Genomic DNA, 114,248 nt, shown 5'->3' on the forward strand with positions numbered 1-114,248 from the left:
CTTCATGGAGTCGACCTTCCTCGGGCTGTGGATCTTCGGCTGGACTCGGTTGCCGAAACTGCTGCACCTCGGCGCGATCTGGATGGTCGCGATCGGCGTGAACGCCTCGGCGTACTTCATCGTCGCGGCCAACTCGTTCATGCAGCATCCGGTCGGCGCCCGCTACAACCCCGAGACCGGACGCGCGGAACTGGAGAGCATCGTGCAGGTGCTCACCAACAACACACTGCTGGCGGCTTTTCCGCACGTGGTGGCCGGGTCCTTCCTCACAGCGGGCACCTTCGTCATGGGCATCGCGGGCTGGTGGATGGTGCGCAACGCGCGCAGCGGCGACCCGGCGAAAAAGGCGGAGGCGCGCGAGATGTGGCGGCCGGCGGCGCGGGCGAGCATCGTCGTGGTGATCGCGGCGATGGGTGCGCTGGTGTACACCGGCGACGTGCAGGGCAAGCTGATGTTCGAGCAGCAGCCGATGAAGATGGCCTCGGCGGAATCGCTGTGCCACACCGCCCTGGATCCCGATTTCTCCGTGCTCACCGTCGGCACGCACAACAACTGCGACAGCGTGACGCACGTGCTCGAAGTGCCCTATGTGCTGCCCTGGCTGGCGAAGGGGGAGTTCACCGGCGTGACGCTGGACGGCGTCGTCGACCTGCAGAAGACCTACAACGAGAAGTTCGGCGTCGGTGACTACCGGCCCAACCTGTTCGTCACCTACTGGTCGTTCCGCGCCATGATCGGGCTGTCGGCGGGTTCGGCGCTGCTCGCGCTGGCCGGACTGTGGCTGACCCGCCGCGGACAGGTGCCCGACCAGCGCTGGTTCTCCTGGCTGAGCCTGCTGGCGATCCCCACCCCGTTCCTGGGCAACAGCGCCGGGTGGGTGTTCACCGAGATGGGGCGGCAACCCTGGGTGGTCGCGCCCAACCCCACCGGCGACCCGAACCTGCGCCTGACCGTGCAGCAGGGCGTCTCGGATCACGCGCCGGGCGTCGTGCTGTTCTCGCTGATCGTCTTCACCCTGCTGTACGGCGCGCTGGCGCTCGTGTGGTTCTTCCTGATGCGCCGCTACGTCGTCCACGGACCCGATCCGGCCGCGCCCGCCACGGCCGGGCCACACGACACGGACGCGGCATCCGGCGGCCGCCGCGCCGAAGAACCCGCCGTCGAACAACTTTCGTTCGCCTACTAGGAGCCGGCGATGAGTTTGCAAGAGTTCTGGTTCGTCCTGATCGGTGTGCTCTTCACCGGCTACTTCGTGCTGGAGGGCTTCGATTTCGGCGTCGGCATGCTAATGCCGATCCTCGGCAAGGGGTCCGACCGGCGCAGACGCGCGGTGCTCAACACCATCGGGCCGGTGTGGGACGCGAACGAGGTCTGGCTGATCACCGCGGGCGCGGCGATGTTCGCCGCGTTCCCGGAGTGGTACGCCAGCCTGTTCTCCGGCTTCTACCTGGCGTTGCTGCTGGTGCTGGTCGCGCTGATCCTGCGCATCTGCGCCATCGAGTACCGCGGCAAGATCGATGACCCGCGCTGGCGCGCCCGCTGCGACATCGGCATCGGCATCGGCTCCTGGGTCCCGGCGCTGGCGTGGGGATGGGTGTTCGCGAATGTCGTGCACGGGGTACCGCTGAACGAGAAGAAGCAGTTCGCTGGTTCGGTGGCCGACCTGTTCGGGCCCTACGCCTTGCTCGGCGGTTTGGCGACCGGACTGTTGTTCGCGCTGCACGGGGCGATGTTCCTGGTGCTCAAGACCGCGGGCGAGGTTCGCGACGACGCCCGGCGCACCGCCCGGTTGCTGCTGGTCCCGGCCGTGGTCGTGGTCGGCGGATTCGGAGTGTGGACCCAGCTGGCCCACGGGACCGGCTGGACCTGGATCCCACTCGGGCTGGCCGTGCTCGGGTTGGCCGTTGCGGCGGCGGCCGATGTCGCCCAGCGCGACGGGTGGGCGTTCACCGGCACCACGGTGACCGTCGCCGCGGCGACCGCGCTGCTGTTCGGTTCGCTGTTTCCCGCGGTGCTTCCCTCGACCATCGACGCCGCGTTCGACCTGACGGTCTACAACGCGTCCTCCACGCCGTACACGCTGAAGGTGATGAGCTGGGCCGCCGCGTTGGTCACGCCGGTGGTGCTGGTGTACCAGGGCTGGACGTATTGGGTGTTCCGCAAGCGGATCACCGTCGAGCAGATCCCGCCCCCGGTCGGCCTGCCCTTGCGGTCAGCGCAGGATTGACGTCATGGCCCGCCCGCCGATCGATCCGCGCTTGTGGCGCTACGCCCGCTCGGCGCGTAGCTACCTCGCGCTGAGCGTGGCGCTGTCACTGGTCGTCACCGGCGCGATCGTGGTCGCGGCGGTGCTGATCGGACGGGTGCTCGCCGGCGTGGTCACCGATCCGGCCGCGCGCACGCTCGGCGCGTGGACGGCCGAACTGGTCGGACTCGCGGCCGCTATCGCCTGCCGGGTCCTCGCCACCTGGTCGCAGTCCCGTCTCGCGCACCGAGCGGGCGCGAGCGTGGTGGCGGAGCTGGAAGGCGCGGTGCTCGGCACGGGCGCTCGGCTGTCGCCCCGCGAACTGGACGCGCGCCGAACGGAATTGGCCGTCGTCGTCGGCACGGGCTTGTCCGGGCTGCGCGGGTATCTGGTCGGCTACCTGCCCGCTCTGCTGCTGGCGGTGCTGGTCCCGCCGATCGTGCTCGCGGTGATCGCGGCACACGATCCGGCTTCCGCCGTGATCGTGGTGATCACCTTGCCGCTCATCCCGGTCTTCATGGTCCTCATCGGGCTGCTGACCCAAGGGCGTGCCGAAGCCACGCTCGCGGCCACCACCCGGTTGTCGGACCAACTGCTCGATCTGTTCGCGGGCATGCCGACGTTGCGCGCGCTCGGCCGGGAGAGCGGCGAGGCGGCACCGGACCAGCGGGGCGAGTCCGGACGCACCATGCAGCACCGCGTCCGCGCTCTCGGTGACGCCTTGCGCGAGCGCACCATGCGCGCGCTGCGCATGGCCTTCCTGTCCTCGATGGTGCTGGAGCTGCTCGCGACACTGAGCGTCGCGCTGATCGCGGTCTCCATCGGACTGCGGCTGGTGTTCGGTGAGATGAGCCTCTACGCGGGCCTGGTGGTGCTAGTGCTCGCCCCGGAGGTGTACCTGCCGCTACGCATGGTGGGCGAACGATTCCATGCCGCCCAGGACGGCATGGCGGCCGCGGACCGTGCGTTCGCGATCCTCGAATCCACCGCTACCGATCGCGTCGGCTCCGGTATCAGCACTGACATCGAGTCCACCGAGAGCCGACCCGGCCATGCCATGCCGGGCCCGACGCTCGCCGCCGATGCCGAGCCCGAGGCCGCCGACCACCCGGCGCCGAGCGTGGTCGGTCCCTGTGCGGCCGCGCCGGACGGATCGGCCCGCGCCGACATCGGCAACGGCCGCCGCACCGCGTCGGAGGGAGCCTTGGCGACGGCTCGCCACAGCAGCGCCGTGGGTTCCGGCGCGGCGGCGACCCGCAGCGAGTCGGCGCCCGGCGACGGTGTGCACGGTGAGGTGGCGGTCGGCGGTGAGTCGGCGCGCGTCGGTACACACGGCCGCCGCACCGCGCTGGAGGCAGCCGTCGAGACGGCTCGCCGCCGCAGCCCTGCCGGCCCTGGCACGGTCGAACTTCGCGATCTCTCGGTCGAGGCGCGGGACGGGTTCGCCCCCGCGGGCCTGTCGGCGATCTTGCGGCCCGGTGCGGTCACGGTGCTCGCAGGTCCCAATGGAAGTGGGAAATCGACCGCGGTGCAGGCGATCCTGGGCCTGATCACGCCGGACCGTGGCGCTGTGACGGTCGACGGCGTCGACGTGCGCGAACTGGACCCGGAGCGATGGTGGGCGCGCGTGGCCTGGTTACCGCAGCGTCCGGTGCTGGTGCCGGGCACGCTGCGGGACAACCTCGAATTGCTCGGCGCGCGCACGGTGGACCACACGGCACGCGGTCCGGTGCGGGTGGTCGACGATCTCGAAGCCGCCTGCCTGGCAACCGGTTTCGACACCGTGCTCCACGGCCTGCCCGAGCGCTGGGACACCGTGGTCGGCCCCGGCGGCATCGGATTGTCCCTCGGCCAGCGGCAACGCCTCGCACTCACCAGGGTGCTGGCCACCGAGCGCCCGATTCTGCTGCTGGACGAGCCGACCGCGCACCTCGACGCCGCCGCCGAAGCCACCGTGCTCGCCGCGCTCCGGGCCCGCGCCCGTGCGGGCGCGACGGTGATCGTCATCGGCCATCGCCCCACCGTGCTGGCCGCCGCCGACCATGTCGTGGCGGTGCGCTCGGACCGAGTGGAGGTTCCTCGACATGGTCGCTGATCTGCGCCGCATGTGGGCGTTGCTGGAACTGTCCCGCTGGCGGGTCGCGGTGGCGATCGGCTGGGGCGTGCTGGCGCTGGGGAGCGGACTCGGGCTCGCGGCGCTGGCGGCCTGGTTGATCGCGCGCGCCTGGCAGATGCCGCCGGTGCTGGACCTGAGCATCGCCGTCGTCGCGGTGCGCGCCCTCGGCATCTCCCGCGGCCTGTGCCGGTACCTGGAACGGCTCGCCACGCACGATGTCGCGCTGCGCGCCATGACGACCGCGCGCACCACGGTCTACCGCACGCTGGCCCGCTCGGATTTCTGGCTGCGCCGTCCCGAAGCCACGGAGGACGGAGACGACCGGACGGGCACGAAGCCGCCGCGCCGCGGCGATCTCCTGGTCCGGGTCGGCAGCGACATCGACGATCTCGGCGCCGTGGTGGTCCGCGTGTTCGTGCCGGTCGCGGTCGCCCTCGTGCTCTCATTCGCGGCCGTCGCGCTCCTGGCGACGATCGCGCCCGCCGCGGCCGCGATCCTGGCGGGTGCGCTGGCCCTGTCCGGCATCGTCGCGCCGTGGTTGTCGTCCCAGGCCGCGGCGGAGGCGGAGCGGGCCGTGCGCGCCGACCGGGCGGAGTTCACGGCCCAAGCTCTCACGGTGCTCGACCACGCCGCCGAACTGCGCGTCGCGGGCCGTCTCGGCGCCGCCCTCGCCGCGGCGGCGGAAGCGTCGCGCCGCGCGGTCGCCGCGGAAGACCGGGCTGCCGCGCGCAGTGCCTGGTCGGCCGCCGCCACGCCGCTGTCCATCGGCGCCGCGGTACTCGGCGCGCTGCTGATCGGCATCACCCTCTACGGCCCGGACGGCGGCACGACGGGCGCCATGACGCCGATGGCGCTCGTGGTCCTCGTCCTGTTACCCCTGTCGGCTTTCGAAGCGGTCGGCCCGTTACCCGCCGCGGCGCAAGCGCTGACGACTGCCCGTGCGGCGCTGCATCGGCTGGATGAGTTCGAATCCGATCCGCCCACAGCGCCGACGAACCCCGCGCCGCGCGCCGCGCGCCCGCCGTCCACCGGAGGCGCGGCGAACGCCGCCGACCCAGCCGTCATCCCGGTATTCCACCAGCTGACCTCCTGGACCAGCGGTGACGGTACGCCCGCAGTCCTCGCGCCGCTTGCCGCGCGTTCGCTGCCGACCGGAGGTGCGGCGAACGCCGCCGACCCGGCGGACATCTCGGTATTCCGCCAGCGGACCTCCTGGACCGGCGGTGACAGTACTTCCGCCGGAACCGACTCCCGCCCGCGGTCCGGCGCCATCGACGCGGCTCCTTCGCAGCCCACGGGTGACGTCGGCTCGAAGGGATCCCCGGGCGCGGCCGACCCACCAGCCGCCCGGCTCGAAGTGGAACCGGAGCCGGGACGACCGTGGGCAAGCGTCTCCCACCCGGGCCGCCCCGTTGACGCACGCGTGCCGGGCCTCCCCGATGGCCGCCGGATCGCCGTAGTCGGCCCCAGCGGCGCGGGCAAGACCACCCTGCTGATGCAGTGGGCCGGATTGTTCGACACGCCCCGGCCCGGCGTCACCTTCTTCGCCGAGGACGCGCACTTGTTCGGCACTTCGGTGCTCGAGAATCTCCGGGTAGCCCGCGGTGACCTGACCGAGGAGGAAGCGAAGGCAGCGTTGCGGACAGTCGGTCTCGGCGACTGGCTGGACGGGCTGCCGCAGGGCGTGCACACCGATCTCGTCGGGGGAGCGGCAGCCGTGTCGGGCGGCCAGCGCCGCCGCATCCTGCTCGCCCGCGCGCTGGCAGCACCGGCACGGGTGCTGCTGCTGGACGAACCGACGGAACACCTGGAAGCCGATGCGGGCACGAAGCTGCTGCGCGATCTGCTCGACGCAGGCAGCGGCCTCGTCGAACCGGACCGGACCGTGGTCGTCGTCACACATCAATTACCGGAGGACCATCGGGCCGACGCGGTACTGCGCGTATCCGCATCGGGGCAGGTCACGACCGACTTCGTGGGGCAGGGAAGCGCCGATTCCGCCCACCGAGAAATTCCGTTGCCGACCTACTGACGTATCGCTAGATTCGTTCGTACACGAGGAAGGAGGTGGTTCGAAGAATGGTTATTCATAGGACACGTGAGGTGGCTGTCCGCTAGCGCCACCGCTGCAGGTGGATTTCGCCCGCGCGAGCGCTGAGCGAATTCCAGGCAGTCACCCGGCCCCCGAGCCCCGGTCCGTCCGACCGGACCCGTGCGACCACAATCGCACCGGTATGGCTCGGGGGCCGTTCTGTTCCGCCTCTCCGGGTATTCAGGCCGTACCGGTGGGGTAACCGAAAACCGTCAGCCGATGTAGCGCTGCAAGCGGGCCGAGAGGCGAGGTTCGAGCGGGCCGTCGGCTACCACGCGTTCCTCGACGTAGGCCAAGTCGCCACCCTCGACGATGCCGTAGAGGCGTTTGGCTCCGCCGACGACGATGCCGGACTGGCTGCGGATCACCACGTCGGTGGCCAGTTCCCAGGACGACTGGGTCAGCGCTTGCCCGTAGAACAACTCCACGATGCCGTTGCTGTGCGACAGCAGCAATTCGATGACCTCGTCGTTGCCGTCGATGCTGACCCGCCAGAAGCCGCTCTCGCGCAGGTCGGGGCCGCCGTAGTTGCCGTCGGCCTCGATGACCCAGGACCGGGATTCCCAGGCGAGATAGTCGCCGCCGTCGTGCGATACGACGATCTGCTGGCCGAAGCGGTAGTCCCCGCGCTCGGGATCGTTGCCCTCACCCTCGCCGCGCCACACGCCCACCATCGGGAGCAGCGCGAGCATGGAGGCGCTCAGATCCGGGCCGAGGCGCAGGTTCGCCGTGTCCTCGGGCAGCGGAAGATCCGGTAGGACCGGGATGTTGCGGACGCCGGTCGATTTCGCCCGTTCGGCAGCCTCGGTCACGGCCTGGTCACCGCTGCGGCGACCGGCGGAATCGGCCGGAGCGTTGCCGTTCAGTTGTTCACTCGCTCGCTCGGCCGGGTTGGAACCTTCGCTCGCGAGTTCGCTCATGATTCGGTGAACAGCCGGTAGAAGACGTAGAGGCCGAACCAGCCGATCAGGACGGCCACGGCCACCAGCAGAATCTCGAAGAAGAGGACCACGATCCGAGTCTAACGACCCCCTCGCGGCGGCGCGCAAACGGCCCCGGTGCTTCCGCGGAGCGGAAAGCGACCGGGGCCGTTGGACTGCGAGAGGGTCTTACTTGGCGACCGCGACGTCGACCGAGTGGATGCCTGCGCCTTCGGGACGCACCTCGGCGGAGCCGTTGCCGGCCGAAGAGAGCGCGCGGACGGTCCACGAACCGGGGGCCGCGAAGAACCGGAAGTCACCGGTGCCCGACGCGACGACCTCGGCGGTGAAATCACCGTTGCCGTCGAGCAGGCGCACGAACGCCCCGCCCACCGGCTGACCGTCGGTGCTCAGGACACGGCCGGTAATGACCGTCTCCTTCTCCACGTCGACCCCGGCCGGGATGGCCTGACCCTGGGTAGGTGCTGCACACATGTCGATTACTCTCCCAACTCGATCGGAGCGCCGACGAGCGAGCCGTATTCGGTCCAGCTGCCGTCGTAGTTCTTGACGTTCTGGTGGCCGAGCAGCTCCTGCAGCACAAACCAGGTGTGCGAGGAACGCTCGCCGATCCGGCAGTAGGCGATGGTCTCCTTCTCGCCGTCCAGCCCGGCTTCCTTGTAGATCTCGGCCAGCTCGGCGTCGGACTTGAAGGTGCCGTCCTCGTTCGCGGCCTTGCTCCACGGCACGTTGATGGCGCCGGGGATGTGGCCGGGACGCTGGCTCTGCTCCTGCGGCAGGTGCGCGGGAGCCAGGATCTTGCCGCTGAACTCGTCGGGCGAACGCACGTCGACCAGGTTCTTGGTGCCGATGGCCGCGATGACCTCGTCCCGGAAGGCGCGGATGTTCAGGTCGGGCGCCGACGCCTTGTACTGGGTGGCGGGCCGGTTCACCGGCTCGGTCGACAGCGGACGGCCGTCGAGCTCCCACTTCTTGCGGCCGCCGTCGAGCAGCTTGACGTTGTTGTGGCCGTACAGCTTGAAGTACCAGTAGGCGTACGCGGCGAACCAGTTGTTGTTGCCGCCGTACAGGATGACCTCGTCGTCGTTCGAGATGCCGCGCGCCGAGAGCAGGTCGGAGAACTGCTCCTGGTTCACGAAGTCGCGACGAACCTGGTCCTGCAGGTCCTTCTTCCAGTCGAGCCGGACGGCACCTTCGATGTGACCACCGTCGTAGGCGGAGGTGTCCTCGTCGACCTCGACGAACACGACGCCGGGGGTGTTGAGGTTCTCTTCGGCCCAGTCAACGGAGACCAGGACATCGGAGCGAGCCATTGTTTTCCTTTCAGAGATGACGTGCAGGGTCAGTTCGATGCCGGTGACGGGGTCCGGCGGAGGCGGGCTACCAGCGGATAGATCCGGCAACCCAGGCAGAGCCCGAACGCCGCGTTCAGGAACGCCGCGAACAGAGCGAAGCCGGCGAACACCGCGCCGACGACTGTGGAGCCGAGCGCGAAGCCCAGCAGGCTGACGGCCGCGAACACGAAACCGAGCAGCTGCGCGAACCGCAGCGGAGCCGTCGGCTCGGTCTCGGTGGTCGGCGCGAGACGCGGCGCGACGAACGCCGCGTAGATCCGGCCGTAGGGATGACGGCGCGGTCCGAGGGCGGCGCCGACCGCGAAGACGACCGCTTGCAGGGCGATCAACACCCCCGCGGCGACCACGGAGAACGCGGCGGCGAGCAGTACCACGACGAGGACGCCGGTGGTCACCCAGGCGGCGAAACGCGGTCCGCGCACATCGACCTGGTCGGAGGAAACGGGGGTGGCTTCGGAACTGTTACGGATCTCGGTGGACATTGTGCGTACTCCTGCGCTGAAAAAGTCCGATGACTGTAAATTTGCCAATCGCCGGGGGATCGTGAGATCACTCGCGCGGCGGACAGAGGTCGGCGTCAGGAAATTCGGGAAAGCCGACCGATCAGCGGCACAGGCAGCAACAACCGCCGAGCCGACACAGATCCACTGTGCGGCGTCGGGTGAGCATCAGCTCGTGGTTGGCAAGCACGAGAGCAGTTTACCCAATTCGGCGGGGGAATATGGACCGGGGGTGGATCTCGGCCGTCGAGGGGACTTGTCGTCGCAGGTCAGGCCGCTGCGGTCAGCGGCTCCAGCGCGGAGTGCAGATCCGTCGCCTTCGGCACCCCGGAGATGCGGAACCGTTCCCTGCCCTCGGTGTCGAAGACGAACGTGGTGGGCAGCGAGAGCACGTTGAGTTCCCGGGCGAGAGCGGGCTCCGCGTCGATGTCCACCTCGATGTCCTGCGGCGGCTGCGGTGAGCCCGCGAGCTGATCCGTCACATTGGCAACCACCCGGCGAACAGCGGAGCACGGTCCGCACCACTCGGCGGAGAAATGCAGCACCGCGGGGCCGGCGCCGGTCACCCCGACGGACGCCAGCAATTCCGCGCGAGCGGAGCGGGACAGGTCGATACCGTCGGCCGCGCGGATCTTCCCCTCGCGCCGGCGCAGCAGCACGCCCACCGCGAGCGCGGCGAGCAGTACCACTGCGAGGATGGTGACTTGGATCATGGTCGCTGCAATCGGTCGAGGTCGATCGTGACGTTCACGCCCTTGCCCTCGACCACGATCTGACCGCCCTGGGCGGAGACCTTGGTGGGCCGGACGCCGAACGGCAATTCCTTGGTGTCGATGGTACGGGTGAACCGGGCGAGCACCGCGGGGCGATCTGCCTCCGTGATCACCGCCACAGGCATGGTCTCGGTGCCGGGCGGGCCACGGTAGAAGCCGGTCGCCACGATCTTCACCTGATCGCCGTCGAGCAGCAGCTCGGCCTGCACGCTGACCTTTTCCCCGCCGTACTGCGCGCCGGGCGTCTCCGGCATGGTGCCGGTGAGCACCAGCGCGCCCGTGGTGGTCATGCCGGAGCCACCGGAGCCCCCGGTGCCGTCGGACTTGTCCGCGGGCCGGGAATGCACCTGCAGATCGGGGATGCCGAACAGCCTGCCGAGTTCGGTCGGCTCCACCCGTAACCGGCTGTCCACCCGCTCCACCGGGACGCCGCGCAGGCTGCCGTCGACCAGTTCGCCGACCGGCAGCCGCACGCCGGTCAGCGTGGCCTCCAGCGCGATCTCGCCGGGGATGTCCTCGCGCTTCGCCCGCGCCCGGATCTCGACGTGGTCGTAGCGGCTGTCCCAGGCCTGGCCGAGGAAGGGGAAACCGTGGATCGTCACCTCGGGATCCGCGGTGAGATCGGCGCCGTCGCGCAGCGCTCGCGACACGCGATACTCCGAATAGGCCGCGGTGCTGAAGTCGACGACGATGGCGAACCCAGCCAGACACAGCAGGCCGATGATCAGCTTGCGCATGCTCCCCCGTCTCTCCGGGTCTCGGGCCGCGGCGGCCGGAAGCCACGCGGCGCGCGTTCGGCTACCGCTTCGGGCGCCCCGCCGACAGGGGGCATGCCCGATACGTAACCCATGTAGGCACCATATCGGTTGGCCCGAGCCCGGCTACCGGGTGTCCTCCGGTGCGTTCGTCGCACCCGGAATGCGTGGTCATGCCTTGTTACGCGCTAATCTTGCATCCGATTACCTGTGATTAGCGACGTGGCCGCGGCGGTGCTGCCGCAGCCGCGTGGCTACGAGATGGGAGGAGGGCCCGTGGAGCTGCTCCTGCTTACCTCCGACCCCAACCCCGAGTCGGTGTTGCCCTCGCTCGCGTTGCTCGCGCACAACGTGCGCCCCGCGCCGACGGAGGTTGCTTCGTTGCTGGAGGCAGGCACCGCGGACGTCGCGTTGGTGGACGCGAGGACCGACCTTGCCGCGGCCCGCGGACTGTGCCGTTTGCTCGGCAGCACCGGGTCGTCGGTGCCGGTCGTCGCGGTGCTCACGGAGGGCGGCCTCGTCGCGGTGAACGCGGACTGGGGCCTCGACGACATCCTGCTGCCCGGCACCGGCCCCGCCGAGCTCGACGCCAGGCTGCGGCTGCTGGTCGGCCGCAACGGCGGCGTGGCCAGCCCGGAGAACACCGGCAAGATCACCCTCGGCGAACTGGTGATCGACGAGGGCACCTACACCGCGCGTCTGCGCGGCCGCCCGCTCGATCTCACCTACAAGGAGTTCGAGCTGCTGAAGTACCTCGCGCAGCACGCGGGCCGGGTGTTCACCCGCGCGCAGCTGCTGCAGGAGGTATGGGGCTACGACTTCTTCGGCGGCACCCGCACCGTGGACGTGCACGTGCGGCGATTGCGCGCCAAACTCGGCAGCGAATACGAGTCGCTGATCGGCACGGTGCGCAATGTCGGTTACAAGGCCGTGCGCCCGTCGCGCACCGCGGTCAAGGGGGAGCCGGTGAACTTCCCGGACGACGACAACGAGGGCACCGACGATTCCTCGCTCACTCCGGTCAACGGCTCCGTGCAGTGATCGTCGGCGGGTGGCTCGCGTTCGAACAGCGCCCGCGCCCGAATCGGCGGGACCGAAATGCCGCCTGCCGTCATGACGTTGCCAGGAACGGACTCGATACCGGGTCCGCCGGCTCGATGAACGGAGGCCGATGAGCGGCGCGACGACACACTGGACCGACCACCCCGACGCGAGTGCCGCGCGGGCGGTCGCCGATCTGCTGGCGCGTGCTACCGAGGCCGACGGCGTCGCCCCGGTCTCGGAGCAGGCCGTGCTGTCGCTGACCTCGGGCGCGGAGACCGGAGCACGCCACCTGCTGGCATGGCGAGAGGGCGTCGTCGTGGGGTACGCGAATCTCGTTCCGGCCCACGGCGAACACCCCGCTATGGCCGAGGTCGCGGTGGACCCGGCCTGGCGCGGCCACGGCGTCGGCACCGATCTGGTCACGGCCGCACTGGCCGCGGGCGGTCCCGCCGCGCGGGTCTGGGCACACGGCGACCGGCCTGCGGCCAAAGCCGTCGCAGCGCGGCTCGGCCTGCGGACGGCACGCGAGCTGTGGCAGATGCGGCGGTCCCTGGCAACTCCTGAGCTACCGGAATTGGCCGTGCCGGACGGCATTGTGCTGCGCACCTATGCCGGTCCCGCCGACGACGCGGAATTGCTGCGGGTGAACGGCGCCGCGTTCGCCTGGCATCCGGAACAGGGCGCGTGGACCCGCCGCGACATCGAGATCCGCCGTGCCGAGTCCTGGTTCGACCCCGCAGGCCTGTTCCTCGCGTTCGACGTCGCGGATCCCGATCATCTGCTCGGATTCCATTGGACCAAGGTGCATCAGGCGGAGCGTCCTCCGCTCGGCGAGGTCTACGTGGTCGGCATCGATCCGGCGGCGCAGGGGCGCGGACTCGGCCGGCTGCTCACCTTGGCCGGTTTGCGCCACCTGCGGGACAGCGGGTTGGCCGAGGTTCTGCTCTACACCGAGGCCGACAATGTCGCCGCGGTGCGCACTTATACCCGTCTCGGATTCGCTCCCGCGCATGTCGACGTCGCCTACGCGGCGGCGCAATTCGAATAGTGGGCGGCAGAACGGGTGCGCCTGAGTAAAACTGCGGCAAACGTCACATCTACCAGGTGCAATCGCGCCGGGCTGTTCATTCTCCGTTCACTCAGGTCGGTCCAACTGTCAACCACGTGACCTTAGGTTGAGTGAGGGCAGCACACTGCTGCCTGGTGCGCAAGTTCCCCGCGAACAGCACCACAACACCCGTCCGGGCCGGTGAGGGACCGGACGAGTAGGACGCCATTCCGGAGGAATAGTGAATCTCAAGCGCAGCAGCGCCCTCGTTGGTGTGCTGGCCGTCGGCGCCATGACGCTGGCCGCCTGTGGCAGCGACGACAACACCGCGACGGACACGGGCAATGTGGCCAAGGTCGACGTCGCGTGCGGCGGCAAGAAGGCCCTCAAGGCCAGCGGCTCCTCGGCGCAGAAGAACGCGATGGAGCGCTTCATCGCCGCGTACGAGAAGAACTGCGACGGCGCCACCCTCAACTACACCTCGAGCGGCTCCGGCGCCGGTGTGAGCGAATTCCTCGGTGGTCAGACCGATTTCGGCGGCTCCGACTCGCCCCTGAGCGCGAAGAAGGACGAGCCGAAGAAGGCCGCCGACCGCTGCGCCTCGCCCGCGTGGAACCTGCCGACCGTCTTCGGCCCGGTCGCCATCACCTACAACATCGACGGCGTGACCGATCTCGCGCTCGACGGCCCCACCGCCGCCAAGATTTTCAACGGCACCGTGACCACCTGGGACGCGCCCGAGATCAAGGCGCTGAACCCGAACGCCAAGCTGCCGTCCGAGCCGATCGCCGTGATCTTCCGCAGCGACGAGTCGGGCACCACGGACAACTTCCAGCTCTACCTGGACTCCGCCTCCGACGGCGCCTGGGGCAAGGGCGCGGGCAAGGCCTTCAACGGCGGCGTCGGCGCCGGCTCGAAGGGCAACGAGGGCACCTCGGCCGCGGTGAAGAGCACCAAGAACTCGATCACCTACAACGAGTGGTCGTTCGCGAAGGCGCAGAACCTGTCGATCGCGCGCATCATCACCTCGGCGAGCAAGGACCCGGTGACGCTGAGCGTCGCCTCCGCGGGCAAGGCGATCGAGTCCGCGAAGATCTCCGGCCAGGGCAACGACCTGGTCATCGACACCTCCTCGTTCTACAAGCCGTCGGTGGCGGGCGCGTACCCGATCGTGATGCCGACCTACGAGATCGTGTGCTCGAAGTACTCCGACGCCGACACGTCGAAGGCGGTCAAGGCCTTCCTCACCTCGGCGGTCACCAACGGCCAGCAGGGCTTGGACGAGGCCGGGTACATCCCGATCCCGGAGCAGTTCAAGACCAAGCTGACCACCGCCATCAACGCCATCTCCTGATAGCAGCCCCACATGACCGTGCACGACGAGGTAGCCGCCGCTGATCAGTCGGATTCGACCGACCAGCGAGCAGGCGGAGATACTGCGCTCATGCCGAGCACCGAACCGGCCGCGAAGCGCGGTCGCCCGCACAGCCCGCGAGCGGAGATCATCTTCCGCTCCCTGGCCACGACGGCCGGTGCGATCATCGTCGCCTCCATCGCGTTGATCGCGCTGTTCCTGCTCATCCGGGCGGTGCCGTCGGTGCTGGCGAACGAGGCGAACTTCTTCACCAGCACCGAGTTCAACACCTCGGACGCCAACCACCTACGGTTCGGCATCCGGGATCTGTTCATGGTGACGGTGCTGAGTTCGATCTTCGCCTTGGCGCTCGCCGTGCCGATCGGCATCGGCATCGCGCTGTTTCTGACGCACTACGCGCCGAAGACGCTCGCACGGCCGTTCTCGGTGGTCGTCGATCTGCTCGCGGCGGTGCCATCGATCGTGTTCGGTCTGTGGGGAATCCTGGTGCTCGCTCCGCAACTGGAGCCGATCCAGACCTTCCTGAACCACAACCTGGGCTGGCTGTTCCTGTTCGACGACGGCAACATCCCGCTGGCCAGCGGCGGCACGATCTTCACCGCGGGCGTCGTGCTCGCGGTGATGATCCTGCCGATCATCACCTCGGTCAGCCGTGAGGTGTTCAACCTCACCCCTCGCGCGCACATCGAGGCGGCCCAAGCGCTCGGCGCGACGAAATGGGAAGTCGTGCGGATGACGGTGCTGCCATACGGGCGCAGCGGCATGATCGCGGGCGCCATGCTCGGCCTCGGCCGCGCGCTCGGTGAGACGATCGCCGTGCTGATCGTGCTGAAGACGGCCGCGCAGCCGGGACACTGGTCGGTGTTCGACGGCGGCTACACCTTCGCCTCCAAAATCGCCTCGGCCGCCGCGGAGTTCAGTGCCCCGCTGCCGACCGGCGCGTACATCGCGGCAGGCTTCGTGCTGTTCGCGCTGACCTTCGTCGTGAACGCGCTCGCTCGGCTGGCCGCGGGCGGAAGGGTGAACGGGTGATGACCTCCTCGACTCTGGACCGGCCGATCAAGCCGCCCACCTTCCGGGATGTGAGCCTGTCGCGCCGGGTGCGCAACAACATCGCGACCGGCTTGGTGTGGCTGGCGTTCGCGATCGCGCTGGTGCCGCTGGCCTGGGTGCTGATCATGGTGATCAGCAAAGGTTTCAGCGCCGTGCTCCGGGCGGACTGGTGGCAGAACTCGCTGAAGGGCGTGCTGCCCAACCAGGTCGCGGGCGGCGTCTATCACGCCATCTACGGCACCATCGTGCAGTCGCTGGTCGCCACCGTCATCGCCGTGCCACTCGGCATCATGGCCGCGGTGTACCTGGTCGAGTACGGCCGCGGCTTGCTGGCCAAGGTCACGACCTTCATGGTCGACATCCTGGCCGGCGTGCCGTCGATCGTCGCCGCGCTGTTCATCTTCGCGCTGTGGATCGCGACGCTCGGCTTCCCGCAGAGTTCGCTCGCGGTGTCGCTGGCGCTGGTGCTGCTGATGTTGCCCGTCGTCGTCCGCAGCACCGAGGAGATGCTCAAACTGGTGCCGGACGAGCTGCGCGAGGCGTCCTACGCCCTCGGCATCCCGAAGTGGAAGACCATCGTGCGGATCGTGGTGCCCACCGCGCTGCCCGGCATGATCAGCGGCATCCTGCTGGCCATCGCCAGGGTGATGGGTGAGACCGCTCCCGTGCTGGTGCTGGTCGGCTACAGCAAGTCGATCAACATGAACATCTTCGACGGCAATATGGCGTCGCTGCCGCTGTTGATCTACCAGGAGCTGGCCAACCCCGAAGCTGCCGGACGCGAGCGGGTGTGGGGCGCGGCTTTGACCCTCATCATCATCATCGCCCTCCTGTACCTGGCGGCTGCGGTCCTCAACCGCCTGCTCACCCGGAACCGATAGAAGCGGAACGGATTACCGAAAATGGCCAAGCGGATCGACGTCAAAGATCTGAACATCTACTACGGCAAGTTCCATGCCGTGTCCGATGTCTCGCTGACCGTGCTGCCGCGCAGCGTGACCGCCTTCATCGGTCCCTCCGGCTGTGGCAAGTCCACCGTGCTGCGTTCGCTCAACCGCATGCACGAGGTAACCCCGAACGCCAGGGTCGAGGGCGCGGTGCTGCTGGACGGCGAGGACATCTACGGCACCCAGGTCGACCCGGTCGGCGTGCGCCGCACGATCGGCATGGTCTTCCAGCGGCCCAATCCGTTCCCCACCATGTCCATCAAGGACAACGTCGTCGCGGGCCTGAAGCTGCAGGGCGTGCGCAACAAGAAGGAACTCGACGAGGTCGCCGAGCGCTCGCTGCGCGGCGCCAACCTGTGGAACGAGGTGAAGGACCGCCTGGACAAGCCGGGCGGCGGCCTCTCCGGCGGTCAGCAGCAGCGGCTGTGCATCGCGCGCGCCATCGCCGTGTCGCCCGACGTGCTGCTGATGGACGAGCCGTGTTCGGCGCTCGACCCGATCTCCACCTTGGCGATCGAGGACCTGATCACCGAGCTGAAGAAGGAATTCACCATCGTCATCGTCACCCACAACATGCAGCAGGCCGCGCGCGTGAGTGACCAGACCGGCTTCTTCAACCTGGAAGCCCAGGGCAAGCCGGGCAAACTGATCGAGATCGACGACACCGAGAAGATCTTCTCCAACCCGTCGCAGAAGGCCACGGAGGATTACATCTCCGGCCGCTTCGGCTGAGTTCGGTTGCCGAGCGGCTGTGTACCGAGGCTGCCAGGCAAAGTGAAAGGCCCTGGGGATTCCCAGGGCCTTTCTGCGTTCCGGCAGGAACCCGCCGAAATAGGTGGAGTACCGGTGCCGCCCTTGTCATTTCGATCGAGTGATTGTTTCTGCCAGCATGGTGCGGTAGCCTGTGAAACAGGGGGGTTCGAATGGCGCAACCTCTGTGAAATCCGTTGAAGCGAAAGAGGTTTCGTGATGACAGTACGATTGCTTTCTGGTGCGTTGGTCGGTGTGGCCGCGATCTTGACCACGGCGATGCTGGCCCCGCAAGCTGAGGCTGCTCCAACTGCGCCTTGCAATGCGTATACCGTTGGCAACGTTCACTATGAGGGCGCGACGAAGTGGATCTGCTACTCATACGGCGGGGGCTCGTACGGATGGGTTATCGCCTGATCGTAATACCGGCTCCTGTTGTAATCGACGCCGTCGACAACTGGCAAGCCGTCGGCACATAACGCAACAGTCCACACGATCGGCCCCGACTGCTACCAGCGGTCGGGGCCGATTTCGCCATTGTCGGTAGCCACGGTCCGAAGAGACGCGCGCCGTTGTGCTGTCGCAGCAGCCGCATACGTGAAATAAAGACCCTGGGTGCTGCCAGGGTCTTCATGCTTCCGGCCGGGTAGCGGGTCGGCTATTCGTCGGGCGGGGTTTCGAACAGTGGCGTCGGGGTGGCCTGTACTCGGCGCGTATGTTCCGAGTCCGATTGCCTGTTCGCCGCAGACATTCCTCCCAGCAGGCCGGTGCTTGCCGGAGCGGTCGACGGGGAGCTGGACATGGACGCGGGGGCAGTGCTCGGATTGCCGGTGTCGGAGTAGCTCGCCTGCCTGACGGACGCCGGTTGGTCCTGCTTCGTTTCCGCGTTCTGCGGCGAATTCGGTTTGTCGGTCTTGTTGCTGTCTGTCTTGCTGTTGTCGGTGCCCGCCGGGTTGTCGGTCTTCGAATCGGTGGATTTCGCGTTCGGATCGTCGGTTTTCGCGTCCGGATCGGTGGCCGCCGAATCTTGCTTCGGCGTCCCGGTTCCGGCAGGGTCACCCGAGGACGGCGATTCCGCTGGCGTTCCGTCGGCCTGGTGCGTCCCGGCGATCGTGTCAGCCGCGTTCGCGAACTTCTCCGCGGTGGTACCGGCGGCCTCGATCAGGCCCTTTCCTGCCTCCCCACCGGCTTTGATGATGTCGTCGAGATCGTCGTCGAGTTTGCCGATGGATTCGATCAGCGTGGGCACATTGCCGGTGATCTGGCTGACCGAGGTGATCAAGCTCGTCACGTCGGACGGCTTCCACGAATTCGGGTCGCTGGCCGGACCGCTGGAACTGGACTTGTCCTCGGACCCGTTGCCGGTGCCTTCGTCTTTACCGTCACCGGTGTCTTCGGTCTTGCCGTCTCCGGTGCCTTCGGTTTTCTTGCCCGCGCCCGTTTCGCTCTTGTCTTTGCCGTCGCCGGACTCGCCGCTGTCCTGCTTCTTCGGATTCTCGGCGCCGGTCTGGTCGGTGGACTGCTGGGCGACCGGGCTCGCCTGCGGTGTGCTCGCGGGAGCCGTTTCGTTGGACTGCTGACTGTTGTTCACCGGTGTGCCCGCAGCCGGATCCTGCTCCTGGCCCGTGGCCGCGGCGTCGGACGGGTTGCTGTACACCGCGAGGGCCGGGTCCGTCGCAGCGGCGGAATCGTCGCTGTCGAGCGGGTCGCCGTCGCCGAGTTGATTCGCCCGGGTGCTGACGTCGCCGCTGGCCTGCTCGATCTTCGCGGCGACGTCGGTCTGGGTGCCGATCAGTTCGTTCAGCGCGGTGGTGATGGCGGTTTGGTAGGTGTACTGCGATTCGCCGTCTTCCTCCGACGTGCCCGGCCCAGGAGCGACCTGCCAGTCCTCGGAGACGGTGAATCCGGCCGCGACGGCCTGATCGACCTTGTCCAGTAGAGCTTGACGGAATCCGGCGAGGCTGGTGCCGCTGTCGATCAAGGTCTGCGCGAGGGACTCGGTGTCCAACGCGACCTTGTTCGCCGTGTCGCGGTCGCCTGCGATCCGGTCGTAGGCGGCGTAATAGGCATCACCGCTCCAATGCGCGCCCGCCGACCGGATCTGCGTCACCGTCTGATCGATCAGCGAGACGAATTCACCGTTGCGGGTCCGTATTTCCGTCCCGGCTTCGCTCAATTTCCACGGCTGCCATTCCGACCGCACCTGGGTGAGGGTGGGCGTCGTTCCGGTATTCCTCACAACTGTGCGCCCATCGCGTCGAGGCCGGCGCGAAACTCTTGGTCGGACACCTCGTAATTCGCGGCGCCGCCTTTCGCGATGTTCGATACTCGCTTACAGCGCATAGCCATTCGCCGCCATGCGTTCTCGACATTCGAACCCGCCGTTGCACACGCTTCGCTCAGCGCCGAGCCGGGCAGGACACCGCCGAGGGCATCGGTGGTGGCACGCACGGTCAAAGCGCCGATATCACCGCCGATTTTATCCATCGACGCGGCCAGCGCACGCAACTCCGCTGGATTGACGTTCATAACGCCCCCCTTCATACCGGATACCCTCCGGCGTAACGCTATAAGAGCACTCCCGCCCCTGTGCGGCTCAATCTATCATTCGCCGCCCGCGAAACGTCAAGCGCAGCAAGTTTTTCGCTTACCCCTCCGCGTCGGGGTCCGGCGGGAGCACGCCGGTGACCAAGAAGATGACGCGGCGGCCGATCTCGACCGCGTGATCGGCGAAGCGCTCGTAGTAGCGGCCGAGCAGCGTGACATCGACGGCAGCCGCGACGCCGTATTTCCAGTCCCGGTCCATGAGCAGGGTGAAGAGGTGGCGGTGCAGATCATCCATCGCCTCGTCGTCCTCGTTCAGCTGCGCCGCGCGCTCCGGATCACGGGTTTCCAGCACCTCGCGCGCGCCGGCCCCCATGTTCACCGCGATGCGGCCCATCTCGGCGAAATAGCCGTTGACGGACTCCGGTAGCGCGTGGTTCGGATGACGCCTGCGCGCGACCTTGGCCACGTGCAGCGCGAGCGCGCCCATCCGGTTCACGTCGGCGACGATCTGGATCGTGCTCACCACTTGCCGCAAATCACCGGCGACCGGAGCCTGTAGCGCGAGCAGGGCGAAGGCCTTCTCCTCGGCGTCCTGGATCAGTTCGGCGATCCGATCGGACTCGCTGATCACCTGCTCCGCCAACGCGAGGTCCGCCTGGAGCAGAGCCTGGGTAGCCCGCTCCATGGCCGAGCCCGCCAGCCCCGCCATCTCGCCCAGCAGGTGCGCCAGCTCGGCCATTTGCTCGTTGTAGATGACACGCATGGAACCTGACACTAGTTCGCCCCGCTGACCAAGTCACGAACAGGGAGTGAATGACCGGTGTGCATCATTAGCGCGAGGGTTGCCATTGATGCGTCATGATCGCCATCGGCACCCGCTCGGTTCCGAAACGACGACATCACGACGCTTTGTGATCTGCGTCGCAGCTGCGCCTGCGCGCTATTTGCAGATGTCTTCGGCCGCGTTGACGTGTTCCAAGTCCGACGGCAGCACGGCGGGCGTCGAATCCGTCGCGACGCTCGTCGCGACGTTGGTGATCTCGTCACTGACCGGCGTCGGCGACTTCACCGTGACGCCCGTCTTCGAGTCGCCTCCGATGACGACCTCGACGATGCCGCCCAGATCGTCGGCGGCCTCGATGGTCGCGCCGGGGATCGCGGTCGCCACGGTCGCGGCCTCCGCCTCCAGGCCGGGGGCGTAGCGCACCTTCGTCGTCGGGGAGGTGCCATTCGCGTAGTTGCCGGTGTTGTAGATCGTGAAGCCCTGGTTGCCCAGCTTGGTGGCCGCCGTGCGCGCCAGCCCTTCGACTCCCGAGCCGTTGGACACCAGCAGCGAGACGGTCGAGGGGTCCACTGCCCGGTACTTGGTCGGCGTCGGTGCGGCCTGGGCGGGCGCAGGTGCGTTCGCCTGGACGGTCGGCTTCTCACCCGGCAGGGGCTGGTCGTCGCGGATCGCCTTGAAGATCGCCTTGATGTCGGATTCGCGGGGAATCTCGTTGCCGTAAGACGTGGTGCCCGCGGTCGGGATGGTGAGGAAGGTGACTGTGCCCGCGTCGATCTTCTGCAGGGAACGTCCCAGCGTCAGCAGATCGTCGGACTTCACGTGGTCGACCAAGGTGTGGTCTTTGAACGCTTCGATGAACCCGTTCAGCTTGCCGAGATCGAAAAGTACTTTGCTCGACAGTGCGCCGCGTAGCAGCGAGGCCAGGAAACGCTGCTGCCGGTTGATGCGGTCGTAGTCACTGCGTTCTTCCCCGTGGACGTGTCTGGCCCGCACGTAGTTCAGAGCGGTCTCGCCGTTGACGCGCTGCTTACCCGGCTGCTCCAGGATGGTGCCGAGTACATCGTCGACGAGCGGTTTGGTCGCGCAGACCTCGACACCATCGATCTTGTTGACCATCGCTTCGAACCCGGCGAAGTCGATGGCGATGAAGTGGTTGATCGAGCTACCGGTCAGTCGCTGGATCGTCGTCACGAGGCACTTCGGACCGCCGAGGTTATAGACGGCATTGAGCTTGTCGCCTATTGCGGACGGGAAGGTCTCTTTGGTGTAGACGGGATTGTTGCCGTCGGTGGTGTCCCACCCGTTGCACTGGGGTCTGGTGACGTCCAGGTCGCGGGGGAACGACACGACCACGACCCGGTTCCTGGCCTTCGGGATGTGCACGAGCATGGTGGTGTCGGCGCGAGAGCCTTCGGCGTCGTCCAAAGTGCCCGCGCCGAGTTGGCCGTTGGCCCCTGCCCGGGTATCGGTGCCGACGAGCAGGTAGTTCTCGTCACCGAGCTGGGCGTTGGAGTCGATCACGTCTTCCGAATTGTCGTCCAGCGCGGAGACCTGAGTGAAGCTGTCGCTCGTCGAACGTAGGTAGCTCCAGCCGCCGCCGGTCACCAGCAGAGCGAGCACGGCGCACACTGCGCCCCCCGCCCTTCCCGCGGTCCGCAGCCGTTTGTTGCGACGCTCCCGGGAGGCCTGCAGACGAGTCTGGGCGGTGCCGACGGCCTTCGGCTTGGCGTCTTTGCCGTCCTTGGTCGGCCAGCTCACGCCCTTGCGCTTGGCGCGCGTGGGCTCCTCGAGCGGGGGAAGTACGTCGGTGACCTCTTCTGCCTGCTCCGGTTCCGGGGGAGCCACGGGCGCGGAGCGCTCGGCAGGACGGCGGCTTGCGGGGCGGGCGGCCGGTGTGGCTCCCGTGATGTCCTGGACCACGGGCGAGCTGCCCGTCGGGCGTGGCGGCGAGTCCGGCGCGCGCCGGGGACCGGCTGCGGCGCCGCGGCCGTTGGCGGCGGCCGGATCGGCGGGCCTGCGCGGAGCTTCCTGCCGTGCCTCGGCACGGTTGATTCGTGCCGAAGGAGGACCCGCCTGCGGCGGTAGTGGCTCGGGGCGTCGGCCTCGGTTCGCCGGGGGGACGGGAACCGGTGGCGTCGGCTCGGCGCGGCGTCCCCGGCCGTTGGCGGTGGGGTCCGGCGGGCCGGGTTCCGGGCGTCGGCCTCGGCTCGGCGCCGCGGTGGGATCCGCTGGGGTCGGTTCCGCGCGGCGGCCGCGACGGCCGGTGCGTTCGTTGTCGACCCGCTGGACGAGATCCTGCACCGTGAGGGGGGCGGAACTCTGGTCGGGAGCGGCGTCGGTATGGCGGGAACGACGAGACGTGCGTGCGGCGTCCCGGTCGGGGGAGTCCGCCGCGGGATACCGCTCCCACGGGGCGCGACCTCCGGGCCGTGGCGAACGCCCGTGCCGATCGTCACCCACCAACGAACCTCGCTTTTCGTCCTGCTTTCCCGCTCAGGTCACACTCGACCGGCGGCACCGATTCCGCAATGATAACGATTCCGCCACGGCGAGCCACCCCAGTGCGAAATCGAAGAGGTCACAGTGGTGTTGCGCTTGGGATTCGCTGTGTGATTGCCGGATCAGCCTCCGCTGTGCATCACATCCGCCGCGCTCGGCACCGCGGGATCGTCCGGATCGTCGAGCCACCCGTGCGGCAGCGCGACCTTGCCCGGCGAGCCCTGCCTGCCGCGCGGGCCCTCCGCGTCCTTCGGAAAGGGAACGGCCGGGTCGAGGCGGCCGACGAGATCTTCCAGCTGCGCGAGGCTGTCCACCGTCGCGAACGCCCGACGCAGATCGGAACCGACGGGGAAGCCCATCAGATACCAGGCCATGTGCTTGCGCAGATCGCGCATGGCCTTCTCCTCGCCGAGATGCTCGGACAGCAACGCGCCGTGCCGGAACAGCACCGCGCCCACCCGGCCGAGATCGGGCGGCTCCGGCAGGGGTTCACCGCGCAGCGCGGCCTGCAGTTCGGCGAACAGCCACGGCCTGCCGAGGCAGCCGCGACCGACGACCACGCCGTCGCATCCGGTCTCGTCCATCATGCGCACGGCGTCGGCGGCGGAGAAGATGTCGCCGTTACCGAGCACCGGGATCGAGGTGACCGCTTCCTTGAGCCGGGCGATCGCGCTCCAGTCGGCTTCGCCGGAGTAGCGCTGCGCGGCCGTGCGCGCGTGCAATGCGACCGCTCGCGCTCCTTCGGCTTCCGCGATGCGGCCCGCGTCCAGATAGGTGAGGTGGTCGTCATCGATGCCGATGCGGAACTTCACGGTGACCGGAACCCCCGCGGGCTCCGCCGCGCTCACCATGGCGCGCACGATGCTCCGGAACAGCGTCCGCTTGTACGGCAGGGCGGCGCCGCCGCCGAGACGGGTGACCTTGGGCACGGGGCAGCCGAGGTTGAGGTCGATGTGGTCGGCCCACCCCTCGCCGACGATGATCCGCACCGCTTCGCCGAGCGTGGCCGGGTCGACGCCGTAGAGCTGCATCGAGCGGGGATGCTCGTCGGCATCGAAGGACATCATGTGCAGCGTCTTCTCGTTACGCTCGACCACCGCCCGCGCGGTGATCATCTCGCACACGTAGATCGAGGTGGGGCTGCCGAATTCCCGGCACAACTTGCGGAACGCCAGATTGGTGATGCCCGCCATCGGCGCGAGCACGACCGGCGGATCGACCGGATACGGCCCGATCCGCAGCTTGGCCATCGCCTCGGTAGTCATCGTCACGCCGACCAGTGTCTCATTTGCGCACGTGAGTCGGCCGGAGCGGGTCAGCTGCCCGGTGCGCACGCCGACCGTGGGCGCGCACGCCTGCGCCGCCCTCGGTCTTCCGGGAGGGCGGCGCCTTGCTGTATGTCCGGTGGGGTCCTACGCGGAGCTGCCCGCCATCGCACGGTCGCGCTTGGCGGCCTCGCGGGCGAGCATCCGATCGCGCTGTTCCTCGAACTTGACGACGTCCTTGCTCAGCTTCTCCAGGAACAGCCCGAGACGCTCGCGGACCGCCTCACCGCGGGCGGTGAAGTCGGTGCGTTCGAAGATGTTCCATTTCTTCAGCACCGGCTGGACCACGTCCTCCAAGTGCTGACGCAGATCGTAGATGCCGTGCTTGGCCATCAACACGCCGTTGCGGCGGAAGTTCGGCATGCCCGCACCCGGCATCTGGAAGTTCTCCAGGATCAGGGTGATCGCCTCGATGGCCTGGTCGGGCGCCAGGTCGAGGGCGGCGCCGCACATGTTGCGGTAGAAGATCATGTGCAGGTTCTCGTCGGCGGCGACGCGCTGCAGCATGCGATCGGCGATCGGGTCGTCACAGACCTTGCCGGTGTTGCGGTGACTGACTCGGGTGGCGAGTTCCTGGAAGGTGACGTACGCGACGGAATGCAGGAAGCCCGCGTCGGCTTCCGCGGGGGAGGCGAAACCGTTGGTCATGTGAACCATCCGGGCTTCTTCGAGGGCGACCGGATCGACGCCGCGGGTCACGACCAGGTAGTCCCGCATGACGATGCCGTGGCGGTTCTCTTCGGCGGTCCAGCGACCCACCCAGGTGCCCCAGGCGCCGTCCTGCGAGAAGTTCTCGGCGATCTCGCGGTGGTAGGAGGGCAGGTTGTCCTCGGTGAGCAGGTTCGTGATCATGGCCGCCTTCGCGACCTCGTTGAGCCGGGACTGCTCCGGATCCCAATCCACGCCACCGAGTGCGGCGAAGTTGCGGCCTTCGTCCCACGGGACGTAGTCGTGCGGATGCCATTCCTTTGCCAAGGAGAGGTGCCGGTTGACGTTTTCTTCGGCAACCGGCTCCAACTCCGTCAGCAGTTCGAGTTGAGTCAGATCCCTTGCCATGTATGAACCCTTCAGTGTGTGCTTCCGGTCGTGCAGGTCAATCTCAAGGTAGACCGATGCCGATGCGGCCATACCTTACGGCACCGTAGGTGTGATGCGAAACGCATCCGTTAGGTGATCGATGCCCTGGTGATCCACCTCATACGACGTCTTCGCCGTTCAGTGATCCACACGAGTGTATGGGCTGTTCCCGCGGCAGTGGGACTATCGACGCGGTGCTCGCGGCGTTACCGGCCCGTGCTCGACCACACAATCCCGGCCAGCGGGCGGATATGGCGGCGAAACGTCCTGGTTCTGCGCGTGTCGGCGCACCGAGGCCCGCCTAGCTGCGATGTTCCTGTGAATCGGTGCCCGCGAAGCACCTTCGAGAGCGTGGTCGAGGTGCGCCCCTTGTATCGGGAGCGCCGTGGGACCGGGCGGGTGTGATGGCGGGATCCGGCGGGTGTCTCCGTGGCGCCACACGGTGGACTTCCGCAACGTCTGTGTGCACGAGTCGGCGATTCTGTCGGCGGGGCGCGGGCGATTCTGTCGGCGGGGCGCGGTGGATGGGCGCGCTGAGCGCATTCGCCGCCGTCGAACGGCAGTGTGACTGGTGCCGTCCGGCTTCGGCGGCCGGCCGCGGACGTGTCGCCGTGACCGGAATGGGTGGCTGCGGCGAAATCCTCCGTATGTATCTACTGCGACGCCGGAGTTGATATTCGCCCACGCGCATCCGTTTTTCTCGGACCCGAGTCCGGCCGCGAACAATCTTGTCCCTGACGTGCCGTGTGGTCGGCCGTGAGCCGAGGCCTTTTTGTCAGCGGGTGCCCTATAGAGAGATAGCTGTGCCGTTCATCACAGCCCAACCGGCCCATCGCGATCTGCGTCCGCCATAGTCGCGTCTGAGGCCGTGCTGGCCGACGGGCGCCGCACAAGACGCGCTCCTTGCCGCTCGCACCCGCTGCCGCTTCCACTGCGCAAAGGAATGAGAAGGCCTCGTCGAACAGATTGTCACCGTGCCGCCGAGGGGTCTCCCCGGCTGCCGCACCAGCGAGACGTGTGCGTGTAGTACCTCGGCCGGAGAGCTTCGACGTCGGCCCCTCCAGGCCGGTTCGGCCGGTCGTACGGGCGGGAGAGCTCCGGAAACGGATCGGGCGCCCGGAGTAACCCGGGCGCCCGACCTCTGTGCCCCCAGTAGGGCTCGAACCTACGACCTGCGGATTAAAAGTCCGTAGCTCTACCAACTGAGCTATAGGGGCGCGGAGGAACAGTGTAGTGCGGATGGGGGCGGATGCCCCAATCGGGGGAGTTCGTGTCGGTGGGCGGGATGGATGGGTGGGGCGGGGTGGCGACCGGCTGGGCGGAGCCGTCGCGGGAAGGCGGTAACGCGGCGGGCGATGCGGGCGGTAAACACTTGGCACCCAGCTTTGTTCATCTTAGCTGGATCTGGATATCATTCAATCATGTTGGCTGGCAATGTCTTTGGATTTGCAGGGGGTGAACGGCTCCGGCCGGTGGGTGCGCGTGGAGTGGGTTGGCGGGCGGAACGTGGGCGACGGCCGGTTGTCCGAGTTGCCGGTCGGCGCGCGTGAACCGACTTGGGCCGCTGGTGAATTCGCGCACCCTCCGGACGGCCGGGTTGGGTTGCCAAAAATTTGCCGTAACAGAAAACAGAATGAGATGGCTACTCGACTCTTCGGTTTGCCGCGTGTCGCATCGGGATTCCGGGTACGGTGACGCCTTGATGAATTCCGAAAGAATCGCCGGCTCGGTCGGCGCCGCGGAATTCGGATTGTCGTTGCTGTGTCCGAAGGTGTCGCGGTCGGTCCGGCCGGCCATGGCGCGACGGAACTCGATGCCGCAGGAGGAGGCACGTTCGAGACGAAGAAATGCCCGGATGCGCACCCCCTGCGGCGCACCCGGGCAGGCAAACTATACCAGCTGGTGTGTTCCAGGTTATTGAGGACTTTTCGTACCGAGAGTTTGTAATCGGTCGAAAACCGGGTTCGACGTATTGATAAAACTCATGAATTCGCGCCGAGGGTCCGTTCCTTCGGGGGTGGCTGATTGGCGGCGAGTAAGGCTTCGGAGGCGTTTCGAGCATGGCACGGCAGCAAGAGCGGGCGCGCCGGACACGGGCAGCGATTATCAGGTCCGCCGCCGTTGAGTTCGGGAAGAGCGGCTATGCCGCTGCATCGCTCAACCGCATATTGGAAGGATCGCGCGCCACCAAGGGCGCCATGTACTTCCACTTCGATTCGAAGGAAGATCTGGCACGCGCGGTGCTGGAGACCGCGGTGGAGCGCTATCGCGCGTCCGCCGAGCGCTGGCTGGCGCGAACGGATCTCAGCCCGCTGGACATCCTGCACGGGGTGGTCGACGAGATCGCGCTGCGACTCGAGCACGACATCATCGTGCAGGCCGAGTACCGCCTGATCATCGAACCGGACTTCTACCGTGACGTGCAGGCCGGCGGCAACCGCATCCTCGGCCGCACCACGCGGGTGCTCACCGTCCGTGCCATCGAACAGGGGCAGCTGCGCGCGGACGCCGATCCCGACCGGTTCACCCGCACGCTCGCCGCCGCGCTGGCCGGCCAGCGGTACATGGTGGACCTGATCGGCGGGCAGGTCGATCTGCGGTCGCGGTTCGAGGAGGCGCTCGAGGTGGTGATCGAGGCGATGGCCACCCCGGAATGGCTGGAGAAGTTCCGCAGCGACGGGTGGCGTGCCCAAGCGCGCTTGGATGAGCTCGGTTTAAGCCTCTGACCAGCCGGTTTGGGATTCGAGTCCGGTCTGTCATAAGCTATCCCAGCTCCCAACGGACAGCCGTTGAAAGCCGGTCCGGAGAAATCCGGGACGAGCCCCCTTCGTCTAGCGGCCTAGGACGCCGCCCTTTCAAGGCGGTAGCGCGGGTTCGAATCCCGTAGGGGGTACGATCCACGGATCGTTGGTAGCAGAGCATGGCCCTGTGGCGCAGTTGGTTAGCGCGCCGCCCTGTCACGGCGGAGGTCGCGGGTTCGAGTCCCGTCAGGGTCGCAAAGAGGCGCCGGAGATATCCGGCGTTTCGCGTATGGCATTCACTTCGGGTGCCTGCGGCCAGGTAGCTCAGTTGGTACGAGCGTCCGCCTGAAAAGCGGAAGGTCGCCGGTTCGATCCCGGCCCTGGCCACTCCACTCGTAGGCGAGCCCTGTCCACGGAAAGCGTGGGCGGGGCTCGTTTCGTCATTTCTTGTGGGGGTGCAACCCCCACACCCCGCCCGGCGGGCTTCGCCCCCGGACCCCCATCGTCTCTGGTTGCGTTTTCGGGGTGTCGTCCGGATTTTGCCTTCGGCGGGGGCAGCGGTTGGTTCCTGCCGCAGGCGGGGGTGTCGTCCGGTTTGGTTCCTGCGTTTGCGGGGTTGTTCGCGGCTTCGGTGGGGTGGTCCAGGTTGGTCGCGCTGGGCGGGTGTCCCATTGGTGGTAGCTGCAACCGCTTTGCGAGGCTCCACTTGGGCTCTCGCTCGACAGGTTGCTTCTGGGGGCGGTTTTTGGCAGTCGGTTGTCGATCTGTGCGGCGTTGGTCGCTGTGTGCCATTGCATCCACGCGATGTGGTGAATCACACAGTGGGGCAGGGGTGTTCGGGATTGGGTGGTCGGTTGGGCGGCGCGGGTAGGCTGGCGCGGCCATGTGGACCCTTCTCCTCGCGCTCGCGGGGTTCGCCTTCCTCGACTCGCTCGACTTGCTGCTGATCGGCGTCACCACGGCGGTGGTCTACGACAGCAGGTTGAGCCGTCGCTCGCCGCTGGTGAGCGGTTTGAGCTTGCTGGCGGGCGTCTTCGCCGTCACCACCGCTTTCGGCATCTGCACGATCCTGGGGATCGGGTTCCTGACCGACCTGTTCGACTTCCGGGTCACCCCGGCGGTGCGGTACTGGGGAGAACTCGGCGCGGGGGTGGTGCTGATCGCTCTCGCGTGCATCCGAATGGGCGGTCCGGCGGCCCCGGAGGGGGCGACCGCGCTACGAAGACAGCCATGGGTGCTCGCCGGACTCGGCGTGGCGATCGGCATCGCGCAGGCGCCGACGGCGGTTCCCTATCTGGCCGGACTCGCGATGATCTCCGCGCGGCATCCGCTACCGGCGTTGTGGCCGCTGATCGTCGTCGCCTATTGCGCGCTCGCATTGCTGCCGCCGCTGGTGATACTCGGCCTCGCGATGCGGCGCACGACCCGAGCGCGGCGGATGTATCGAAGAATCGTTCGGATTATCAGCTCGTACGGTCCCGCGTCGGTGCGCGTGCTGTTCGCGATCTTCGGTGTGGTTCTCCTGTGCGACGCTCTCGTCCATTACCGAAGCCTTTGGCCCTGAATCGCGGCGCCGGGGCAATGGACGGCGACGAGAAAAGCGATTGAGCCGTGCGGTTCGGTGGGATGCTGGAGGTATGGCTGAGCGCTGGTATTACTGCTTGAAGCACAATCGGGCCGAGCAAGGGCGGCAGTGCTGGTTCCGCGACCGGATGGGGCCGTACCCGGACCAGGCGACGGCCGAGCGCGCGCTGGAGATCGCGCACGCTCGCAACGCGCGGGAAGACGCCCGGGACCGGGCATGGCGGGACGGGGACTGAGGAGCCCAGCGGGGAAGGTTCGCAGAACGCCTTCCCCGGTGCGGTGAAGTTGATCTTGAGTCGCAGGTCGAGGGCTCGGGCGGCGTCGCTCCTGGCGCGGCCGCTCAGGTCGCGATCAGGTGGATCGAGTACGGTTCTCCAGAACTCGACGAATGCTCGGAGGTCCTGGCGTGGGCTGCGAGCGGAAACCAGGATCAGCAGGGAGGGCGACCCTTGAGGGTTACCGTTGTTGTGCCGACCTACAACGAGCGGGAGAATCTGCCGGTTGCGGTGGAGCGGCTGACCGCGCTGCCGGTGCCCGACCTGCACGTACTCGTGGTGGACGACAGCTCGCCGGACGGCACCGGCGAGGTGGCCGACAAACTCGCCGCCGAACTGCCGAACGTGGTCGGTGTGCTGCACCGCACCGAGAAGGACGGACTCGGCCGGGCGTACGTCGCCGGCATCACGCGCGCCCTGGACGAGGGCGCGGACGTCGTGATCCAGATGGACGCCGACCTGTCGCACCCCGCCGAAGTCATCCCGGCGATGCTGGAGAAGCTGTCCGGCACCGACGCGGGTGTCGTGCTCGGTTCCCGGTACGTTCCCGGCGGCTCCACCGCCGCCGAATGGAAGTGGTACCGCAAGGCGCTCTCGGTTTGGGCCAACTTCTACGTGAACCTGATCCTGCGCCTGGGCGTCAAGGACGCCACCGCGGGTTTCAAGGCGTGGAAGGCCGACACCCTGCGGGCCATCGACGTGGCCTCCATCCGCAGCAACGGGTATTCGTTCCAGGTCGAGATGAACTACCGGACCATCAAGAAGGGGATCGCGATCGCCGAGGTGCCGATCCGATTCGAGGAGCGGACGCTCGGCGCGTCGAAGATGAGCCTGAAGGTGCAGCTGGAGTCGGCGCTGATGCCGTGGAAGCTGCTGTTCGGTCGCGCGGTCTGAGCGACCGCCCTCGGAGCAGGGCTTCCGATCGACGGCTGACGAGTATTCCTCCAGCCCGTCCACGAGCACAGAGCGGATGCCGCGGCGGCGACGTGCGGACCGGTCGAAGTCCGCGGCGGTCGCCACGTCGGTGTCGGACCCGTCGCCACGCCGGTCCGCAGCATGGCCGGCCGTTGTGAGGGGCACGGCGGACACCGCGCCCGGAGCCGAACCGGACGTGGACACCGTCGCGACGGCCCATGTCACCATGACCCGCGTGCTGCTCCCCCGAACGGTTCAGCGCGGCCAATCCAGGAGCGTGTCCAGGAACAACTGGCGGACCTCCGCGACCTTGTCGTCCAGCTCGCGAGGGTCCCACGCGCTGACGTCGATCGGGTCGAGTATCGCCACGTCGACCGTCCCCGGCCGGGCGACCATCGCGTTGCGCCAGCAGATCTCGCCCGCGTTCCGGATGACCACCGGGATCACCGGCACACCCGCCTGCATCGCGATGTGGAACGCGCCCTTCTTGAACGGCCCGACCTCGGGCGTGTAGGAGCGAGTGCCCTCTGGAGCCACCGCGACCGACAGACCGCCGCGCAGGGTCTCCACCACCGGGCGCAGCGCCGCCTTGGCCTGCGCGGTGTTCGCGCGGTCGATGAACGTCACGCCGACGAAGCGCATGAGCGGTCCGAAAACCGGATTCTTGGTCAGCTCCTTCTTGCCGATCGCGGTCACGCCGCCGCCGAGCACTTCGGGCACGATGATGATGTCGAACTGGCTCTGATGGTTGAACAGGAAGACCGCAGGCCGCGGCGATCTCGCGTTCTCGGCGCCGGTGACCCGCACCTGCACGCCCGCGATGCGCAGAGTGTTGCGCGCCGCGTTGGCCATCAGCGCGTCGGCCATCCGCTGCCGGTCCTGCGTCGGCGCTTTCGACGCGACGCCGAACAGCGCGCCCCCGAGCAGCCCGGCGAATCCGGCGGCGGTGCGCAGGTAGTCGCTCGCGCGTGGCGGACGGCGCGGACGGAAGGTCAGCTCGGTCCAGTGCTGCCGGTCGGCGATGCCGGTCAGCTCCTCGTCGGCGTTCACCGCCACCGGATGTCCCACCAGCGACAGCACGGGCAGGTCGGCGATCGCGTCGGCGTAGGCGTAGCTGCGCTCGAGATCCACCTGCTGCGCGGCGGCGAACGCGGCGACCGCCTCTGCCTTGCCGTTGCGCCACAGCGTCTTCCCATCGGGATGCCCGGTGAGTACGCCGCCGCTGCCGGCCATGGGCGTGTACAGCACGTGCTCGATGCCCAGTTGCGCCGCGGCGGGTGCGACCTGGAATCGGGTCAGCGAGCTGACCAGCACGATGGTGTGCCCGGCCGCACGGTGGGTTCGGATCAACTCCCACGCCTCTGGGTACAGGTACCCGTACACGGTGCGCTGGAACAGGCGCCTGCCCACCTCGTCCAGCTCCTGTTCCGAGCGTCCGGCCAGCGCCTCGGACAACTCGCGCAGGAACCGGCTGTATTCGCCGTCGGTCATGTGGCCGCGGATGCCGCTGAGCAGCACGTCGGCGGGCTTGCGGCGCGACCGGCGCCGTGGTTTCGGGGTGTCGATGACCGTGCCGCCGAAATCGAAGATCGCGGCGACCGCGCGGCCCTGCGGACCGGAGCGGATGGCGGCGAGCGCGGCGTCGAGGGCTGCGCGCGCGCCGGTCACCAGGCCTCCCGGTTGGACGGGTCGAGTGCGGCGGCTTGCGCGATGCGGGCGCCGATGACGCGCAGGCGCTCGGCGAATTCGTTCCTTCGCTCGGTCAGTTCGGCGCGGCGCTGGTCCGGCTCGTCGTCGGCAACCGTCTCCAGCAGGCCGTAGTTGTCGGCGAGTTTCAGCGCGCTGGTGAACAGCTCGGTGGAGACCGACTCCGGGCTGTGCAGCCGCTTCTGCAGCAACATCTGCTTACCGACGGCCACGCACTCGGTGATGAACTCCTTGCGGTCGATCTCCTCGCCCGCGTCCTGAGCGGCCAGCCGTTCGGCCACCACCAACTGCGCGTCCACGAACGACCGCAGCACCCGGTGGGCCATGGTGAAGCCGGAGGCGGTCAGCTTCGCCAGGATGTCCGAGCCGTAGGTGTCGCGGCGGGTGTGGCTGTACCAGTCCGGATCGACCAGCAGCACCTCCGCGACCATCTGATCGGCGAACTCGCCGCGCTCGGGGAAGAAGAACTCGAACTTCAACAGGTCCCGCAGCCGGAACGCCTCGTCCCAGCCGGTTTTCAGGGCGTCGGCGTCCCCGCTGTCGACCGCGGCCAGGATGGACAGTTCGAGGATCGCCCGGTTGACGAACCAGTGCACCGCGCTGTTGCGATAGAAGGCGGCCTCCAGATGGGCACCGGACTCGATCGAGTACACCGGCTCGACCCCGCCGCGATACACCGTGACCACTCGGGCGAGCGAAAGCTGTTCCAGCACCACGGCCAAACCCTGTTCGTCGCGCAGCGCCTCGAGTTCGCCGCCCGGCAGCTCGCGCTTGTCGATGTAACCGAGCACCGGGTTGAGCACCGTGCGTACCTCGCCGAGGGTGAGAGCGCGCCCGTCCACGCCGAGCAACGCGAGGGTGACCAGCGCGTTGACCGTGATCGGAGTGACCGCGTTGATGCCGACCGCGACTTCGAACGCCAGCCGCTGCACGGCCCTTCGCTCCAGTTCGGCGATTTCCGGCGGTTCGCTGTCGACGACGCCCGTTTCCGTGTGCGGTGCGGGAATCGGCTCCGTATGGTGCAGCGGAATGGTCAGCGGCGGAGTGGTGAGCGGGTCGCCGTGTGCGGCGAGCCGATCGCGCGCCGACAGCGGTTCACCGAAGCGGACGTACACGTGCCCGGCGGAGTGCTGCTGGCTGCGGATATAGCGCGCCAGCCAGGTGAGGCCCTCCGGTTTCTTCTTGCCGCCCTCCTGCTCGGTGGCGATGGCGCCGAGTTCGTTGAGCCGCTCGTAGGTGATCGAGACCGGCACCAGCATGACGTCGTCGATGCGGTTGGAGCGGACCGCCGCGGCCAGGTAGTTCAGCAAACCGTAGCGCGGCGGCCGCAACTTACCGGTGCGCGTGCGGCCGCCCTCGAAGTACCACTCCAGGTTGAAGCGCTTGGCCAGCAGGTAGGCGAAGTACTCCTCGACGACGGCCTTGTAGACCTCGTCGTCGCCGAAACTGCGTCGGATGAACACCGTTCCGGTGCGCCGCGCGATCGGGCCCATCGGCCAGAAGCTGAGGTTCGCTCCGCCGATCACGTGGTTCGGGGGAAAGTCGTTGCGGGCCAGCACGTCCCCCAGCACGAACGCGTCGACGTACGAGCGGTGCGATGGCAGGAACACCAGGGGGAACCGGCGGTTCAGGTCGCGCAACCCGGTCAGGCCGGACTCGTCGGCGTCCACATTCCAGGTCGACGCGTGCACCGGGCGCATGGCCTGGGTGAACAGGTCGGAGACCAACCTGCTCTGGGCGGCGACGAGTTCGTTGAGCGCCTTCTCCGCCCGCCGGTACACCTCGTGCGGGCTGGCGCCGATCTGATCGGCGATCAGCTCGAGCCTGCGCAGGAAGTCGGGCGAGTCGAGGATTTCCTCCGCGACGAGCTTGGGCACTTTGTACCGGTCGCCGATGACGGTGCGCTCGGCGCGTTCCAGCGCCACCACGGCCGCGCGCACGACGGCGCGGGCGAACGGTTCGGCGGTGCCCTTGTCGTAGAGCGCCGAAGCCTCCGGGTTGTTCTGCCGCAGCTCGCTCAACCGAGCCGGTGCGCCGGTCAGCACGACGTACCGGTCCGGTGACTTGGAGACCAGCCTGCGTTGCGCCAGCCGATTGGGCTTGCGCGGATTGGTCAGCAGGGCGAGATCCGCGAAGGTCACGCGGCGTACGCCGTCGCGTTCCGGCGGCAGCCACAGCACGCGGATCGGCACAACCAGCGGATCGTCGCGCCTGCCGACCAGCTGCGCGGCGACGGCGCCCGCGTCCAGATCGAGCTGGGTGACCGGCGCTTCGGTACCGAACTCGGCGCTGATCCCGCCGTCGGCGAGCCACTGGCCGACGAGTTCGCGTTCCACCCCCGAGGCGGCTTCGATCAGGGCCACCACCGATCGCGGTGCGGTCCCGGGCCGGGCTGTCGCGGGTGAATCGCCGCGGTGATCGATCATCGATGTTCTTCCCTCCGCAGGTGACGCTCTCCACTATTCAATCCCGGCGGGTCTATTCCCCGCAGGCAGACGGCGCGGCGAGTTATCGGAGGGCCGATCGTCACCAGCGAAGGCAGCGCGGGCGAAAGTGCTTGCGGGACGCGGTTCATCCCCTGCTGAGCGATTCGCGGGCGTTCGCCGTGTGGCCGCGAGCACACCCGCAGTTCGAAGGAGGTAATGCTAACCTTACCTCCACTTAGTTAGGCCAGGGTAACCTTTGGAGGATCGTTGTCGACCACGGAACGCCTGCGGGTTGAGTATGTGACCGATCCGGCGGCAGCGATGTCCCGGCTGGCGGGGGCGGATCGGTTCGGCGAGTACGTGATGTACGAGCGTCCGGGGGAGTGGGTCTTCGCCGCCGATCCGATCGGCAGTGTCGAACTGGACGTGCGCGAGCTGCGCGTCACCTGGGAAGGTGAGACCACGACCAGCCGATGGGAGGGCAATCCGGCGGGCGTGATCGACCGCGCGCTCGGCGCGTTGCCCCTCGACGGGCGGAATGCCTACGGCTGGATCGGGTTCGAGTTCTGCGCTTGGGCGCTCGACGCCACGCGGCATCTCGATCCGCGCACGACTCTGGCGCACCTGATGGTTCCGCGTATCGAGGTCAGGGTCGGCGCGTTCGGCGTCCGGGTATCGGGTGCTACGCCGTCGGAGACCGGCGACATCCACGATCTGATCGCGCAGTCGCAGAACGCCGAACTGCCGCAGGCGCATCCGGCCGACATCCGCATCGATCCCACCGGCTACCGCGACCGGGTGGCCGAGGCGGTCGGCGAGATCCAGGCCGGGCGTTATCAGAAGGTCATCCTGTCCAGGAAAGTCGATCTGCCGTTCGCCGTCGACATTCCGGCCACCTACCGGCTCGGGCGCGCGCACAACACTCCGGCGCGGTCGTTCCTGCTGCGGCTCGGCGGCCTGGAGGCCGCGGGCTTCAGTCCGGAGCTGGTCGCCTCCGTGGACGACGATCGGGTGGTGACCACCGAGCCGCTGGCGGGCACCCGCGCGTTCGGCCGCGGCGCCGCGGCCGATCTCGCCGCCAGGGCCGACTTGATCACCGACCCGAAAGAGATCGTGGAACACGCGATCTCGGTGCAGACCTCGTTCTCGGAGATCGCGGCCGTCGCCGATCCCGGCACGCCAGCGGTGTCGGATTTCATGGCCGTACGGGAGCGGGGCAGCGTGCAGCACCTTGCGTCGACGGTGCGCGGCCGGCTGGCCGCCGACCGGTCCAGCTGGGACGCGTTGGAGGTGCTGTTCCCGTCGGTGACGGCTTCGGGAATTCCCAAGCGGGAGGGCGTCGACTCGGTGTTCCGGCTCGATCACGACCCGCGCGGGCTGTATTCCGGTGCGGTGGTCACCGTTTCGCCGACCGGCGCGCTGGAGGCCACCCTCGTGCTGCGCGCGGTGTACCAGAACGCCGAAGGAGCCTGGTTGCGCGCGGGCGCGGGCATCGTCGGCCAGTCCCGCCCGGAGCGGGAGTTCGAAGAGACCTGCGAGAAGCTGGGCAGCATCGCGCCCTACGTCGTCGAAGCCTGAGTCGCACGGGCAGCGCGCCGACGGTGCGCTGCCCGTTCCCTCGGCGCTACAGCTCGGCGCGCAGCGCCTTCTTGTCGATCTTGCCGACCGCCGTGATCGGCAACTTGTCGCTGCGGCGCAGCACGTCGGGCAGTTTGTAGGTGGCCAGGCCGCGCGCGGCGAGGAAGGACTTGAGCTCGGCCAGCGTCGGCATCTCGCCGTCTACGACCAAGACGGCGCAAACCTTTTCGCCCAGCGCCGCGTCGGGCAGCCCGACCGCGGCGGCGTGCCGGACGGCGGGATGGGCGAGCAGATGTTCCTCGAGTTCGTCACACGAGACGTTCTCGCCCCCACGGTTGATCACGTCTTTGATCCGGCCGGACACCACGAGGTGCCCGCTGGGCAGGCGGCGGACCAGATCGCCGCTGCGGTAGAACCCGTCGGGGGTGAAGGCGCGCGCATTGTGTTCGGGTGCGCGATAGTAACCGCGGATGGTGTACGGCCCCCTGGTCAGCAACTCGCCCTCCGCGCCGGGCGCCACATCGTTGCCGTCCCCGTCCACCACGCGGATCTCGTCGGCCGGTGAGAGCGGCCTGCCCTGGGTGGTGTGCAGCAGTTCGGCCGGGTCGTCCAGCCTGGTGTAGTTGATCAGGCCCTCCGCCATGCCGAACACCTGCTGCAGGGTCGCGCCCAGCGCCGGGGTCACCTCTTTCGCGTTGACCTCCGCCAGTCGTGCGCCGCCCACCTGGAGCAGGCGCAGCGAACTCAGGTCGGCCTCTTCCCATTCGGTCGCCGCGCACCAGAGTTGGGCCAGCGGCGGCACGACGGCGGTGACCGTGACCCGGTGCCGCTCGATCGCCGCGAACGCGCTCTCCGGGCTCGGGTCGCCGACGAAGGCGACCGCGCCGCCCACTCCGATGGTGCCGAAGATGCCGGGGCAGGCCAGCGGGAAGTTGTGGGCGGCGGGCAGCGTCGCGAGATAGACGTCCTCTTCGGTCAGCGCGCACACCTCGGCGCCGGCGGTGGCGTTGTAGACGTAGTCGTCGTGCGTGCGCGCGATGAGCTTCGGCAGGCCGGTGGTGCCGCCGGACACCAGCATCAGGGCGATGTCGCCCGGATCGATCTCGGGCAGCTCGCCGCCGTCGCGCGGCACCGAGGCGAGGTCGGTGAACGGGCCCGGATCGCCGAGCACCAGCACGTGGCGCAGCGACGGCACCGCGTCGCGCACGGTCGAAGCCAGCTCGCGGTAGTCGAAGTCGGCCACCCGGTCGGCGACGATGTAGCCGACCGCGTCGGAAAGCCGCGCCAGATGCTCGATTTCGGCCCTGCGGTGCGCGGGCAGGCTCAACACGGGGATGATCCCGGCGCGTAGCAGGCCGAACAACACGGTCAGGAACTCGGGCACATTGGGCAGCTGCACCACCACGCGGTCGCCGGGAGCGATGCCGAGCGCCAGCAGCCCGTGGGCCATCCGGTCCGCGGCGGCGTCGATATCGGCGTAACTGCGCGGGCCCTCCGCGTCGAGCAGCGCGGGACGCTGGGGCTGCCGGAGTGCGCTCGCGCGCAGCAGATCACCGAGCGGGCGCCCGGCCCAGTAGCCCGCGGCCCGGTACTCCGCGGCCGCGTGGGCGGGGAAAGATACATAGCCGTCGCGATGCGCGGACTCGGTCGGTGTGGAAGTCACGGTCTGCCTCACAAATCAAGCAAAGGGTTCCCTAAGTAGGTTAGGCAACCCTACTTCACCCCGGGTGTGTTCGAACCTGCCGCCGTGCGCCGCCGCGCACTAGACTTTCCGGCATGACCAGGTGGGACACCTCGAACATCCCCGACCAGAGCGGCCGAAAGTTCATCGTGACCGGGGCCAACAGCGGCCTGGGAGCCGAGACGGTGCGCGCACTGGCCGCGGCGGGCGGCGAGGTCGTGCTCGCCTGCCGGAACGTCGCCAAGGGCGAGCGGGTGGCCGCCGAACTGGGCGAGCGGGCGCAGGTGCGCGAACTGGATCTCGCCGATCTCGCCTCGGTCCGCGCCTTCGCCCAGAACGTCGACGGGGCCGATGTGCTGATCAACAACGCCGGTGTGATGGCGGTTCCCGAAGGCCGCACCGCGGACGGATTCGAAAAACAGATCGGCACAAACCATCTCGGTCACTTCGCGCTCACCGGGCTGCTGCTTGACAAGATCTCCGACCGGATCGTCACCGTCTCCAGTGGTGCGCACCAGGTCGGCAAGATCGACCTGGACGATCTCAACTGGGAGCGGCGCAAGTATCAGCGGTGGGCCGCATACGGGCAGGCCAAGCTGGCCAACCTGATGTTCGCGCGCGAGCTGCAGCGCAGGCTGACCGCGGCGGGCTCGGCGAAACTGTCGGTCGCCGCGCATCCCGGCTACGCGTCCACCGAGTTGCAGTCGCACACCGAGTCTTTCCTCGACCGGGTGATGTGGGTGGGTAATCGGCTGTTGGCGCAGAACGCCGCGATGGGCGCGCTGCCGACGCTCTACGCCGCGACCGCCGAAGTCCAACCGGGCGGCTACTACGGCCCCACCGGGCTCGGTGGCATGCGGGGATACCCCGGCCCGTCCGGATCGTCGAAGGCGTCCAGGGACGAGAAGGTCGCGGCCGACTTGTGGGAGCTGTCGGAGAAGCTGACCGGAGTCAGCTACGACTTCACGAAATGAACGCCACCCACCTCGAGCCTGATGTGATCCACGTCTCATAAGGCGTTGTCACACTCCGTCTTTCCGCGTCGTCCTCTTGATGAACCCAAAGGGAACGACAAGGACGGACATCATGGAACAGCGCTTCGAACTCTTCGGCAACTCGGTCGGCGCCAGCTTCATCAAGCGGCTCACCACGGCCTCCAAGGTGATCAACGATTCCACTCTGGACGCCGCGACCTATGAGTTGGTGAAGATTCGCGCCAGCCAGATCAACGGCTGCGGTTACTGCACCGACATGCACACCAAGGACGCCGCGCACGCGGGCGAGACCTCGGTGCGGCTCAACCTGATCGCCGCTTGGCACGAGGCCACCGTCTTCACCGAGGCCGAGCGCGCCGCACTGGCGCTCACCGAGGAGGCCACCCGGATCGGTGACGGACGCGCGGTCAGCGACGCGGTCTGGCAGGAGGTGCGCAAGCACTACGACGACGACCAGATCGCCGCCCTCATCGCCGCCATCGCGATGATCAACGCCTGGAACCGGATGAACGTCATCGCCCGCACCCCCGCGGGCAGCTACGTCCCCGGCCAGTGGGGGTGAATCCGGACTACATGGCATCGCCCGCACTCCGGCGGGGTGATACCTGCTCAGACCGTGGGGATGAGCCGAATTCCGGCAACACCTGCGCCGTTCGCGGCCTCTTTTCTCGTGTGCTGCGAACGGCGTTTGTAGGGGCTGCTCCGGGTGTCCCTGGAGTCAGCGTTCGATTGAGCAAAGGCCAACAGTGGTGCCCGCGCAGGTGATCCCTCGTACACCGGGACTGTTGCGCCCCAGCACTTTCGAACGCAACCACACCGGCCCAGCTCCCGGTTTCGAGCGAAGCGAGACCGAGCCTGTTCCGTTCGCGGCCCGGCTCGCGTCCGAGTGGCCGCCGCGTACGCGACGAAGGAGCAAGCGGCGGTCACTCGGACGCGAGCCACAAGAGGGCCGCGAACACGCCGCGACGAAGTCGCGGCCAAACGTCACGGCACGTAGCGCCGCAACCGTCTTGCCGCGAATTCCCTGAAGTACGACAGCTTTTCGGCCGGGACGATGGCCGGGAGCAGGAAGTACCACGCGCGTTCCATCCGGACCGCCATCTGGTCGATGGATTCGGTGCCGACGGCGATGATGTGCACGCCCGCGGCCATCTCCTGCCACAGCAGGCCGATGACCTCGGCGTCCAGGTCGGCGATCAGGTCGCCCTGGGCGATGGCCCGCTCGGCGAGCAGCCGGTAGGTGTCGCCCCAGTTCTTGGCGATGTTGTCGCCTTGGGCGCCGCGGTAGTCGCCGATCTGGTGGTTGAGCTTCAGCATCGCGCCGACCATCGGGTCGTTCATGGATAGATCGGCGACGACATAGGTGATGCCGATGCACGCTTCCAGCGCGGGCACCCTGGGATCGAAGAAGCCCTGACACGAGCTGGTCAGTCGCTCGTTGCCCTGGTCGACCACGGCGCGCGCCAGCTCTTCCTTGGAGCCGAAGTGAAAATACAAGGCGCCCTTGGTCACGTTGGACTGCGCGATGATCTCGCTCAGGCTCGCGTTCGCATATCCCAAGCGCAGAAAGACATCGGCAGCGCCCGCCAGGACGGAGTCGCGGGTGATCTCCGCGCGCGCTTGCCTAGCCATCAGATCCGCCTGTCATCCCAAAACCAGCCATCCTGAAGTAGACCGACATCCCGAAGTTGACCGACTTACCGCCCGAACAGCACCCAAAGGATGGGTGAACCGTACCACCAGGCGCGCGCCCGGCAGCCAATTCGAGCATTCGGCGAGACCCGTCGCGCAATTTGCTGGTTAACAATCCGGGTCACTCACCGGCGCCCGCGCGCCATTCCGAACTCAGCTGCGGATCGGCTTCCAGATGGCTCAGCCCGTTCCAGCACAGGTTCACCAAGTGGGCCGCCACAACCTCTTTCGACGGTTTGCGCTCGTCCAGCCACCAGGTCGCGGCGGTGGCGACCTGACCGACGAGCGCCTGCGCGTACAGGGTGGACAGACTGGTGTCGAACCCGCGCCGCTCGAAATCTCCGGCCAGGATGTGCGCCACCTGATTGGTCGCCTCGTTGAGCAAACTGGAGTACCTGCCCTCGGCGGCGGCGGCGGGCTGATCGCGCACCAGAATTCGAAACCCGTCGGTCCGTTCCTCGATATAGGTCAGCAGCGCCAGCGCGACCTGTTCGAGCCGGATACGCGACCGGTTGCGGGTGAGCGAGGAGGTGATCATGTCCAGCAGCATGGACATCTCCCGATCGACGACGACCGCGTACAGCCCTTCTTTGCCGCCGAAGTGTTCGTACACCACGGGTTTGGAGACCTGGGCGCGTTGCGCGATCTCCTCGATGGAGGTCGCGTCGTAGCCGCGTTCGGCGAACAGCGCGCGCCCGATCTCGATCAGCTGCTGACGCCGCTGGGTGCCGGTCATCCGCGGCCGGGACACTCGATGCGACTCACCCGAAGACACCCTGCTCCTCCGCCCTTCCCGCGTTGTTGCCGGTCGTGAGTGCCGGGAAGGCCCCTCCGAGCCGACGGTCGCATGGCCGGGACAGCGCCCGGCGGATTGCCCTCGCGCGTGCCGGGTCAGCCGTCGCATCGGGCTCCGACGCACGACACCGACATTCGGATACCACTGTCCCAGACCGGTCGGAAGTCCGCTTCTCCGGGGCTCACGCAGACCGCCTCTCTGTGCCGCCTCTCCGCGCCTTCAGGCCGTACCGGTCGGCGAGCGCGGGATTCGCGTTCAGGTCCTGCGTGTGTGCCGCTCGGCTTTCGGGCGTCCCCGGTGAGTTACCCATGTCCGAACGAAATCAAGGGTCACGTAACCAATCGGCCGATTGCCGGAATCCGGTCGTCGGGCGCACGCTGTAGTCGCCGCAAGCAGGGCTCAGCGGGCGCGCCGGGCAGCGGCGGCGGCGATCGGCCAGCGGCGGGGCGGCCCTCCGCCGTCGGCGGCGACCTCCGGCGATCCGCGCCCTGAGCGCTGCCCGGCCGGAGGACGCCCGCGCTCCCCCGCTGGTCCGGCGCGAATACCAGAAGCGACGCGGAGAACAATTCGCGGGGAGGCGGCCGAGTATGCGAGGATTCATCCCGTGCCGTGGCACACCGGCGGGGGTTTCGCCAACCGCCGATGTGGCAATCCGCCGTGGTGTAATGGCAGCACATCTGATTTTGGTTCAGAGAGTTCAGGTTCGAGTCCTGGCGGCGGAGCTCGAGAGCACGATGACTTATCGTTGGCCCGCACATCGCTGACCAAGCACGACGACGCCCAGCACGAGGACAGGCAGCCGAGGGAGATCCATGCCACAGCAGACCGCCGTCGTCGTTCTCGCAGCCGGTGCCGGGACACGAATGCGGTCGAAGACCCCCAAGGTCCTGCATTCGCTGGCCGGACGGAGCATGCTCGCGCACGCGCTGCATGCGGCGAACGAGATCGACCCCGCGTACCTCATCACCGTGGTGGGGCACGATCGCGAACAGGTCGGCGCGGCGGTGGCCGCGGTCGCCGACGATCTCGCCAGGGAGATCACCCCGGCGATCCAGGAACAGCAGCTCGGCACGGGGCACGCGGTGCAGTGCGCGCTGGCCGCCCTGCCGGTCGGCTTCACCGGCGACGTGCTGGTCACCTCCGCCGACGTGCCGCTGCTGGACGGGCACACCTTGGCCGCGCTGCTCGACGAGCACCGCAGCTACGCCGAACGCCCCGCGGTCACCGTGCTGACCTTCGTGCCGCCGGACCCCAACGGCTACGGCCGCATCGTCCGCGACGCGGAAGGCCAGCTCGCCGAGATCGTCGAACACGCCGACGCCACCCCGGAACAGGCCGCGATCACCGAGGTCAATTCCGGCGTGTACGCGTTCGACGCCGCGGTGCTGCGCACCATGATCAGCCGCCTTTCCACCGCCAACGCCCAGCACGAGCTGTACCTGACCGACGTGCTGCGCCTGGCCAGGGAAGCCGGTCACCCCGTGCACGGCGCGCGCCTGGTCGACGCGGCCAAGGTCACCGGGGTCAACGACCGGGTGCAGCTGGCCTCGGCGGCCCGCACGCTCAACCGCTACATCCTGGAACGTCACATGCGCGCGGGCGTCACGATCATGGATCCGGCTTCCACCTGGGTGGACGCCAGCGTGCGCATCGGAAGGGACGCGGTGATCCGGCCCGGCGTGCAACTGCTCGGCAACACGGTCGTCGGCGAGGACGCGGAGGTCGGGCCGGACAGCACGCTCACCGACGTGATCGTCGGCGACGGGGCGAAGGTCGTCCGCACGCACGGCGAGGGCGCCACCATCGGCCCGAAGGCCACCATCGGCCCGTTCGCCTACTTGCGTCCCGGCACCATCGTCGGCGACGCGGGCAAGCTCGGCGCGTTCGTCGAGACCAAGAACGCCTCCATCGGCGCGCATTCGAAGGTCCCGCACCTGACCTACGTCGGCGACGCCACCATCGGCGAGTACAGCAACATCGGCGCGTCCAGCGTCTTCGTCAACTACGACGGCGTCAGCAAGCACCACACCGTCGTCGGCTCGCACGTGCGCACCGGCAGCGACACCATGTTCGTCGCGCCGGTGACGGTGGGTGACGGAGCCTATACGGCGGCGGGTACTGTACTGCGCAGAAACGTTCCGCCCGGAGCTCTCGCGGTGTCCGGTGGACCGCAGAAGAACATCGAGGGCTGGGTGCAGCGACACCGTCCAGGGACGGACGCGGCGCGCGCGGCGGCGGAAGCCATCGCGGCCAAGGAGATGTCGGGTCAGGCAATAGAGCAAAAGGATGGCAATCAGCAGTGACCGCGTCATGGATCGACAACCAGAAGAACCTGATGCTCTTCTCGGGACGCGCCCATCCTGAGCTGGCCGAGCAGGTCGCCAAGGAACTCGACGTCCACGTCACCCCGCAGGTCGCGCGGGACTTCGCCAACGGCGAGATCTTCGTCCGGTTCGAGGAGTCGGTGCGCGGCTCCGACGCCTTCGTCCTGCAGAGCTTCCCCGCTCCGCTGAACCAGTGGCTGATGGAACAGCTCATCATGATCGACGCGCTCAAGCGCGGCTCGGCCAAGCGGATCACCGCGGTGCTGCCGTTCTACCCGTACGCCCGCCAGGACAAGAAGCACCGCGGCCGCGAGCCCATCTCGGCCCGCCTGGTCGCCGACCTGCTGAAGACCGCGGGCGCCAACCGGATCATCACCGTCGACCTGCACACCGACCAGATCCAGGGCTTCTTCGACGGCCCGGTCGACCACATGCACGCGCAGGTGCAGCTGGCGGAGTACATCCGCACCAACTACAGCCTCGAGCACATCACCGTCGTGTCCCCCGACTCCGGCCGCGTGCGCGTCGCCGAGAAGTGGGCCGACTCGCTGGGTGGCTCGCCGCTGGCCTTCATCCACAAGACCCGCGACCCGCTGGTGCCCAACCAGGTCAAGTCCAACCGCGTGGTCGGCGAGGTCGAGGGCCGCACCTGCATCCTGATCGACGACATGATCGACACCGGCGGCACCATCGCGGGCGCGGTCAAGGTGCTGAAGGACGCGGGCGCGGGTGACGTGGTCATCGCCGCGACCCACGGCGTGCTGAGCTCGCCCGCCGCCGAGCGCCTCGCGAACTGCGGTGCCAAGGAGGTCGTGGTGACCAACACCCTGCCGCTGTCCGAGGACAAGAAGTTCCCGCAGCTGACCGTGCTCTCCATCGCGCCGCTGCTGGCCCGCACCATCCGCGAGGTCTTCGAGAACGGCTCGGTGACCGGTCTTTTCAACGGCAACGCATAGCACTCGTATCGCGAGAACGGCGGCTCCGGCTTCGGTCGGGGCCGCCGTTTTCGTGGCCGCGTTAGCCACGGCGCTCACTGGGGATACCGAGGGTATGAACCGTGACCCGTTGGAGACCGACATGGGCGACGACGAGCAGGAGGACGAGATCCGCGAGTACCGGCGCAACATCGAGGATCCGCCCGACGACCTGCGCATTCGTTACCACGAGGACGAGGACGACGGCACGCTCGGCATCGAGGACGAGCTGGGTGAGGAGTGGACGGCCCGCGACACGCGGGCCGAGGACCGGGCCGACGACCGATCCGCCGAGGTGGCCGCGATCGAGATCGTCGACGACGAGGACCTCTGAGCCCGCTCCGTTCCCGACGCGCCTGTAGCAATCGGCTATGACCGGGCGTTCGCCGTGGTAGGCATAGGTTGCGTGACCGGGACGACACGAGGAGGGTGCGATGAGCACGCCGAAGGATCCGGACCACACCGGCGACGAACAGCGGCCGCCGGAGTCGTCATCGGAGCCGGCCAGGGAGACCTCCGGTGACAAGCCCGCCGAACCCGCGACCGGCGCCACTCCGGCGCAGGCGCCCGGCGGGCAGCCCACCGAGCACGACCCCGCCGCCGCACGACCGCCGGAACACGAGGAGGGCCCGGCCGACCAATGGTGGCAGTCCAGCAGCCCGCCTCCCGCCGGACCGCTGGGCGGCCAGTGGGGCGCCGAGCCCAGCGGTCAACCCGCCGAACCACGCCCATGGGGCGCCAACGGCGGTGGTGAGCAGCAGTCCTGGGGCGCCGAACCCGCCGGGCCGGGGACGGCCTCGTCGGGGTCCGCGCCGCAGCCTCCGGCCGACGAACCGACGAACCGGTTCACGCCCGACGAGCACGCGCAATACGGGTCGGGCGGGCAACCGCCCTATCCGCCGACCGCACAGCCCGGCGAGTTCCAGCAGCCGCACCCCTCTCAGCAGCCGTATCCGCCGACCGGGCAGCCCCAGTACCCGCAGGGCGGTGGCTACGGCTATCCGGCGTCCGGGCCGCAGCAGCCGCAGTACGGCTACCCGCCCTATCCCCAGCAGGGATACGAGCCCTACGGCACCCCGCCGAAGCAGACGGGCAGCCAGGTGTACTCGATCATCGGTTTCGTCTGCGCGATCACCGCCGTGCTGTTCTGCCCGATCCTGTTCGGTCCGGCCGGGATAATCCTCGGCTTGATCGGGCGCAACAAGGGCGAATCACTCGGCAAATGGGCAGCGATCGCGGCGGCCGTCGGGATGGTGATCGGCCTCATCGTGGGATTCGCCGTGTTCGGCGGAGACATCACGACGTAGATTTTCGGTATGCGTCAATCGGGTGACATCAGCGCGGCGGGTGTGCGGGCATGACCGGATTCGCGGGTTTCCCGCTCGCTGGGCTGGACTTCTACGAAGACTTGGAGGCCGACAACTCCAAAGCGTTCTGGACCGCGCACAAGAAGATCTACGACGAGTCGGTGCTCGCGCCCATGAAGGCGCTCGTGGCCGAGCTGGAGCCCGACTTCGGGACGGCCAAGATCTTCCGGCCCTACCGCGACGTGCGCTTCGCCAAGGACAAGTCCCCGTACAAGACCGCGCAGGGCGCCGTGGTGCGCGCCGCGGCGGGAGTCGGCTGGTATGTCCAGATCAACGCGGCGGGCTTGTTCGTCGGCGGCGGTTTCTACCAGGGCTCGCAGGAGCAGCTCGCGCAGCTGCGCGCCACCATCGATGACGAGGTGCGCGGCCCCGAGCTGGCGGCGATCCTGGCGAAACTCACCGACGCGGGCTTCACCATCGGCGGCGAGAAGCTGAAGACCAAACCCAAGGGCTACGACGCCGACCACCCGCGCATCGACCTGCTGCGCCACAAGTCCATCACCTGCGGCCGGGAATTCGGCGCGCCCGCCTGGCTGGACACGCCGCGCACCGCGAAGGAGGTGCGCGCCGCCTGGGAGACGATGCGGCCGCTGGTCGAGTGGCTCGGCGCGGTGGTCGGCGGCGCGCCGTCGTGGTGAGCGCCGCCGCGAGGCCCGTGGTCAGCGCCGCCCGGCGAGCAGCAGTGCGAAGCGATCGTCCGGATCGGTCCACACGTGGCCGGTGGCGAAGCCCGCGGCGGCGAGTTCGGATGCGAGGCCGTCGACCCTGAACTTGGCGGAGATCTCGGTGCGCATCTGTTCGCCGCGGCCGAAGCGCACGGTGAGGCCGAGTTCGCCGACGGTGACGGTCATGTCCTCGCCGGCCTCGAGCCGCATCTCGATCCACTCCCGCTCGGCGTCCCACACCGCGACATGCCGGAATTTCTCCGGCGCGAAGTCGGCGCGCAGGCGAGCGTTCAACACGTGCAGCACGTTCCGGTTGAACTCGGCGGTGACGCCCGCGGCGTCGTCGTAGGCGGGAACGAGCACCGCCGGATCGGTGACCAGCCCGGCGCCGAGCAGCAGTTGCTCCCCCGGCTCGAGCACGTCGTGGATCCTGGCGAGGAATTCCGCCCGTTCCGCGGGGACCAGGTTGCCGATGGTGCCGCCGAGGAACGCGATCATCCGGCGTCCGCCGCGCGGCAGATTGTCCAACGAGTCGGTGAAATCGCTGACCACACCGTGCACCCCGAGGCCGGGGAATTCGACCGCGACCTGATCGGCGGCCGCGCGCAGCGCCGCGGACGAGACATCTTGCGGCACATACTTCTTCAACGGACCGCGCGCGCTCAGAGCGGTGAGCAGCAGACGGGTCTTCGCCGCCGAGCCCGCGCCGAGTTCGACCAGCACCTCGGCCTGAGCGGCGTCGGCGATCTCGTCGACCACACGCTCGAGCAGCGCGCGCTCGGTCCGCGTCGGGTAGTACTCGGGCAGCTCGGTGATGCGCTCGAACAGCTCGCTGCCCTTGGCGTCGTAGAACCATTTGGGCGGCAACCACTTCGGGTCGGCGGTCAGCCCGAGCTCGGCGTCCGAGCGCAGCGCGGTGTTCAGGTCGTCTTCGGTCAGGTGGATGTCCAGCGTGACTGCGGTCATGGCACCGGCCTTTCAGAGGAGGGGGTCGACGGACAACGCGCCGGGCCTGGCGCTCACCAGGCTGCGGTCCGGGATCGGCTGCCAGCGGGGGTCGTCGTCGAACGGTTCGGAGGACACGAGGGCGAAATCATCGGTGACCAGCACCGATAGCGAATGGTGGCAAGTGGTCGCCCACAGTTGGGCGCCATCGGAGAGCAGGAGGTTCAGGCGCGCTTGCGGCGCCCGATCGAGGACCGCGGACACGAGCAGCCGCAGTGCCGCCGGAGCCGCTGACCACTCGCCGTCCGGGGCTCCGGTGGACAGCAGGTCGCACAGCAGCACCCAGAGCGTGGCCGCGTCGGTGGCCGATTCCGCCTCCAGCAGCCGCGCCGGAGTGAACAGATCCTCGGCGCCGAGGTCGCTCGCGACGATGGCGAACTCGGCCGCCACGTCGGTGAGGGTGCGCCGCCAGTCGGGCACGACGCCGTTGTGGCTGAACGCCCAGCGGTCCCGGGTGAACGGTGCGCACGCCGACCGCTCGACCGGCATGCCGACCGTGGCCGACCGCACCGCCGCCAGCACCGCGGCCGACTCCAGCTGCGGCAATACCTCTTCCACGGCCGGGTCGGTCCAGATCGGCGCGGCGTTGCGGTAACGGCTGACGGTGACCGTGTCGTGTTCCGAGCCGCGCCACCAGGCGACGCCGAAACCGTCGGCGTTGATGGTGCCGCCGTGCCGCATGTCGCGCGGCGCCCACGCCTGGGTGCGCAGCGAATGGGAACCGAGGGTCACCATGTCGCCCACCCGCACCGGCGGGCCGACGTAGCCCAGGTGTCTACACATCCGCACCCGCCGTCGCCGGGCGCGGGCCGCGCGCCGCACACCATCGCCGGGCACGACCGGCGCCGCTCACTCCCCTTCTCCCGGCCGCAGATCCCGCGCCAGGCGGAACCCGGCGAAGATCTGGCGGCGGATGGGGTGATCCCAGTTGCGGAAGGTGCCGCGGCAGGCCACCGGATCGGTGCCGAAGGAACCGCCGCGCAGCACCCGGTAGTCACCGCCGAAGAACACCTCGGAGTACTCCCGGTAGGGGAACGCGCGGAATCCGGGGTACGGTTCGAAACCCGAAGCGGTCCATTCCCACACGTCCCCGATCAACTGGTGCACGCCCGCGGCAGACGCACCGGCCGGATACGCGCCCACCTCGGCGGGCTCCAGGTGCCGCTGCCCGAGATTCGCGGTGGCGTCATCGGGATCGGCGTCGCCCCAAGGGAATCGGCGCGACGCGCCGGTGGCGGGGTCGAATCTGGCCGCCTTCTCCCACTCGGCTTCGGTGGGCAGGCGCTTGCCCGCCCAGTTCGCGTACGCCTCGGCCTCGAACCAGCACACGTGCACCACCGGCTGCCGGGGACGCAGTGGGGTCATCACCCCGAACACCCGCCGCCACCAGCGCCCGGACGGATCGCGCTCCCAGAACTGCGGCGCGACCAGGCCCGCCTCGACGCGATGCGCCCAGCCGCGCTCGGACCAGAGTTCGGGGCGGTCGTAGCCGCCGTCGTCGACGAAGGCCAGGTACTGCTCGTTGGTCACCGGCGCGGCGTCGATCGCGAAACCGGCCACGTGGACCGGATGGGCGGGACGCTCGTTGTCCAGCGCCCACGGGTCGGTCGAGGTGCCCATGGTGAATTCGCCCGCCGGGATGACGACTTCCCCGCCGACGGTCGCCGTCGCGGCAGGCGCGTCCGCCGCGGCGAGCACGGCGGCGCCCGTGCGCAACTGGTGGGTGGCCAGCATGGTCTCGTCGTGCTGCTGCTCGTGCTGGGCGATCATGCCGAAGGCGAATCCGGCGTCGAGCAGCGGACGGCCGCGCAGGTCGCTGCGCTCGAGCACGTCGAAGACCTTGTCGCGCACGGTGCCGACGTAGTCGCGGGCCTGGGCGGGATCGAGCAGTGGCAGCGTGGGCCGGTTCGCGCGGGCGTGTTTGAAGGCGTCGTAGAGCTCGTCGATGTCGGCGCGCACCGGGTCGCGTCCGCCGACGTCGCGCACGAGCCAGAGTTCTTCCTGATTGCCGATGTGCGCCAGGTCCCAGACCAGGGGGCTCATCAGACGCGAATGCTGGGCCACGAGTTCGGCTTCGTCGACGCAGTCGGTCAGCGTGAGCGTGCGCTGCCTCGCGCGCGTGAGAACGGCGGCGATCCGGTCCCTGAGCTGTTCGGTGCCGGAGTTGTCGGTCGGGGCGGGATGGAAAGTGGTCACTGGAAACATCTCCGGGATTCGTGATGATCGTCGTGGGCGTGAGCGGCCTCGGTGCGGCTGCGGCCGATGGGGCACACGCCGGTCCGATGGACCGGGTGGCCGTCGGGAAAGCGCGGCTCGGTGCTGGTCACGTCACGGCCTCCGGAGGCCGCGGATCGAGGCGCTCGGTGGCGTCCTCGGTCGGCGTGCGACCACGGCGACATCGTTCGGCGGCGGATTCGACGGCGCGGGCCGCGTCATCGGTCGCGGTGTGCTCGGCCGCGAGGCGCAGCAGCGCGACCGCGCAGGCCCGGATGTCCGGATCGGCCAATCCGTAGCGCGCGGCATCGACCCAGCGGCCGGCCTGCGGCGCCGCGATCGAGCTCGCCTCCGCGACCACTTCGGGGCTGGACATGAGCGCGTCGAAGACGTGCACCGGAACGGTCCACGCGTCACCGGGCTGCGCGTCGATGTAGCGGACCTCCAGGTGGCCGGACGCGCGCACCGGCGGGAACAGCGTGGTGAGGTGATACGCGAGATCGCCGGTATCGGGGCGGCGGCCCACCTCGTCGTCCAGCGCGCCGGACAGCCAGTCGGCGAAGGTGGCCCCCGGCGGCGCGGACCACTCGGCGCCGTCGCCGCGTTCCGCTTCGTCGCCGGGCCCGCGCACGCACAACAGCGGCACGTCCAGCGCCCATCTGCCGTAGGCGGCCACCGGATCGGTCCAGTCCAGCACCGGCGGACGGGTGCGCGCGTTGTCCAGCCGCAGCCAGGCCCGCATGCGCTGGGAGGCCCACGTTCCCGGCGGCGCGCCACGCAGAACGGGTGAACAGGCGAAGGCGGCCAGCAGTGCCGGGCCGACGGCGTACAGGGCGGTCCACCGCGCGGTGACGTCCGCGCGGTCGGCGCCCGCGTCGACGCTGACCTGGGTGGCCGCGGTATTGCACATCATCAGCTTGCCGAACGGTCCGATACCGCCGAAGGAGCGCTCCATCGCGCGGTAGCGCGGAAGCTGAAGCAAGCGTTTGGGGCGGCGGTCCGCGTCGGCGGCGACGGAAACGGGGCGGATGGCCCGGGATTCGAGAAGTTCCCGCAACAGGCGGGCATCGTCGCGCAGCCGATCACACAGCTGGGCGGCAGCGTCGTAAGGAGCGCTGGAGAGTTCGATTTGACCACCGGGTTCCAGAGTGACCCGGCTGCCCCCCGGCAGCGTGAGCGCCGGCGAATCAGGGGCGATGGACCGTGGTGCGTACGGTCCGAGAGCGTCCGCCAAGGCGGACAACTGGGGGCGCGGAGCCGCCGAAGGACCCGACGCCGAACACTCACCCTGCACCGTGAGCCATTCGAGTTCGGCGCCGATCAGCGCGGGTGGCCCGAGCTTGAAGCACACTCCGCCGATAAAGGCTTCCGCCGCCGCGCGGGAGGACAGTTCTCCCTGCTCGGTGGCACAACCGGCCGACTCAGGACTCTCGAGCGTGACCGCCATGCCAACCTCCAGTGGGCGTCGGGACGTTGTCCGCTGTTCTTGGTTATCGCCATTCGGCGTGGAGGTATTCCACTCCAAGGCCGAAATCCACGTGCGGCGATCCATCCAGCGTAGCCACGCCGACCGACAAGAAACCGACATGAAGCCGAACAATCCACCCGATAAGGTCGGCTCCATGCTGGATGACGCCCGCGTACGAGCCGACACTCCCGGATGCGTTTCCGGGCCGGAACCAGGACCCGTTTTCCTCGACAGCGCCGGATCGTCGCTGCCGCCGCGGGTCGTCACCGACACCGTCGTCGCCCATCTGCGGCGGGAAGCGGAGATCGGCGGCTATCGCGCCGCGAACGAGCGGCTGGACGATCTCGCCGATGTCAAGACCGCGATCGGCGCGCTGATCAACGCCGAGCCCGAGAGCATCGCGCTCAGCGACAGCGCCACCCGGTCCTGGGCGGACTTCTTCTATTCGGTCCCGCTCGCGGCGGGCGACCGCATCCTGGTCTCCGAGGCGGACTACGCCAGCAATGCGATCGCCGCCCTGCAACGCGCCCGCGCCACCGGCGCCACGGTGGAGAAGATCCCCAGCGACGGCAGCGGGCAGATCGACCTCGACGCGCTGGCCGACCTGGTCGACGAGCGGGTCAAGCTGGTGTCGGTGCTGCACGCGCCGACCAACGGCGGGCTGGTGAATCCGGCCGCCGAGGCGACCAGGATCGCGCACTCGGTCGGCGCGCTGGTGCTGCTCGACGCCTGTCAGTCCGCGGGGCAGTTGCCCTTGGACGTGGCCGAGCTGGGTGTGGACGCCCTGTCGGCCACGGGTCGCAAGTGGCTGCGCGGCCCGCGCGGCACCGGATTCCTGTATCTGCGGCCGGAGTTGGCGCGCTCGCTGGAACCCGGACGGCTCGACCTGCACAGCGCGGAATGGACCGGCCCGCACGACTACCGGCTCGCGCCGGACGCCAGCCGCTTCGAATTCTGGGAATGCGACGTCGCCGCCCGCCTCGGCCTCGGCGCCGCCGTGCGGTATCTGCTCGAGCTGGGCCCGGAGAACGTCTACGCCGCGATCGCGGCCCGCGCCGAGCACCTGCGCAAGGCGCTGCCGGAGATTCCCGGCGTCACCGTGCGCGATCAAGGCATCCGGCACAGCGGCATCGTGTCGTTCACCGTCGACGGCGTGGAGCCCGTCGAGGTGCGCGACCGGCTGCTGGCACAGGACATCACCGTCACGGTCAGTCACGCGAGTTCCACCCTGCTCGACATGACCGGCCGCGGCCTGGCCTCCGTCGTGCGCGCCTCGCCGCACTGCTTCGTCGGCTTCGACGAACTCGACCGCTTCGTCGCCGCGGTGGCGCGGCTGCGCGGCTGAACCACGAGGAACAGGTCAGGCCAGGTGCACCGCCAGTGCCCTGGCCACCAGAGCCGCCGCGTCCGCTTCCGGGTCGACCAGGCGCAGGCTGCGATTGGCCCGCGCGGTGGCGATTCCGTGCACATTGGTCCACAGGGCGATCGCGCGGTGGCGGGGATCGATCGCGCTCGATTCCGCCGCCGCGCCGACCAGCTCGGCGAACCGCGCGAACAGCGGCAGGCTGACCGACCGCAGGTTCTCGCCGGAGCCCTCGAGCAGGTCGTGCCGGAACATCAGGGTGAACATCTCCGGCCGCCGCGCCGCGAACTCGATGTACTCGCCGCTCATCCCGGCGAGCCGGTCGCGCGCCGCCCCGGCGTCCACCGCGGCGAACCGGTCCGCGAGGTCGGCGAACCCGCGCGCCGCGATGGCGGCGAGCAGTGCGCGGTGGGTGGGGAAATAGCGCCGCGGCGCACCGTGTGAGACGCCCGCGGCCCTGGTGATGACCCGCAGTCCCAGTCCGGCGGCGCCGACCTCTTCGAGCAGATCGACGCCCGCGTCGACCAGTCGATCTCGCAGCGACTCGCTCTCGGCCATGTGGACATTGTCTACGCCCGCCGCTGCCCCATCGCACGCCGGGCGTAGACACTGTCTACAAGATCGGGTAGACAATGTCTACGCTCACTCACCAGGAGGTTCCCGTGTGGTATCCGCTCTTCAAGTACGTCCTGCTCGGTCCGCTGCTGCGGTTGCTCGGCAGGCCGGTGATCGAAGGGCTGGACAACGTTCCGCGCACCGGGCCGGTGATCATCGCGGCCAACCACCTCGCCGTGATCGACTCGCTCTACCTCGCGCTGGTCGTGCCACGGCGGGTGACGTTCCTGGCGAAGCAGGAGTACTTCACGGGGAAGGGCGTGCGCGGCCGGATCAACCGCTGGTTCTACTCGGTCTCCGGACAAGTCCCGGTCGATCGGACCGGTGGTGACGCGGCCGCCGCGGCACTGACCGCCGCCACCCGCATCCTGGCCGACGGCGGGGTCTGGGCGATCCATCCCGAAGGTACCCGTTCACCCGACGGGCGCGTCTATCGCGGCCGCACCGGCACCCTGCGGGTCGCCATGGCCACCGGCGCGCCCGTCGTTCCGGTGACCATCTCGGGCACCGATCGGGTGAATCCGCGCGGCAGCCGTCTGCTGCGTTTCGGCAAGGTGCGCATCACGTTCGGCGCGCCGCGCCGCTATCCACCCGCCGAGCAGCGCCACCAGGTGCGCGCCGCGACCGACGAGTTGATGCGCGAACTGGCCGCCCGCTCGGGCCGCCGCTACGTCGATCATTACGCCGCGACCTTTCCGGCCGCCGTTTCGCGCCCCTGACCTGCGCCCCTGGAAATGGGGTTAACGCTGAGTCACTATGGCGTGATAGTTGGGGGAGGCCGCTTCCGGCGACGGTTGGTGATGGAGGAGTTGGGACTTTGAGCAGGTTCACCGACGAGATGTACGCGACCGCACAGACCTCCGAGCGCGGACTGGTGACCGGCGAGCCCGGCTCCCCGTTGCGGCGCACCTGGACCGAGATCCACCGCATCGCCCGGCGCATGGCGGGCGGACTGGCCGAAGCCGGCATCGGGCACGGTGACGCGGTCGGCGTGCTCGCGGGCATGCCGGTCGACATCGCCCCCGCCTGCCAAGCCGTGTGGATGCGCGGCGCGTCGATCACCATGCTCCACCAGCCGACTCCGCGCACCGACCTGGTGGTCTGGGCGCGCGACACCGAAACCGTGCTGACCATGATCCAAGCGCGCGCGGTCGTGCTCGGCGCGCCGTTCGAGGCGGCCGAGCCGCTGTTGCGCGAACGCGGCATCACCGTCGTGCGCATCGACCAACTGCCCGACGGCCCCGATACCGATCCGGTGCCGACCACCGAGGACGATATCGCCTTGCAGCAGTTGACTTCCGGCTCGACCGGCTCGCCCAAGGCGGTGCGGATCACGCACGAGAACTTCTTCGTCAACGCCTACGCCATGTTCGACCGGGTGAAATTCCAGCTCGACGACGACGTGATGGTCAGCTGGCTGCCGCTGTTCCACGACATGGGCATGGTCGGATTCCTCAGTGTCCCTATGCAGATCGGCGCCGAAGTGGTGTGCGTGACGCCGCTGGACTTCCTCACCCGGCCGCTGCTGTGGGCCGAGCTGATCAGCAAGTACCGCGGAACTGTCACCGCCGCACCCAATTTCGCTTACTCGCTGCTGGCAAGGCGGCTGCGGCAGGCCGACGACGGCGCGTTCGACCTCAGCAGCGTGCGGTACATGTGGAACGGGGCCGAGCCGGTGGACCCCGACACCATGGAGGCGCTGGCCGAGGCCGGAAAACGCTTCGGGCTCAACCCGATGGCGCTCACCCCGGTCTACGGCATGGCCGAGACCACGCTCGCCGTATCGATCCCCGACCCCGGGCACGGACAGGTGCTCGACGTGATCGACGCCGATCTGCTCGAGGCGATCGGCAAGGCGGTGCCAGTTCCGGAGGAGCACGGCCAACCGGCGAACATCCGGCGATTGCCCACCCTCGGCTACCTGGTCGACAACCTGGAGGGCAGGATCGTCGACAGCGAACGTCAACCGCTGCCGCCTCGTTCGGTGGGTGTGATCGAATTGCGCGGTCCCGCGGTCACTTCCGGGTACCTGACGGTGGACGGATTCCAATCGGCCCAGGACGAAGACGGCTGGCTGGACACCGGCGACATCGGCTACTTCACCGACGAGGGACTGATCGTGGTGTGCGGCCGGATCAAAGACGTGATCATCATGGGCGGTCGCAACATCTACCCCACCGATATCGAGCGCGCCGCGTCCAGGGTGAAAGGCGTCCGGCCCGGCAACGCGGTGGCGGTGCGCCTGGACGCGGGGCAGAAGCGGGAGAGCTTCGCCGTCGTGGTGGAGAGCGGGAGCCACCAGGATCCCGAAGAGGTCAAGCGCATCGAGCGCGAGATCGTGCACGCGGTGTTCGCCGAGGTCGGCGCACGGCCGCGCACCGTCACCGTGCTCGGCCCAGGGGCGTTGCCGAAGACGTCCTCCGGCAAACTGCGCAGGGCGGCGACCGCGATCCATCTGTGAACGGATCCGGAGCACCGGTCACCGAAGCACTGGTCAGCGGCGGCCCGGGCCTCGTACCGCCCGTCCGACGGGCTGGGCCGCCGGGACGCCGCAGCGGGATCGCTGCCCTACGGCGATCCTCGGGGAAGGCCGACTCGTTCCCGGCGGAGCTCGCGGCTCAGTGCACTTGGTTCTGCGCGGTCTCCAGCCCCACGCGCAGCAGCAGTTCCACCGCGTCGGCGGCCTGCTCGACGATCACCGGGACCTCCTTGCGCTCCGGCGCCGAGAACGGCTTCAGCACGTAATCGGCCGGGTCCTGGCGGCCCGGCGGGCGGCCGATGCCGATCCGGGTGCGCAGGTAGTCCTTGGTGGTCAGGGCGCTGGAGACGGAGCGAAGACCGTTGTGCCCGCCCTCGCCGCCGCCGCGCTTGAGCCGGATCGCGCCGAACGGCAGGTCGAGCTCGTCGTGCACGACGATCACCTCGGTCGGCGGCACGGAGAAGAATTTCGCCAGCGCGGCCACCGGCCTGCCGGACAGGTTCATGAAAGAGCGCGGCTTGGCGATCAGCACCTGGCGTCCGTCCAGCCGCGCCTGCAGCAGGTCGGCACCGGATTTCTTGTGCACACCGAAACGGCCGCCGACGCGCTCGGCGAGCACGTCGGCGACCAGGAAACCGACATTGTGCCGGGTGCGCTCGTACTCGGGACCGGGGTTGCCCAATCCGACGACGAGCGCGGGCCCGGCGGACGATTCGGTACTACTCAGCGCTCTCGCCCTCGGCCTCGGCCGCACCCTCGCCCTCGACGGGCTCGGCGGCCGGGGCGGCGATGACGTTGACGATCAGGGTCTCGGCATCGGCGGCCAGGCCGACGCCCTCGGGCAGCTGCAGCTCGCCCGCGGTGATCTGGGTGCCTGCCTCGACGCCCTCGACGGAGACCTCGATGGCCTCGGGCAGCTTCAGCGCGTCGGCCTCGACGGAGACGGTGGTGGCTTCCTGGGTGACCAGGGTGCCGGGGGCGGCGTCGCCGGTGACGGTGACGTTCACGTCGGCGGTGACCTTCTCGCCGCGCTTGATGATCAGCAGGTCGGCGTGCTCGATGTAGCGGCGGATCGGGTGCACGACGACGGACTTGGTCAGCGCGAGCTGCTTCTTGCCGTCGATGACGAGGTTCAGCACCGCGTTGGTGCCGTGCTCACGCAGGATGGCGGCGAAGGCCTGGGCGTTCACCGAGAGATGCTGCGGATCGGACTGGTGGCCGTACAGCACGGCGGGGACGTTGCCCGCACGACGGGTGCGGCGCGCGGCACCCTTGCCGAACTCCGTGCGTACGGCTGCTTCGAGAAGGTTGACGTCGGACATGACTGGATCTACTCCTACGGCTCTTCCGGGCTGTCAGTTACACGTCAGGGGTGCTGCACACCTGACGGATGGTCTATTCGTCGGGGCGAAGACCGAACGGGGACGGCCGGAAGCCGCGCCGCGTCGATCACGGTGTCGCAAAACTGGTCTGCGGTCACCCTCGCCGAGACAACCCGAACACCATACCCCAGCGCAGAGGCGCTCTTGGAATCGGGTGGTCACCGGCGGTTCGGCTCGCGCTGGAGCGCGTCGCGTACGCTGGCGTGGTTGCCGATCGGTCGTCTGCGAAAGGTTGTCTTGCGTTGAGCGCCTCCCCTGAGGGTGTTGTCGCGCCCGCATCCCGTGGGTTATCCGCCGAGGTAGCCCGCCGGCGCACGTTCGCGGTGATCTCCCATCCCGACGCGGGCAAGTCCACGCTCACCGAGGCGCTGGCCCTGCACGCCAGGATGATCTCCGAGGCGGGCGCGATCCACGGCAAGGCCGGGCGCAAGTCCACCGTCTCGGACTGGATGGAGATGGAGAAGGCCCGCGGCATCTCGGTCAGCTCGACCGCGCTGCAGTTCAACTACCGGGCCGCGGGCTCCGACGTGGACAGCGTCATCAACCTGGTGGACACCCCCGGCCACTCCGATTTCTCCGAGGACACCTACCGGGTGCTCACCGCCGTCGACGCCGCGGTGATGCTGATCGACGCGGCCAAGGGCCTGGAGCCGCAGACGCTGAAGCTGTTCCAGGTCTGCCGCCACCGCGGCATCCCGGTGATCACCGTGATCAACAAGTGGGACCGGCCGGGCCGCGCGCCGCTGGAACTGCTCGACGAGATCAACGAGCGGATCGGGCTCACCCCCACCCCGTTGTTCCTGCCGGTCGGCATCGCAGGGGATTTCCGCGGCCTGCTGCGCCGCGGCCAGGACGGCGCCCCGCTCGAATACATCCACTTCACCCGCACCGCAGGCGGCGCGACCATCGCGCCGGAGGAGTCGCTCACGCCCGAAGCCGCCGAGGCGCGCGAAGGGGAACCGTGGAGCACCGCCGTGGAGGAGAGCGAGCTGCTTTCGGCCACCGGCCAGGACCACGACCAGGAATTGTTCCTGGCCGGGCAGACCTCGCCGGTCATCTACGCCTCGGCGATGCTGAACTTCGGCGTGCGGCAGCTGCTGGAGACCCTGGTGGCGCTCGCGCCCGCGCCCGGTCCGCGACGCGACGTCAAGGGCAAGTCGCGCGAGACCGGCGACCCGTTCAGCGCGGTGGTGTTCAAGGTGCAGGCGGGCATGGACGCCGCCCACCGCGACCGCTTGGCGTTCATGCGGATCGTGTCCGGCGAATTCGAACGCGGCATGGTGGTCACCCACGCGCAGACCGGGCGGCCGTTCGCCACCAAGTACGCGCTGACCGTGTTCGGCCGTGAGCGCGCCACCGTCGACACCGCCTATCCGGGTGACGTCGTCGGCCTGGTCAACGCGACGGCGCTGGCTCCTGGACACACGTTGTTCGTGGACAAGAAGGTGGAGTTCCCGCCGATCCCTTCGTTCGCCCCGGAGCATTTCGCGGTGCTGCGGGCGCGCAGCGCGGGCAAGTACAAGCAGTTCCGCAAGGCCGTCGACCAGCTCGATTCCGAAGGTGTCGTGCAGGTGCTGCGCAACGACATCCGCGGCGACGCCTCCCCGGTGCTGGCCGCCGTCGGCCCGATGCAGTTCGAAGTGGTGACCGCGCGCATGCTCGCGGAGTTCAACGTCGAGACCACGATGGAGCACCTCGGGTACACGCTGGCCCGGCGCACCGACGCCGCGTCGGCGGAGGAACTCGGGCGGCAGCGCGGGGTGGAGGTGTTCACCCGCTCAGACGGTGCGCTGCTGGCGTTGTTCAGCGACAAGTGGCGGCTGCAATACATCGAGAAGGAGCACCCGGCGCTCACCTTGGAGCCCCTGGTCGCTACCGCCGACTGAGTCAGCCTGCCTCGGACTCCGGTCGCAGCGGCGCGGTGCCGGGATCGCGTTCGATCGACGAGATGCCGTCCTCTTTGGCGATCAGGCCCCAGCGGCTGGAGGTCAGGCGAAGACTGGGCAGGTCGCTGAGCGACAGCACCACTTCGTAGGTGCGTTCGTAGCCGGTGTGCGAGATCCGCCACCGCCCGTCGTCGCAGCGCACGTAGCGGTCGGTGTAGAAAGCGGCGCCGCGCAGCAGCATGTTGTGGCCCGGAATGAGCACGGTGTCGGCGAGGTACCAGGTGCCGGTGGCGGTGTCGCCGTCGACGTCGATCTCGGGGTGGTCACAGCGGTGCTCGGTGATCACGTGCGGCCCGAGCGTGTTGCGCATGAACGCGATGAACGCCTCGCGCGATTCGAATTGGAGATATTCGCTGTAGGTGGCGGTCGCCTCGGGGACCATGGTGTCGGCGAAATCATCCCATGATTTGGTGTCGAGGGTGCGCAGGTACCGGTACTTCAGCCGGGAGATCGCCGATACGTCGTCGGGCTCGCGCCCCTCGTCGCGACCGCGTGCCGACCGCGGATCGTCTCGCACCCGCCCGAAGTCGATCGGCCCCGCGTCGAAGCGCGGCCGCTCGTCGGCGCGCCGGTCGCCGGGATCGCGTTCGCCGGTGCTCGCCGCCCGCTGCCCGCGGCTCGGCCCGGGACCGGCCGGATCGATGTCTCGCTCCTCGGGCTCGGGTGCACTCGAATCGATGTCCACCCCGCCGCGCTCCTGGCGCCCCGGGGGAAATCCCGAGTCGTCGGGCTGCTGATTACCGGGACCCTTACCCCGGTCGTTACGCGTTTGCCCGGCGATGCCCAAACCTGGGTCGCCGCGCCCCTGCCCGCCGGTTCGCTGATCCATACTCTCCACAATCCCATCCCGAGTGCCGGATTGGGAGAGTTGTATCAGATTGCTATCACGACGACGCGGAACATTCCGGCGAAGATCAACTTCGGGGAGGTGTCAGCTCCCGATCGTGAAGCAGGTGCGGCAGAAGTCCTCGCCGAACTCGGTCAACCGGAGACTCTTGCGCACGATCTTCGGCGCCCGGCCCGCCTTCTTCAGCGCCGCCTCCACCACGGGCTGCACCTCCAGCACCATGTACCGGCTGAGCACCACCGGATCGTCCGAGGTCAGCGTCAGCCCGAGGCGGTTGAGGTTGATCAGGTAGGACCGCGCCCGGTCCGGGTAGCGCACCCCCGCCTGCTCGGGCACGGAGGTGAGATCGCCCTGCACCAGTTCCGAGCCGATGCCGAGCGGACGGTTGGTGCGCACGTCGACCGACGGCTGCGGACCGTTGAGCGCCATGAAGCGCAGGATGCGCGCCTCGTCGGGCGCGAGTTCGTCGAGGATGCGGTCGTAGGCCGGGTGCACGTCCTCGGTGAAGTAGACGTCGGCGGACCTGGCCAGCAGGGCGTCGCCGCGGCGGCGCAGCTCCTCCGTGCTCGCCGAGCGCAGGTACGGCCCCACCGCCAGCGCCTGCTGCGAGGTGGGTCCATTCGACGTCGGGACGTAGCTGACGATCTCCCGGACCGACCCCTCGGTGACGCCGAGCGCGCTGCGGGCGATGGAGCGCAACGCGTTTCCGGTCCGCTCGGCGATCTCCGCTGAGGACTCCCCGTCCAGAGCGGCCTGGGTGATCTCTCTGGTGACCTCGTAGGTCGTGCCGACCGCCCATTGACTCCCGCGCACGACGGTGCCGGCGGCCACTCCGGCCGCGCGGAACACGCCGCGGATCAGCCGAGCCTCATTGCTGATCTGCCGCTGTTCGACATCCGAACTGCGCTCGACGGCGCGGGAACCTGGCCGCGCCACGTCCTGTCCGGTCCTGTCGTCTGCCACGTTTTCTCCGATATCGCCGGGGGAACGAATCCGTCCCACAGATTACTTCCCCTTGTGTCGCGGGGCATTCGCACCGTCTGACTCGGACAGTGCGACCGGCACGCGGCGCGCAATAAGGTTTCTTCGCCGAGGGGGTGCTAGTTTTGGGTGCCGGTGAGGCGGCGATCACCGGTGTATCGGCAGGAGGGTGTCGTGTTAGAGAGTGTTTTCGGAATCCACCCGACGATCCTCCTCGAGCTCGTGACCATACCCCTTTTCACCGGGGTGATCGGCTACATCACCAACTGGACCGGCGTGCTCATGCTGTTCAAGCCGGTCGCGTTCCACGGCGTCCGAGTTCCCGGCCTGCGCGCGCTGTATCCCTTCCTTCCCAAGCGAATTCAGGTTCTGCCGCTGCTCAGCTACGACGGCCGGTTCGGCTGGCAGGGCATCGTCCCGTCCCGCGCGGACAAGATGGCCAGCATCGCGGTCGACAAGGGCCTGGCCAAACTGGGCAGCGTCTCGGACTTCTACCGGGAACTCGAGCCGGACAAGCTGGCCGAGCATCTCGCGAGCATCGCCGACGTGCAGATCAAGGACATCGTCGAGGACATCCTGCGCCGCGAGCACCCGCAACTCTGGTACAACCTGCCCGCTCAGGTGCGCGACATGGTGCACGCCAGGGTGCGCCAGCAGTTGCCGGAGATCCTGCGCGAGCTGACCGAGGAATTGGGCGCGAATATCGATCAGCTGCTCGATGTGAAGCAGATGGTGATCCGCTACTTCCAGGCCAGGCCGCATCTGCTCAACACGCTGTTCCAGGTGCTCGGCGCGAAGGAACTGCGTTTCATGCAGAACTTCGGTTTCTACTTCGGCGCGCCGATGGGCGTGTTGCTGGTGGCGGTCCTGCACCTGACCGGGTGGCCCAGTCTGGCCGTGCTGCCGATCGGCGGCGTCATCATCGGCTGGGTGGTCAACTGGATCGGCATCAATATGATCTTCGCGCCCGCATATCCGAAGTGGTGGGTCCCGTGGCGGCAGGGCCTGCTGATCAAACGCAAGTCCGAAATCACCGACGGATACGCGGAATTGGTTTCCAGCCAGGTGATCACCGTGGCGAATATCGGCGACGAGTTGCTCAACGGCCCGCGTTCGGACCGCACCATGCAGATGCTGGAGGACACGCTGCGCCCGGCCGCCGACCGCGCGCTCGGGCCTGCGCGCCCCGCGGTCAAGTTCATGCTCGGCAGCCGCGAATACGACTCGCTGCAGTCGACCTTCACCAGCGAGGCCATGGCCATCGCGCCGATCGCGTTCGCCGACCCGGAATTCAACGTCCGCCAGGGCAGGCAGATCAACGAGTACATCGCGCGGCAGATGGCGATGCTGTCGCCGCCGGACTTCGTCGACATGTTGCGCGCGGCCATCAAGCAGGATGAATGGCTCCTTTTCGTCCATGGCGGCGTGTTGGGGCTGTTCGCCGGATACGCTCATATCCTGATCTTCGGAACGGGAGTGGCGACATCATGGCTGTAGCGGGTCCGGACGACGGCGATATCGAGGCCGTCGAGCACCTCGGCGCGGCGACGGCGAATGCCGAGCCATCGCAGGAGATCGCCCGGCGGCCGGCTTCGGATATCGCCCACACCGACGAATCACCCAGACGGGTAACGGTTCCCCTGGCTACCGTGCGTGCCGCCACGGGTGTCGCACGGGTCGCGTGGACGGCGGTCACGGGAGTGACGTCCTGGGGCGTCGGCACCGCGGTCGGCGTCACCTCGACCGTCGTGCGGCGCAGCATCGAGGGTGCCCCGCCGCGAGAAGTGCTGGCCGAAGCCGAGTCCGAGGTCCGCGACGCGATGCGCAAGGCGCTCGGGATGCCCGCGGCCACGGAACCGCACGCGCAGGAGGCGGTTCCGACGCTGCGTGAGCAGGGCGCGGCGCTGCTGCGGTTGTCGGCCAGCCCGCACGGCGAGGAGGACGATCACCCGGCCTTCGCGGGCATGCTCGCCGAATTGACCCCGGACGAGGCGCGCATCCTGCGCTTCCTGCATCTGGACGGACCGCAGCCCTCGATCGACATCCGCACCGGCCGCCCCCGCGCGCTCGGCTCCGAACGCCTCGGCTCGATGCTCACGCTGATCGGCGAGCACGCGGGCCTGCGTTTTCCGAACCGGATCCAGCAGTACCTGACCAACCTGCGCAGGCTCGGCCTGATCGAGCACGCCCGCGAGCCGGTCGGCAACCCGAACCGGTATCAGCTGCTGGAGGCGCAGTCACCGGTGCGGGAGATCCTGAAGCGCTCCGGCTTCGGCACCAAGGTGATCTACCGCAGCGTGGTGCTCACCGACTTCGGCGCGGATTTCGTGCGCACCTGCCTGCCGGTGGTCGTGCAGGACGGACGCGCGTCGGGCCACTAGGTCCGCCACCCGCGCAGCGCCATCTCGGCGACGCGCTGGAGTTCGTCGCGACTCGCCCCGTCCCGTGCCGCCTGGGACATGCCCTGCATCACCGTGCCGACGTAGCGGGCCAGTGTGCGCGCGTCGAGGTGGCCGGGTAGCAGGCCCGCGTCGATGTCGGCCTGGATGCGCGCGGCGAACGTGTCGATGTTCCGATTGCGCATCTCGCGCAGGAGATCGGCGATCTCGGGGCTGGTGGTGTTGACGCCCGCGCTGATCACCAGGCAGCCGTGCGGGCACTCCGGCCTGGTGTATTCCGTCGCTGCCTCGCGCAGGATCCGCCGCACCGCCGCCTCCGCGGTCTTCTCCTCGGCCAGCGCCCGTGCGGCGAAGCCGCCGTAGCGGGCGCCGAAATTCGCGACGACCTCGGCGAACAACGTCTTCTTGTCGCCGAACGCCGCGTACAGGCTCGGCGCGCCGATGCCCATGGCCGCGGTCAGGTCGCCGATCGAGGTGGCCTCGTACCCGCGGGCCCAGAACAGCCGCATGGCCTTGTCCAGCGCCGCGTCCCGATCGAAAGATCGCGGTCGTCCCCGGGTGGTCGTGCTCATGGCTCAATTTTATAGCGCTCACTAGATAATGTGCTACCTTTATTTCTGTAGCGGTCGCTAGAGAAAGGAAGGCGTCATGGGCGCACTGACGGGCAAGACGGCACTGGTCACCGGAGGCAGCCGGGGCATCGGACGGGCGATCGCCGAACGGCTGGCCCGCGACGGCGCGCGCGTGGCGGTGCACTACCACCGCGACGAGCAGGCAGCGAAGGAGACGGTCGCCGCGATCGAGGCCGCGGGCGGCGCGGCGTTCGCGATCCGCGCCGAACTGGGCGTGCCCGGCGACGCGGCGGCGCTGTGGGCGGCGTTCGACGCGCACGCCGACGGACTGGACATCCTGGTGAACAACGCGGGCACCGACGGCATCAGGGAACCGATCGCCGGGACCGACGAGGCGGCGTTCGACCGGGTCTTCGCGATCAACGCCAAGGCCCCGTTCTTCATCACGCGCCTGGGCCTGGACCGGTTGCGCACGGGCGGACGGATCATCAACATCTCCACCGGCCTGACCCACGGCGCGCACATGCCGCAACTGATCGCCTACACCATGACCAAGGCCGCGATCGACAGTTTCACCAGCGTGCTCGCCAAGGAGGTCGGCGCGCGCGGCATCACGGTGAACGCGGTGGCGCCCGGCATCATCGACACCGACATGAACGCGAATTGGCTGCGCGACGCCGAAGCGCAGGCGTCGGTGGCGGCGATGTCCCCGCTCCGGCGCGTCGGACAGACCGCCGACGTCGCCGATGTCGTCGGGTTCCTCGCCTCCGACGACGCCCGATGGGTGACCGGGCAATGGATCGATGCCACCGGCGGAGCGCTGCTGTAAGGCGTACCTCCGCCTTCGCTCCGGCCATGCGCGAGCTGAGGACGGACTACGTCCGACTGCGCTTGTTATGCGTACCTCCGCCTTCGCTGCGGCCATGCGCGAGCTGAGGACGGACTACGTCCGGCAGCGCTTGTTATGCGTACCTCCGCATTCGCTCCGGCCATGCGCAGGCTGAGGACGGACTACGTCCGGCAGCGCTTGTTATGCGTACCTCCGCATTCGCTGCGGCCATGCGCGAGCTGAGGACGGACTTCGTCCGACTGCGCCTATTAGGCGTACCTCCGCCTTCGCTCCGGCCATGCGCGGGCTAAGGACGGACTCCGTCCGACTGCGCCATTAGGCTTGGGCATCGTGCTGTCAGTTGTGCCGAGTCCCGTCACCGTGCGGGCGCCGTCGAAGGTGAACCTCCATCTCGGAGTGGGCGACCTGCGTGCCGACGGCTACCACGACCTGACCACGGTGTTCCAAGCACTGTCCCTGAGCGACGATCTGGAGATCGCGCCGTCGGGTTCGCTGGCCGTCCGGGTCACCGGCGAGGGCGCCGCGGAGGTGCCGACCGACCGGACGAATCTGGTGTGGAAAGCGGCCGTCCGGCTCGCGCATCTCGGCGGCCGCGCTCCCCTGGTGGAAATCGCCATCACGAAAGGCATTCCGGTGGCCGGGGGCATGGCGGGCGGCAGCGCCGACGCCGCCGCGGCATTGGTCGGTCTGAACGAGCTGTGGGATCTGGGTCTGTCCAGGGAGGAACTGAGCGCCGTGGCGGCCGAACTCGGCAGCGACGTGCCGTTCGCCCTGCACGGCGGCACCGCCCTCGGCACAGGACGCGGCGAGCGCTTGTTACCGGTGCTGTCGCGCAACACGTTTCACTGGGTCCTCGCCTTCGCCAAAGGTGGCTTGTCCACGCCTGCGGTGTTCGCCGAACTCGACCGGTTGCGCGAGCACGGCGAACCGCCCCGGCTCGGCGAGCCACAACAGCTGATGCAGGCGCTCGCCTCCGGCGACGCTCGGCAACTCGCACCCCTGCTCGGCAACGATCTCCAGGCGGCGGCGGTGTCGCTGAAGCCGGAACTGCGCCGCACGCTGCGCGCGGGCGTCACCGCGGGCGCGCTGGCGGGGCTGGTCTCCGGCTCCGGACCCACCTGCGCGTTCCTCTGCGAAAGCGAGGAATCGGCGATCGCGGTGGCCGCCGAACTGGCGGGCGCCGGGGTCTGCCGCAGCGTGCGGACCGCCAGCGGACCCGTGCCGGGTGCGCGCGTCCTCAGCGGCGACGCGTCAGGAAAGCACTGACCGTCGAAGGCCGCGGGCAGATGCGGCTTCCGGCGCGGGAAGTCGCCGAGGGCAACCCGGGCGCGGCCCGGCCGAAGCGCGCTGCACCACGGTGCCGGCAACTACACCGCAGTCGCGAGGGCGTTCATACAGCTACGGCGTGGCCCGACGCATCGGGTTCCGCGCATGTCGGCCGCGCCGCGACGAGCCGCGCAGGCGCGGCCGAAACAGCTCGAGCGCCGATGGGGTGTACACCGCACGGTGATCCGATGACACTGCGGCGAGCACGAATATTCGTGGCGATACGCGGCGGAATGCTCGGCATCACGGAAGGGCTCGACCGGCATACAACGCAAGCCGAGCCGATCCAGCGGGAACCCTCGGCATCACCGAGTGCCCCTCGCGACCGATGCGCAGCCTTGCTCAGGGCAGCAGGTCGGCCAGCCGATCGATTTGATCGGCGTCGCGCCCGTAGCAATAGAACATCACCTCGTCCGCGCCGAGATCACCGAATTCGGCCAGCGCGGCGCGGATCTGCGCGGGTGTGGTGAGCATGCCGGCGAGGATGCCCTCGGTGTAGCCGCTGAACTCGTAGTAAGCGCCCATCGATGCGCGGGCGTCCTCGATCACGTCGTCGGGACCGATGGCCACGTTGACCTGGGCGACGATCCTGGGCTCGCCCGGCCTGCCGTGGTCGGTCCAAGAACGGCGGACGGTGTCGAAGAGCTTGCCCGCCCACGAGGGCGGGGCTGCGGCGAGAAACCCACCGCCCCAGCGGCCGACGCGCTCGAGCGCGGCGGGCTGGAAACCGCCGAACAGGATCTCCGGACCTTCGGGGCGCAGCGGCGCAGGGCCGATCGGCCCGCACTCGTCGCCGTACGGCTCACCGGCCCACAGGCCGCGCATGAGTCCGAGTTGCTCGTCGAGGCGACGGCCCCTGGTGCGCAGGTCGGTGCCGGAGGCTCGGTGGTCGTCCGCGCGACCGCCGACGCCGAGACCGAGCACGAACCGCCCGCCGGACATCCGGTCCAGCGTGGCGGCCTGCTTGGCGAGCAGCACCGGGTCGCGCAGCGGCGCGAGCAGCACTTCGGTCTGAACTCGGACGCGGCTGGTCGTACCCGCGATCGCGGCCAGCGCGATCAGCGGTTCGGGATTGTCGTAGACCAGCCGATCGAGCAGCCCGAGCGTGCGGAACGGGCCCGCGTCGGCGCGCCGGGCCCAGTCGAGCAGCGCGGCGGGATCGGAAATGGGCAGGCCGAGGCCGACATGCATGGGAATCCTCCAGAGAACATGCGGAATGGGATGGAGCCGCCCGCCGACGCCTCTGCTAGAGGCGGGCGTCCCACTCTGCGGCCGTACTTCTGGGGAGCGCCGATTCGGTTTCATCGAACGAACAGCGTTCGTTCCTCGCCAATCTAAACGAACACCGTTCGTCAGCGCAAGCTCGCCGTCGTTCGCCGGGCCGACGAGCGCTCCGCCCACCTCGGTACGCTGGCCCGGGGCCCACGGCCGCGACAGGCAGGTCTCCTCGGACGCCCCGCAAGACACGGAAGGATCCATGTCCAACCTGATCAATCTCGAACAGGTCCACAAGAGCTTCGGGATCAAGCCGCTGCTGGACAACGTCTCGCTCGGCGTGCACGCGGGCGAACGAATCGGAGTCGTCGGCCTCAACGGCGGCGGCAAGACCACCCTGCTCGAGGTGCTCACCGGCATCGAGGAACCCGACAGCGGCCGGGTCAGCAGGCTCGGCGGCCTGCGCATGGCGGTGGTAACCCAGCGCGGCACGCTGCCCGCGGGCGCGACGGTCGGTTCGGTGGTGCTGGCCGGGCTGGCCGACGACGCGATGACAGACGAGGTCGCCGAACACGAATGGGCCGCCGACCCGCGCATCCGCTCGGTGATGGACGGCATCGGCATCGCGGGCCTCGGCATGGACACCTCGGTGGACAACCTCTCCGGCGGTGAGCGCCGCCGGGTCGCGCTCGCCGCCGCGCTGGTGCGCGAACTCGACCTGCTCGTGCTCGACGAGCCGACCAACCACCTGGACGTCGAGGGCGTGCAGTGGCTGGCCGCGCACCTGCTCGGCCGCCGCAGCGCGCTGGTCGTGGTGACCCACGACCGCTGGTTCCTCGACACCGTCGCCACCAGCACCTGGGAAGTGGTCGGCGGCAAAGTGGAAAGCTACGAGGGCGGCTACGGCGACTGGATCTTCGCCCGCGCCGAGCGCGCCCGCCAGGCGGACGCGTCCGAGGCCAGGCGGCGCAATCTGGCTCGCAAGGAGCTGGCCTGGCTGCGGCGCGGTCCGCAGGCGCGCACCTCCAAGCCGCGCTACCGGGTCGAGGCCGCCGAAGCCCTGATCGCCGACGTGCCGCCGCCGCGCGACAGCGTCTCGCTGGCGGCCTTCGCGCGCAAACGCCTCGGGCGCGTTGTCGTCGAACTCGAGGACGTCACGCTCACCACGCCGGACGGCAGGGAACTGGTCCGCGACCTGACCTGGCGGCTGGCGCCGGGCGAGCGCGTCGGCCTGGTCGGCGTCAACGGCTCGGGCAAGACGACGTTGTTGCGCACCCTGGCGGGAGACACCGGCGCGACCTTGGCCGCGGGCAAGCGCATCCAAGGCCAGACCGTCCAGATCGGCTGGCTGCGCCAGGAACTCGACGACCTGCCGACCGACCTGCGCGTGCTGGAAGCGGTGCAGCAGATCGCGCAGCGAATCATGCTGGGCGACAAGGAGATCTCCGCCGGACAGCTGGCCGAGCGGCTCGGTTTCAGCCCGGCGCGCCAGCGCACGCCGGTCGGCGACCTGTCCGGCGGCGAGCGGCGGCGCCTGCAGCTGACCCGCATCCTCATGTCGGAACCGAACGTGCTGCTGCTCGACGAGCCGACCAACGACCTGGACATCGACACCCTGCAACAACTGGAGGACCTGCTCGACAACTGGGCGGGCACGCTGGTCGTGATCAGTCACGACCGGTACCTCATCGAGCGGATCTGCGACTCGACCTGGGCGCTGTTCGGCGACGGCAAGCTCACCAACCTTCCCGGCGGCATCGAGGAGTATCTGACCAAGCGCGCGGCTCTGGCCGCGAGCCAGACCCGCGGCGCCGCACCGGAGGCCAAGCCCGCCGACGCCCCGGCCACCGATTCCGCGGCCTACCGCGCGGCCCGCAAGGAGCTGACCCGGCTGGAACGCGCCATCGACAAGCTGTCCGAGCGCGAGCAGCGCTTGCACGTCGCACTGGCCGACGCCGCTACCGACCCGGACAAGCTGGTCACCCTCGGCGCGGAACTCAAACAGGTGCTCGCGGAGAAGGAGACGGCCGAAGAGCGCTGGCTGGAACTGGCCGACGGCGCGTGAGTCCCGGCCGTCGCCGCGCAGGACGGGACGAGGCTCCGAGCGGAACGCTACCGCTCCGCGGGCACCCTTGCCCACATATACGGGGAGGGGGTATCTTTGCGGATGTCGGGTACCCCCCGGCCGTATGAAGAACTGGATGCGAAGGAGTCGGACATGCCCACCACCACCTACACCGTCACCGGGATGACCTGCGGGCACTGCGTCAGCTCCGTGCAGGCCGAGATCGGCAAGATCGACGGGGTCACCGGCGTCGATGTGGATCTCGCCAGCGGCGCCGTCCGCGTCGACAGCACCGCGCCGATCGCCGACGCCGATATCGTCGCCGCCGTGGACGAAGCCGGCTACGAAGTCGCCGTCTGACCCGGGCCGACCCAGTGGCTCCGCGCACCGGCCCATGCCGGTCGCGGAGCCACCGCCGTGCGCACGGTGCTACGCCTGGGCGGCCAGCCGGACGAAAGCGGCGGTGTCGAGAGTTTCGCCGCGGGCGGTGGGAGCGATGCCCGCGGCGATCAGGCGACGCTCGGCCTCGGCGGGCGAACCGGCCCAGGCGGCGAGCGCGGCGCGCAGCGTTTTGCGCCGCTGCGCGAAAGCGGCGTCGACGACCTCGAAGACGCGGCGACGGTGCTCGGCGTCCATCGGCCACGGCGGCTCGGCGAAGCGATCGATCCGCACCAGCCCCGACTCCACCCGCGGCACCGGCCAGAACACCTGGGTGCCCACCGCCCCGGCCCGCCGGACCGTTCCGAAGAAGCCCGCTTTCACGCTGGGCACGCCATAGATCCGGCCGCCGGGCTCGGCGGCAAGACGATCGGCCACCTCGGCCTGCACCATCACCAGAGCGACCGCGATGCCGGGCAGTTCGGCGAGCAGATGCAACAGCACCGGAACGGCCACGTTGTACGGGAGATTGGCCACCAGCGCCGTCGGCGCGGCGGGCAGATCCGAGGCGGTGACGCGCAGCGCGTCCGCCTCGACCACCGACAGGCGCGACGCGAGTTGCGGCGCCCGGTCCGCGACGGTCACCGGAAGATGGCGCGCCAGCACGGGATCGATCTCGACGGCGACCACCGAGTCGACCACGTCCAGCAGCGCGAGGGTCAGCGAACCGAGACCCGGCCCGACCTCCAGCACCACATCGCCGCGACCGACGCCCGCGGCCGCGACGATCCGCCGCACCGTGTTCGCGTCGTGCACGAAGTTCTGCCCGAGTTGCTTGGTCGGCCGCACCCCGAACCGCTCGGCGAGCACCCGCACTTCGGCGGGCCCGAGCAGCGCCGCACTCCCACGAGCGGAAATATCAGGTTCGGACACCTCGAGAATCTATCAACCGGCGGCGCGGGCCAGGCGCGACCGTCTCCCCCGCGTCAGCCGATGCCGAGGCGACCGGTGCACGCGGGCCAGGCGCCCCAGCCCTGCCGCTGCCGGGTGATCTCCGCGATGGCGATCTGCTCTTCCCTGGTGGCCAGGTCCGCGCGGGGGGCGTAGCGCAGCCCGCCCTGGCGCTCCCAGGTGCCCTGGTCGAACTGCACGCCGCCGTAGTAGCCGTTGCCGGTGTTGATCGACCAGTTGCCGGTCGACTCGCAGCGGGCCAGCGCGTCCCAGATGTCGCCGTCCCGCACCGGGGGCACCTCGGTGCCCGGCTTGGCGCCCTTGCGGACCGTCTTCGGCTGCGCCGCCACGGTCACCGTCGATCCGATCGCCTGACGGTCGACTTCCCGACCGTTGACCATGGTGACCGCGAACGTGACGTTCTGGACGCCGGGAGCGCCAGCGGACTCCACCACCGTGCGGCTCATGTTCATGGTCGGGTCCTCGATGACGTTCTCCGGCGGATCCAGCGGCAGCGTCTCGGTGTGCTGTTCGACCCGCTTGCGCGTCACGGTGACGCGCAGGCCGTTCGTCAGCGGGGTGGACGCGGCGGGCTCGACGGAGTCCTGCTCGATCAGCGGGATGCCGGTCACCTCGAGGAATTTGCCGACGGTGGGTGCGGCGGCGCGCACGTCCACCGGATTGCCGATGCCGTCCACCAGCGAGACCACGCGCGGCGTCGCGATCGTCAGCGACGCGCCCTGCAGCGGGAGCCGCTCGTCGCGGGCGGGCGAGACGTACACCTCTTTCGAGATCTTCAGCTGTTCGAGCGCCTCTCCCGCGGTCACTCCGGTGGTCCACACCTTCTGTGTCAACCCGTCGACCGACAGATCGACCTCACGCGCGCGGTTGAGCGTGATGGTCGCGCCGTCGGCGATGTGCGCGGCCAGGGCGGGCGCCACCTTGTCCCGGTCGGTCACGGCGAAGCCCGCCGCCTTCAGCACGCCGCGCACGTCGCGCGACATCGTGGTCTGGAAGAGCTTCTCGCCGTCCACGACGACGGTCACCGTCTTGCGATTCACGATCGCGAGGCCGGCGCCGACGATCAGCGTCAGCAGCAGCGCGCCGACCGCGATGTGCAGCAGCGGCGAACGCGACTGGTTGATCCGCGTGAAGGGGGACATGGTCACAGCACGATAACGAGGGGGCAGGGCGCCGACAACAGCAAGCTCCGGAACAGGGCCTTTTCAATATCACGATCGAATATCGACCCCGCAGGTAAATCACGAAACGGAACATCGAAAGTGACATAGGACACATTTCGTGTACACCGATGCATTACGGGCATTCGTGATGCCCATCGCAGCCCCGCGTCGCTCGGCGGGCGTCCCGCTCAGATCCGGTAGACGCGCCGCGCGTTGGCGGTGGTGATCTCCGCCAGTTCCAGCGGATCCTGCTCGCGCAACTCGGCCAGCGCCCGCACGGTGTACGGCAGGCAATACGGCTCGTTCGGCGCCCCGCGGAAGGGGTGCGGGGTCAGATACGGCGCGTCGGTCTCCACCAGGATCTGGTCGTCGGGCACCACCTTGGCCGCCTCGCGCAATTCGTGCGCGTTCTTGAAGCTCACCGTCCCGGAGAAGCTCAGGATGTAGCCCTCCGCCACGCAGGACAGCGCCATGTTCGTGTCCGAGGAGAAGCAGTGGAAGATCACGCGCTCCGGCGCGCCCTCGTCCAGCAGCACGGTCAGCAGATCGTGATCGGCCTCGCGGTTGTGGATCATCAGCGGCTTGCGCACCCGCTTGGCCAGGTCGATGTGCCAGCGGAAACCCTCGATCTGAGTCTCGATGTCGGCGCAGCCGTCCAGCTTGCCCGGCCAGTAGTAGTCGAGGCCGGTCTCGCCGACAGCGACCACCCTCGGGTCGCCCGCCAGGCGCTCCAGCTCGGCCTTCGCGTCGTCGTCGAGCGCGTTCGCCCTGGTCGGATGCAGCGCGACGGCGGCGAACACGCGATCGTCCCAGTGCGCGGCCCGCACCGCCCAGCGCGCGGCGGCCAGGTCGTCGGCGACGGTGACCACCCGGCCGACGCCGACCGAGGCGGCCCGGTCGACGATCGCCGCGGTGGACGCCGCGTCGGTCGCGCCGCAGGCGTCCAGGTGGGTATGCGCGTCCACGATCGGCGACAGCGGCTCGGGCAGTTCCGGCGCGGCGCGCTTCGCGCTCATCGGCGGCCACCCCGCGGCGCGGACGCGGGGACTCGCGAATCGGCGACGGGCATATTCACGCGAGCGAAAGAATGCACGCGCATTACAGTAGACACACCATGAGCGCAGCTGACCGCCCCGCCTTCTACATCACCACGGCCATCGCCTACCCGAACGGCGCGCCGCACATCGGGCATGCGTACGAGTACATCTCGGCCGACGCCATCGCCCGCTTCAAGCGCCTCGACGGTTACGACGTGTTCTTCATGACCGGCACCGACGAGCACGGCCAGAAGATGCAGCAGGCCGCCACCGCCGAGGGCATCCCGGTGGAAGAGCTCGCGGCGCGCAACTCCGACGTGTTCGAAGCGCTGGACAAGACGCTCGACATCTCCTTCGACCGGTTCATCCGCACCACCGACGCCGACCATCACGAGGCCAGCGTCGCCATCTGGGAGCGGATGCTGGCCAACGGCGACATCTACCTGGGCAACTACTCCGGCTGGTACTCGGTGCGGGACGAGGCGTTCTACACCGACGAGGAGACCACGGTGCTCGAGGACGGCACCCGCGTCTCCACCGAATCCAAGACGCCGGTCACCTGGACCGAGGAGTCGAACTACTTCTTCCGGCTGTCGGCCTACCAGGACAAGCTGCTGGCGCTCTACGACGAGCATCCGGAATTCATCGCGCCGGCCACCCGGCGCAACGAGATCGTCAGCTACGTCAAGGCGGGTCTGAAGGACCTGTCCATCTCGCGCACCACCTTCGACTGGGGTGTGCCGGTGCCCGGCCATCCCGACCACGTCATGTACGTGTGGGTGGACGCGCTCACCAACTACCTCACCGGCGTCGGCTTCCCGGACACGTCCTCCGCCGCCTTCGGCAAGTTCTGGCCCGCCGACTTGCACATCATCGGCAAGGACATCACCCGGTTCCACACCGTGTACTGGCCCGCGTTCCTGCTCTCGGCCGGAGTGGAGCTGCCGAAACGCGTGTTCGTGCACGGGTTCCTGTACAACAAGGGCGAGAAGATGTCCAAGTCGGTCGGCAACGTGGTCGATCCGCTGGAGCTGGTGGAGAACTACGGCTTGGACGCGGTGCGCTTCTTCCTGCTGCGCGAGATCTCCTACGGCCAGGACGGCAGCTACAGCCACGATGCCATCGTGAGCCGGATCAACAGCGACCTGGCCAACGAGTTCGGCAACCTGGTGCAGCGCAGCACCAAGCTGGTCGGGCGCGACTGCGGCGGCGTGGTGCCGACGCCGGGCGAGTTCACCGAGGACGACCGCGCCCTGCTGGATCTGGCGGGCGGCCTGCTGGAACGCTGCCGGACCGAGTTCGACGCGCAGCAGATGCATCTGGCGCTGGAGGCGATCTGGCTGACCCTTGGCGAGACGAACCGGTACTTCTCCGCGCAGGCGCCGTGGGCGCTGGCGAAGTCGGGCACCCCGGAGGATCTCGCCCGCGAGGCCACCGTGCTGTATGTGACGCTGGAGGTGCTGCGCATCGTCGCCATCCTGGTGCAGCCGGTGATGCCGGGATCGGCGGGCCGCATTCTCGACCAGCTGGGGCAGCAGAACCGCACATTCGCCGACATCGCGACGGCGATCGAGCCGGGGCTGGCATTGCCCGCACCGGAACCGGTGTTCCCGAAGTACGTCGAACCCAAGGACTGAGCCCGCTCCGCCTGCCGTAACCGTTAGGCGCACAACGCTTTCCGGTGTTCCGCTGCGGGATGCCCACGGGTGGATCCACCTGCCTTCCCGCCGTGGAATGCGTTGTCGGATAATGAAACACCGGTTCGCGGCCTGGCGACGCCCCGGACCGTGCGCGATCGGTACGACGACGTTCCGTTCGGAATCGGTTCCGGCACAGAGAGGGCACCTATGGGCCAGCAGCACGCGACGGCATCCGTTCACCGGTCCGGTTTCGCCGAACGGCATCGGGCGGCACGCGAGGCCGTGCTCACGTCGCAGCGCGGCAGGCTGGTCGAGGCGATGGTGGAGTCGGTGGACAACAAGGGCTACCCGGCCACCACCCTCACCGACATCGTTGCCAGAGCCAGGGTTTCGCGGACGACCTTCTACGACCATTTCGCGAACAAAGAGGAGTGCTTCGCCGAGGCCGTGCACACGGGCGTCGACATCATGGCGACCAGGATCGCGGACGAACTGGCCCAGTTGCCGCCGGACGCCGACGCCTACGCGAAGATCGAATCCATCGTCGTCACCTTCTGCCAGACCGTGGCCACCGAGCCGGATTTCGCCAGGCTGGTGCTGGTGGAGTCGTTCAAGGTGAACCAGGAGGCCGTCGGCTACCGCGATTTGGCCGTCGACCGCTTCGCTCAGTTGTACCGGGTGTTCTACGACGAGGCGCGGGCGACGGACCCGGCGCTTCCCGAACTGTCCGACGGACTGATCGCCCTCATCCCGGACGCGATCGGCGAGCGGACGCGGCGGGTGATCGTCTCCGACGGACCAGCGCGCGTCCCGGATCTGGCGCCGCTGTTCGTCCAGTTCGTCATGAGCGTGCTCGGACTACCCGTTCCCTCCTGATCGCGACGGCGTGTTCGCTCGGCCGCCGCGCACCCCGCCGGTCGCCCGGCGGGGCTCACCGCGAACGCGTTTCTCACTTCCAGCGGTCGAGCAGGGTGTTGATCTCTTTGGTCAGCGCGGCCTGCAGGAACGGGCCGAAGGTGATCCGTGCGACGCCCTGGTCGGCGAGGGCGGCCTTGTCCGCCTGATCGGGGAGGACGGTCGCGCTGATCGGCAGCGGCAGTTCAGCGGTCAAGCGGCGCATGTCGGCGTCGGCGTGCCTGCCCACCGGGAACAGCACGTCCGCGCCCGCCTCGGCGGCCAGCCGCAGCCGCTCGATGGCGCGGTCCACCCGGTCGGCCTCGTCCCCGTCCTGGCGCAGGAACAGGTCGGTGCGCGCGTTGATCACCAGGTGCACGCCCGCGGCGTCGGCGGCCTTGCGCAATCCGTGCACGAGGTCGGCGTGCTCCTGGCCCGTGCGCAGGCGCCTGCCCTCGCTGTGCACGGTGTCCTCGATGTTCAGTCCGATCGCGCCCGCCTCGAGCAGGCCGTCGACCAGCCGCGCCGGCTCCTGCCCGTAACCCGACTCGATGTCGACCGACACCGGAACGTCCACCGCCGCCGTGATCTGCCGCACCCGGGTCAGCGATTCGTCGAAGGTCATCCCTTCCCCGTCCGAGCGGCCGATCGAATCGGCCAGCGGATGACTGCCGACCGTCAGGGCCGGAAAGCCCGCCGCCACGGCGACTTTCGCGGACCACGCATCCCACACCGTCGGGAAGACGCCGGGATCACCCGGGACGTGCAACCCGAGAAACGTCGTGGCCTTGCTCTCCAGAGAAGTCATACCGTTGATCATGCCCGCCGCCACGGCGTCGGTCGACCACCCGCGCGGCGAAGCCGCACAGCAGGCCGCTAGGAGGTGCGGCGCGCGGCGAGCACCGCGTCGTAGAGCTCGCGCCGGGAGACGGCGTGCACTGCGGCGACCTCGGCGCAGGCGTCCTTCAGGCGCAGGCCCGTCGCGGCGCGGGCTTCGACGGCGTCCACCAGGTCGGCGGGGTCGGCGGAAGCGGGCTCGGCGCCCGCGAGCACTACGGTGATCTCGCCGCGTGCGCCCTCGACGGCCCACTCGGCCAGCTCGGCCAACGTCCCCCGGACGACCTCCTCGTAGGTCTTGGTCAGCTCACGGCACACGGCGGCGCGACGGTCGCCGCCGAGGATCTCGACCGCGTCGGCCAGGCAGTCGGCGAGCCGATGCGGCGCCTCGAAGAAGACGCAGGCGCGCGGTTCGGCGATCAAAGCGCGCAGCCATTCCCGGCGCTGGCCGGATTTGCGTGGCGGGAATCCGTCGAAGCAGAAACGCTCCACCGGCAGGGCCGACAGCGCCAGCGCCGTGGTCACCGCCGATGGACCGGGCAGACAGGTCACCGGCAGGTCCCGCTCGACGCACGCCGCCACCATGCGGTAGCCGGGATCGCTCACCGACGGCATACCCGCGTCGGTCACCAGCAGCACCGTGCGACCGTCGGCGATCTCGTCGAGCAGCATCGGAATCCGTGCGGTCTCGACGTGATCGTAGAAACTGACCACGCGGCCGGAGATCTCCACGCCGAGCGCCTTCGCCAGCGACCTGGTGCGGCGGGTGTCCTCGGCGGCGACGACATCGGCCGTGGACAGCGCGCCGCGCAGCCGCTGCGAGGCGTCACCGACATCACCCATCGGCGTTGCCGCGAGCACCAGCCCACCCGCCGTCTCGTTGACCACCGCACTCCCGTCCGCATCATGTATCCGGCGACAACCGCCCACCCGCAGCCTATCCATCGACGCCACGGCCCCAGCAGATACCGGCGGCAACGAGGTTCGGCCGCATCGGAAGAAGCAATCCCGCATGCCTTCGAGACAAATCTCACTCACGCCCGCGGCCGACCGCGAGTCAGCCGGGCTCGTTCTCTACACGTAACAGCCGATCTCGTGAGCACATGGGTAACTCACCGGGTACGCCCAAAACGACAGCGGCACTCACGCAGGACCTGAACGCGAATCTGGAACCACCCAACTAGTACGGCCTGAAGGCCCGGAGAGGCGGAGGAGCATACGATCGGGGCGTGACCCAGGTGACCGACCAGCGCGCGAACGCACGGTTTCCGTCCGTGCCCTCCTGGTCGAGCCCGGGACCGCTGCGGCCGCCACGCGACTTCGGCCCGACCGACCGCGCGCGCGGCTGGCTGGTGACGGCGTTCCTCACCGCCATCGCGGCGGTGACGCGCTTCACCATGCTCAACTACCCGACCGACGCGGGCACCCCCGTGTTCGACGAGAAGCACTACGCCCCGCAGGCCTGGCAGATGCTCACCGGCGGCTGGGTCGAGGACAACCCCGGTTACGGGCTGGTGGTGCATCCGCCGGTCGGCAAGCAGTTCATCGCGATCGGCGAGGCGATGTTCGGCTACAACGGCTGGGGCTGGCGCTTCACCGCCGCGCTCGCCGGAACACTGCTGGTGCTGCTGGTCATCCGGATCACACGGCGGATGACGCGCTCCACGCTGATCGGCGCGATCGCGGGCATCCTGCTGATCGCCGACGGGCTGACCTTCGTCTCCTCGCGCATCGGCATGCTGGACATCTTCATGGCGCTGTTCATCACCGCCGCCTTCGGCTGCCTGATCGTCGACCGCGACGAGGAGCGCGCCCGGTTCGCGCGCGCCGACGCGCAGGGCCGGATCGGCGTGACCGACTGGGGACCACGCCTCGGGGTGCGCTGGTGGCGCTTCGGCGCAGGCGTGCTGCTCGGGCTGGCCTGCGGGACCAAATGGTCCGGGATCTATTTCATCGCCGCGTTCGGCTTGATGAGCGTCTACTTCGACCTCTCGGCGCGGCGGCTCTACGGGGTGCGCCGTCCCTGGCTCGGGGTCGCGCTGCGCGACGTCGGGCCCGCGCTGTACGCGCTGGTGCTCGTGCCGCTCGGCGTCTATCTGGCCAGTTACTGGGCCTGGTTCGCGAGCGAGACCGGCGTGTACCGGTACATGCCGGGCAATCCGTCCGCGCCCACGGACCCGATCGGCACCGGAGGATTCTGGTCGCATGTGGTGCCGGGCGCACTGCGTTCGCTCTGGTATTTCAATGCCAGATCGCTGGAGTTCCACACCGAACTGACCAATTCGGCGGGCAACCATCATCCGTGGGAATCCAAGCCGTGGACCTGGCCGATGGGCCTGCGCCCGATGCTGTACTACTACGCCGACAGCGGCGTCACCGGGTGCGGGCAGACGCAATGCGTGAAGGCCGTGATGCTGATCGGGACGCCCGCCATCTGGTGGGTGGCCTTCCCGGTGCTGGCCTGGATGCTGTGGCGCGCCGTGGTCCGGCGCGACTGGCGCCACGGCGCGGTGCTGGTCGGCTACGGCGCCGCGCTGCTGCCCTGGTTCGCCACCCTCGACCGGCAGATGTACTACTTCTACGCCGTCCCGATGGCTCCGTTCCTGGCGATGGGCGTGGCGCTGGTGCTCGGCGACGTGCTCGGCCCCGCGCGGGCGAGCATCATCCCCCGCAGCCCCGCCGGGACCTACCTGCCCACTCCCCCGAACGAACGCCGCAGCCTCGGACTCCTCGCGGTCTGCCTTTACCTGGGCCTGGTGATCGCCAACTTCATCTGGCTCTGGCCGATTCTTACCGCGCTACCGATCACCCCGGCCAACTGGCACGACCATCTCTGGCTGCCCAGCTGGCGGTGATGAGGAAGGGCGGATCGTCAACCTTCCAAGGCCGCCTGCACATAACGCAGGGCGGTGGCGTCGTCCAGGCCCAATCTGCGTACCGTCGCGACGTAGGCGGTGGCCGCGCGGCCTGCCACGTCGCGGGTCGGGTCGCCTGACGAGGCGATGAACGAGCCTTGCCTGCCCCTGGTTTCGACCACCCCGTCCGCCTCCAGCTCGCGGTAGGCGCGTGCCACCGTGTTGGGGGCGAGGCCGAGTTGGGCCGCGAGGGCGCGGACGGTGGGGATCTTGGTTCCCGCGGTCAGCTCACCGGAGCGCACCTGGGCGATGATGCCAAGGCGTAGCTGCTCGTAGGGCGGCACAGCGGAGTCGTGCGAGATCGTGATGCTGAACATGCCCGCGCTCACAGCTCGTCGCGCGACAGCGGGCAGGACAGGCAGCGCGGGCCGCCGCGGCCGGAACCCAGTTCCGAGCCGGGGATGCGCAGCACCTCGATGCCTTCGTCCTCCAGCCTCGCGTTGGTCATCTCGTTGCGCTCGTAGGCGACGACCACGCCGGGAGCGAGCGCGAGGGTGTTGTTGCCGTCGTCCCACTGCTCCCGTTCGGCGGTGACGCCGTCCAGCCCCGTATCGATCACCCGCAGCTTGCCGATACCCATCGCCTCGGCGGCCGCGGGCAGGAACGGATCGGGGCCACTGATGTCCACCCGGCCGCTGCCGAGCCGTCCACCGTAGTCGTCCGCCTTGCGAATGGTGAAGGCGCACAACGATTCACGCACCGCCGGATACATCACGACGGCGTCGGCGTCGACCATCGTGCACACCGTGTCCAAATGCATGGTCGCGCGGGTCTGCGCGATCGGCACCACCAGCACGGTGTGGGCGAGGTCGTCGTCGAACAGGCTGCGCGCCAGCGCTTCCGCCCCCGCGGGCGAGGTGCGCTCGCCGACGCCCACCGCGACCACACCGTCCGACAGCAGCAGCACGTCGCCCCCTTCGATCGGAGCGGTGTGCGATTCGTACGCCCGGCGCACGCCCAGGAAGCGGGGATGGAACGCGTAGATCAGATCGGTCAGCGAGGTCTCCCGTCCGCGGGCGGGCAGCGCGAGGGAGGTGATCGCGACGCGCGGACCGACCCAGAACGAGGAATCCCGGGTGAACAGCAGATTGGGCAGCGGATCGATGACGAAGTCGCCGCCGTGGTGCATGCGGCGCACCAGCGAGGTGGCGTCGGGCCCGAACGGCAATTCGTCGAAGGTCATCCCCGCCATCAGGATCTCGGCCAGTTCCCGCGCGGGCACGCCGCGCAGGAAGGCGGCCAGTTCGTCGGCCAGCGTGTGTCCCAGCCTGCGCGCGTCGACGGCGGCCGAGATGCCCTGGATCCGCGCCGCGCCGCTGACCTCGATGGTCTCGGCGAGCAGGTCCGACAGCAACAGCACCTCGGTGCCGCGGCCGCGCAGGACGTCGGCGAACGTGTCGTGCTCCTGCTGCGCGCGCTCCACCCACGGGATGCCGTCGAACAGCAACTGATCGTTGTTGCGCGGGGTCAGTCTGCGCAGCTCGTTGCCAGGCCGGTGCAGCAGCACCGTCCGCAGCGTGCCGACTTCGGACGTCACGGCCAAACGCGCGCCCTCCCGCGCGGACCCAGCATCTGCTCCCATGATCGAACCGTAGTGCGCCGCGGCCGGGAGAGCACGGAAATTCCGGCTTCGGCATGCGGATCGCCGTGCGATCGGCGAATCCGGTCCGGCACACCCTAACCTCAAGTATTGTTGAGGTGATTGGGAGGAGCGTGCATGTCGACAGCAGCCGATTGGCGGGCGAAAGAGCTGACCCCCGGGCAGCTCTCCGAGCGTAGTGGAGTCGCGGTCTCCGCGTTGCACTTCTACGAACGCGAAGGGCTCATCACGAGCAGACGCACCAGCGGGAACCAGCGCAGATATGCCCGCGAGACCTTGCGCCGGGTGGCGTTCATCCGCATCTCCCAGCGCGTCGGCATACCGCTGAGCGAGATCCGCGCGGCCCTCGATCAACTACCGGAAGGTCGCACGCCCACCCGGCGCGACTGGGAGACCTTGTCCACCACGTGGCGCGCCGACCTCGACGACCGGATCACCCAGCTGATCCGGTTGCGCGACAGCCTCACCGGCTGCATCGGCTGCGGCTGCCTTTCCCTCGGCACCTGCCGCTTGGTCAACGAGCACGACCGGCTCGGCGCCGAAGGCCCCGGCGCGCGTGTGCTGGACGTGCAGCTCAACTGCCCGTCGAAGCCAGCAGCCTGCTGAACCGCGCGCTGGTGCGCCGCATCAGGAACTCGTAGGGGAAGGCGAACTTGCGCTTCCACCAGTAACCGAAACGGATGTCGAAAGAGCTGTAGATCAGGAACCGGTTGCGTTCGATCCCGCGCAGTATCGCCGTCGCCACCCGTTCCGGCGGCACCGCGTGCTCGGTGAACGCCGCGGTGAGCCGCTTGATCTTCGGGTCCTCTTTGTTCACCCCGACCAGCTCGACGCTGTGCACCAGCGGAGTGTTCACCGCGCCGGGCGCGACCAGGTGCACGGTGATGCCGTGCTGCGCCAGATCCACCCGCAACACCTCGGAGACGCCACGAATGCCGAATTTGCCCGCGCTGTAGGCCGCGTGCCATGGCAACGCGAGCAGGCCCGCCGCCGACGACACGTTGACCAGCGCACCGCCCTTGCCCGCGCGCACCATGGGCGGCACGAAGGTCTCGATGACGTGGATCGGCCCCATCAGGTTGACCTCGACCATGCGCCGCCAGTGCTTGTGCTCCAGGTTCTCCACCGTCCCCCAGACCGACGTGCCCGCGATGTTCATCACGACGTCGAGGCTGCCGAGTTCTGCGTGCACGCGGTCGGCGAAGGCGCGCACGGCGTCGTAGTCGGTGATGTCGAGCGGTCGAGCCACGGTGACGTCCCCGCCCGCCGCGCGGATGTCCGCCACCGTGGCGTCCAGACCATCGGCGTTGATGTCGGTGAGCACCAGTCGCGCGCCCTGCGCGGCGGCGGCCAGCGCGGTGGCCCGCCCGATGCCGCTCGCCGCGCCCGTGACCAGAACCTTCGCATCGCGCACCGTCGTTCGACCCGCTCGCCCGCGACCTCTACCCAGCACTGCGCATCCCATCTCGAATCGCCGAATCGGTTCTCCGCAGGGTAGTCCAGGCGACAGCCGCCGACCGGGACGCCGCTAACGGCCCAGCACCGCGAGCATGCCCGCGACGGCGCGCGGCCAGGTGAACTGCTCGGCGCGGCTGCGCGCGGCGCTGCGCCGACGGGCCTGCGGCATGGCCAGCACGTCGCTGACCGCCCGCGCGAACGCGGAGGGATGGTCGGCGGCTACCGCGCCGCAGTCGGCCGTGACGATGTCGGCCAGCGCGGAGGAGCGGCTCGCCACCACCGGCGTGCCCGCGGCGAGCGCTTCCAGCGCCGCGAGACCGAAGGTCTCGTGCGGGCCCGGCGCCAGCGAGACGTCCGCGGTGGCGAGCAGTCTGGCGACCATCGCGCGCTCGGTGATGAAGCCGGTGAAGTGCACGGCGGGCACGCCGCCCGGTAGCGGCGCGAGCGCGCGGGCCCGCCGCCGCAACGCGTCGCGGCGGGGACCGTCACCGGCGACGACCAACCGCGCCTCGATGCCCGCTTCCCGTAACGCCGCGACCGCCTCGATGCTGCGATCCACCCGCTTCTCGACCGACAATCGGCCGCAGTGCACCAGCAGCGGATGACCCGGCACGCCCAGATCCGCCCGCAGCCCGCGATCGCGCCGGTGCGGATTGAACAGCTCGAGATCGACGCCGAGCGGGACCAGCTCGACGTTCTCCGCGCCGATGCGCGAGAACTCCTCCCGCGCGAAGCGGGTGGTGCACACGACGATGTCGTAGTCGGTGGCGGTGTGCCGGTTGGCCACGTCGGCGCAGCGCCGCGCCAGCGGGCCGGGCAGCACCTGACCGAGCAGGCGGTCGAGCCGCTCGTGGGAGATCATCACGCCGGTCACGTCGCGCCGCCGCGCCCAGCGACCGAAGCCGCGCAACGTCAACCGGTCGGAGACCTCGAGCACGTCGGGACGCAATCCGTCCAGGACGTCGGCCACCCGGCGCGGGTCCGCGGCGCGGTAACCGCCGGTCCACGGAATGGCCAACGCGGGCAGCGTGATCCGCACGACTCCGGTGGGCAGGATCTCCTCCGACCGGTGCGGGCCAGGCACGATCAGCACCACGTCGTGTCCGGCGGCGACGTACCCTTCGCCCAGGTGGTGCAGCGCCGTGCGCAGCCCACCCGACCGCGGACCGTAGAAGTTCGCAAGCTGAACTATGCGCACGTCGCCGATCGTGCAGCGGATCGGGTTACCGGCGCCCAACGGTGCGTGAACGGTCGTGAAAGAACCGGATAAGCGGCGGCTTCGGCGGCGATCTCAGTGCGCGGGCAGCCCGCGACCGGCTCGCGGCAGATCGAGATCCAGCGGAATCCGGCCCGCGGTGAGATGCGACTCGACCTGCTCGGCCGGCATCGGCTTGGCGATCAGGAAGCCCTGCGCGCGGTAGCAGCCGAGGCCGACCAGGGTGCGCGCGGCGACCGCCGTCTCGACGCCCTCGCCGACGACGCCGAGCCCGAACGAGCCGGCCAGGCCGATGATGGATTTCACGATGGCCAGATCGTCGGTGCTGGCGCCGAGCCGCTGCACGAAACCCCGATCGATCTTCACCGCGTCCACCGGCAGCGCCTTCAGATGCGACAGGGAGCTGTAGCCGGTGCCGAAATCGTCGATGGCGATCTGCACGCCCATCCGCTTGAGCCCGCGCAGCGTGACCTGGGTCCTGGCCAGGTCCTGGACCACCACGTGCTCGGTGATCTCCAGGCACACCGAACTGCCGTCGATGCCGAACAGGCGCAGGATGTCCTCGATGCGCTCGACGAAATCGAGGCTCACCAACTGCACCGGCGACACGTTGATCCGCATCACGACATTGCCCGCGAGGCCGCGCCTGCGCCATTCGGCGAATTGCGCACAGGCCGACCTGATCACCCAGCGCCCCAGTTCACCGGCCAGGTTCGTAGCCTCGGCGACGGTGACGAACGCGGCGGGCGGCAGCAACCCCCTGGTCGGGTGCAGCCAGCGGACCAGCGCCTCCAACGCGACGATGCGGCCGGTGCGCAGATCCACCTCGGGCTGGTAGTGCAGCAGCAGCGAGCCGTCCGACACCGCGCCGCGCAGGTTGAGTTCCACGTCGTCCTGGAGTTCGAACTGCGCGCGCATGGTGTCGGTGAACACCGCGACGCCGTTGCCGCCGCCCGATTTCGCCGACAACAGGGCGTGATCGGCGCGGCGCAGCACGTCGGCGACCGTGGTCTCCCCGGGGAAGCCGAGTGCGACGCCGACGCTGGCGCCCCGGCTGACGGACTCGCCGCCCACGGTGACGCGCCGGGCGATCAGCTGCTGGATGCGGTTCGCCTCGTACTCGGCGGCCACCGCGTCCATCGGCTTGGCGGGGACGATGACGAATTCGTCGCCCCCTAGCCGCGCGATCATGTCGTTCGGATCCAGGTTCTCCCGCAATCGCGTCGACAAGGTGCGGATGAAGTTGTCCCCGGCGGTGTGGCCGAGGAAATCGTTGAGCGCTTTCAAACGATCCAGGTCCAGGAAGAACGCGGCCACCGGGCCGGGGCTGCCCGCGCGTAATCGCTCCTCCATGTGCTCGAGCAGCGCGCGACGGTTCGCCAGCCCGGTGAGGTCGTCGTGCAGCGCGATGTACCGGAGACGTTCCTCCGCGACCACCCGCGCTTGCAGTTGCGCGAACAGCGCCGCGATGGCTTTCAGCACGTTGAGTTCGCGATTGCTCCACTCGCGATCGCCCGACTTCACGAACCCGAGCACGCCGGTCGGCTCGCCGCGCGACAGCAGCGGCACCGCCGCCGAGGTCACCCCGGCGATGCCGGAGCCGCGACGAACGGTCTCCTGGTAATCGGCGAATTCCGGGGTCGGGCGCGCGACCATCGGCTCGGTCGCGTTCTCCAGGGCGCGGAACACCGGGTCGGCGCCGTCGAAGTAGATGACTCCGAGCGGATCGGGATCCGGCACGTTCTGCCGGTGCGGCCACTCGGCGATGAGCACGGTTGCCCGCCGTTCGCGGTCGGTGTGGCGCACGTAGCTGAAATCCACGTCGAAGTATTCGACCAGTTGTGCGAGCACCCGCTCGGTGGCGGCGACCATGGTCGTGGCGTCCACACCCATGAGCTCAGAGGCGACCTGGGTCACCAACGAGTCGAGTGTCCGCCGTGGCACATTGTCTCCGATCGCGCTAACTACTGGTGTCCACACCGAGCACCGGACGCCGCCTGCTGCGTACGGTGGCGGCGGAGGCGTAGCTCAGGCGAAGCACCAACGCCATGGTCTCATGCTCAGGCACTTCCAGCAGGTCCAGGAAACGGCCCTGAAGTGACGCTAGTGTATCCGCGAAGTCGGGGGAAATCGCTGCAAGTTCCGCATGGCGTCGGGCGTAGAGGTATACGGGGGAAATCGGCTGCACGCACAATCCGAGGCGTTCGGCCCGCACCCAAACCCGCGCGACCGCCGCGCCTGCCGCCGCGTAGTCGGTCAATCGCGGGTCGGTCGCGTCGAATGTCACCGCCAGAATGGCGGAACTGGAGCGCACCCGGTCACCGGTGTATTTCCCCAGCGCCGACCCACCCGACCAGGACCGCACCTGCGCCATGACATCGGCGCGGGCGGTGATCTCGAATGCCGCCCGCTCGTCGCCGGTCAGTTCCAGGCTGCGCGCGTCGATTCCGGTCTCCGGGTCGTCGTCGGCCCAGCGGACTTCGGCGAGCATTTCCTCGTATAACCGAGGCGTGAGATAGCGGATCCGATCGGAATCCCCCAGCAAACGCGCAGCTTCCTCGATGTCCTTCCGTTCCACGACCGCACGCAGATGCGCACCGGCCGCTTCGGCGACCCCCGTCAGCTCCTCCAGCGCGCCGTCGGCCAGCCCGGCCCCGGTGCCGAACTTGCGGTTGGTCTGGCGGCGCAGCACGGCGGGATAGTCGGCCGCCAGTTCGGCACTGCGGTCGTCGCCCAGCCGCAGGCGGGCGAGGAGACGGCCGCACCCAGGGGCGCCCTCGACGAACTCGTGCGGGCCGAGGATGCCGTGCGCGGCCGCGGCGACCCGCGCGTTGTACACGGCCGCGCCGAGCGCCACCGCGCTGCCGCGATAGCCGATGTCCATCGCCGTGCTGTACTCCGGCGCCAGTTCGATGGAGATGTCGTCGGTCCCGGCGCGCAACGACCACGGCTGCATGTTTCCGCCGGAAGGAGCCCGTTGCGCGCAGGCGAGCACGCGTTCGACGGGCCCGCCGACGGGCTCGGGCGGCGCCTCCGCCCACACCGGCTCGTCGTTCGGCGGCGGGTCGGCCAGTTCGTCGAGATGCCCCTCCACATCGATCCGGACACGGCCGGAATCCAGCTTCTGTCCCAGTCCGATGCGGCGCACCGCGGCGGCCACGCTCGCGGCCCCGAGGGCGACGTCACCGGCCAGCTGCGGCCAGCTGTTCACCGTCTCGCCGACTTCGACCAGACTCGCCCCCAGCCGCGGCGAGAGTCCGGCCGCGCCGAGCAACTTCACCACGAACGGCGCCTTCTCCCGGGAAGTCAGCCCGCGCAGATCCTGGGCGCCGACCTCGCCGAGCAAGCCGTGAAACGCGGGACGTCCCGGTTCGAGATCGAAACGCTCGACATCCAGCAAACCGCGATCGCTGGTTTCCATCACCACGGGAACGCGGTGCCGTGCCGCCGCCTCGCGAACCACGAGTTTCATATCGAGCGAATCACATTCCTCGACCACGATCGCGAGCCCCTCCAAGAACTCGTCCACCGAATTCTCGTCGACCCCGGCCTCGAAGATCCGCACCGGGAGATAAGGGTCCAACTCGGCGATCCGGCGTGCGGTTACCACCGCTTTGTTGACGCCGATGTCGAACAGCGTTCCCGGCACCCGGTTGAGATTCGACAACTCGATATCGTCCAGGTCCGCCAAGCGCAATCCCCCGCAAACGCCTTCGAGGGCGAGTAGATGCGCGATCGCGTGCCCAGCGCTTTGTCCGATGATCCCGATCGTGTGTCCGGCCAGACGTTCCTGTTCGGCTCTGGTCAGTTTGTTCCGATTGCGATCCAGCCGGATCATCCGGAAAGTGCGCGGCCCCGGCAATCCGACCACCGCGGCGCGCCACGGATAGTAGATCCAGCGGTCCGCTTCCGGCCCCTCCGCGATATCCGGCGCGACCACCATTCTGTCGTATTCGGCGCGCAACGAGGCGCGCAGATCGCGGAATTCGATGTGCGGGTCGGCGCGCAGCGCGGTGAGTTTCCGCGCGTCCTCGGGCTCGGCGGGGTCGAGGATCAGTGGCCGGTGCTCCGCCGCTCGGCCGCGGTCATCGCCCATGTCCGCGCCGGCTCTCCGTCGGCCGCCCGATTCCGCATCGCAGGTCGCTCGAACGCTCCGCGGGCAGGCCGAGCTCGTTCTGTTCGCGTTGCGTGAGCAATCGCTGCGATTCCTCGGCTATCGCGGCGTGACTCCGGGTGTCCCACCACAATGGAACGGTTCGGTAGCGCTCGTCCGGATACGGCACCGCGCGGATATTCTCGGCCGCGACCGCGCCGCAGGCCTCGTGCCGGGCCACGGTGAAGGAGGCCACCGTCGCGAAGCCGTAGCGGGCGCCCAGCAGCCGCGCGCCGTGCAGCACGGTGCGCGAGATCGCGGCGCTGAGTTCGCCCCGGTTCGCGGCATCACGTGCGACCCACGCGCCCTTGGCCTCGACCACGCCCTGCGGTATCCGGTCGGCAATCATCCGCCGCAGGTCATCCGCACCCGGCTGACCAGCCCACTCGACCAGCGCGTGCGCCTGCCGCGCGTCGGTGTACGGGCCCTGCATCCGTACGCCGGCGACCATCTCGCCGCCCGCGTCGAGCGCCACGAAGAACAGCGACGACGACGCCCCGTCGGCGACCGATTCGTATTCGAGTGCTTGTTCGACGCCGAAACGCCGGTAGACCTCGCGCGCCCCGTGCAGATACCGGCGCCAGAGTTCCGGTTGAACGTCCGGTTCGGAGACAAAGAACGCACACTCGGATTGCGCGTCGTAATACCGTCGCACTCCCCGCCCACGGGAGTTCCTCGGCACGACTGCAACCAGATCCACAGTCATGGTGTTCCTACTCCATCGCCGCGCTGCCATGCGCGATAGTCCAGCCCGATGCAGCCCCCCACGGCCCCGAGCCGAGACGAAGTTGCCCAGGGCAGTATCCGTCATCGGACAGGAATTGACCAGCCGTCCGGCTAATCTTCCGAAAACTCTCCGGTACACGCGATATCTTCGCAGGTCAAACCGAACGCAATCAATATCGGAAATAACATGGAGACCAGTCGGTTCGGGGATAGTTACTTTTCAGCAAGCTAAACGAGGATGGAAATGAACAACTCGACCGATTCCGGGCCGTGCCAGATCTCGATCTCTTCACGGTAGGCCCTGGTGATCTCCGCGGACGCCGTCGCGTCGTCGACCTGCGCCCAGACGTCCTCTACCGGATCGTGATAGTCGCCATTCGGGGCGAATCGGGCATAGACGCCTTTCGGCACCCGCACCAACACGTCGCCCACCGGCACGGCGTCCGGCGCGGGGTACTCGAAACAGACCACCGCGTTGTAGTTCCCGGCCGGGTCCGGCACGTACACCGTGTACATCGGGCGGTCCGCACCGTCCCGGTCGCGCAGCCGGTCCTTGAGGAACTCGATGAGGTCGCTGTTGCTGACCTTGAAGCTCGGGCGAACCCGCGGGACGACCAGCCCGCCGTAGATCGCCTCGGCCCGCACCACGATCGCATAGCTCATCGGGCGTCGACCGCCAGGTACAGATCGATCTTGTAGGCGTGCGGATAGCACTCGAAATCGCCGGTGTAGGTCCGTTTGATCTGGTTGTGCTCCTCGGCGTAGGCGATCTGCGTCCACAGGTCGGTCATCACCTGCGGGAAGTTGCCGACCGAGGAGAACCGGGCGTAGGCGCCGCGCGGCAGCCGGGCGACCAGGTGACCGCGGGTGACGTCGCCGAAGGACGCGCACTGATACCCGACGATCTGGGTGTTGTACGTGCCGAGCTCACCGGTGTAGTCGGTGTAGGCGCTGGCCAGCGGGCCGCCGAGTTCCTGGTGCAACACCGCAGCCCAGGCGGCCTCCAGATCGCGGTCACGCAGTTCCCCGAGCGCGCGTTTGGGGCTGCGTACCGGCAGCCCGGCAACCCACGTCTCGTCCCGCTCGACGATCTCAAACTGCATGGAAAGACTCTTTCGAAAGAAGCCGGAGGTGAACCACCGCATCCGGTCGGTCGGAACCGCCATGCTACCAACCCGGACCGGGTGGTACCGATCACACATCGCGTCCGGCGACCGCTCGATCACCCCGCTGAACTGGACGGATGTCCGAAGCGGTACGGTCCGGACGGGACCGATCGACGGGCAGCGGCACCGGCCGGTCGCCTCGCGGCGCGGTGGGCGCGATCGTCCGGTTCGTCCCTCCCGTGGCACCACCGAACGGAGTTCTGATGCACGAGACGCCGATCTTCGGCCGATCCCGGCGCCCGGCCGGTCGCGCCGACGCCACCGTCCCGGACGGCCGCTGACGTGTGCCGGACCATCGCCGAACTCGACGCGGCGGTCGCCGACTGCTTCGCCTGCCCCCGGCTGGTCGCCTGGCGCGAACTGGTCGCGCGAGAGAAACGCGCCGCCTTCCGCGACCAGACCTACTGGGGCCGCCCGGTACCCGGTTTCGGTCCGGCGGACGCGCGCCTGCTGCTGGTCGGCCTCGCGCCCGCCGCGCACGGCGGCAACCGCACCGGCCGCATGTTCACCGGTGACCGCAGCGGCGACGTGCTCTTCGCGGCGCTGCACGCGGTCGGCTTGGCCAACCAGCCGACCGCGATCAGCGCCGACGACGGCCTGCGCCTGCACGGCGTGCGGATCACCGCCCCGGTGCACTGCGCGCCGCCGGACAACAAGCCGACGCCGGCCGAACGGGATCGCTGCGGTCACTGGCTGGACACCGAGTTGCGCCTGCTGACACCCACCGTCCGCGCGGTGGTCGTGCTCGGCGGATTCGGCTGGCAGGCCTTGCTTCCGGTGCTGGCGGGCGCAGGCTGGGCGGTGCCGCGCCCACGACCGAAATTCGGCCACGGCGCGCACGTCGAACTGGCCGCGTCCGAGCCGGGCGGCGGCCCGCTGCACTTGTTCGGCTGCTACCACGTCAGTCAGCAGAACACCTTCACCGGACGCCTCACCCCGGCCATGCTCGAAGCGGTGCTCGCCGAAGCGGCGCTGACCGCGGGGCTCGAGGTGCGGCGAAGCCACGCGCCGCGCGGATGACCGGGCACGCGTCGCCGCTCGGCGGCGGGCTCAGACGTGGTCGACCAGGGCCGGATGACCCGCTTCGTGGGCGCAGTGCGCGCAGCAGAAGTAGTCCCCACGCGCCTCGACGCCGTGACCGACGATCCGGCAGGAACAGTGCGTGCACGTCGGGGCCATGGCGGTGATCGCGCACTCGAAGCTGTCGAAGGTGGCGGACTGGCCGTCCCGGGTGATGGTAAACGTCTTGTCGTACTCGTTTCCGCAGGTGTCGCAGGTGGCCATGAGCTGTGGTCCTCTCGCGTCGATGGGCTCGAGCATCGCAGTTCGCGGTACCCAGCGCCGTGGACGCGAAACGAGCCTCGCGACTTCAGCCCAGGCGCAGAGCTCCGACCGGGCAGCTGTCCACGACGAGCTCGAGCAGCTCACGCTCGCCCGCGGCGGTGTCGGCCGGGACGACGACGCCGTCCGCGCCGACCCGGAACAGGTCCGGCGCCAGCGCTTCGCACATGCCGTGCCCGGCACACAGGTGGCGATCGGCGATGATCCTCATCGGCCGATCCGTTCCAGCCGGATGGGCAGGCCATCGGCGGGCACCGGTCCCGTTCCCGCGACCAGCGGCAGCTGATAGCCGTCCGGCACACTCCAGCGATACCGCAGCAGCATCTGGTGCACCACGGCTTTCACCGTCATGCCGCCGAAGTAGAGGCCGATGCACTTGTGCGCCCCGCCGCCGAAAGGCGCCCACGCGAAGCGGTGCGATCGATCCTCCCGACGGTGCTCGGCGAAACGCTCCGGATCGAAGGTGTCGGGATCGTGCCAGTATTCCGCGTTGCGCATGAGCCCGTAGGTGCCGCAGAGGATGAACGTCCCCTTCGGCAGGTAGTAACCGAGAATGTCGGTGTCGGCGATGGTTTCGCGGACCTGCTGGGCCACCGGCGAATAGACCCGCAGCGCTTCCTTGAACGCGAGGTCGAGCGAAGGCAGGCGGTCGAGATCGTCGTAGTCCAGCGCGGGCTTGCCCAGCGCGACGGATTCGGCGCGCAGCCGCTCCTGCCATTCGGGATGCCTGCCGAGTTCGTAGACGAGCATGGAGGCGGCGATCGTGCTGGTGTCGTGGGCGGCCATCATCACGAAGATCATGTGCTCGACCACCTCGGCGTCGGTGAAGCTTTCGCCGTCGGCGGTGCTCGCCCGACACAGCACGCTGAACAGGTCGTTGCCGTCGCACGCGCGTTTGGCGGGCAATTCGCGGCGGAAGTGTTCCTCGAGCACCCGCCGCCCGCGCACGCCGCGCGCCCACACCCCGCCCGGCACGTTCGCCCGGATCAGGGCCGCTCCGCCGCGCACCGCGTCCTCGAAAGCGCGCTCCAGGCGCGCGGCGTCCGCGCTGGGTTCCGCGCCCGCGAACACCTCGGTGGCCTGCTGGAGCAGCAGTTTCTTGATCGCGCGGTAGACGCGGAAGTCCTCGGCGGGCTCCCACCGCGCGACGGCGCTGGTGATTCGAGGCGTGGTCATGTCGAGGTAGCCGATCAGCCGTGGCCGGGTGAAAGCCTGCTGCATGACGCGCCGGTGGAAGAGGTGATCGTCGAAATCGCGCAGCAACAAGCCGCCGCGGAAGAACGGGCCGATCAGCCACTCCCAGCCGCGCTGCGCCGACAGCACCTTGTTCCGGTCGAGCATCACCGCCTCGTATCCCTCCGGACTGCCGAAGGTGACCATCCGGCGACCGAGCATGCCCATCCACTGCACCGGGCCGAGTCGGTCGAATCGCGCTCGCGCGAATCCGATCGGATCGGCCAGCGCGTGCACGGTGTACCCGATCCCGGGGAGCCCGAAGTCGCCGGGCACCGGTTTCAAGGCGCTGCCCGGTGGCGGATCGGCGAGCGGACGCACCGGAGCGGGGTAACGCGCGACCGCCCGCGCGGCGGCGCGCTGCGCGTGCCACGCCCACGTGGTCCGCGCCTGGCGGATCGTGCCGGAGACTTCGTCGAACGACTGGGGCACAAGCAGACTCATGACCGTCTTTCCCTTCGCGACACTGCGATAGTCCGACGATAGAGGAAACGACCGTTTCCGTAAACGTTTGTTTCCCAATTTTGCCTGTGCCAAGCTGACGTGGTGACCCGAACCGTCAGCGGCACCTATCGCGGGGCATCGACGGCCGAGCGCCGCGAGGACCGGCGCAGGCGGTTGCTCGACGCGGCTCTCGACATCATGGGCACCCAGGGACTGTCGGCGTTGACCGTGCGCGGAGTGTGCGAACAGGCGAAGGTCGGTCCGCGCTTCTTCTACGAAGCGTTCCCCGACCGCGACGCGCTCGCCTCCGGTGTGCTGGTGGAGATCCAGCAGGCGGCGCTGGACCGGGCGAAGGCCGCGATCGCCGAGACCAAGGGCACGCCCGCCGACCGGATCCGCGCCGGGGTCGCGGCCCTCATCATCGAACTCACCGACGACCCGCGACGCGCGAAAGTGGCGTTCGCCCAGACCTACGGCGACGAGGCGCTCATGCGCAGCCGGTTCGCGGGCATGCGCCGAGTCGCCGACGTCATCATCGAGCAGACCCGCCTGGTGTTCGAGTTGCCGGAGGGGCAGGACACCGCGATCGCCGCGACCTCCCAGCTGATCACCGGCGGCGCGGCCGAACTGGTCCTCGTCTGGCTGGACGGCGGGCTCGACGTGGATCGGGACGGCCTGATCGCACTGCTGGCCGATTTCACCGTGGCGATGCTGGATCGGCTGCCCGCGGTCGCCGGAAGGCTGTCCGGCCTCACACCAGATTCTTGATCAGCGACGACATCAGCGGCTCGCGCAGGCCGGGCAGCGCGGCGAAGTCGCCCGCGACCACACGGTTGGTCGCCAGCGCGACCACCGCGCCGATCACCGCTTCACCCGCCAGCCGCTGATGCGGGCGGGTCGCGCCGAGCGTGGCGGCGAAACCGTCCACCAGAGCGGCCTGGGAGGCCAGCCGCCGCTCCAGCACCGGCCTTCCCGCCGCGTACACCTCCACCAGGAAGACCCGCGCGACCTGGGGCTCCTGCGCGAGGGTGGAGAAATACGCGTCGAGCGCCCGATCGACCCGCTCCAGCGGCGTGCCCTCGGCCGCCAGCGCGCCCGCGATCCTGGTCATCACGATCTCCACGGCCATGTCGTAGGCGGCGAGGAAGCACGCCTCCTTGTTGGCGAAGTGCTGGTAGAAGGTCACCCGGGACACCTCGGCCCGCTTCAGCACGTCCGCTACCGTCGCCGCGGCGTAGCCCTTGTCCGCGGCCGCCTCGATCATCGCCACCAGCATGCGCGACCGCTGCGCGGCCACCACCTCTTCCGGCGCGATCCCGTGATTGCCGCCGTGCAGTTTCCCGCCCGCCCGCGCCTTCAGCAACGATCCTCGCTCCACGTTCCGATGCTAAGCGTGCGCGCACCGGTCGCGTGCCCGGTCGGCACAGACGACGTGCCTGGGATCGAACCGCGACCGGCACCAACGGGGACAGTCGCCGTCCGAGAGCGTGGGCCTTTGGTCTGCCCGCCACCTCACTCGACGTCGATATCGCTCGCGCCGAGACGGTTTCGACCAGTAAGCTTCCTGCCGAGCGTCTGGGGACGGCGCAACAAAAAGGGGGAAGCACGGATGACCGTGTCCACGGAACGCACCGCTCTCGGTACTCGCGCAGGATATTTCGCGCGAATACTGGCCGCCTGCGCCATCGCCGGTGCATTGGCGACCTCGGCATGTGGCGGTGGATCCGGCCCGAAGCATCCCGCGCACCCGGCGCCGTCGCCCCTCCCGGCGCCCACTTCCAGCAGCCAGGCGATAAGCAGCGAGAACCTGGGCTACCTGTGGCCGCTCACCGTCGATCGCGGCACCCTGGAATGCCGCCCCGGTGACCTGGCCGTGTTCACCGCCCCGGACGGCGCCGTCTACGCCTTGAACGACAACGCCTCCCATGCCGGATTCGCCGACATCGAACCCTTACGCGCCACCGGAGCCGACGGCGACAAGATCAGTCTCGGCGCCCTGCGCAGCAAAACCCTCGCACTCTGTCATCTGCCCGGCTGACCGCACGACTTCTATGCCCTCACCGCATGCGTGCGACCCGATGTCCTGACTTTTCGCCGATCCACGTAACGCCGGTGCGCGGGCAGTGCCCGGCTCCTAGACTGGAGAATTGCGGCGCGGTCGACCGCAGGAAATGCCACGGCAATTCCGCGATCGGCGAAACCAGATGTCCCGATCAGCAAGGGCCGCCTACCGACGGCCCGTCCCGATGGAGGAGGGCCGCATGCCCGACTCGTTCCACATGCGCGTCTGTCTGCTCGGCCAGGGCTGTGTCTGCCCGACAGTCACCGTATTCCTCGCCCCCGAGCCCCTGATTCCGGGCGGCAACATGCTGCACCTGGTCGAACAAACCCCGATCGCCGATGACACCGGCGCACCCGGCGTCGATCCCGAGCTGATCGGTCTGGTCGAGACCGAGCCCACCGGTCCAGCACTGCGCACCGAGATCCACGAATTCCGTCCCGGTCGCCCCGACCCGCACCAGGTGCACGACATCTTGCACGACCACCACATCACCGACGTCGCCCCGATGGGCCTGGACGTCGGCGACCCCACCGAACTCACCCGTCTGGCACTGCTGCCCGAACACTCGATCGGTTACCGCCGCATCGACGACTTCCAGCAAGTAGCGACCGCCCGCGCCATGCTCGCGGTCTATCGCCTCTTCGAGGTCGATCAGCGAATCCGACTGATGTATCACGGTTTCGCCGATCCGGGCAGGGGCTGGTTCGCCCTGCGCACCGCCACCGCCTGAGCGTTCGCGCAGTTGGCCGCACGCCGCAGGTTGGCGAGTCCGGCACGCGTGGGCTGGTCTGCGGACTACGCCGAAACGGAGGTTTTCGAAGTGTCCGAAATGGAGTCCGCGAAAGCCTCCGCCGCATCCATGCGTTTCTGCCGGCTCGTACCGGCGCTTCGTTCGTAGTACTGATCGAAGGCCGCGGCGCCCGCGGAAGGCGATCTCGCGGCGGCTGCCTTGAATTTCGCGTAAGCCGACGATTCGCTGGTGTTCATTTCATGCATCATGAAATCGACTTGCTTCTTCCAGCTACCGACATTCTTGCCCGCGTAGGCCCGCAGCGCGTCGTCCCGGCCGCCTTCCCACTGGATCAAGCCGACGGCGCCTTCCTTGGAATTGTAGGCGCCGGTGTTGAAGCTGGATTCGATCTGCATGTTGCCGAGGATCGCCACCGCTTCATTGTGCGTCAGGCCGTACTTGTCCCGGAGGTAGTGATAGATCTCCTCCGCCTTCGCCTTCTGGCCGCTGGTGATCGGCTCGGCGTTCGCGGCGGAACCGGCGTAACTGGAGTAGTCGGCTGAGCCGGGTCCTGAGCCGTTGTAGCTGGGGCCGCTGTAGCCGGTAGTCGTCGGAGCGCCGCTGCCCTTGTATGAGGGAGCCGAGCCGCCGATCTTATGGGCCTGCTGCTCGATCTTGTCGTGCGCGTCCACGACCTCGTCGTGGGTCTTGTCGACGGCTTTGGACACGGCCGACATGAGAGACGCGTTGGCGTCCGCCGACAAATACGGGGCCGGGTGCGGATTCTCCTTCGTCGGCTTGGGCCGAATCGGCTCGGGCGCGTTCTCCAATGTGGTTTTCAGTTCGGCGACATTGTCCTTGATGTCACCGAACGCGTTGGAGACGATCTTGGATGTCGCGAAAGCGGAGGTGTCGACGCCGCGATCACTGACATGAATCTTCTTTTTGGCGGCGTCCACCGTCTTCGCCAAAGCATCGTAGTCTTTGACCATCACGGAGCCGGATTGCTCGTCGATGTCGACGACCTTGCCGTCACCTTCCAATTGCTTCGCGTAGTCGGGAACAGAGGTGTCTCCCGAGCCGAGCACTTCTACCAGCGCCTGGATCGCCGACCTGCCCCACTCGATGAAGTGCTTGAGCCCCTCCGACGCCCCCTCGGGATACGGCATCTTGGGCACTTCGTACCGCTCAGTCATCGAGGAATCCGCATCTCAGGTACCGCCATCGCATCCTCTGCTCGCTACAGGACTGTGAGGCCACTGCGCGGCCCCTTCCGCAGCTGCCCGTTTCAAGTATTGATCATCCCCGGCACTGGGAAACCGCCGCGCGACCGCATAGTCGCCCACCCGATGGGGGTCCGGCGTCGGACGATCGGCCTGTGCACACAGAATCCGACAGCGACGGTCTCGGCGCCCACTCGGCCGGGGCCGTCCGACTACTGCCGAGCCGACGATGCGGCCGTCTCGGGAACTGCGACGCACCCCCAACCGCGATTATCTTCCCTCGTTGACCACCGGTGATGCGCGGAGTCGGGTACCGACGTCTCGCCGCCCGACATCGATCAGCTCTGGCCCCATGCCAGCTGCACGCCACCGCCGAAGCACTTGAGCAGCAGCGCTTCTCCCCGCGCAGAGCGGATACGGCCCACCCCTGGAGGCGATCTCGGCTGCGACGCGGTGAGACCTTCGAGCGGCACATTGTGGAGCGGATCACCAAGACCCGTTCCGAGTGGTGACGTGCCGTACCCCTTGGTAGGTTTCGGCTTGTTCGCGCAACGTCGCGCCCCGCCTTCAGTCTTCGACACGCGAAACGTTCCTTCGACCCACATTTGTGCGCCTGCTTCGTCATGGAAACAGGCGGGAATCGTCACACCCACGCAGCCGATTTCGTTCTCGACGGCGAACTCTGCGGTGCCATGGCGCTTTTCGATACGCACCATTGCGCCGAATTCGGAACGCGCGCGACTTATCGCCGCGGTCCACCCCTCATGCTGCCCGCCCTGCTCGCCGCAGGCGTGGCTGTCCTGCCCATCAAGCCTTGGAGATCCGGTGACAATCGCCCTACCTCACCAGCCCGCGGAACTCGACGCGGTCATCTTCGACTACAACGGCGTCATCGGCCTGCAGCCAACCGTTCCGATGTGGAGCAGGCTCGCCGAACTCGCCGGATGGCCCGCAGACCAGATCGGCCCCTTCCAGAACGCGTTCTGGAGCGCCCGCGAACCCTATGATTCCGGCGAACTCGACGACGCGGACTTCTGGACCGCCGTGCTCGGCCAACGCCCGGCCCCGAAACTGCTCACCCAGTTGCGCGCCGTCGACACCTCGCTGTGGACCCGGACCGACGACCGCGTCGTCGTCCTCCTGCACCATGCCCAGCGAGCAGGCCTCCCAATAGTTCTGCTGTCCAACGCACCCCACCCGGTCAGCGATGCCCTCGACGCCTCCGACTGGCGCACACTGATGACCGACGCCCTCTACTCCGCCCGCCTCGGCATGAACAAACCCCACCCCGACACCTACCGAAACGCACTCGCCGCCACCGGAGCCAGCGACCCCAACCGCGTCCTGTTCGTCGACGACCGCGCCGACAACTGCCAAGCCGCCGCCGGCCTCGGCCTGCGCACTCTCCACTACACCGGCTCACCCACCGACATCGAGGCCCACCTGCGCCTCACCACCATCGCCGCATAGATCCCTACCAGTCACCACAGGACTTCCGGCCGCAACACCGCTGCCGGTCGACAATGCACACGAAATCGGCCGGACGCTCGACTGGGGTATCCCAGCCGAGCGTTTCCGCGCAGGGACGCCAATATCGTCAGTGCGAGCCGGGGTACCGATCGAATCAGCGTGGTCGGACTACAGGCGATGCTCACTCGGCCCGCCGCCTCCGTGCTTGAAGTCCCAGATCGACGCCGCACCCGCATTTCGGACACTTTTACTTTTACAACGCGGAAAAGGCCAGACAGTTCGCGGTCAGCGCGGCGACGGCGGCAAGCCATTGCGGGCCTGCGGCCCAGCGGCGCACGAGCGCGATACGCATCAAGGCGATGCTGATTAGGCCGACACCGAGGCAGACCGGCGTCCATATCCAACTTGTCGCCATCAAGGCGAATATGGCGACGAAGATGGATGACGCCACCGTGACCAGCAACAGCTGGTCACGCAGCAACCCTTCGAGCGCAGACAGCAGCATCCACCCGAAAGTGCCCACCGCAGCAAGCTTGGTGCGCTCGGATTTCTCCGTGCGGTCGAACTCTTCGGCGCTCCGACTGGCTTTCCGGAAGAGCGCACTCGATTCATCATCGCTCATCGAAGCACCATCCCGCCACCGCGGGCCGAGCCTGTGCACAACCCCGCCGGAACCGCCGTCGCCTACTCATCCCCCACCTTCGACTTTCCGCCTTACCTGTCGACCCTCCGGAGTCGAATCCGAGGCATAGCGCTCCTCAGCCTAGCCAACTCGTCAAGCCGACATCGAAGTTGCGAGCTGGAAGGAATAGAAACGAAGACGCACCAGGACGGACTACCTGAAGACGGAGCACACGGGCAGGGCCCGCAGGGTGCACCCACAAAACATGCCAAACCAAAAAGGCGGGTGTTCGTTATGAACACCCGCCTTATGGTGGAGCTAAGGGGAATCGAACCCCTGACCTTCTCGATGCGAACGAGACGCGCTACCAACTGCGCTATAGCCCCGTGCGGCTCCGGGGAACCGCGCTGTGACACTGTATCAGGCCATCCCCCTAGTCTCCGAATCGGTGCCCTGACCTGCGGAGATGCGGGCGGGTCATGCGCCGGCCGCGCGGCGCATGTCGCGGCCGGCGCGGGTGCGCAGGGCGCGGGCCGTAGCGGGGTCGAAGGGGTCGAGGTGGGCGAACATGGGGTCTTCGTCGTCGGGGTCGACCAGGGTGGAGCGGCGGCGGATCGCGCGGGCGGTGTCGCGGTCCATGGCGCCGCCCGGGGCGCGGCCCCGGCGCGCACGCGGGTCGGCTTCGGCCTGGTGGCCGCGGTTGAGCCGGGCGGCGCGCCTGCGGCGGATCTCCTCCTCCATCCGCACCTGCTTGCGCAGGTAGGCCAGATAGGTCACCAGCACCGTGACGGCGAGGCCGCAACCCCACCACAACAGGGGGGTGAGCACCAGCGCGACGGCGCCGAAGAGGATGGCGGCGAGCAGCAGGCCGAGCACGGCGCGCTGCCGGAAGGTGTAGCGGGCCGCGCGGGCGATGGCGTCGGCCTCCGGGTCGTAGCCGCCGCGGCCACGGCGACTGGGGACGAAATCAGGCTCGTCGTGGCCCGCGTCGTCGTAGTCGTCGTACTCGTCGTAGTCCACGATGGCGGGCGCGGTGGAGCGCGCAGGCGGGATTCTGGCCGCGACCGGCTCGGGGTGGTGTGCGCCCACGCGGTCATCATCGGTCTCCGCGTCGATCTCCGCAGCGACTTCGGCGCCTTCGTCGTCGTCCGGCGCGTCGTGGCGCGTCTCGTCGTCCGCTTCGTCCTCCGGTGCGGCGGAGGCGAATTCGCTGTCCTCGATGTCGTCCGTTTCGGCGTCAGCGATGTCGGACGTCACGGCGTCGTCGGCCGCGGGTGTGCTGTCCTCGTCGGTCTCGGTGGCGGGCTCGTCGGCCGGTGTCGTCATCCGGTCCTCCGCATCATCGCTGTGGGAATACTCTCTCGGTACGCGGCGTCCATCGTGTCGCCCACGGGGCCGCCAGTTCGGATCGGTTTCGTGCCCGGCGGCCGGGCCTTTCTTGAGTCGTCGTTTGCCTCCGCCGCGGTGCAGGACCCTGGTGGCCAGCGCGGCGTCGGTGGTGCGGCGGATTCTGGGGTGACGGTCGGCCAGGATCGGGAACAGGACGAAGACCCAGAGCACGACCAAACCGATCCACAGGATCGAATTCGGCATCGCGTCAGCACCTCCGTCCCGCCTGGATTTCCTCCGGCTCGGCCCGCCAGCGGCGCGTCACACGCCCCGCGCTCGGTCGGCCCCCGTCCGACGCGACGGCGCGGACGCCGATCCCCTCGCAGGCTCACTGCCGATGGCGCAAGACGCACCATCGACGTCCGTAGGCTAATTCCGGGTAGCACCAAGTTCCGGCAGGCGCGCCGTGCACATCCGCCACACCTGTCACATTCCCACCAATGTCACCGCGCTCCGGTGGCCGGTTCTACAGCAGGGTGACGCGCCCCTCTCGCACCAGCCGGTCCAGAACCGTTCCGGCCAGTTCCTCGACGGTCATGCCGACCAGCAGGTGATCCCGCCAGGCGCCGTCCACGTCGAGGTAGCGCCGCAGCAGCCCCTCCTCCCGGAAACCGACATTGCGCAATACCGCTTGACTGGCGAGATTCTCGGGCCGGACGGTCGCCTCGACCCGATGCAGGCCCACCGGCCCGAAGCAGTGGTCGAGGCCGAGCGCGAGCGCCGCCGTCGCGACGCCTTGCCCGCTGAGATCCTTGGCCACCCAATACCCGATCCAGGCCGAACGCAGTGCGCCGCGCACGATATTGCCCACGGTCAACTGCCCGCTGAACGTGCCGTCGACTTCGATCACCAACGGGATCATCGCGCCGCGCCTGGCCTCGGCCTTCAGGCTCGACCACAGCGATGGCCAGTTGGACGCGTGGTTGCGCGCCTCCCACGACCCGCGGCCGGTCGGCTCCCACGGCTCGAGATGCGCTCTGTCCCGCAACCGAATCCGGCTCCAAGCGGCCGCGTCGCGCAAGCGCACCGGACGCAAGGTCACCTGTCCCGCGGCCACCCGGACCGGACCCAGTCGCGCGGGCCACCCCGGATGCTGTGTGGCCCGGAAGACGTTCATGGCGTCCACGTCTCAGCCGCGCTGTGCGAGGAAGGCGACCTGGACTTCGTCACCGGTGCGGATGTCGGTGTCGTCCGGGTCGATCACGATCAAACTGTTGGCCTCGGCGAGCGTGGCGAGCAGGTGCGAGGACGAATTGCCGTTGCCGAGCGGCTGCACGAGATACTCCCCCGTGGCTTCGTCCCGCATGAGCTGCGCGCGCAGGTAGCCCTTGCGCCCCTCCATGGAACTGATCGGCGTGATGGTCCGCGCGCTGATGATCCGGCGCATGGGATGCCTTCGCCCCAAAGCGATCCGGATCAGAGGCCGCACCATCACCTCGAACACCACCAGCGCGCCCACCGGGTTCGACGGCAGCAGGAAGGTCGGCACCTCGTCGCGGCCGAGCCGCCCGAAACCCTGCACCGAACCCGGATGCATGGCGACGCGGGTGATCTCGAGTTCACCGAGCCCTTCCAGCGCCTCCCGGACCTGCTCGGAGGCCCAGCCGCCGACCGCGCCCGCGATGACGACCACCTCCGACCGCACCAACTGCCCCTCGACCACGTCGCGCAGCATGCGCGGATCGGAACTGACGATGCCCACGCGGTTGACGTCCGCGCCCGCGTCACGCGCGGCCGCGGCGAGCGCGTAGGAGTTCACGTCGTAGACCTGGCCGGGGCCGGGGGTGCGATCGATGTCGATCAGCTCGCCGCCCACGGACAGCACCGACAGCCGAGGACGCGGATGCACCAGCACTTTGTCCTGACCCACCGCGGCGAGCAGGCCGACCTGCGCGGGGCCGATGATGGTCCCCGCGCGCACCGCCACATCGCCCGGCTGCACGTCGTCACCGATCCGCCGCACGTAGTCGCCGGAGCGCACCGGCTCGTACACCTTGATCCTGGCCCGCCCGCCGTCGGTGAAATCCAGCGGGAGCACCGCGTCGGCGAGCGTCGGCATCGGCGCGCCGGTGTCGACCCGGACGGTCTGGCGTGGTTGCAAGCGAATCGGCTGCCGGGAACCGGCCACCACCTCGCCGACCACAGGAAGGGTCAGGTCGACGAGTTCGCCTTGTTCGTCCCTGATGTCGGCCCCGGCGGAGGCCACATCGACGCTGCGCACGGCGTAGCCGTCGATGGCGGCCTGGTCGAAGCCGGGCAGCGGCCGTTCGGTCACGACATCCTCGGCGCACAGCAGGCCCTGGGCCTCGGAGATCGCGACCCGGACCGGCCGGGGCGCGACCGCCGCGGCGGTCACCTTGATCTGCTGATCCTCAACCGAGCGCATCCAGCCCTTCCTGATCCTCTCCGCACTCCATCCGACTCGCCCGCACGGGCGCGCGATCCCGCCGCGGCGCAAGCGCATTCGCGCGCACCGCGGTGAACCATCATTCGTACCCGACGGTCCACTCCCGGCGAAACCCCGGCCGGGTCCGTCAGTCGCCGGTGGTCAGCTGCGGATCCCAGTCCGGGCTCAGTCGGTGCTGCAACCACTCCCGCAGAGCGGGGCCGTATTCCTCTCGTTCCAGTGCGAAATCGACCGCAGCACGAAGATAACCGCCCGGGTTGCCCAAATCGTGGCGCGACCCACGGTGCACCACCACATGAACCGGATGGCCTTCGGCGATCAGCAGCGCGATGGCGTCGGTGAGTTGCAATTCGCCGCCCGCGCCGGGCTCGATGCGGCGCAGCGCGTCGAAGATCGCGCGATCGAGCAGGTACCGGCCCGCGGCGGCGAACGTCGACGGCGCGTCGGCGAGCGCGGGCTTCTCCACCATCCCCTTGACCCGCAGGACATTCGGGTTCACCGCGTCGGGCACCGGCGCGACGTCGAACACGCCGTACGCGCTGACCTCGTCCTTGGGGACGTCGATGGCGCACAGCACGGTTCCGCCGCGCTTGCGGCGCACCCGGCACATCACGTCGAGCACGCCGCGGGGCAGCACGAGGTCGTCGGGAAGCAGGACGGCGATGACGTCCTCGTCGTCGTCGAGCGCCTGCTCGGCCTGGGCCACGGCGTGACCGAGCCCCAGCGGCTCCTCCTGCACCACCGAGGTGACATCGAGCAGCCCCGGCGCCTTGCGCACCTTCTCCAGCAGCTTGAACTTGCCGCGCTCCTCCAGCGTGCTCTCCAGCACCAGGTCCTCGACGAAGTGCGCGACCACGCCGTCCTTGCCGGGTGAGGTGACGATCACCAGCCGCTCGGCGCCGGAGCCCGCCGCCTCGGCGGCGACCAGCTCGATGCCGGGCGTGTCCACCACGGGAAGAAGTTCCTTGGGCACCGTCTTGGTCGCGGGCAGGAACCGCGTTCCGAGCCCGGCCGCGGGCACCACGGCCGTGCGGAAGCACGAGACCTCCGCGGCGTCACCGGGCTGTCCGGCCTTTGCTGTCATACGCATACCCTATCCATCCATCACGCCGCCGGATCGGCGTCGCCGACCCGGTCCCGGGGTGAGCCTATGGTGATCACTGTGAACATGCCCGGCGAGCGCGATAAACATGCATGGCGCACGGAACTACTCGCCCGCCGAGCTGTGATGCCTGCCACTGAGCGCGAAAAGGAGGCCTTCGCCCTGGCCACGACGGTCAGCGCGATGGGAGTTCGCGGCTGGGTCTGCGCGTATGTGCCGGTGGCGGGTGAACCGGGCTCCACCGCGATGCTGGACGCACTGCGCGGCGGTGGCGCGCGGGTGCTCGTTCCGGTCACGGGGCCGCCGGGACCGCTGAGCTGGGCCGAGTACACCGGCGCCGACGCCACGCGCCGGGCCCGCTACGGATTGCTGGAACCCACCGGCGCGGTGCTGCCCCCGGCGACGATCACCCGCGCCGACCTGATCCTCGTCCCGGCTCTCGCGGTCGATCTGCGCGGTGTGCGGCTCGGCCGCGGCGCCGGTTACTACGACCGCACGTTGCCCGCCGCGCGGCCGGATGCGCGCTTGGTGGCGGTGGTCCGGGACGATGAACTGGTCGACCGGCTGCCGGAGGAACCGCACGACCTGCGCATGGGCTGGGCCCTCACGCCGCGCGGCGGACTGCGCCGACTGGGCGACGATTACCCTGGGGAATGAAACACCGATTGGCGGTGTTGGCACTGTCGGCTGTAGAGTGCCAGATCGACGAACACCGCGGAGGATCCTGTGCCTACTTACTCGTATGCGTGCACCCAGTGTGACAACCGCTTCGACATCGTTCAGTCGTTCACCGACGAAGCGCTGACCGTGTGCTCGGAGTGCTCGGGGAAGCTGCGCAAGCTGTTCAACTCGGTCGGCATCGTGTTCAAGGGCAGCGGTTTCTACCGCACCGACAGCCGCGGTGGCTCCTCCACCGCCAGCGAGCCGGCCAAGTCCGACAGCGGCTCGAGTTCGTCGTCGTCCTCCACGTCCGACTCCGGCTCGTCGAGCGGGTCGACCGCGTCCACCAGCACGGCCGTAGCCAGCTGATTCGACGGTTCTCCACAGCCGGTCACCGATCCACAACCCACCGTGATCGGGGCCGGGCGAGCGCGAGTCCGGCCATAGGCTGCGGCCATGACTCGCGCACTCGCCGATCTCGGCCGCGGCGGCTGGAATCCCGCCGGGTGGCAGCGCCCGACCTGGGCCGACGCCGTCCTCCTCCGACGACTGCTCGCCGCCGCTCTCACCGCCCTCGCGGCGTTCCTCTTCCTTCGTGGCGATCCCGGCGCCGAACGCACGCCGGTGCTCGTCGCGGCACGTGATCTCGCGCCTGGACGACTCCTCGAGGCGGGTGACCTGCACGCCGCCCCGCGCGCAGCGGGCACGCTACCCGCCGGCGCCGTCACCGACCCCGCCGCGCTCGTCGGTGCGACGCTGGCCGGCGCGATGCGCCGCGGCGAGGTGTTCACCGACCTGCGCGTCGTCGGCCCGCGGCTGGCCGCGGCGGCGGCCGGCGCCCGCGAGGCGCGTATCGTGCCGGTCCGCCTCGCCGACACCGCGGTCGCCGACATCCTGCGCCCCGGCGATCGCGTCGACGTGATCGGCGCCGAAGACATGGGCGGCGCGGGCACCCGGCCGGCCCGCACCCTCGCCACCGACGCCGCGGTCGTCCTCGTCTCCGGCGCGGGAACCGGCCGGACAGCCACGGAAAGAGTGGTCTTGGTCGCGATGGACGCCGAGCACGCCACCGCCGTGGCGGGCGCGTCGCTGCGCACCGCGCTCACCGTCGTCTTCCACTGACCCGCCGATCATGCTTCGCCGAATATCCGCCGGTGGCTCATTACCATCGGGCCTACCGGCGCGCGGGTATCGCCGAGCACGACTGCCCTGCTCCACGAAAAAGAGGAGACACCGGCCATGCTCAAAGAGTTCAGAGATTTTCTCTTCCGCGGGAACGTGATCGACCTCGCGGTCGCCGTGGTCATCGGCACGGCGTTCGTCGCGATCATCACCGCGATCTCCAACGGCATCATCACTCCGCTGCTCGCCGTCATCGGCGGTCCGGGCGACATCGGCCTGGGTTTCCGGTTGGTCGCCGACAAACCGGCGACCTTCGTTCAGGTCGGTCCCATCATCACGGCCGTGATCAATTTCCTGATCATCGCCACGGTGCTGTTCTTCGTGCTCGTGCTGCCCGCCGCGCGCTTGAAGAAGCGCTTCCGGCCCGACGACACCACGCTCACCGATTCGGAGGTGCTGATCCAGATCCGCGATCTGCTCGCCGAGGGCCGGACCAGCTCCGGCGGGCGGCACGAATTCTGAATCGCACCGTGGCGCGCGCGAAACGGGCCCGTCGGTGACGGGCCCGTTCGCGTGGTCGCGTGTGGATGCGGCGCTCAGCCGAGGCTGAAAGGCTGTCCCCACAACGTCACCCACGTGATGACATTGTCGGTTTCCACCTCGACACTGACGAAGGCCCGCGCCTGGGCATAACCCGCGCAACCGTTGAGACCGATGGTCTCGTCGGCCCACGTCACCGAACCGCTGGTGCCCTTGAAGGCATTGCGAGTCTTGTGCGTCTCGTTGCCGAAATCGTCGGCCTGCTCCAGATCGAGCACGTAGAACGACTTCGCCTGGCCGGGGCCGAGCGAGAGGTTGCCGCCGGAGTTGGCGCCAACGCCACCGGTGACGTTCTGGCCGTCGCTCCAGTCGACATTGCCGTCAACACCGCCGGTGGCACCGCCACCGGCGATGTTCACCTGGCAGCCGACGGTGTAACCCGGGAAGATCTTGCCCCCGGCCGCGCCGGAGAGCTCGACCTGCGCGCTACCGGAGACCCACGCGTTGCGATGCAGCGGTGTAGCGCCCATGGACGGACTGATATTGGCCGACTCGCCGACCAGACGAATGGTCACGACGGTGCCATCGGACAGCGTCTTGGTGAGTTCCCCGCCCGGCAGCGGGACGAAGGTGTCGGCGTTCGCCGCACCCGTCGAGAGCAGACCTACCGCGATGGCCGCGGACGCGCACAGCCCGGCCGCGCGCGCAGGCATTTTACGATCGAACATGACGGTAATTCCCCTAATGAATCGAGTTCGCTTCAGCGAAAAGAGATTTGACTGATCCGACCGACGTCAGCCGATGCTGAACGGCATGCCGTAGAGGCTGGTCTTCGAGTAGTGATCGCCGATGATCTCGACAACCGTGTACGAACGCGCCTGCGCGTAACCCGCGCAGCCCTGGATCTGAATCTCGGCATCCTGATACTCCACCGAGTACACACCCGGCTTCAGAATGTCCTTGTAATCGATCTGAACGAACTTGACCTCGCCGGGCCCGAGATTGATGCCGATCGAACCACCGGCGCTGGCGCCCTCTAGGTTCACACTGCCCGACACACCAGCGGAAATCGCGTCGTCGGCGATGCTGACCTGGCAACCGACGATGTAACCGGTGCTCAACTGCGAGGCACCGTGGGTGGACGAATTATTCGTTCCCGGATTCCCGGAGGGACCGTTGTTCGGCCCGACCGTTCCCTCGGGAGTGACGGCGACATCGGCGATGGCGTTCCCCGAAACCCACACGACACGGCCGGCACCGTTCGCGGCAAGGGATGGGGAGATCAGGGCGCGTTCCCCCGTGCGGGAGATATTCACCCCGGGGCCTGCCCTGTGACCGTCCGGCAACGGCACGAAGACATCGGCATCGGCAGCGCCGGTCGACAACAGACCGGTGGCTACGGCCGCCACAGCGGCGGCGCCCGCGACGCGGACGCCTCGAGACAGACCGTTGATGCGGTACTTGCTCATGTTTTTCCTCATCAGGTTGCATCCGCCCGCCCCAGGGTGTCGAGGCGGACGTGTCCCTCCAAAGCCGACGGCGCGCGGTGGAATGGGTTGTCCACCAGACGTTCCGCCGACCATCGCGTCATCGAGCGATCTCGGACGAAACAATGCTATTCGGTATCAACCAGACTTTTCCGGAAATTCGGGCAATTCGTCTCGGTAAGCAACTGATCCGACTAAGATCACACAGCCCTCTGCGGCACAAATGAATTCATGACGAAATGGACCCACCGCGATGCGGAGGATCCATTTCATCAGTGTCTACAGGCTTTTCACCCGCCGTTCATTCAGCCGAGGCTGAATGGCTGTCCCCACAACGTCACCCAGGTGATGACATTGTCGGTCTCCACCTCGACACTCACGAAGGCGCGCGCCTGGGCATAACCCGCGCAGCCGTTCAGGCCGATGGTCTCATCCGACCACGTCACCGAACCGCTGGTGCCCCGGAAGGCATTACGAGTCTTGTGGGTCTCGTTGCCGTAGTCGTCGGCCTGCTCCAGATCCAGCACATAGAACGACTTCGCCTGGCCGGGGCCCAACGACAGATTGCCGCCGGAGTTCGCGCCCACGCCACCGGTAACGTTCTGGCCGTCGCTCCAGTCGACATTGCCGTCCACACCACCAGTCGCACCGCCACCGGCGATGTTCACCTGGCAGCCGACGGTGTAACCCGGGAAAATCTTGCCCCCGGCCGCGCCGGAGAGCTCGACCTGCGCGCTACCGGACACCCACGCGTTGCGGTGCAAGGGCGTAGCGCCCATGGAGGGGTTGATGTTGGCCGACTCGCCGACCAAGCGAATGGTGACAACGGTGCCATCGGACAGCGTCTTGGTGAGTTCCCCGCCCGGCAGCGGGACGAAGGTGTCGGCGTTGGCCGCACCGGTGGAGAACAGGCCCATGGCGATGGTGGCAGCGGCGCCGACACCGGCCATCCGCGCCAGGTTCTTACGGTTGATCATGGTTGATATCCCTCGAGGGTTGAGTCCGCTTCAGCGGGAGGATGGTTCGTTTGGTTTCGACGGACGTCAGCCGATGCTGAACGGCATCCCGTAGAGGCTGGTCTTCGAGTAGTGATCACCGATGATCTCGACAACCGTGTACGAACGCGCCTGCGCGTAACCCGCGCAGCCCTGAACCTGGATCTCGGCATCCTGGTACTCGACGGAGTACACCCCGGGCTTGAGGATGTCTTTGTAATCGATCTGAACGAACTTGACTTCACCCGGGCCCAGGTTGATACCGATCGAACCACCCGCGCTCGCGCCGCTGAGATTCACACTCCCCGACACACCCGCGGAAATCGCGTCATCGGCGATGCTGACCTGGCAACCGACGATGTAACCGGTGCTCAACTGCGACGCGCCGTGCGTCGAGGAGTTGTTGGTTCCGGGGTTGCCCGCGGGGCCGTTGTTGGGGCCGACGGTGCCTTCCGGCGTCTCGGTGACATCGGCAACCGCGTTGCCCGACACCCAGACCACGCGCCCTGCGCCGTTGGCAGCCAGCGACGGCGAAATCAAGGCCCGCTCTCCGTTCCGGGTGATCGTCACGCCCGGCCCTACCTTCTGGCCGTCCGGCAACGGCACGAAGGTATCGGCATTGGCGGCACCGGTCGAAAGCAGGCCCATGGCAACAGCCGCGGCAGCGCCGACGCCCGCGACGCGGGCACCGCGGCGCAGACCTTTGGTGCGGTTCTCGCTCATACTTCCCCTCATCAGGTTCAAACAGTCAACCTCGACCGTCGAGGCTGGACAGTGGTCCTCTCAGGCCCAGCTCAGTGTGTCGCCCGTTTGTTGCCGATGTGTAACCGGTTGTTATTTCGGCGCAACGGACAAAGCGGGCAACGGAACCGAGCCGGGTTCCGCCGAGCGGGTTTCCTGCGTGCCGGCACCCACGAACCGCGGGTCCCATCGTGAGTGGCTCGATGGGAGATTAGACGTTCGATAACGACGCCCGCAACGAAAAGTTTCGTAAAGTTCAAGGTGACCCGCATCACAGTTGCGCACATCCGAATATGGCTTGACGTGCATAAATACTGGTTCGCTACAACCACGCGGAGGCGGGGCGGCGGGATACCGGCACAGAAGGGCCATGGCACGGATACGGGCCACGACCGTACGGATCACGTGCGGATCACTGCGGGGCGAAAATGATCACTGGCGGGTTATGAAGCCAGAAGAAATGATTACGTAGCTACTACGTAGATAACGGACTCAGCCGTGATGCGGGGGAACCTGACCGCGCAGCCAGTCGTCGGCGGACCTGGCGTCGTCGCGCTCGTCGCGCTCGTCGGCGGTGGTGTCGGGCAGCGCGTCGCCGAAGATCTTCGCCAAGCGCGCGGCATCCCTCGCCCGGCGAGCAGCCGGGCGAGGGTCTTCAGAGGGCGTGGGCGCGGTGATTACTCGACCAATCCGGAGAGTTCGCCGATCACCCGGCTGGCCAGTGGGCCGAGCGTCGCCATGCCATCGCGGATAGCGGAGCGGGTGCCGGGCAGGTTGACCACCAGCGTGCTACCGGACACGCCGGCCACACCACGGGAGAGCCCGGCGTCCAGCGAGCCCGCGACCCGGCCGGAGGAACGAAGGGCTTCGCTGATCCCTGGCAGCTCACGGTCGAGCACCTGCGAGGTGGCCTCCGGCGTGACGTCGCGCGGGGACATGCCCGTGCCGCCGACGGAGATCACCAGATCGACGCCGCCGATCACCGCCGTATTGAGCGCGTTGCGGATCTCCACCTCGTCGGCCTGCACGGACACCGACGCGTCCACGAGGAAACCCGCTTCGGTGAGCAGCTCGGTGACCAGCGGGCCGAGCGAGTCAACACCTCCATGCGCAGTCCGATCGTCCACGACCACCACCAGGGCACGCCCCGCCACAGGAGCATCGATTTCCATGGTGCTCACCGTAGCGCCTACGTCCAGCAACTCGGCAGCCGCGCCGAGAACGTCGGCGTCGACATCGATCATCCGACCACGTCCGCCGGGCATCGCGCGCATCACCGGCCGCCGTCCGCGGGCGCGCCGGAAAGGGTCACCTCGACGGTCTTGGCATTGTTGCCCTGATCATCGGTGTAGGTGACTTTCACCTTGTCTCCCGGCTGGTGCGAGCGGACCGCGGCGACGAGCGCGTTGCCGGAATCGATCGGGCGGTCGTCGAGCTTCGTCACCACCGCCCCCGGCGGGATGCCCGCGCGGGCGGCGGGGCCGTCCGGCGTGACGTCGCGGACCTTGGCGCCGGACACCTGCTGCGTCGGGTCCTGTTGCCGGGACACCGTGATGCCGACCTGCGCGTAGGTGGCCTTGCCGGTCTTGATCAGTTCGTCGGCCACCCGGCGCGCCTGATCGACGGGGATGGCGAAGCCGAGCCCGATGGACCCGGTCTGGCCGCCCGCCATCTCGGTGGGGCCGAGCGTCGCGATGGCGGTGTTGATGCCGATCAGCTTGCCGCTGCCGTCCACCAGCGCGCCGCCGGAGTTGCCCGGGTTGATCGCGGCATCGGTCTGGATCGCGTCGATCACCGGGCTGACCGCGGCGGCCTCGCTCCCGTCGCCGGTGGTCACGACGGGGCGGTTCAGCGCCGACACGATGCCCGTGGTGACCGTGCCCGCGAGGCCGAGCGGCGAGCCGATCGCGACGACCGGCTGACCGACCTGCAGATTGCCCGAGCTACCCAGCTCGATGGGAGTGAGGCCGGTCTTGCCCGAGACCTTGATGACGGCCAGGTCGGAGACCGGATCGGCGCCGACCAGCGTGGCGGGCGCGCTGCTGCCGTCGGAGAACACGACCTCCATCTTGGCGCTCGGCCCGCCGCCCGCGGCCACGTGGTTGTTGGTCAGGATCAGGCCGTCGGAGGACAGGATCACCCCGGAGCCCTCGCCCTCGGCCTTGCTGCTGGCCACCTTGATCATCACGACGCTGGGCAGCACCTTCTGCGCGACCGCCTGCGTGGAGCCGGCCGGAGCGTTCACCGCGTTGCTCACGTTCGGCTTCGGCGCGTCCAGCGCGTTGGTCACCGGGGCGCGACCGTCGTCGCCGTGCGTGACCAGCGCGCCGACCGCGCCGCCGACGCCACCGCTGACCAGCGCGAGCGCGACGGCGCCGACGGCGAGGCCCGCGCGGAACGGACGCCGGGCCGGTGCGGGCTCGGCGCCGTAGCCGGGGCCGTGCGGCTGCGTGAGGCCGTGCGGCCGCGTGGCGTCGTTCGGTGGACCGAAGGACGCCGGATACCCGGGGAACGGCGCGGCCGGATGGTGCTGCGGCGGGAACTGCGCGGTGTGCTGCCGCGCTTCCTGCGGACCGTAACCGGGCGCATGCGCCTGCCCCGGCCCGAACGCGCCCGCGTCCGGCGCGCCCGGCTCCCGGCGATCCTTCGAATCCTCGGTCATGGACTCCTCGTTTCTGCTCACGTCTCGTCCAGGTTGGCCGCGGGGACTGAGAGCGGACTGAGACCGTGCTTTCAGTTTTCCGAGAGCTGTCGAAGCAACCGGTGCGCGAAAGAATCACCGGCAACTTGATGTCTCAAATTCTGCCGCAAACCAATCGGAGCGTTGTCCGAAATACCCCACCGACGGCGAATATTCCGTACGAAACTCGAGATTGTGCCGGAAATGGAGTTCCGCCGCCCGCTATTGCGTCAATCCGGCACGGGCGCGCCCGGCTCGCCGGGCAACACGATGCGAACCACGGCGCCCCCGCGCTGCGAGGTATCGATGGCGATGGTGCCGCCGTGTTTCGTCACCACCTGTTTGACGATCGCCAGGCCGAGACCGGAGCCCGGCATCGACCGCGACGACATGACCCGGTAGAAACGTTCGAACACCAGCTCGCGCTCCGCCGCCGGGATACCGGGACCGGCGTCGTCGATGGACAGCTCGAGCAGCCCTGGGCCGCTCTCCCGCATCAGGATGCGCACCTGCGCGCCCGCCGGGCTCCACTTGGCCGCGTTGTCGAGCACGTTCAGCACCGCACGCTCCAAACCCGCCTCGTGCCCGTAGACGAACCACGGGCGCAGGTCGGCGACGAATTCGATGCCGGTGCGACGGCGGCGGGCCCGCTCCAGCGCGCGTTCGACGACCTCGCCCAGATCCACGCGTTCGTACACCGTTTCCGGCGCGTCCTCCCGCGCGAGGTCGACGAGGTCCCCCACCAGCGTGGACAGCTCCTCGATCTGCGCCATCACGTCGGCGCGCAGACCGGCCATGTCCTCGTCCGGGATGCGCGGAGCGCCGGGACGGCTCGACGCGATGAGCAGCTCCATGTTGGTCCGCAACGACGTCAGCGGCGTGCGCAGCTCGTGCCCGGCATCGGCGACGAGCCTGCGCTGCCGATCGCGCGACTCCGCGAGCGCGCGCAGCATCGTGTTGAAACTCTCTGTGAGCCTTGCCAGTTCGTCGTCCCCGGTCACCGGGATCGGGGTCAGGTCGTCGGTGCGGGCGATCCGTTCGGTGGCCGCCGTCAGCCGCGCGATGGGCCGCAGACCGGTGCGGCCGACCGCCGTGCCCGCCGCGGCGGCCAGCACGACCCCGCAGCCGCCGACGACGAACAGCAGCCAGGCCAGCCGGTCGAGCACCTCCCTGGTGCGATCCAGCCGCTGCGAGATCACCAGCGTCGCACCGGAGTTGGTGTAGACGGCGAGCACGCGCTGATCGCCGTCGGTACGCAGCGACGAACTGCGCTCCCCGCGCGCGACGGACAGCTCCTGCGGACCCACCGGCGGATCGGTGGACTGCGGCGGCAGCCAGCGCCGCAGATCGGGGTAGATCAGCGCGATGCCGGTGTCGTCGTAGAAGGCCGCGGCGACCATCAGGTTGAGGTTGTTGAAGCCGTAGGGGTTGCTGGCGATCACGGCCGTGGACCGGCTGCGCAACTGAGCGTCCACATCGGCGTACAACGCGCGCGCCACCAGCGCGTAGGCCGCGATCGATGTGACCGCGACCGCGATGGCCACCACGGAGGCGGCCAGCAGCGTCACCCGCCAGCGCAACGAGACCGAGCGGGTCAGCGGCATGGGCGGCCGCATGTCCACGGACTCGGGCTGACGCTGGCCGAGCGCGGCGACGGCGGGACGTTTGGGTGGTGTTCGTGCCATGACCGCGGGCCTACGGCGGCGTTTCGCGCAGCACATAGCCGACGCCGCGCACCGTGTGGATCAGCCGCGGCTCGCCCTCGGCCTCGGTTTTGCGGCGCAGATAACCGATGTAGACCTCGAGCGCGTTTCCCGAGGTCGGGAAATCGTAGCCCCAGACCTCCTCCAGAATGCGGCTACGGGTGAGGACGCGGCGCGGGTTCGCCATCAGCATTTCCAGCAGTGAGAACTCGGTGCGGGTGAGACTGATCGGCCTGGCGCCCCGGGACACCTCGCGGGTCACCGGATCCAGCGACAGGTCGGCGAACTTCATCGCCTCCGAGGCGTCCCCAGGTCCCGCGGCCGTGCGCCGCAACAGCGCGCGCAGCCTGGCCAGCAGTTCCTCCAGCGCGAACGGCTTCGGCAAATAGTCGTCCGCCCCGGCATCGAGCCCGGCGACCCGCTCGGATACCGAATCCCGTGCGGTGAGAACCAGAATCGGCAAATCGTC

At 68.7% G+C, this 114,248-nt stretch carries 106 protein-coding genes and 6 tRNA genes (1 of these 112 running past the window's edge); 49 read left to right on the plus strand and 63 right to left on the minus strand.

The window, feature by feature from the left end; translation table 11 throughout:
* From NB3_RS01290 to cydC, 4 genes are all read left to right on the plus strand, one after another.
* Positions 1-1,186: cytochrome ubiquinol oxidase subunit I (locus NB3_RS01290; RefSeq protein WP_067795218.1), on the plus strand; the 1,186-nt coding region annotated here is incomplete at its 5' end.
* A 9-nt stretch (positions 1,187-1,195) separates the two neighbouring features.
* Entirely contained in the window at positions 1,196-2,227 is a 1,032-nt protein-coding gene (cydB, locus tag NB3_RS01295; RefSeq protein WP_067795221.1) for a cytochrome d ubiquinol oxidase subunit II, read from the plus strand.
* A gap of 4 nt (positions 2,228-2,231) precedes the next feature.
* A complete protein-coding gene (locus tag NB3_RS01300) occupies positions 2,232-4,340 on the plus strand; it encodes an ABC transporter ATP-binding protein/permease (RefSeq protein WP_067795223.1) in 2,109 nt (702 codons plus the stop codon).
* Positions 4,330-6,393 (plus strand): thiol reductant ABC exporter subunit CydC, encoded by a 2,064-nt coding sequence (gene cydC, locus NB3_RS33855; protein WP_084485568.1) that lies wholly within the window; start codon positions 4,330-4,332, stop codon positions 6,391-6,393. The genes NB3_RS01300 and cydC overlap by 11 nt, the downstream gene beginning before the upstream one ends.
* A gap of 272 nt (positions 6,394-6,665) precedes the next feature.
* On the opposite strand, the gene NB3_RS01315 is transcribed toward cydC, so the two are convergent.
* The 6 genes from NB3_RS01315 to NB3_RS01340 all read right to left on the minus strand — a co-directional run bounded on the left by NB3_RS01315 (position 6,666) and on the right by NB3_RS01340 (position 10,759).
* On the minus strand, positions 6,666-7,373 hold the full coding sequence (locus NB3_RS01315; protein ID WP_067795226.1) for a heme-binding beta-barrel domain-containing protein: 708 nt from the start codon (positions 7,371-7,373) through the stop codon (positions 6,666-6,668).
* Positions 7,374-7,562: 189 nt separating this feature from the next.
* Positions 7,563-7,868, minus strand: a complete 306-nt coding sequence (locus NB3_RS01320; protein ID WP_043686601.1) for a DUF1416 domain-containing protein — start codon at positions 7,866-7,868, stop codon at positions 7,563-7,565.
* Between the two features lie 5 nt (positions 7,869-7,873).
* Complete coding sequence (locus tag NB3_RS01325; protein WP_067795229.1) at positions 7,874-8,707, minus strand: sulfurtransferase; 834 nt, start codon at positions 8,705-8,707, stop codon at positions 7,874-7,876.
* A 29-nt stretch (positions 8,708-8,736) separates the two neighbouring features.
* Positions 8,737-9,231 carry a DUF4395 domain-containing protein gene (locus tag NB3_RS01330; RefSeq protein WP_067795231.1) on the minus strand — a complete coding sequence of 165 codons (495 nt, stop codon included), beginning with the start codon at positions 9,229-9,231 and terminating at the stop codon, positions 8,737-8,739.
* Positions 9,232-9,518: 287 nt separating this feature from the next.
* Entirely contained in the window at positions 9,519-9,962 is a 444-nt protein-coding gene (locus NB3_RS01335) for a thioredoxin family protein (protein WP_067795234.1), read from the minus strand.
* Positions 9,959-10,759 carry an LmeA family phospholipid-binding protein gene (locus NB3_RS01340; RefSeq protein WP_067795236.1) on the minus strand — a complete coding sequence of 267 codons (801 nt, stop codon included), beginning with the start codon at positions 10,757-10,759 and terminating at the stop codon, positions 9,959-9,961. Before NB3_RS01340 ends, NB3_RS01335 begins: the two co-directional genes overlap by 4 nt.
* Before the next feature lie 294 nt (positions 10,760-11,053).
* On the opposite strand from NB3_RS01340, the gene NB3_RS01345 reads away from it, so the two are divergent.
* The 6 genes from NB3_RS01345 (at position 11,054) to pstB (ending at position 16,976) form a co-directional block, all read left to right on the plus strand.
* Complete coding sequence (locus NB3_RS01345) at positions 11,054-11,818, plus strand: winged helix-turn-helix transcriptional regulator (RefSeq protein WP_067795798.1); 765 nt, start codon at positions 11,054-11,056, stop codon at positions 11,816-11,818.
* Between the two features lie 130 nt (positions 11,819-11,948).
* Positions 11,949-12,869, plus strand: a complete 921-nt coding sequence (mshD, locus tag NB3_RS01350; protein ID WP_067795239.1) for a mycothiol synthase — start codon at positions 11,949-11,951, stop codon at positions 12,867-12,869.
* 241 nt (positions 12,870-13,110) lie between these two features.
* Complete coding sequence (pstS, locus tag NB3_RS01355; RefSeq protein ID WP_157111427.1) at positions 13,111-14,223, plus strand: phosphate ABC transporter substrate-binding protein PstS; 1,113 nt, start codon at positions 13,111-13,113, stop codon at positions 14,221-14,223.
* 90 nt (positions 14,224-14,313) lie between these two features.
* Complete coding sequence (gene pstC, locus NB3_RS01360; protein WP_067795240.1) at positions 14,314-15,276, plus strand: phosphate ABC transporter permease subunit PstC; 963 nt, start codon at positions 14,314-14,316, stop codon at positions 15,274-15,276.
* Positions 15,276-16,178, plus strand: a complete 903-nt coding sequence (gene pstA, locus NB3_RS01365) for a phosphate ABC transporter permease PstA (protein ID WP_067795241.1) — start codon at positions 15,276-15,278, stop codon at positions 16,176-16,178. The genes pstC and pstA overlap by 1 nt, the downstream gene beginning before the upstream one ends.
* Before the next feature lie 21 nt (positions 16,179-16,199).
* The gene (gene pstB, locus NB3_RS01370) at positions 16,200-16,976 is read left to right on the plus strand and encodes a phosphate ABC transporter ATP-binding protein PstB (protein WP_039795034.1); all 777 of its coding nucleotides are present in this window, start codon (positions 16,200-16,202) and stop codon (positions 16,974-16,976) included.
* Between the two features lie 676 nt (positions 16,977-17,652).
* Here the strand turns inward: pstB and NB3_RS01375 are convergent.
* From NB3_RS01375 to NB3_RS01405, 7 genes are all read right to left on the minus strand, one after another.
* On the minus strand, positions 17,653-19,233 hold the full coding sequence (locus NB3_RS01375; protein WP_067795243.1) for an ICP22 family protein: 1,581 nt from the start codon (positions 19,231-19,233) through the stop codon (positions 17,653-17,655).
* Entirely contained in the window at positions 19,230-19,523 is a 294-nt protein-coding gene (locus NB3_RS01380) for a type VII secretion target (RefSeq protein WP_067795245.1), read from the minus strand. Before NB3_RS01380 ends, NB3_RS01375 begins: the two co-directional genes overlap by 4 nt.
* Positions 19,524-19,641: 118 nt before the next feature.
* Entirely contained in the window at positions 19,642-20,304 is a 663-nt protein-coding gene (gene phoU / locus NB3_RS01385) for a phosphate signaling complex protein PhoU (RefSeq protein ID WP_067795247.1), read from the minus strand.
* Positions 20,305-20,481: 177 nt separating this feature from the next.
* Positions 20,482-22,245 carry an LCP family protein gene (locus NB3_RS01390; RefSeq protein WP_244891729.1) on the minus strand — a complete coding sequence of 588 codons (1,764 nt, stop codon included), beginning with the start codon at positions 22,243-22,245 and terminating at the stop codon, positions 20,482-20,484.
* Between the two features lie 701 nt (positions 22,246-22,946).
* Positions 22,947-24,074, minus strand: coding sequence for a tRNA dihydrouridine synthase DusB (gene dusB, locus NB3_RS01395; RefSeq protein ID WP_218020516.1), 1,128 nt, complete (start codon positions 24,072-24,074; stop codon positions 22,947-22,949).
* A 162-nt stretch (positions 24,075-24,236) separates the two neighbouring features.
* Entirely contained in the window at positions 24,237-25,205 is a 969-nt protein-coding gene (locus NB3_RS01400; protein WP_067795806.1) for an acyl-ACP desaturase, read from the minus strand.
* A 1,165-nt stretch (positions 25,206-26,370) separates the two neighbouring features.
* Positions 26,371-26,443, minus strand: a tRNA-Lys gene (locus tag NB3_RS01405).
* Positions 26,444-27,286: 843 nt separating this feature from the next.
* Between NB3_RS01405 and NB3_RS01410 the strand changes: the two genes are divergently transcribed.
* The 7 genes from NB3_RS01410 to NB3_RS01440 all read left to right on the plus strand — a co-directional run bounded on the left by NB3_RS01410 (position 27,287) and on the right by NB3_RS01440 (position 30,720).
* Positions 27,287-27,952 (plus strand): TetR family transcriptional regulator, encoded by a 666-nt coding sequence (locus tag NB3_RS01410; protein WP_067795253.1) that lies wholly within the window; start codon positions 27,287-27,289, stop codon positions 27,950-27,952.
* A 94-nt stretch (positions 27,953-28,046) separates the two neighbouring features.
* Positions 28,047-28,119: transfer RNA gene (locus tag NB3_RS01415), tRNA-Glu, on the plus strand.
* 29 nt (positions 28,120-28,148) lie between these two features.
* A tRNA-Asp gene (locus tag NB3_RS01420) sits at positions 28,149-28,222 on the plus strand.
* A 58-nt stretch (positions 28,223-28,280) separates the two neighbouring features.
* A tRNA-Phe gene (locus NB3_RS01425) sits at positions 28,281-28,354 on the plus strand.
* A 496-nt stretch (positions 28,355-28,850) separates the two neighbouring features.
* A complete protein-coding gene (locus NB3_RS01430) occupies positions 28,851-29,531 on the plus strand; it encodes a GAP family protein (protein ID WP_067795256.1) in 681 nt (226 codons plus the stop codon).
* Between the two features lie 73 nt (positions 29,532-29,604).
* Positions 29,605-29,787, plus strand: a complete 183-nt coding sequence (locus tag NB3_RS01435; protein ID WP_063023232.1) for a hypothetical protein — start codon at positions 29,605-29,607, stop codon at positions 29,785-29,787.
* 213 nt (positions 29,788-30,000) lie between these two features.
* Positions 30,001-30,720: a polyprenol monophosphomannose synthase gene (locus NB3_RS01440; RefSeq protein WP_280516553.1), complete on the plus strand. Its 720-nt coding sequence runs from the start codon at positions 30,001-30,003 to the stop codon at positions 30,718-30,720.
* Between the two features lie 276 nt (positions 30,721-30,996).
* On the opposite strand, the gene NB3_RS01445 is transcribed toward NB3_RS01440, so the two are convergent.
* Both NB3_RS01445 and NB3_RS01450 read right to left on the minus strand, forming a co-directional pair.
* A complete protein-coding gene (locus NB3_RS01445; protein WP_067795262.1) occupies positions 30,997-32,409 on the minus strand; it encodes an HAD-IB family hydrolase in 1,413 nt (470 codons plus the stop codon).
* Entirely contained in the window at positions 32,406-34,874 is a 2,469-nt protein-coding gene (locus NB3_RS01450; RefSeq protein WP_084485571.1) for a glycerol-3-phosphate 1-O-acyltransferase, read from the minus strand. Before NB3_RS01450 ends, NB3_RS01445 begins: the two co-directional genes overlap by 4 nt.
* Before the next feature lie 267 nt (positions 34,875-35,141).
* Here NB3_RS01450 and nbtS point away from each other — a divergent pair, with 267 nt between their 5' ends.
* Positions 35,142-36,452, plus strand: coding sequence for a nocobactin biosynthesis salicylate synthase NbtS (nbtS, locus tag NB3_RS01455; protein WP_067795268.1), 1,311 nt, complete (start codon positions 35,142-35,144; stop codon positions 36,450-36,452).
* A gap of 46 nt (positions 36,453-36,498) precedes the next feature.
* Here nbtS and NB3_RS01460 read toward each other — a convergent pair whose 3' ends face one another.
* The gene (locus NB3_RS01460) at positions 36,499-38,115 is read right to left on the minus strand and encodes a (2,3-dihydroxybenzoyl)adenylate synthase (RefSeq protein WP_067795809.1); all 1,617 of its coding nucleotides are present in this window, start codon (positions 38,113-38,115) and stop codon (positions 36,499-36,501) included.
* 113 nt (positions 38,116-38,228) lie between these two features.
* Here NB3_RS01460 and NB3_RS01465 point away from each other — a divergent pair, with 113 nt between their 5' ends.
* Entirely contained in the window at positions 38,229-39,107 is an 879-nt protein-coding gene (locus NB3_RS01465; RefSeq protein WP_067795271.1) for an oxidoreductase, read from the plus strand.
* A 112-nt stretch (positions 39,108-39,219) separates the two neighbouring features.
* Complete coding sequence (locus tag NB3_RS01470; protein WP_067795274.1) at positions 39,220-39,690, plus strand: carboxymuconolactone decarboxylase family protein; 471 nt, start codon at positions 39,220-39,222, stop codon at positions 39,688-39,690.
* A gap of 422 nt (positions 39,691-40,112) precedes the next feature.
* Here NB3_RS01470 and NB3_RS01475 read toward each other — a convergent pair whose 3' ends face one another.
* Complete coding sequence (locus NB3_RS01475) at positions 40,113-40,760, minus strand: TetR family transcriptional regulator (protein ID WP_067795276.1); 648 nt, start codon at positions 40,758-40,760, stop codon at positions 40,113-40,115.
* Positions 40,761-40,941: 181 nt separating this feature from the next.
* Positions 40,942-41,556: a TetR/AcrR family transcriptional regulator gene (locus NB3_RS01480; protein ID WP_067795280.1), complete on the minus strand. Its 615-nt coding sequence runs from the start codon at positions 41,554-41,556 to the stop codon at positions 40,942-40,944.
* Positions 41,557-42,267: 711 nt separating this feature from the next.
* On the opposite strand from NB3_RS01480, the gene NB3_RS01485 reads away from it, so the two are divergent.
* The 6 genes from NB3_RS01485 to NB3_RS01510 all read left to right on the plus strand — a co-directional run bounded on the left by NB3_RS01485 (position 42,268) and on the right by NB3_RS01510 (position 46,919).
* Positions 42,268-42,338: transfer RNA gene (locus NB3_RS01485), tRNA-Gln, on the plus strand.
* Positions 42,339-42,428: 90 nt separating this feature from the next.
* Positions 42,429-43,919 (plus strand): bifunctional UDP-N-acetylglucosamine diphosphorylase/glucosamine-1-phosphate N-acetyltransferase GlmU, encoded by a 1,491-nt coding sequence (gene glmU, locus NB3_RS01490; RefSeq protein WP_067795283.1) that lies wholly within the window; start codon positions 42,429-42,431, stop codon positions 43,917-43,919.
* Positions 43,916-44,896, plus strand: coding sequence for a ribose-phosphate diphosphokinase (locus NB3_RS01495; RefSeq protein ID WP_067795286.1), 981 nt, complete (start codon positions 43,916-43,918; stop codon positions 44,894-44,896). The genes glmU and NB3_RS01495 overlap by 4 nt, the downstream gene beginning before the upstream one ends.
* 94 nt (positions 44,897-44,990) lie before the next feature.
* Positions 44,991-45,248, plus strand: coding sequence for a hypothetical protein (locus NB3_RS01500; protein WP_067795289.1), 258 nt, complete (start codon positions 44,991-44,993; stop codon positions 45,246-45,248).
* Between the two features lie 100 nt (positions 45,249-45,348).
* Positions 45,349-46,221: a hypothetical protein gene (locus NB3_RS01505; protein WP_067795291.1), complete on the plus strand. Its 873-nt coding sequence runs from the start codon at positions 45,349-45,351 to the stop codon at positions 46,219-46,221.
* 50 nt (positions 46,222-46,271) lie between these two features.
* Positions 46,272-46,919: a DUF2461 domain-containing protein gene (locus NB3_RS01510; protein WP_067795294.1), complete on the plus strand. Its 648-nt coding sequence runs from the start codon at positions 46,272-46,274 to the stop codon at positions 46,917-46,919.
* A 21-nt stretch (positions 46,920-46,940) separates the two neighbouring features.
* On the opposite strand, the gene egtD is transcribed toward NB3_RS01510, so the two are convergent.
* From egtD to egtA, 4 genes are all read right to left on the minus strand, one after another.
* A complete protein-coding gene (gene egtD, locus NB3_RS01515; RefSeq protein WP_067795297.1) occupies positions 46,941-47,912 on the minus strand; it encodes an L-histidine N(alpha)-methyltransferase in 972 nt (323 codons plus the stop codon).
* Positions 47,913-47,924: 12 nt separating this feature from the next.
* Positions 47,925-48,734: an ergothioneine biosynthesis protein EgtC gene (gene egtC / locus NB3_RS01520; RefSeq protein ID WP_067795299.1), complete on the minus strand. Its 810-nt coding sequence runs from the start codon at positions 48,732-48,734 to the stop codon at positions 47,925-47,927.
* Between the two features lie 66 nt (positions 48,735-48,800).
* The gene (gene egtB, locus NB3_RS01525) at positions 48,801-50,147 is read right to left on the minus strand and encodes an ergothioneine biosynthesis protein EgtB (RefSeq protein ID WP_244891730.1); all 1,347 of its coding nucleotides are present in this window, start codon (positions 50,145-50,147) and stop codon (positions 48,801-48,803) included.
* A 127-nt stretch (positions 50,148-50,274) separates the two neighbouring features.
* Positions 50,275-51,612 (minus strand): ergothioneine biosynthesis glutamate--cysteine ligase EgtA, encoded by a 1,338-nt coding sequence (gene egtA / locus NB3_RS01530; RefSeq protein ID WP_067795304.1) that lies wholly within the window; start codon positions 51,610-51,612, stop codon positions 50,275-50,277.
* Positions 51,613-51,787: 175 nt separating this feature from the next.
* Here egtA and NB3_RS01535 point away from each other — a divergent pair, with 175 nt between their 5' ends.
* Positions 51,788-52,978 (plus strand): aminotransferase class V-fold PLP-dependent enzyme, encoded by a 1,191-nt coding sequence (locus NB3_RS01535; RefSeq protein ID WP_067795812.1) that lies wholly within the window; start codon positions 51,788-51,790, stop codon positions 52,976-52,978.
* 15 nt (positions 52,979-52,993) lie between these two features.
* Here NB3_RS01535 and NB3_RS01540 read toward each other — a convergent pair whose 3' ends face one another.
* Positions 52,994-53,554 (minus strand): TetR/AcrR family transcriptional regulator, encoded by a 561-nt coding sequence (locus tag NB3_RS01540; RefSeq protein WP_067795307.1) that lies wholly within the window; start codon positions 53,552-53,554, stop codon positions 52,994-52,996.
* A 104-nt stretch (positions 53,555-53,658) separates the two neighbouring features.
* Between NB3_RS01540 and NB3_RS01545 the strand changes: the two genes are divergently transcribed.
* Together NB3_RS01545 and NB3_RS01550 are read left to right on the plus strand one after the other, a co-directional pair.
* Entirely contained in the window at positions 53,659-54,330 is a 672-nt protein-coding gene (locus NB3_RS01545) for a lysophospholipid acyltransferase family protein (protein ID WP_067795310.1), read from the plus strand.
* 98 nt (positions 54,331-54,428) lie between these two features.
* On the plus strand, positions 54,429-56,072 hold the full coding sequence (locus NB3_RS01550; protein ID WP_067795313.1) for a fatty acyl-AMP ligase: 1,644 nt from the start codon (positions 54,429-54,431) through the stop codon (positions 56,070-56,072).
* Positions 56,073-56,229: 157 nt separating this feature from the next.
* Here the strand turns inward: NB3_RS01550 and pth are convergent, their stop codons facing one another.
* A complete protein-coding gene (gene pth / locus NB3_RS01555; protein WP_067795814.1) occupies positions 56,230-56,817 on the minus strand; it encodes an aminoacyl-tRNA hydrolase in 588 nt (195 codons plus the stop codon).
* A complete protein-coding gene (locus NB3_RS01560; protein WP_067795315.1) occupies positions 56,810-57,412 on the minus strand; it encodes a 50S ribosomal protein L25/general stress protein Ctc in 603 nt (200 codons plus the stop codon). The genes pth and NB3_RS01560 overlap by 8 nt, the downstream gene beginning before the upstream one ends.
* Positions 57,413-57,714: 302 nt before the next feature.
* Here NB3_RS01560 and NB3_RS01565 point away from each other — a divergent pair, with 302 nt between their 5' ends.
* The gene (locus NB3_RS01565; protein WP_067795319.1) at positions 57,715-59,358 is read left to right on the plus strand and encodes a peptide chain release factor 3; all 1,644 of its coding nucleotides are present in this window, start codon (positions 57,715-57,717) and stop codon (positions 59,356-59,358) included.
* 1 nt (position 59,359) lies between these two features.
* Here NB3_RS01565 and NB3_RS01570 read toward each other — a convergent pair whose 3' ends face one another.
* Together NB3_RS01570 and NB3_RS35990 are read right to left on the minus strand one after the other, a co-directional pair.
* A complete protein-coding gene (locus NB3_RS01570; RefSeq protein ID WP_067795817.1) occupies positions 59,360-59,935 on the minus strand; it encodes a nuclear transport factor 2 family protein in 576 nt (191 codons plus the stop codon).
* Between the two features lie 414 nt (positions 59,936-60,349).
* Positions 60,350-61,228 (minus strand): Abi-alpha family protein, encoded by an 879-nt coding sequence (locus tag NB3_RS35990; protein WP_084485574.1) that lies wholly within the window; start codon positions 61,226-61,228, stop codon positions 60,350-60,352.
* Positions 61,229-61,468: 240 nt separating this feature from the next.
* On the opposite strand from NB3_RS35990, the gene NB3_RS01580 reads away from it, so the two are divergent.
* Together NB3_RS01580 and NB3_RS01585 are read left to right on the plus strand one after the other, a co-directional pair.
* Complete coding sequence (locus NB3_RS01580; protein ID WP_244891732.1) at positions 61,469-62,743, plus strand: DUF445 domain-containing protein; 1,275 nt, start codon at positions 61,469-61,471, stop codon at positions 62,741-62,743.
* The gene (locus NB3_RS01585; RefSeq protein WP_067795322.1) at positions 62,734-63,627 is read left to right on the plus strand and encodes an Abi-alpha family protein; all 894 of its coding nucleotides are present in this window, start codon (positions 62,734-62,736) and stop codon (positions 63,625-63,627) included. The genes NB3_RS01580 and NB3_RS01585 overlap by 10 nt, the downstream gene beginning before the upstream one ends.
* On the opposite strand, the gene NB3_RS01590 is transcribed toward NB3_RS01585, so the two are convergent.
* Entirely contained in the window at positions 63,624-64,217 is a 594-nt protein-coding gene (locus NB3_RS01590) for a TetR/AcrR family transcriptional regulator (protein WP_067795325.1), read from the minus strand. The genes NB3_RS01585 and NB3_RS01590 overlap by 4 nt on opposite strands.
* A 76-nt stretch (positions 64,218-64,293) precedes the next feature.
* On the opposite strand from NB3_RS01590, the gene NB3_RS01595 reads away from it, so the two are divergent.
* Together NB3_RS01595 and NB3_RS01600 are read left to right on the plus strand one after the other, a co-directional pair.
* Complete coding sequence (locus NB3_RS01595; RefSeq protein WP_067795327.1) at positions 64,294-65,046, plus strand: SDR family oxidoreductase; 753 nt, start codon at positions 64,294-64,296, stop codon at positions 65,044-65,046.
* 351 nt (positions 65,047-65,397) lie between these two features.
* Positions 65,398-66,333: a 4-(cytidine 5'-diphospho)-2-C-methyl-D-erythritol kinase gene (locus NB3_RS01600; protein WP_067795822.1), complete on the plus strand. Its 936-nt coding sequence runs from the start codon at positions 65,398-65,400 to the stop codon at positions 66,331-66,333.
* Between the two features lie 402 nt (positions 66,334-66,735).
* Here the strand turns inward: NB3_RS01600 and NB3_RS01605 are convergent, their stop codons facing one another.
* Positions 66,736-67,584 carry an LLM class flavin-dependent oxidoreductase gene (locus tag NB3_RS01605; RefSeq protein ID WP_067795329.1) on the minus strand — a complete coding sequence of 283 codons (849 nt, stop codon included), beginning with the start codon at positions 67,582-67,584 and terminating at the stop codon, positions 66,736-66,738.
* Between the two features lie 286 nt (positions 67,585-67,870).
* On the opposite strand from NB3_RS01605, the gene NB3_RS01610 reads away from it, so the two are divergent.
* Both NB3_RS01610 and NB3_RS01615 read left to right on the plus strand, forming a co-directional pair.
* Positions 67,871-69,673 carry an ABC-F family ATP-binding cassette domain-containing protein gene (locus NB3_RS01610; RefSeq protein WP_067795332.1) on the plus strand — a complete coding sequence of 601 codons (1,803 nt, stop codon included), beginning with the start codon at positions 67,871-67,873 and terminating at the stop codon, positions 69,671-69,673.
* A gap of 153 nt (positions 69,674-69,826) precedes the next feature.
* Positions 69,827-70,033, plus strand: coding sequence for a heavy-metal-associated domain-containing protein (locus tag NB3_RS01615; protein ID WP_067795335.1), 207 nt, complete (start codon positions 69,827-69,829; stop codon positions 70,031-70,033).
* A gap of 69 nt (positions 70,034-70,102) precedes the next feature.
* Here NB3_RS01615 and rsmA read toward each other — a convergent pair whose 3' ends face one another.
* From rsmA to NB3_RS01630, 3 genes are all read right to left on the minus strand, one after another.
* On the minus strand, positions 70,103-70,984 hold the full coding sequence (gene rsmA, locus NB3_RS01620; protein WP_067795338.1) for a 16S rRNA (adenine(1518)-N(6)/adenine(1519)-N(6))-dimethyltransferase RsmA: 882 nt from the start codon (positions 70,982-70,984) through the stop codon (positions 70,103-70,105).
* A 53-nt stretch (positions 70,985-71,037) separates the two neighbouring features.
* The gene (locus tag NB3_RS01625) at positions 71,038-72,165 is read right to left on the minus strand and encodes a resuscitation-promoting factor (protein WP_067795341.1); all 1,128 of its coding nucleotides are present in this window, start codon (positions 72,163-72,165) and stop codon (positions 71,038-71,040) included.
* Between the two features lie 209 nt (positions 72,166-72,374).
* Positions 72,375-73,202, minus strand: a complete 828-nt coding sequence (locus tag NB3_RS01630; RefSeq protein ID WP_067795344.1) for a TatD family hydrolase — start codon at positions 73,200-73,202, stop codon at positions 72,375-72,377.
* 71 nt (positions 73,203-73,273) lie between these two features.
* Between NB3_RS01630 and metG the strand changes: the two genes are divergently transcribed.
* Entirely contained in the window at positions 73,274-74,860 is a 1,587-nt protein-coding gene (gene metG / locus NB3_RS01635; protein WP_280516554.1) for a methionine--tRNA ligase, read from the plus strand.
* A gap of 210 nt (positions 74,861-75,070) precedes the next feature.
* Positions 75,071-75,739: a TetR/AcrR family transcriptional regulator gene (locus NB3_RS01640; RefSeq protein ID WP_067795350.1), complete on the plus strand. Its 669-nt coding sequence runs from the start codon at positions 75,071-75,073 to the stop codon at positions 75,737-75,739.
* A 73-nt stretch (positions 75,740-75,812) separates the two neighbouring features.
* Here the strand turns inward: NB3_RS01640 and NB3_RS01645 are convergent, their stop codons facing one another.
* Together NB3_RS01645 and rsmI are read right to left on the minus strand one after the other, a co-directional pair.
* Positions 75,813-76,565 carry an isocitrate lyase/PEP mutase family protein gene (locus tag NB3_RS01645; RefSeq protein WP_067795824.1) on the minus strand — a complete coding sequence of 251 codons (753 nt, stop codon included), beginning with the start codon at positions 76,563-76,565 and terminating at the stop codon, positions 75,813-75,815.
* A gap of 68 nt (positions 76,566-76,633) precedes the next feature.
* The gene (gene rsmI / locus NB3_RS01650; protein ID WP_280516555.1) at positions 76,634-77,482 is read right to left on the minus strand and encodes a 16S rRNA (cytidine(1402)-2'-O)-methyltransferase; all 849 of its coding nucleotides are present in this window, start codon (positions 77,480-77,482) and stop codon (positions 76,634-76,636) included.
* A gap of 341 nt (positions 77,483-77,823) precedes the next feature.
* On the opposite strand from rsmI, the gene NB3_RS01655 reads away from it, so the two are divergent.
* Complete coding sequence (locus NB3_RS01655; protein WP_067795353.1) at positions 77,824-79,449, plus strand: dolichyl-phosphate-mannose--protein mannosyltransferase; 1,626 nt, start codon at positions 77,824-77,826, stop codon at positions 79,447-79,449.
* A 17-nt stretch (positions 79,450-79,466) separates the two neighbouring features.
* Here NB3_RS01655 and NB3_RS01660 read toward each other — a convergent pair whose 3' ends face one another.
* Positions 79,467-79,826, minus strand: a complete 360-nt coding sequence (locus NB3_RS01660) for a GntR family transcriptional regulator (RefSeq protein WP_067795357.1) — start codon at positions 79,824-79,826, stop codon at positions 79,467-79,469.
* Positions 79,827-79,834: 8 nt separating this feature from the next.
* Positions 79,835-81,091 carry an arginine deiminase gene (gene arcA / locus NB3_RS01665; RefSeq protein WP_067795360.1) on the minus strand — a complete coding sequence of 419 codons (1,257 nt, stop codon included), beginning with the start codon at positions 81,089-81,091 and terminating at the stop codon, positions 79,835-79,837.
* A 135-nt stretch (positions 81,092-81,226) separates the two neighbouring features.
* Between arcA and soxR the strand changes: the two genes are divergently transcribed.
* A complete protein-coding gene (gene soxR / locus NB3_RS01670) occupies positions 81,227-81,715 on the plus strand; it encodes a redox-sensitive transcriptional activator SoxR (protein ID WP_067795363.1) in 489 nt (162 codons plus the stop codon).
* Here the strand turns inward: soxR and NB3_RS01675 are convergent.
* From NB3_RS01675 to NB3_RS01705, 7 genes are all read right to left on the minus strand, one after another.
* Complete coding sequence (locus NB3_RS01675) at positions 81,684-82,574, minus strand: SDR family oxidoreductase (protein ID WP_084485577.1); 891 nt, start codon at positions 82,572-82,574, stop codon at positions 81,684-81,686. The genes soxR and NB3_RS01675 overlap by 32 nt on opposite strands.
* Before the next feature lie 63 nt (positions 82,575-82,637).
* Positions 82,638-83,765, minus strand: coding sequence for a glycosyltransferase (locus NB3_RS01680; protein WP_067795830.1), 1,128 nt, complete (start codon positions 83,763-83,765; stop codon positions 82,638-82,640).
* Positions 83,766-83,858: 93 nt separating this feature from the next.
* Entirely contained in the window at positions 83,859-85,700 is a 1,842-nt protein-coding gene (locus NB3_RS01685) for a putative bifunctional diguanylate cyclase/phosphodiesterase (RefSeq protein WP_280516557.1), read from the minus strand.
* A gap of 43 nt (positions 85,701-85,743) precedes the next feature.
* Entirely contained in the window at positions 85,744-87,879 is a 2,136-nt protein-coding gene (locus NB3_RS01690; RefSeq protein WP_067795372.1) for an Rv1355c family protein, read from the minus strand.
* Positions 87,869-88,642 (minus strand): hypothetical protein, encoded by a 774-nt coding sequence (locus NB3_RS01695; protein WP_067795375.1) that lies wholly within the window; start codon positions 88,640-88,642, stop codon positions 87,869-87,871. The genes NB3_RS01690 and NB3_RS01695 overlap by 11 nt, the downstream gene beginning before the upstream one ends.
* A gap of 248 nt (positions 88,643-88,890) precedes the next feature.
* Positions 88,891-89,325, minus strand: a complete 435-nt coding sequence (locus NB3_RS01700) for an effector binding domain-containing protein (RefSeq protein WP_039801008.1) — start codon at positions 89,323-89,325, stop codon at positions 88,891-88,893.
* Positions 89,322-89,765 (minus strand): GyrI-like domain-containing protein, encoded by a 444-nt coding sequence (locus tag NB3_RS01705; RefSeq protein WP_067795833.1) that lies wholly within the window; start codon positions 89,763-89,765, stop codon positions 89,322-89,324. Before NB3_RS01705 ends, NB3_RS01700 begins: the two co-directional genes overlap by 4 nt.
* A 345-nt stretch (positions 89,766-90,110) precedes the next feature.
* Here NB3_RS01705 and NB3_RS01715 point away from each other — a divergent pair, with 345 nt between their 5' ends.
* Complete coding sequence (locus NB3_RS01715; protein ID WP_067795380.1) at positions 90,111-90,848, plus strand: uracil-DNA glycosylase; 738 nt, start codon at positions 90,111-90,113, stop codon at positions 90,846-90,848.
* A gap of 30 nt (positions 90,849-90,878) precedes the next feature.
* On the opposite strand, the gene NB3_RS01720 is transcribed toward NB3_RS01715, so the two are convergent.
* The 3 genes from NB3_RS01720 to NB3_RS01730 form a co-directional block, all read right to left on the minus strand.
* Positions 90,879-91,112, minus strand: coding sequence for a metallothionein (locus tag NB3_RS01720; protein WP_039801014.1), 234 nt, complete (start codon positions 91,110-91,112; stop codon positions 90,879-90,881).
* An 85-nt stretch (positions 91,113-91,197) separates the two neighbouring features.
* Positions 91,198-91,380, minus strand: coding sequence for a ferredoxin (locus NB3_RS01725; RefSeq protein ID WP_067795383.1), 183 nt, complete (start codon positions 91,378-91,380; stop codon positions 91,198-91,200).
* Entirely contained in the window at positions 91,377-92,846 is a 1,470-nt protein-coding gene (locus tag NB3_RS01730; protein ID WP_084485580.1) for a cytochrome P450, read from the minus strand. Before NB3_RS01730 ends, NB3_RS01725 begins: the two co-directional genes overlap by 4 nt.
* Positions 92,847-92,948: 102 nt before the next feature.
* On the opposite strand from NB3_RS01730, the gene NB3_RS01735 reads away from it, so the two are divergent.
* Entirely contained in the window at positions 92,949-93,614 is a 666-nt protein-coding gene (locus tag NB3_RS01735; protein WP_067795841.1) for a TetR/AcrR family transcriptional regulator, read from the plus strand.
* On the opposite strand, the gene NB3_RS01740 is transcribed toward NB3_RS01735, so the two are convergent.
* Positions 93,598-94,224, minus strand: a complete 627-nt coding sequence (locus tag NB3_RS01740; protein ID WP_084485583.1) for a TetR/AcrR family transcriptional regulator — start codon at positions 94,222-94,224, stop codon at positions 93,598-93,600. The two genes, NB3_RS01735 and NB3_RS01740, sit on opposite strands and share 17 nt — an antisense overlap.
* A 231-nt stretch (positions 94,225-94,455) precedes the next feature.
* Here NB3_RS01740 and NB3_RS01745 point away from each other — a divergent pair, with 231 nt between their 5' ends.
* Both NB3_RS01745 and NB3_RS01750 read left to right on the plus strand, forming a co-directional pair.
* Positions 94,456-94,884, plus strand: coding sequence for a DUF2511 domain-containing protein (locus NB3_RS01745; protein WP_157111434.1), 429 nt, complete (start codon positions 94,456-94,458; stop codon positions 94,882-94,884).
* A 223-nt stretch (positions 94,885-95,107) separates the two neighbouring features.
* The gene (locus tag NB3_RS01750; protein WP_067795847.1) at positions 95,108-95,638 is read left to right on the plus strand and encodes a hypothetical protein; all 531 of its coding nucleotides are present in this window, start codon (positions 95,108-95,110) and stop codon (positions 95,636-95,638) included.
* 65 nt (positions 95,639-95,703) lie between these two features.
* On the opposite strand, the gene NB3_RS01755 is transcribed toward NB3_RS01750, so the two are convergent.
* The gene (locus tag NB3_RS01755; RefSeq protein ID WP_157111435.1) at positions 95,704-96,834 is read right to left on the minus strand and encodes a phage tail tip lysozyme; all 1,131 of its coding nucleotides are present in this window, start codon (positions 96,832-96,834) and stop codon (positions 95,704-95,706) included.
* Between the two features lie 365 nt (positions 96,835-97,199).
* Positions 97,200-97,577, minus strand: a complete 378-nt coding sequence (locus NB3_RS34725; RefSeq protein ID WP_157111437.1) for a hypothetical protein — start codon at positions 97,575-97,577, stop codon at positions 97,200-97,202.
* A 109-nt stretch (positions 97,578-97,686) separates the two neighbouring features.
* Here NB3_RS34725 and NB3_RS01760 point away from each other — a divergent pair, with 109 nt between their 5' ends.
* The gene (locus NB3_RS01760) at positions 97,687-98,331 is read left to right on the plus strand and encodes an HAD family hydrolase (protein WP_067795388.1); all 645 of its coding nucleotides are present in this window, start codon (positions 97,687-97,689) and stop codon (positions 98,329-98,331) included.
* Positions 98,332-98,584: 253 nt separating this feature from the next.
* On the opposite strand, the gene NB3_RS01765 is transcribed toward NB3_RS01760, so the two are convergent.
* The 6 genes from NB3_RS01765 to NB3_RS01790 all read right to left on the minus strand — a co-directional run bounded on the left by NB3_RS01765 (position 98,585) and on the right by NB3_RS01790 (position 103,833).
* Complete coding sequence (locus NB3_RS01765) at positions 98,585-98,953, minus strand: hypothetical protein (RefSeq protein WP_067795391.1); 369 nt, start codon at positions 98,951-98,953, stop codon at positions 98,585-98,587.
* 310 nt (positions 98,954-99,263) lie between these two features.
* Positions 99,264-99,339: transfer RNA gene (locus NB3_RS01770), tRNA-Ala, on the minus strand.
* A 91-nt stretch (positions 99,340-99,430) separates the two neighbouring features.
* Positions 99,431-100,546, minus strand: a complete 1,116-nt coding sequence (gene sepX / locus NB3_RS01775; RefSeq protein WP_067795393.1) for a divisome protein SepX/GlpR — start codon at positions 100,544-100,546, stop codon at positions 99,431-99,433.
* 262 nt (positions 100,547-100,808) lie between these two features.
* Complete coding sequence (locus NB3_RS01780; protein WP_067795850.1) at positions 100,809-101,459, minus strand: GNAT family N-acetyltransferase; 651 nt, start codon at positions 101,457-101,459, stop codon at positions 100,809-100,811.
* A 12-nt stretch (positions 101,460-101,471) separates the two neighbouring features.
* Positions 101,472-102,728 (minus strand): molybdotransferase-like divisome protein Glp, encoded by a 1,257-nt coding sequence (glp, locus tag NB3_RS01785; protein WP_067795396.1) that lies wholly within the window; start codon positions 102,726-102,728, stop codon positions 101,472-101,474.
* 148 nt (positions 102,729-102,876) lie between these two features.
* Positions 102,877-103,833 (minus strand): UTP--glucose-1-phosphate uridylyltransferase, encoded by a 957-nt coding sequence (locus NB3_RS01790; RefSeq protein WP_067795398.1) that lies wholly within the window; start codon positions 103,831-103,833, stop codon positions 102,877-102,879.
* A gap of 66 nt (positions 103,834-103,899) precedes the next feature.
* Between NB3_RS01790 and NB3_RS01795 the strand changes: the two genes are divergently transcribed.
* The 4 genes from NB3_RS01795 to mscL all read left to right on the plus strand — a co-directional run bounded on the left by NB3_RS01795 (position 103,900) and on the right by mscL (position 106,155).
* Positions 103,900-104,508 carry a 5-formyltetrahydrofolate cyclo-ligase gene (locus NB3_RS01795; protein ID WP_084485586.1) on the plus strand — a complete coding sequence of 203 codons (609 nt, stop codon included), beginning with the start codon at positions 103,900-103,902 and terminating at the stop codon, positions 104,506-104,508.
* 69 nt (positions 104,509-104,577) lie between these two features.
* Positions 104,578-104,880 (plus strand): FmdB family zinc ribbon protein, encoded by a 303-nt coding sequence (locus NB3_RS33865; protein ID WP_084485589.1) that lies wholly within the window; start codon positions 104,578-104,580, stop codon positions 104,878-104,880.
* 87 nt (positions 104,881-104,967) lie between these two features.
* The gene (locus tag NB3_RS01800) at positions 104,968-105,633 is read left to right on the plus strand and encodes an SAF domain-containing protein (RefSeq protein WP_067795401.1); all 666 of its coding nucleotides are present in this window, start codon (positions 104,968-104,970) and stop codon (positions 105,631-105,633) included.
* 117 nt (positions 105,634-105,750) lie between these two features.
* Complete coding sequence (gene mscL / locus NB3_RS01805; RefSeq protein ID WP_067795403.1) at positions 105,751-106,155, plus strand: large conductance mechanosensitive channel protein MscL; 405 nt, start codon at positions 105,751-105,753, stop codon at positions 106,153-106,155.
* Between the two features lie 74 nt (positions 106,156-106,229).
* On the opposite strand, the gene NB3_RS01810 is transcribed toward mscL, so the two are convergent.
* The 8 genes from NB3_RS01810 to NB3_RS01850 all read right to left on the minus strand — a co-directional run.
* Positions 106,230-106,901 carry an MspA family porin gene (locus NB3_RS01810; protein ID WP_067795404.1) on the minus strand — a complete coding sequence of 224 codons (672 nt, stop codon included), beginning with the start codon at positions 106,899-106,901 and terminating at the stop codon, positions 106,230-106,232.
* Positions 106,902-106,967: 66 nt separating this feature from the next.
* Positions 106,968-107,642 (minus strand): MspA family porin, encoded by a 675-nt coding sequence (locus NB3_RS01815; protein WP_067795857.1) that lies wholly within the window; start codon positions 107,640-107,642, stop codon positions 106,968-106,970.
* 323 nt (positions 107,643-107,965) lie between these two features.
* Complete coding sequence (locus NB3_RS01820) at positions 107,966-108,637, minus strand: MspA family porin (RefSeq protein ID WP_067795408.1); 672 nt, start codon at positions 108,635-108,637, stop codon at positions 107,966-107,968.
* Between the two features lie 66 nt (positions 108,638-108,703).
* A complete protein-coding gene (locus NB3_RS01825; protein WP_067795411.1) occupies positions 108,704-109,378 on the minus strand; it encodes an MspA family porin in 675 nt (224 codons plus the stop codon).
* A gap of 695 nt (positions 109,379-110,073) precedes the next feature.
* Positions 110,074-110,568 (minus strand): MogA/MoaB family molybdenum cofactor biosynthesis protein, encoded by a 495-nt coding sequence (locus NB3_RS01835; RefSeq protein WP_195044576.1) that lies wholly within the window; start codon positions 110,566-110,568, stop codon positions 110,074-110,076.
* A gap of 101 nt (positions 110,569-110,669) precedes the next feature.
* A complete protein-coding gene (locus NB3_RS01840; RefSeq protein WP_084485592.1) occupies positions 110,670-112,058 on the minus strand; it encodes a S1C family serine protease in 1,389 nt (462 codons plus the stop codon).
* A 248-nt stretch (positions 112,059-112,306) separates the two neighbouring features.
* Positions 112,307-113,761 carry a HAMP domain-containing sensor histidine kinase gene (locus tag NB3_RS01845; RefSeq protein ID WP_067795416.1) on the minus strand — a complete coding sequence of 485 codons (1,455 nt, stop codon included), beginning with the start codon at positions 113,759-113,761 and terminating at the stop codon, positions 112,307-112,309.
* 10 nt (positions 113,762-113,771) lie between these two features.
* Positions 113,772-114,248, minus strand: the 3' portion of a protein-coding gene (locus tag NB3_RS01850) for a response regulator transcription factor (protein WP_067795419.1). 210 nt of this gene lie beyond the right edge of the window; only the last 477 of its 687 coding nucleotides appear in the window; its start codon lies beyond the right edge, outside the window; the stop codon is at positions 113,772-113,774.

Origin of the sequence: Nocardia beijingensis NBRC 16342, from assembly GCF_001612785.1 — a bacterium.
In the GTDB taxonomy this organism is placed as follows: Bacteria; Actinomycetota; Actinomycetes; order Mycobacteriales; family Mycobacteriaceae; genus Nocardia; species Nocardia beijingensis.

Coding starts and splice junctions, on each gene's coding strand:
- cydB (WP_067795221.1), top strand. CDS start 1,196: ATGAGTTTGCAAGAGTTCTGGTTCGTCCTGATCGGTGTGCTCTTCACC.
- NB3_RS01300 (WP_067795223.1), top strand. CDS start 2,232: ATGGCCCGCCCGCCGATCGATCCGCGCTTGTGGCGCTACGCCCGCTCG.
- cydC (WP_084485568.1), top strand. CDS start 4,330: ATGGTCGCTGATCTGCGCCGCATGTGGGCGTTGCTGGAACTGTCCCGC.
- NB3_RS01315 (WP_067795226.1), bottom strand. CDS start 7,373: ATGAGCGAACTCGCGAGCGAAGGTTCCAACCCGGCCGAGCGAGCGAGT.
- NB3_RS01320 (WP_043686601.1), bottom strand. CDS start 7,868: ATGTGTGCAGCACCTACCCAGGGTCAGGCCATCCCGGCCGGGGTCGAC.
- NB3_RS01325 (WP_067795229.1), bottom strand. CDS start 8,707: ATGGCTCGCTCCGATGTCCTGGTCTCCGTTGACTGGGCCGAAGAGAAC.
- NB3_RS01330 (WP_067795231.1), bottom strand. CDS start 9,231: ATGTCCACCGAGATCCGTAACAGTTCCGAAGCCACCCCCGTTTCCTCC.
- NB3_RS01335 (WP_067795234.1), bottom strand. CDS start 9,962: ATGATCCAAGTCACCATCCTCGCAGTGGTACTGCTCGCCGCGCTCGCG.
- NB3_RS01340 (WP_067795236.1), bottom strand. CDS start 10,759: ATGCGCAAGCTGATCATCGGCCTGCTGTGTCTGGCTGGGTTCGCCATC.
- mshD (WP_067795239.1), top strand. CDS start 11,949: ATGAGCGGCGCGACGACACACTGGACCGACCACCCCGACGCGAGTGCC.
- pstC (WP_067795240.1), top strand. CDS start 14,314: ATGCCGAGCACCGAACCGGCCGCGAAGCGCGGTCGCCCGCACAGCCCG.
- pstA (WP_067795241.1), top strand. CDS start 15,276: ATGACCTCCTCGACTCTGGACCGGCCGATCAAGCCGCCCACCTTCCGG.
- pstB (WP_039795034.1), top strand. CDS start 16,200: ATGGCCAAGCGGATCGACGTCAAAGATCTGAACATCTACTACGGCAAG.
- NB3_RS01380 (WP_067795245.1), bottom strand. CDS start 19,523: ATGAACGTCAATCCAGCGGAGTTGCGTGCGCTGGCCGCGTCGATGGAT.
- phoU (WP_067795247.1), bottom strand. CDS start 20,304: ATGCGTGTCATCTACAACGAGCAAATGGCCGAGCTGGCGCACCTGCTG.
- dusB (WP_218020516.1), bottom strand. CDS start 24,074: ATGGCCAAGCTGCGGATCGGGCCGTATCCGGTCGATCCGCCGGTCGTG.
- NB3_RS01400 (WP_067795806.1), bottom strand. CDS start 25,205: ATGGCAAGGGATCTGACTCAACTCGAACTGCTGACGGAGTTGGAGCCG.
- NB3_RS01410 (WP_067795253.1), top strand. CDS start 27,287: ATGGCACGGCAGCAAGAGCGGGCGCGCCGGACACGGGCAGCGATTATC.
- NB3_RS01430 (WP_067795256.1), top strand. CDS start 28,851: ATGTGGACCCTTCTCCTCGCGCTCGCGGGGTTCGCCTTCCTCGACTCG.
- NB3_RS01435 (WP_063023232.1), top strand. CDS start 29,605: ATGGCTGAGCGCTGGTATTACTGCTTGAAGCACAATCGGGCCGAGCAA.
- NB3_RS01450 (WP_084485571.1), bottom strand. CDS start 34,874: ATGATCGATCACCGCGGCGATTCACCCGCGACAGCCCGGCCCGGGACC.
- NB3_RS01465 (WP_067795271.1), top strand. CDS start 38,229: ATGACCAGGTGGGACACCTCGAACATCCCCGACCAGAGCGGCCGAAAG.
- NB3_RS01470 (WP_067795274.1), top strand. CDS start 39,220: ATGGAACAGCGCTTCGAACTCTTCGGCAACTCGGTCGGCGCCAGCTTC.
- NB3_RS01475 (WP_067795276.1), bottom strand. CDS start 40,760: ATGGCTAGGCAAGCGCGCGCGGAGATCACCCGCGACTCCGTCCTGGCG.
- NB3_RS01480 (WP_067795280.1), bottom strand. CDS start 41,556: ATGACCGGCACCCAGCGGCGTCAGCAGCTGATCGAGATCGGGCGCGCG.
- glmU (WP_067795283.1), top strand. CDS start 42,429: ATGCCACAGCAGACCGCCGTCGTCGTTCTCGCAGCCGGTGCCGGGACA.
- NB3_RS01500 (WP_067795289.1), top strand. CDS start 44,991: ATGAACCGTGACCCGTTGGAGACCGACATGGGCGACGACGAGCAGGAG.
- NB3_RS01505 (WP_067795291.1), top strand. CDS start 45,349: ATGAGCACGCCGAAGGATCCGGACCACACCGGCGACGAACAGCGGCCG.
- NB3_RS01510 (WP_067795294.1), top strand. CDS start 46,272: ATGACCGGATTCGCGGGTTTCCCGCTCGCTGGGCTGGACTTCTACGAA.
- egtD (WP_067795297.1), bottom strand. CDS start 47,912: ATGACCGCAGTCACGCTGGACATCCACCTGACCGAAGACGACCTGAAC.
- egtC (WP_067795299.1), bottom strand. CDS start 48,734: ATGTGTAGACACCTGGGCTACGTCGGCCCGCCGGTGCGGGTGGGCGAC.
- egtA (WP_067795304.1), bottom strand. CDS start 51,612: ATGGCGGTCACGCTCGAGAGTCCTGAGTCGGCCGGTTGTGCCACCGAG.
- NB3_RS01535 (WP_067795812.1), top strand. CDS start 51,788: ATGCTGGATGACGCCCGCGTACGAGCCGACACTCCCGGATGCGTTTCC.
- NB3_RS01540 (WP_067795307.1), bottom strand. CDS start 53,554: ATGGCCGAGAGCGAGTCGCTGCGAGATCGACTGGTCGACGCGGGCGTC.
- NB3_RS01560 (WP_067795315.1), bottom strand. CDS start 57,412: ATGTCCGACGTCAACCTTCTCGAAGCAGCCGTACGCACGGAGTTCGGC.
- NB3_RS01585 (WP_067795322.1), top strand. CDS start 62,734: ATGGCTGTAGCGGGTCCGGACGACGGCGATATCGAGGCCGTCGAGCAC.
- NB3_RS01590 (WP_067795325.1), bottom strand. CDS start 64,217: ATGAGCACGACCACCCGGGGACGACCGCGATCTTTCGATCGGGACGCG.
- NB3_RS01595 (WP_067795327.1), top strand. CDS start 64,294: ATGGGCGCACTGACGGGCAAGACGGCACTGGTCACCGGAGGCAGCCGG.
- NB3_RS01605 (WP_067795329.1), bottom strand. CDS start 67,584: ATGCATGTCGGCCTCGGCCTGCCCATTTCCGATCCCGCCGCGCTGCTC.
- NB3_RS01610 (WP_067795332.1), top strand. CDS start 67,871: ATGTCCAACCTGATCAATCTCGAACAGGTCCACAAGAGCTTCGGGATC.
- NB3_RS01615 (WP_067795335.1), top strand. CDS start 69,827: ATGCCCACCACCACCTACACCGTCACCGGGATGACCTGCGGGCACTGC.
- NB3_RS01625 (WP_067795341.1), bottom strand. CDS start 72,165: ATGTCCCCCTTCACGCGGATCAACCAGTCGCGTTCGCCGCTGCTGCAC.
- NB3_RS01630 (WP_067795344.1), bottom strand. CDS start 73,202: ATGAGCGCGAAGCGCGCCGCGCCGGAACTGCCCGAGCCGCTGTCGCCG.
- metG (WP_280516554.1), top strand. CDS start 73,274: ATGCACGCGCATTACAGTAGACACACCATGAGCGCAGCTGACCGCCCC.
- NB3_RS01640 (WP_067795350.1), top strand. CDS start 75,071: ATGGGCCAGCAGCACGCGACGGCATCCGTTCACCGGTCCGGTTTCGCC.
- NB3_RS01645 (WP_067795824.1), bottom strand. CDS start 76,565: ATGACTTCTCTGGAGAGCAAGGCCACGACGTTTCTCGGGTTGCACGTC.
- NB3_RS01660 (WP_067795357.1), bottom strand. CDS start 79,826: ATGTTCAGCATCACGATCTCGCACGACTCCGCTGTGCCGCCCTACGAG.
- arcA (WP_067795360.1), bottom strand. CDS start 81,091: ATGGGAGCAGATGCTGGGTCCGCGCGGGAGGGCGCGCGTTTGGCCGTG.
- soxR (WP_067795363.1), top strand. CDS start 81,227: ATGTCGACAGCAGCCGATTGGCGGGCGAAAGAGCTGACCCCCGGGCAG.
- NB3_RS01675 (WP_084485577.1), bottom strand. CDS start 82,574: ATGGGATGCGCAGTGCTGGGTAGAGGTCGCGGGCGAGCGGGTCGAACG.
- NB3_RS01690 (WP_067795372.1), bottom strand. CDS start 87,879: ATGGGCGATGACCGCGGCCGAGCGGCGGAGCACCGGCCACTGATCCTC.
- NB3_RS01695 (WP_067795375.1), bottom strand. CDS start 88,642: ATGACTGTGGATCTGGTTGCAGTCGTGCCGAGGAACTCCCGTGGGCGG.
- NB3_RS01700 (WP_039801008.1), bottom strand. CDS start 89,325: ATGAGCTATGCGATCGTGGTGCGGGCCGAGGCGATCTACGGCGGGCTG.
- NB3_RS01705 (WP_067795833.1), bottom strand. CDS start 89,765: ATGCAGTTTGAGATCGTCGAGCGGGACGAGACGTGGGTTGCCGGGCTG.
- NB3_RS01720 (WP_039801014.1), bottom strand. CDS start 91,112: ATGGCCACCTGCGACACCTGCGGAAACGAGTACGACAAGACGTTTACC.
- NB3_RS01725 (WP_067795383.1), bottom strand. CDS start 91,380: ATGAGGATCATCGCCGATCGCCACCTGTGTGCCGGGCACGGCATGTGC.
- NB3_RS01730 (WP_084485580.1), bottom strand. CDS start 92,846: ATGAGTCTGCTTGTGCCCCAGTCGTTCGACGAAGTCTCCGGCACGATC.
- NB3_RS01745 (WP_157111434.1), top strand. CDS start 94,456: ATGACCGTGTCCACGGAACGCACCGCTCTCGGTACTCGCGCAGGATAT.
- NB3_RS01750 (WP_067795847.1), top strand. CDS start 95,108: ATGCCCGACTCGTTCCACATGCGCGTCTGTCTGCTCGGCCAGGGCTGT.
- NB3_RS01755 (WP_157111435.1), bottom strand. CDS start 96,834: ATGACTGAGCGGTACGAAGTGCCCAAGATGCCGTATCCCGAGGGGGCG.
- NB3_RS34725 (WP_157111437.1), bottom strand. CDS start 97,577: ATGGTGCGTATCGAAAAGCGCCATGGCACCGCAGAGTTCGCCGTCGAG.
- NB3_RS01765 (WP_067795391.1), bottom strand. CDS start 98,953: ATGAGCGATGATGAATCGAGTGCGCTCTTCCGGAAAGCCAGTCGGAGC.
- sepX (WP_067795393.1), bottom strand. CDS start 100,546: ATGCCGAATTCGATCCTGTGGATCGGTTTGGTCGTGCTCTGGGTCTTC.
- NB3_RS01780 (WP_067795850.1), bottom strand. CDS start 101,459: ATGAACGTCTTCCGGGCCACACAGCATCCGGGGTGGCCCGCGCGACTG.
- glp (WP_067795396.1), bottom strand. CDS start 102,728: ATGCGCTCGGTTGAGGATCAGCAGATCAAGGTGACCGCCGCGGCGGTC.
- NB3_RS01790 (WP_067795398.1), bottom strand. CDS start 103,833: ATGACAGCAAAGGCCGGACAGCCCGGTGACGCCGCGGAGGTCTCGTGC.
- NB3_RS01795 (WP_084485586.1), top strand. CDS start 103,900: ATGGTGATCACTGTGAACATGCCCGGCGAGCGCGATAAACATGCATGG.
- NB3_RS01800 (WP_067795401.1), top strand. CDS start 104,968: ATGACTCGCGCACTCGCCGATCTCGGCCGCGGCGGCTGGAATCCCGCC.
- mscL (WP_067795403.1), top strand. CDS start 105,751: ATGCTCAAAGAGTTCAGAGATTTTCTCTTCCGCGGGAACGTGATCGAC.
- NB3_RS01810 (WP_067795404.1), bottom strand. CDS start 106,901: ATGTTCGATCGTAAAATGCCTGCGCGCGCGGCCGGGCTGTGCGCGTCC.
- NB3_RS01815 (WP_067795857.1), bottom strand. CDS start 107,642: ATGAGCAAGTACCGCATCAACGGTCTGTCTCGAGGCGTCCGCGTCGCG.
- NB3_RS01820 (WP_067795408.1), bottom strand. CDS start 108,637: ATGATCAACCGTAAGAACCTGGCGCGGATGGCCGGTGTCGGCGCCGCT.
- NB3_RS01825 (WP_067795411.1), bottom strand. CDS start 109,378: ATGAGCGAGAACCGCACCAAAGGTCTGCGCCGCGGTGCCCGCGTCGCG.
- NB3_RS01835 (WP_195044576.1), bottom strand. CDS start 110,568: ATGGAAATCGATGCTCCTGTGGCGGGGCGTGCCCTGGTGGTGGTCGTG.
- NB3_RS01840 (WP_084485592.1), bottom strand. CDS start 112,058: ATGACCGAGGATTCGAAGGATCGCCGGGAGCCGGGCGCGCCGGACGCG.
- NB3_RS01845 (WP_067795416.1), bottom strand. CDS start 113,761: ATGGCACGAACACCACCCAAACGTCCCGCCGTCGCCGCGCTCGGCCAG.